This window comes from Variovorax boronicumulans (assembly GCF_019352895.1).
GTDB lineage: Bacteria > Pseudomonadota > Gammaproteobacteria > Burkholderiales > Burkholderiaceae_C > Variovorax > Variovorax boronicumulans_A.
Genome location: NZ_JAAAFX010000004.1, coordinates 2124552 through 2236078 on the forward strand (window position 1 = coordinate 2124552; position 111527 = coordinate 2236078).

The 111527-nt window shown below is 69.4% G+C and carries 107 protein-coding genes and 1 pseudogene (2 of these 108 cut by a window edge); 59 read left to right on the forward strand and 49 right to left on the reverse strand.

All coding sequences use genetic code 11. The annotated features are described in order from the left end of the window. The 4 genes in view from K0H49_RS11425 to K0H49_RS11440 are tightly spaced (at most 7 nt apart) and all read left to right on the forward strand, a layout consistent with a single transcriptional unit that may run on beyond the window. On the forward strand, window positions 1-160 hold the 3' end of the coding sequence (locus K0H49_RS11425; protein WP_219212132.1) for a DoxX family protein. 245 nt of this gene lie to the left of the window's left edge; 160 of the gene's 405 nt are visible here — the last part of the coding sequence; its start codon lies off the left edge, out of view; it ends in the stop codon at window positions 158-160. 7 nt (window positions 161-167) lie between these two features. Then, entirely contained in the window at window positions 168-1256 is a 1089-nt protein-coding gene (locus K0H49_RS11430) for an Atu2307/SP_0267 family LLM class monooxygenase (protein WP_219212134.1), read from the forward strand. Next, entirely contained in the window at window positions 1249-2247 is a 999-nt protein-coding gene (locus K0H49_RS11435) for a glutathione S-transferase family protein (protein ID WP_219212136.1), read from the forward strand. The genes K0H49_RS11430 and K0H49_RS11435 overlap by 8 nt, the downstream gene beginning before the upstream one ends. Continuing rightward, entirely contained in the window at window positions 2244-3083 is an 840-nt protein-coding gene (locus K0H49_RS11440) for an aldo/keto reductase (RefSeq protein ID WP_257624667.1), read from the forward strand. Before K0H49_RS11435 ends, K0H49_RS11440 begins: the two co-directional genes overlap by 4 nt. A 21-nt stretch (window positions 3084-3104) precedes the next feature. Here the strand turns inward: K0H49_RS11440 and K0H49_RS11445 are convergent, their stop codons facing one another. The 3 genes from K0H49_RS11445 to K0H49_RS11455 form a co-directional block, all read right to left on the reverse strand. After that, the gene (locus K0H49_RS11445) at window positions 3105-4124 is read right to left on the reverse strand and encodes an AraC family transcriptional regulator (protein WP_219212138.1); all 1020 of its coding nucleotides are present in this window, start codon (window positions 4122-4124) and stop codon (window positions 3105-3107) included. A 21-nt stretch (window positions 4125-4145) separates the two neighbouring features. After that, window positions 4146-4895 carry an SDR family NAD(P)-dependent oxidoreductase gene (locus K0H49_RS11450; protein WP_219212140.1) on the reverse strand — a complete coding sequence of 250 codons (750 nt, stop codon included), beginning with the start codon at window positions 4893-4895 and terminating at the stop codon, window positions 4146-4148. A 220-nt stretch (window positions 4896-5115) separates the two neighbouring features. Beyond that, the gene (locus tag K0H49_RS11455; RefSeq protein ID WP_219212141.1) at window positions 5116-5928 is read right to left on the reverse strand and encodes a nucleotidyltransferase domain-containing protein; all 813 of its coding nucleotides are present in this window, start codon (window positions 5926-5928) and stop codon (window positions 5116-5118) included. 128 nt (window positions 5929-6056) lie between these two features. On the opposite strand from K0H49_RS11455, the gene K0H49_RS11460 reads away from it, so the two are divergent. The 5 genes from K0H49_RS11460 to K0H49_RS11480 all read left to right on the forward strand — a co-directional run bounded on the left by K0H49_RS11460 (window position 6057) and on the right by K0H49_RS11480 (window position 9113). Further along, window positions 6057-6518 carry an Rrf2 family transcriptional regulator gene (locus K0H49_RS11460; RefSeq protein WP_219212143.1) on the forward strand — a complete coding sequence of 154 codons (462 nt, stop codon included), beginning with the start codon at window positions 6057-6059 and terminating at the stop codon, window positions 6516-6518. Continuing rightward, on the forward strand, window positions 6508-7413 hold the full coding sequence (locus tag K0H49_RS11465) for an NAD(P)/FAD-dependent oxidoreductase (RefSeq protein WP_219212144.1): 906 nt from the start codon (window positions 6508-6510) through the stop codon (window positions 7411-7413). Before K0H49_RS11460 ends, K0H49_RS11465 begins: the two co-directional genes overlap by 11 nt. A gap of 97 nt (window positions 7414-7510) precedes the next feature. Then, on the forward strand, window positions 7511-7966 hold the full coding sequence (locus tag K0H49_RS11470; protein WP_219212146.1) for a DUF4174 domain-containing protein: 456 nt from the start codon (window positions 7511-7513) through the stop codon (window positions 7964-7966). Between the two features lie 81 nt (window positions 7967-8047). Next, window positions 8048-8653 (forward strand): hypothetical protein, encoded by a 606-nt coding sequence (locus K0H49_RS11475; RefSeq protein WP_219212148.1) that lies wholly within the window; start codon window positions 8048-8050, stop codon window positions 8651-8653. A 4-nt stretch (window positions 8654-8657) separates the two neighbouring features. Next, window positions 8658-9113: a hypothetical protein gene (locus K0H49_RS11480; RefSeq protein WP_219212150.1), complete on the forward strand. Its 456-nt coding sequence runs from the start codon at window positions 8658-8660 to the stop codon at window positions 9111-9113. Here K0H49_RS11480 and K0H49_RS11485 read toward each other — a convergent pair. Further along, the gene (locus K0H49_RS11485) at window positions 9110-9991 is read right to left on the reverse strand and encodes an ABC transporter substrate-binding protein (RefSeq protein WP_219212152.1); all 882 of its coding nucleotides are present in this window, start codon (window positions 9989-9991) and stop codon (window positions 9110-9112) included. The two genes, K0H49_RS11480 and K0H49_RS11485, sit on opposite strands and share 4 nt — an antisense overlap. A gap of 75 nt (window positions 9992-10066) precedes the next feature. Here K0H49_RS11485 and K0H49_RS11490 point away from each other — a divergent pair, with 75 nt between their 5' ends. From K0H49_RS11490 to K0H49_RS11515, 6 genes are all read left to right on the forward strand, one after another. After that, window positions 10067-10894, forward strand: a complete 828-nt coding sequence (locus K0H49_RS11490) for an NAD-dependent protein deacetylase (protein WP_219212155.1) — start codon at window positions 10067-10069, stop codon at window positions 10892-10894. Continuing rightward, window positions 10891-11163, forward strand: a complete 273-nt coding sequence (locus K0H49_RS11495; protein WP_219212156.1) for a hypothetical protein — start codon at window positions 10891-10893, stop codon at window positions 11161-11163. Before K0H49_RS11490 ends, K0H49_RS11495 begins: the two co-directional genes overlap by 4 nt. 224 nt (window positions 11164-11387) lie before the next feature. After that, window positions 11388-13961, forward strand: coding sequence for a hybrid sensor histidine kinase/response regulator (locus K0H49_RS11500; protein ID WP_219212158.1), 2574 nt, complete (start codon window positions 11388-11390; stop codon window positions 13959-13961). After that, window positions 13946-14326 carry a response regulator gene (locus tag K0H49_RS11505; protein ID WP_219212160.1) on the forward strand — a complete coding sequence of 127 codons (381 nt, stop codon included), beginning with the start codon at window positions 13946-13948 and terminating at the stop codon, window positions 14324-14326. The genes K0H49_RS11500 and K0H49_RS11505 overlap by 16 nt, the downstream gene beginning before the upstream one ends. After that, window positions 14323-16452 carry an EAL domain-containing response regulator gene (locus K0H49_RS11510; RefSeq protein WP_219212162.1) on the forward strand — a complete coding sequence of 710 codons (2130 nt, stop codon included), beginning with the start codon at window positions 14323-14325 and terminating at the stop codon, window positions 16450-16452. The genes K0H49_RS11505 and K0H49_RS11510 overlap by 4 nt, the downstream gene beginning before the upstream one ends. 222 nt (window positions 16453-16674) lie before the next feature. After that, window positions 16675-17067 carry a response regulator gene (locus K0H49_RS11515; protein WP_257624670.1) on the forward strand — a complete coding sequence of 131 codons (393 nt, stop codon included), beginning with the start codon at window positions 16675-16677 and terminating at the stop codon, window positions 17065-17067. A 101-nt stretch (window positions 17068-17168) separates the two neighbouring features. Here K0H49_RS11515 and K0H49_RS11520 read toward each other — a convergent pair whose 3' ends face one another. From K0H49_RS11520 to K0H49_RS11540, 5 genes are all read right to left on the reverse strand, one after another. Continuing rightward, entirely contained in the window at window positions 17169-17786 is a 618-nt protein-coding gene (locus K0H49_RS11520; protein ID WP_219212167.1) for a LexA family protein, read from the reverse strand. Between the two features lie 83 nt (window positions 17787-17869). Then, window positions 17870-18241, reverse strand: a complete 372-nt coding sequence (locus K0H49_RS11525; RefSeq protein WP_219212169.1) for a response regulator — start codon at window positions 18239-18241, stop codon at window positions 17870-17872. 181 nt (window positions 18242-18422) lie between these two features. After that, window positions 18423-19049, reverse strand: a complete 627-nt coding sequence (locus K0H49_RS11530) for a hypothetical protein (protein WP_219212171.1) — start codon at window positions 19047-19049, stop codon at window positions 18423-18425. Between the two features lie 158 nt (window positions 19050-19207). After that, complete coding sequence (locus K0H49_RS11535; RefSeq protein ID WP_219212173.1) at window positions 19208-20485, reverse strand: amidohydrolase family protein; 1278 nt, start codon at window positions 20483-20485, stop codon at window positions 19208-19210. 54 nt (window positions 20486-20539) lie between these two features. Further along, on the reverse strand, window positions 20540-21454 hold the full coding sequence (locus tag K0H49_RS11540) for a LysR family transcriptional regulator (protein WP_219212175.1): 915 nt from the start codon (window positions 21452-21454) through the stop codon (window positions 20540-20542). Window positions 21455-21556: 102 nt separating this feature from the next. On the opposite strand from K0H49_RS11540, the gene K0H49_RS11545 reads away from it, so the two are divergent. From K0H49_RS11545 to K0H49_RS11555, 3 genes are read left to right on the forward strand one after another with little or no spacing between them, the layout of a single operon-like run. Beyond that, window positions 21557-22945 (forward strand): acyclic terpene utilization AtuA family protein, encoded by a 1389-nt coding sequence (locus K0H49_RS11545; protein ID WP_219212177.1) that lies wholly within the window; start codon window positions 21557-21559, stop codon window positions 22943-22945. Beyond that, window positions 22942-23304, forward strand: coding sequence for an AtuA-related protein (locus K0H49_RS11550; protein WP_219212179.1), 363 nt, complete (start codon window positions 22942-22944; stop codon window positions 23302-23304). The genes K0H49_RS11545 and K0H49_RS11550 overlap by 4 nt, the downstream gene beginning before the upstream one ends. Before the next feature lie 40 nt (window positions 23305-23344). Continuing rightward, window positions 23345-24319, forward strand: a complete 975-nt coding sequence (locus K0H49_RS11555) for a Bug family tripartite tricarboxylate transporter substrate binding protein (RefSeq protein ID WP_219212180.1) — start codon at window positions 23345-23347, stop codon at window positions 24317-24319. Between the two features lie 141 nt (window positions 24320-24460). On the opposite strand, the gene K0H49_RS11560 is transcribed toward K0H49_RS11555, so the two are convergent. Then, entirely contained in the window at window positions 24461-25795 is a 1335-nt protein-coding gene (locus K0H49_RS11560) for an MFS transporter (protein ID WP_374122355.1), read from the reverse strand. Between the two features lie 162 nt (window positions 25796-25957). On the opposite strand from K0H49_RS11560, the gene cyoA reads away from it, so the two are divergent. The 7 genes from cyoA to K0H49_RS11595 are packed head-to-tail and all read left to right on the forward strand — an operon-like array spanning window position 25958 to window position 32777. After that, on the forward strand, window positions 25958-27043 hold the full coding sequence (gene cyoA, locus K0H49_RS11565; protein ID WP_219212185.1) for a ubiquinol oxidase subunit II: 1086 nt from the start codon (window positions 25958-25960) through the stop codon (window positions 27041-27043). An 18-nt stretch (window positions 27044-27061) separates the two neighbouring features. Beyond that, window positions 27062-29065 carry a cytochrome o ubiquinol oxidase subunit I gene (cyoB, locus tag K0H49_RS11570; protein WP_219212187.1) on the forward strand — a complete coding sequence of 668 codons (2004 nt, stop codon included), beginning with the start codon at window positions 27062-27064 and terminating at the stop codon, window positions 29063-29065. Beyond that, the gene (gene cyoC / locus K0H49_RS11575) at window positions 29058-29693 is read left to right on the forward strand and encodes a cytochrome o ubiquinol oxidase subunit III (protein WP_219212188.1); all 636 of its coding nucleotides are present in this window, start codon (window positions 29058-29060) and stop codon (window positions 29691-29693) included. The genes cyoB and cyoC overlap by 8 nt, the downstream gene beginning before the upstream one ends. Next, on the forward strand, window positions 29690-30091 hold the full coding sequence (cyoD, locus tag K0H49_RS11580) for a cytochrome o ubiquinol oxidase subunit IV (RefSeq protein WP_219212190.1): 402 nt from the start codon (window positions 29690-29692) through the stop codon (window positions 30089-30091). The genes cyoC and cyoD overlap by 4 nt, the downstream gene beginning before the upstream one ends. Beyond that, a complete protein-coding gene (locus K0H49_RS11585; RefSeq protein ID WP_257624671.1) occupies window positions 30088-30927 on the forward strand; it encodes an SURF1 family protein in 840 nt (279 codons plus the stop codon). The genes cyoD and K0H49_RS11585 overlap by 4 nt, the downstream gene beginning before the upstream one ends. Before the next feature lie 10 nt (window positions 30928-30937). Further along, window positions 30938-32242: an ATP-binding protein gene (locus tag K0H49_RS11590; protein ID WP_257624672.1), complete on the forward strand. Its 1305-nt coding sequence runs from the start codon at window positions 30938-30940 to the stop codon at window positions 32240-32242. Continuing rightward, the gene (locus K0H49_RS11595) at window positions 32232-32777 is read left to right on the forward strand and encodes a response regulator transcription factor (protein ID WP_219212194.1); all 546 of its coding nucleotides are present in this window, start codon (window positions 32232-32234) and stop codon (window positions 32775-32777) included. Before K0H49_RS11590 ends, K0H49_RS11595 begins: the two co-directional genes overlap by 11 nt. On the opposite strand, the gene zigA is transcribed toward K0H49_RS11595, so the two are convergent. Beyond that, window positions 32770-33972, reverse strand: coding sequence for a zinc metallochaperone GTPase ZigA (gene zigA, locus K0H49_RS11600; protein WP_219212196.1), 1203 nt, complete (start codon window positions 33970-33972; stop codon window positions 32770-32772). The two genes, K0H49_RS11595 and zigA, sit on opposite strands and share 8 nt — an antisense overlap. Window positions 33973-34047: 75 nt before the next feature. After that, the gene (locus tag K0H49_RS11605; protein ID WP_219212197.1) at window positions 34048-34518 is read right to left on the reverse strand and encodes a Fur family transcriptional regulator; all 471 of its coding nucleotides are present in this window, start codon (window positions 34516-34518) and stop codon (window positions 34048-34050) included. A 152-nt stretch (window positions 34519-34670) separates the two neighbouring features. Between K0H49_RS11605 and K0H49_RS11610 the strand changes: the two genes are divergently transcribed. From K0H49_RS11610 to K0H49_RS11620, 3 genes are all read left to right on the forward strand, one after another. Further along, complete coding sequence (locus tag K0H49_RS11610; RefSeq protein WP_219212200.1) at window positions 34671-35186, forward strand: sigma-70 family RNA polymerase sigma factor; 516 nt, start codon at window positions 34671-34673, stop codon at window positions 35184-35186. Next, window positions 35183-36181 (forward strand): FecR family protein, encoded by a 999-nt coding sequence (locus tag K0H49_RS11615; protein ID WP_219212201.1) that lies wholly within the window; start codon window positions 35183-35185, stop codon window positions 36179-36181. Before K0H49_RS11610 ends, K0H49_RS11615 begins: the two co-directional genes overlap by 4 nt. Window positions 36182-36265: 84 nt before the next feature. After that, the gene (locus K0H49_RS11620) at window positions 36266-38800 is read left to right on the forward strand and encodes a TonB-dependent siderophore receptor (RefSeq protein ID WP_219212204.1); all 2535 of its coding nucleotides are present in this window, start codon (window positions 36266-36268) and stop codon (window positions 38798-38800) included. 28 nt (window positions 38801-38828) lie between these two features. Here K0H49_RS11620 and K0H49_RS11625 read toward each other — a convergent pair whose 3' ends face one another. Next, window positions 38829-39653, reverse strand: coding sequence for a LysR family transcriptional regulator (locus K0H49_RS11625; protein WP_219212206.1), 825 nt, complete (start codon window positions 39651-39653; stop codon window positions 38829-38831). Window positions 39654-39778: 125 nt separating this feature from the next. Here K0H49_RS11625 and K0H49_RS11630 point away from each other — a divergent pair, with 125 nt between their 5' ends. Next, window positions 39779-40513 (forward strand): SDR family oxidoreductase, encoded by a 735-nt coding sequence (locus K0H49_RS11630; RefSeq protein WP_219212208.1) that lies wholly within the window; start codon window positions 39779-39781, stop codon window positions 40511-40513. A gap of 48 nt (window positions 40514-40561) precedes the next feature. On the opposite strand, the gene K0H49_RS11635 is transcribed toward K0H49_RS11630, so the two are convergent. The 7 genes from K0H49_RS11635 to K0H49_RS11665 all read right to left on the reverse strand — a co-directional run bounded on the left by K0H49_RS11635 (window position 40562) and on the right by K0H49_RS11665 (window position 45956). Further along, window positions 40562-41065: a hypothetical protein gene (locus K0H49_RS11635; RefSeq protein WP_219212210.1), complete on the reverse strand. Its 504-nt coding sequence runs from the start codon at window positions 41063-41065 to the stop codon at window positions 40562-40564. Window positions 41066-41151: 86 nt separating this feature from the next. After that, the gene (locus K0H49_RS11640) at window positions 41152-41736 is read right to left on the reverse strand and encodes a TetR/AcrR family transcriptional regulator (protein ID WP_219212212.1); all 585 of its coding nucleotides are present in this window, start codon (window positions 41734-41736) and stop codon (window positions 41152-41154) included. A gap of 132 nt (window positions 41737-41868) precedes the next feature. After that, window positions 41869-42480, reverse strand: a complete 612-nt coding sequence (locus tag K0H49_RS11645; protein ID WP_219212214.1) for an HD domain-containing protein — start codon at window positions 42478-42480, stop codon at window positions 41869-41871. 38 nt (window positions 42481-42518) lie between these two features. Beyond that, entirely contained in the window at window positions 42519-43223 is a 705-nt protein-coding gene (locus K0H49_RS11650; RefSeq protein WP_219212215.1) for a DUF4198 domain-containing protein, read from the reverse strand. 19 nt (window positions 43224-43242) lie between these two features. After that, the gene (locus K0H49_RS11655) at window positions 43243-44679 is read right to left on the reverse strand and encodes a TonB-dependent receptor (protein ID WP_219213250.1); all 1437 of its coding nucleotides are present in this window, start codon (window positions 44677-44679) and stop codon (window positions 43243-43245) included. Window positions 44680-44703: 24 nt separating this feature from the next. Continuing rightward, window positions 44704-45126, reverse strand: coding sequence for a nickel-responsive transcriptional regulator NikR (nikR, locus tag K0H49_RS11660; RefSeq protein WP_219212217.1), 423 nt, complete (start codon window positions 45124-45126; stop codon window positions 44704-44706). 92 nt (window positions 45127-45218) lie between these two features. Beyond that, window positions 45219-45956 carry a hypothetical protein gene (locus K0H49_RS11665; RefSeq protein WP_219212220.1) on the reverse strand — a complete coding sequence of 246 codons (738 nt, stop codon included), beginning with the start codon at window positions 45954-45956 and terminating at the stop codon, window positions 45219-45221. A 49-nt stretch (window positions 45957-46005) separates the two neighbouring features. Here K0H49_RS11665 and K0H49_RS11670 point away from each other — a divergent pair, with 49 nt between their 5' ends. Next, entirely contained in the window at window positions 46006-46260 is a 255-nt protein-coding gene (locus K0H49_RS11670; protein ID WP_219212222.1) for a helix-turn-helix domain-containing protein, read from the forward strand. Between the two features lie 5 nt (window positions 46261-46265). On the opposite strand, the gene K0H49_RS11675 is transcribed toward K0H49_RS11670, so the two are convergent. Next, window positions 46266-46709: a universal stress protein gene (locus K0H49_RS11675; RefSeq protein WP_219212224.1), complete on the reverse strand. Its 444-nt coding sequence runs from the start codon at window positions 46707-46709 to the stop codon at window positions 46266-46268. A gap of 100 nt (window positions 46710-46809) precedes the next feature. Here K0H49_RS11675 and K0H49_RS11680 point away from each other — a divergent pair, with 100 nt between their 5' ends. The 9 genes from K0H49_RS11680 to K0H49_RS11720 all read left to right on the forward strand — a co-directional run bounded on the left by K0H49_RS11680 (window position 46810) and on the right by K0H49_RS11720 (window position 54536). Then, complete coding sequence (locus K0H49_RS11680) at window positions 46810-49155, forward strand: heavy metal translocating P-type ATPase (protein WP_219212226.1); 2346 nt, start codon at window positions 46810-46812, stop codon at window positions 49153-49155. Next, window positions 49155-49292 carry a cbb3-type cytochrome oxidase assembly protein CcoS gene (ccoS, locus tag K0H49_RS11685; protein WP_219212228.1) on the forward strand — a complete coding sequence of 46 codons (138 nt, stop codon included), beginning with the start codon at window positions 49155-49157 and terminating at the stop codon, window positions 49290-49292. The genes K0H49_RS11680 and ccoS overlap by 1 nt, the downstream gene beginning before the upstream one ends. Window positions 49293-49359: 67 nt before the next feature. Next, the gene (gene ccoN, locus K0H49_RS11690) at window positions 49360-50802 is read left to right on the forward strand and encodes a cytochrome-c oxidase, cbb3-type subunit I (protein WP_219212230.1); all 1443 of its coding nucleotides are present in this window, start codon (window positions 49360-49362) and stop codon (window positions 50800-50802) included. 13 nt (window positions 50803-50815) lie between these two features. Then, window positions 50816-51442 carry a cytochrome-c oxidase, cbb3-type subunit II gene (gene ccoO, locus K0H49_RS11695; RefSeq protein ID WP_219212232.1) on the forward strand — a complete coding sequence of 209 codons (627 nt, stop codon included), beginning with the start codon at window positions 50816-50818 and terminating at the stop codon, window positions 51440-51442. A 23-nt stretch (window positions 51443-51465) separates the two neighbouring features. Beyond that, window positions 51466-51603, forward strand: a complete 138-nt coding sequence (locus K0H49_RS11700) for a cbb3-type cytochrome oxidase subunit 3 (RefSeq protein ID WP_219212234.1) — start codon at window positions 51466-51468, stop codon at window positions 51601-51603. A 13-nt stretch (window positions 51604-51616) separates the two neighbouring features. Then, window positions 51617-52528 carry a cytochrome-c oxidase, cbb3-type subunit III gene (gene ccoP, locus K0H49_RS11705; RefSeq protein WP_219212237.1) on the forward strand — a complete coding sequence of 304 codons (912 nt, stop codon included), beginning with the start codon at window positions 51617-51619 and terminating at the stop codon, window positions 52526-52528. A gap of 13 nt (window positions 52529-52541) precedes the next feature. Further along, window positions 52542-53969, forward strand: coding sequence for a cytochrome c oxidase accessory protein CcoG (gene ccoG, locus K0H49_RS11710; protein WP_219212239.1), 1428 nt, complete (start codon window positions 52542-52544; stop codon window positions 53967-53969). 34 nt (window positions 53970-54003) lie between these two features. Next, on the forward strand, window positions 54004-54279 hold the full coding sequence (locus K0H49_RS11715; RefSeq protein WP_219212241.1) for a FixH family protein: 276 nt from the start codon (window positions 54004-54006) through the stop codon (window positions 54277-54279). 5 nt (window positions 54280-54284) lie between these two features. Further along, window positions 54285-54536 carry a hypothetical protein gene (locus K0H49_RS11720; RefSeq protein WP_219212243.1) on the forward strand — a complete coding sequence of 84 codons (252 nt, stop codon included), beginning with the start codon at window positions 54285-54287 and terminating at the stop codon, window positions 54534-54536. Window positions 54537-54573: 37 nt separating this feature from the next. Here K0H49_RS11720 and K0H49_RS11725 read toward each other — a convergent pair whose 3' ends face one another. Together K0H49_RS11725 and fnr are read right to left on the reverse strand one after the other, a co-directional pair. Next, window positions 54574-55722, reverse strand: a complete 1149-nt coding sequence (locus K0H49_RS11725) for a hypothetical protein (protein ID WP_219212245.1) — start codon at window positions 55720-55722, stop codon at window positions 54574-54576. Window positions 55723-56069: 347 nt separating this feature from the next. After that, entirely contained in the window at window positions 56070-56786 is a 717-nt protein-coding gene (fnr, locus tag K0H49_RS11730) for a fumarate/nitrate reduction transcriptional regulator Fnr (RefSeq protein WP_219212247.1), read from the reverse strand. 223 nt (window positions 56787-57009) lie between these two features. Here fnr and hemN point away from each other — a divergent pair, with 223 nt between their 5' ends. Beyond that, window positions 57010-58383 (forward strand): oxygen-independent coproporphyrinogen III oxidase, encoded by a 1374-nt coding sequence (gene hemN / locus K0H49_RS11735; protein ID WP_257624839.1) that lies wholly within the window; start codon window positions 57010-57012, stop codon window positions 58381-58383. Next, window positions 58383-59090 carry a sulfite exporter TauE/SafE family protein gene (locus K0H49_RS11740; protein ID WP_219212251.1) on the forward strand — a complete coding sequence of 236 codons (708 nt, stop codon included), beginning with the start codon at window positions 58383-58385 and terminating at the stop codon, window positions 59088-59090. The genes hemN and K0H49_RS11740 overlap by 1 nt, the downstream gene beginning before the upstream one ends. Window positions 59091-59114: 24 nt before the next feature. Here K0H49_RS11740 and azu read toward each other — a convergent pair whose 3' ends face one another. The 8 genes from azu to K0H49_RS11780 form a co-directional block, all read right to left on the reverse strand. After that, window positions 59115-59564 carry an azurin gene (gene azu / locus K0H49_RS11745; protein ID WP_219212253.1) on the reverse strand — a complete coding sequence of 150 codons (450 nt, stop codon included), beginning with the start codon at window positions 59562-59564 and terminating at the stop codon, window positions 59115-59117. A 125-nt stretch (window positions 59565-59689) separates the two neighbouring features. Beyond that, window positions 59690-60022, reverse strand: coding sequence for a chaperone modulator CbpM (locus K0H49_RS11750; RefSeq protein WP_219212255.1), 333 nt, complete (start codon window positions 60020-60022; stop codon window positions 59690-59692). Between the two features lie 5 nt (window positions 60023-60027). After that, entirely contained in the window at window positions 60028-60999 is a 972-nt protein-coding gene (locus K0H49_RS11755; protein ID WP_219212257.1) for a DnaJ C-terminal domain-containing protein, read from the reverse strand. Window positions 61000-61056: 57 nt separating this feature from the next. Next, window positions 61057-61707 (reverse strand): histidine phosphatase family protein, encoded by a 651-nt coding sequence (locus tag K0H49_RS11760; RefSeq protein WP_219212258.1) that lies wholly within the window; start codon window positions 61705-61707, stop codon window positions 61057-61059. Window positions 61708-61720: 13 nt separating this feature from the next. Next, a complete protein-coding gene (locus K0H49_RS11765) occupies window positions 61721-64132 on the reverse strand; it encodes a penicillin acylase family protein (RefSeq protein ID WP_219212260.1) in 2412 nt (803 codons plus the stop codon). Window positions 64133-64223: 91 nt separating this feature from the next. Then, window positions 64224-64805, reverse strand: a complete 582-nt coding sequence (locus tag K0H49_RS11770; protein ID WP_219212262.1) for a glutathione S-transferase family protein — start codon at window positions 64803-64805, stop codon at window positions 64224-64226. A 26-nt stretch (window positions 64806-64831) separates the two neighbouring features. Beyond that, a complete protein-coding gene (locus K0H49_RS11775) occupies window positions 64832-65476 on the reverse strand; it encodes a CDP-alcohol phosphatidyltransferase family protein (protein WP_219212264.1) in 645 nt (214 codons plus the stop codon). Between the two features lie 89 nt (window positions 65477-65565). Next, window positions 65566-66942, reverse strand: a complete 1377-nt coding sequence (locus K0H49_RS11780) for a sensor domain-containing protein (RefSeq protein ID WP_219212266.1) — start codon at window positions 66940-66942, stop codon at window positions 65566-65568. A gap of 230 nt (window positions 66943-67172) precedes the next feature. On the opposite strand from K0H49_RS11780, the gene K0H49_RS11785 reads away from it, so the two are divergent. Continuing rightward, on the forward strand, window positions 67173-68942 hold the full coding sequence (locus tag K0H49_RS11785; RefSeq protein ID WP_219212269.1) for an oleate hydratase: 1770 nt from the start codon (window positions 67173-67175) through the stop codon (window positions 68940-68942). Between the two features lie 15 nt (window positions 68943-68957). Here K0H49_RS11785 and K0H49_RS11790 read toward each other — a convergent pair whose 3' ends face one another. The 3 genes from K0H49_RS11790 to K0H49_RS11800 form a co-directional block, all read right to left on the reverse strand. Beyond that, window positions 68958-69572, reverse strand: coding sequence for a sugar O-acetyltransferase (locus K0H49_RS11790; protein ID WP_257624673.1), 615 nt, complete (start codon window positions 69570-69572; stop codon window positions 68958-68960). An 81-nt stretch (window positions 69573-69653) separates the two neighbouring features. Beyond that, on the reverse strand, window positions 69654-70451 hold the full coding sequence (locus K0H49_RS11795; protein WP_219212271.1) for a CPBP family intramembrane glutamic endopeptidase: 798 nt from the start codon (window positions 70449-70451) through the stop codon (window positions 69654-69656). Window positions 70452-70599: 148 nt separating this feature from the next. Beyond that, window positions 70600-71562 (reverse strand): LysR substrate-binding domain-containing protein, encoded by a 963-nt coding sequence (locus K0H49_RS11800; protein ID WP_219212273.1) that lies wholly within the window; start codon window positions 71560-71562, stop codon window positions 70600-70602. Between the two features lie 102 nt (window positions 71563-71664). On the opposite strand from K0H49_RS11800, the gene K0H49_RS11805 reads away from it, so the two are divergent. Both K0H49_RS11805 and K0H49_RS11810 read left to right on the forward strand, forming a co-directional pair. Further along, entirely contained in the window at window positions 71665-72414 is a 750-nt protein-coding gene (locus tag K0H49_RS11805; protein WP_219212275.1) for a sulfite exporter TauE/SafE family protein, read from the forward strand. A 182-nt stretch (window positions 72415-72596) separates the two neighbouring features. Continuing rightward, window positions 72597-73157 (forward strand): dihydrofolate reductase family protein, encoded by a 561-nt coding sequence (locus K0H49_RS11810; protein ID WP_219212278.1) that lies wholly within the window; start codon window positions 72597-72599, stop codon window positions 73155-73157. Window positions 73158-73561: 404 nt separating this feature from the next. Here K0H49_RS11810 and K0H49_RS11815 read toward each other — a convergent pair whose 3' ends face one another. The 4 genes from K0H49_RS11815 to K0H49_RS11830 all read right to left on the reverse strand — a co-directional run bounded on the left by K0H49_RS11815 (window position 73562) and on the right by K0H49_RS11830 (window position 76090). Continuing rightward, window positions 73562-73990, reverse strand: coding sequence for a GNAT family N-acetyltransferase (locus K0H49_RS11815; protein WP_219212280.1), 429 nt, complete (start codon window positions 73988-73990; stop codon window positions 73562-73564). Between the two features lie 77 nt (window positions 73991-74067). Then, window positions 74068-74358, reverse strand: coding sequence for a DUF1330 domain-containing protein (locus K0H49_RS11820; protein WP_219212281.1), 291 nt, complete (start codon window positions 74356-74358; stop codon window positions 74068-74070). A 154-nt stretch (window positions 74359-74512) separates the two neighbouring features. Further along, window positions 74513-75094, reverse strand: a complete 582-nt coding sequence (locus K0H49_RS11825) for a lipocalin family protein (RefSeq protein ID WP_219212284.1) — start codon at window positions 75092-75094, stop codon at window positions 74513-74515. 87 nt (window positions 75095-75181) lie between these two features. Next, on the reverse strand, window positions 75182-76090 hold the full coding sequence (locus tag K0H49_RS11830) for a LysR family transcriptional regulator (RefSeq protein ID WP_219212286.1): 909 nt from the start codon (window positions 76088-76090) through the stop codon (window positions 75182-75184). Between the two features lie 115 nt (window positions 76091-76205). On the opposite strand from K0H49_RS11830, the gene K0H49_RS11835 reads away from it, so the two are divergent. From K0H49_RS11835 to K0H49_RS11845, 3 genes are read left to right on the forward strand one after another with little or no spacing between them, the layout of a single operon-like run. Next, complete coding sequence (locus K0H49_RS11835) at window positions 76206-76844, forward strand: (2Fe-2S)-binding protein (protein ID WP_219212288.1); 639 nt, start codon at window positions 76206-76208, stop codon at window positions 76842-76844. After that, on the forward strand, window positions 76837-77832 hold the full coding sequence (locus K0H49_RS11840; RefSeq protein WP_219212290.1) for an FAD binding domain-containing protein: 996 nt from the start codon (window positions 76837-76839) through the stop codon (window positions 77830-77832). Before K0H49_RS11835 ends, K0H49_RS11840 begins: the two co-directional genes overlap by 8 nt. Before the next feature lie 2 nt (window positions 77833-77834). Further along, window positions 77835-80054, forward strand: a complete 2220-nt coding sequence (locus K0H49_RS11845; RefSeq protein WP_219212292.1) for a xanthine dehydrogenase family protein molybdopterin-binding subunit — start codon at window positions 77835-77837, stop codon at window positions 80052-80054. An 18-nt stretch (window positions 80055-80072) separates the two neighbouring features. Here the strand turns inward: K0H49_RS11845 and K0H49_RS11850 are convergent, their stop codons facing one another. Continuing rightward, window positions 80073-80726, reverse strand: coding sequence for a hypothetical protein (locus K0H49_RS11850; RefSeq protein WP_219212293.1), 654 nt, complete (start codon window positions 80724-80726; stop codon window positions 80073-80075). A 16-nt stretch (window positions 80727-80742) separates the two neighbouring features. Continuing rightward, the gene (locus K0H49_RS11855; protein ID WP_219212295.1) at window positions 80743-82086 is read right to left on the reverse strand and encodes a substrate-binding domain-containing protein; all 1344 of its coding nucleotides are present in this window, start codon (window positions 82084-82086) and stop codon (window positions 80743-80745) included. A gap of 189 nt (window positions 82087-82275) precedes the next feature. On the opposite strand from K0H49_RS11855, the gene K0H49_RS11860 reads away from it, so the two are divergent. The 6 genes from K0H49_RS11860 to K0H49_RS11885 all read left to right on the forward strand — a co-directional run bounded on the left by K0H49_RS11860 (window position 82276) and on the right by K0H49_RS11885 (window position 90121). Further along, window positions 82276-83661 carry an NAD-dependent succinate-semialdehyde dehydrogenase gene (locus tag K0H49_RS11860; protein ID WP_219212296.1) on the forward strand — a complete coding sequence of 462 codons (1386 nt, stop codon included), beginning with the start codon at window positions 82276-82278 and terminating at the stop codon, window positions 83659-83661. After that, the gene (locus K0H49_RS11865) at window positions 83658-85181 is read left to right on the forward strand and encodes a sugar ABC transporter ATP-binding protein (RefSeq protein ID WP_219212299.1); all 1524 of its coding nucleotides are present in this window, start codon (window positions 83658-83660) and stop codon (window positions 85179-85181) included. The genes K0H49_RS11860 and K0H49_RS11865 overlap by 4 nt, the downstream gene beginning before the upstream one ends. Further along, complete coding sequence (locus K0H49_RS11870) at window positions 85178-86143, forward strand: ABC transporter permease (RefSeq protein ID WP_219212301.1); 966 nt, start codon at window positions 85178-85180, stop codon at window positions 86141-86143. Before K0H49_RS11865 ends, K0H49_RS11870 begins: the two co-directional genes overlap by 4 nt. A gap of 61 nt (window positions 86144-86204) precedes the next feature. Further along, window positions 86205-87149 carry an ABC transporter permease gene (locus tag K0H49_RS11875; protein ID WP_219212304.1) on the forward strand — a complete coding sequence of 315 codons (945 nt, stop codon included), beginning with the start codon at window positions 86205-86207 and terminating at the stop codon, window positions 87147-87149. An 84-nt stretch (window positions 87150-87233) separates the two neighbouring features. After that, window positions 87234-88394 carry an ABC transporter substrate-binding protein gene (locus tag K0H49_RS11880; RefSeq protein WP_219212306.1) on the forward strand — a complete coding sequence of 387 codons (1161 nt, stop codon included), beginning with the start codon at window positions 87234-87236 and terminating at the stop codon, window positions 88392-88394. After that, window positions 88394-90121 carry a GMC family oxidoreductase gene (locus tag K0H49_RS11885; RefSeq protein ID WP_219212308.1) on the forward strand — a complete coding sequence of 576 codons (1728 nt, stop codon included), beginning with the start codon at window positions 88394-88396 and terminating at the stop codon, window positions 90119-90121. The genes K0H49_RS11880 and K0H49_RS11885 overlap by 1 nt, the downstream gene beginning before the upstream one ends. A 6-nt stretch (window positions 90122-90127) precedes the next feature. Here K0H49_RS11885 and K0H49_RS11890 read toward each other — a convergent pair whose 3' ends face one another. From K0H49_RS11890 to K0H49_RS11900, 3 genes are all read right to left on the reverse strand, one after another. Next, a complete protein-coding gene (locus K0H49_RS11890) occupies window positions 90128-91543 on the reverse strand; it encodes a GTPase/DUF3482 domain-containing protein (RefSeq protein ID WP_219212310.1) in 1416 nt (471 codons plus the stop codon). Between the two features lie 2 nt (window positions 91544-91545). Beyond that, window positions 91546-92943, reverse strand: a complete 1398-nt coding sequence (locus K0H49_RS11895; RefSeq protein ID WP_257624674.1) for a DUF2868 domain-containing protein — start codon at window positions 92941-92943, stop codon at window positions 91546-91548. Between the two features lie 142 nt (window positions 92944-93085). After that, entirely contained in the window at window positions 93086-93316 is a 231-nt protein-coding gene (locus K0H49_RS11900; protein ID WP_219212312.1) for a hypothetical protein, read from the reverse strand. 14 nt (window positions 93317-93330) lie between these two features. Between K0H49_RS11900 and K0H49_RS11905 the strand changes: the two genes are divergently transcribed. Together K0H49_RS11905 and K0H49_RS11910 are read left to right on the forward strand one after the other, a co-directional pair. Then, on the forward strand, window positions 93331-93948 hold the full coding sequence (locus tag K0H49_RS11905) for a hypothetical protein (RefSeq protein ID WP_219212315.1): 618 nt from the start codon (window positions 93331-93333) through the stop codon (window positions 93946-93948). Between the two features lie 135 nt (window positions 93949-94083). Further along, a complete protein-coding gene (locus K0H49_RS11910; RefSeq protein WP_219212317.1) occupies window positions 94084-96237 on the forward strand; it encodes a LamG-like jellyroll fold domain-containing protein in 2154 nt (717 codons plus the stop codon). Between the two features lie 29 nt (window positions 96238-96266). Here K0H49_RS11910 and K0H49_RS11915 read toward each other — a convergent pair whose 3' ends face one another. The 4 genes from K0H49_RS11915 to K0H49_RS11930 form a co-directional block, all read right to left on the reverse strand. Further along, window positions 96267-98096: an ABC transporter ATP-binding protein gene (locus K0H49_RS11915; protein WP_219212319.1), complete on the reverse strand. Its 1830-nt coding sequence runs from the start codon at window positions 98094-98096 to the stop codon at window positions 96267-96269. Window positions 98097-98183: 87 nt separating this feature from the next. After that, on the reverse strand, window positions 98184-100844 hold the full coding sequence (locus tag K0H49_RS11920; protein ID WP_219212320.1) for a hybrid sensor histidine kinase/response regulator: 2661 nt from the start codon (window positions 100842-100844) through the stop codon (window positions 98184-98186). A gap of 76 nt (window positions 100845-100920) precedes the next feature. Continuing rightward, entirely contained in the window at window positions 100921-102063 is a 1143-nt protein-coding gene (locus K0H49_RS11925; protein ID WP_219212322.1) for a zinc-binding dehydrogenase, read from the reverse strand. Between the two features lie 45 nt (window positions 102064-102108). Next, entirely contained in the window at window positions 102109-103008 is a 900-nt protein-coding gene (locus K0H49_RS11930; protein ID WP_219212324.1) for a LysR family transcriptional regulator, read from the reverse strand. Window positions 103009-103100: 92 nt separating this feature from the next. Here K0H49_RS11930 and K0H49_RS11935 point away from each other — a divergent pair, with 92 nt between their 5' ends. Then, complete coding sequence (locus K0H49_RS11935; RefSeq protein ID WP_219212326.1) at window positions 103101-103928, forward strand: DODA-type extradiol aromatic ring-opening family dioxygenase; 828 nt, start codon at window positions 103101-103103, stop codon at window positions 103926-103928. A gap of 40 nt (window positions 103929-103968) precedes the next feature. Here K0H49_RS11935 and K0H49_RS11940 read toward each other — a convergent pair whose 3' ends face one another. Beyond that, a complete protein-coding gene (locus K0H49_RS11940) occupies window positions 103969-104598 on the reverse strand; it encodes a LysE family translocator (RefSeq protein ID WP_219213258.1) in 630 nt (209 codons plus the stop codon). Window positions 104599-105293: 695 nt separating this feature from the next. Here K0H49_RS11940 and K0H49_RS11945 point away from each other — a divergent pair. Both K0H49_RS11945 and K0H49_RS11950 read left to right on the forward strand, forming a co-directional pair. Then, a pseudogene (locus tag K0H49_RS11945) lies at window positions 105294-106065 on the forward strand (transposase). A 442-nt stretch (window positions 106066-106507) separates the two neighbouring features. Then, a complete protein-coding gene (locus K0H49_RS11950) occupies window positions 106508-108349 on the forward strand; it encodes a YadA family autotransporter adhesin (RefSeq protein WP_257624675.1) in 1842 nt (613 codons plus the stop codon). A gap of 166 nt (window positions 108350-108515) precedes the next feature. Here the strand turns inward: K0H49_RS11950 and K0H49_RS11955 are convergent, their stop codons facing one another. Next, a complete protein-coding gene (locus K0H49_RS11955) occupies window positions 108516-110081 on the reverse strand; it encodes an FAD-dependent monooxygenase (protein ID WP_219212328.1) in 1566 nt (521 codons plus the stop codon). 406 nt (window positions 110082-110487) lie between these two features. Between K0H49_RS11955 and K0H49_RS11960 the strand changes: the two genes are divergently transcribed. Then, window positions 110488-111527, forward strand: partial view of an LLM class flavin-dependent oxidoreductase gene (locus K0H49_RS11960; protein ID WP_219212330.1) — the 5' portion only. It continues 328 nt past the right edge of the window; the window shows 1040 of its 1368 coding nt (coding positions 1-1040); its start codon is at window positions 110488-110490; the stop codon falls past the right edge of the window.

Below are 111527 nucleotides of genomic sequence, written 5' to 3' on the forward strand. Positions count from 1 at the left end.
GGCCGCCGCGCTCTTCTTCCATTCGCACCTGGCCGACCAGAACCAGTTCATCCATTTCGTGAAGAACATCATGATCACCGGCGGCCTGCTGCAGATCGTGGCCTTCGGCGCCACCGCGCTGAGCCTGGACGCACGCCGGCTTCGCCTGCAAACGGCATGAGCTGCGCATGACATCCGCCCACACCCTGGAGATCGGCATCGACAGCTTCGCGGCGATCCTGCCGGACCCGGCCACCGGCAGGGTGCCGTCGCCAACCGAGCGGCTCGCCAACCTGCTGGAGGAGGTGGGGGAGGCCGACCGGGTCGGGCTCGACGTGTTCGGGATCGGCGAGCATCACCGGCCGGAGTTCCTGGACTCGGCACCGGCCATCCTCCTCGCGGCCGCGGCGGCGCGCACGCAGACCATCCGCCTGACCAGCGCCGTCACCGTGCTGAGCGCGGCCGACCCGGTGCGGGTGTTCCAGGAATTCGCGACGCTCGACCTGATCGCCCAGGGACGGGCGGAGCTCGTGGTGGGACGCGGTTCGTTCAACGAGGCCTACCCGCTGTTCGGGCTGCAGCGCGAGGACTACGACGCGCTCTTCGCCGAGAAGCTCGAGCTGCTGCTGAAGCTGCGCGAGAGCACCCACGTGCACTGGTCCGGGCGCTACCGGCCGGCGCTCACCGGGCAGGGCATCTATCCGCGTCCGCACCAGCCGGTGCTGCCGGTCTGGCTGGGTGTGGGCGGCACGCCGCAGTCCTTCGCGCGCGCCGGCACGCTGGGCCTGCCGCTGATGGTGGCGATCATCGGCGGCGAGTTCCGCCGCTTCCGGCCCTTGGTCGATCTCTACCGTGAAGCCGGCCGGCGCGCCGGGCATGGTCCCGGGCAGCTCCGGGTCGGCGTGCATGCGATCGGCTTCGTCGGCGCCACCGACGAGGAGGCCAGGGACGCCTTCTTCCCGGGCTGGCAGCACATGTTCACCGAGATCGGCCGCGAGCGCGGCTGGCCGCCGGCGACGCGCGCGCAGTTCGACGCCATGTGCGGCCCCACGGGCGCCTTCCTGATCGGCGGTCCCCGCAGCGTCGCGGGCAAGATGCTCGCGGCCAGCGCGGTGCTCGGCGGCGTCTCGCGCATCACCTTCCAGATGAGCTCGGCCTCGCTGGCGCACGAGGCGATGAAGCGCTCGATCGAGCTGCTGGGCACCGAGGTCGCACCTCTGGTGCGGCGGGCGACGGCATCGCCCGGCGCCCAGGCCAGGGAGACCCCGCATGGGTGAGTTGATCGACGGCCAGTGGCAGCGCACGGACATCGGTGCGGTGCTGGCCCAGGGCGAACTGCGACGGCCGGCTTCGGTGTTCCGCGACTGGGTCACCGCCGACGGATCGGCCGCGCCAGGGGCGCGCGCTTTCAAGGCCGAGCGCGGTCGCTATCGCCTCTACGTGTCGCTGGCCTGCCCCTGGGCGCATCGCACGTTGATCATGCACAGCCTCAAAGGGCTGGGCGACATGGTCGGCGTCTCGGTCGTCCATTGGCTGATGGGCGAGGACGGCTGGACCTTCGCGCCCGGCCCCGGCGTCGTGCCCGACCCGATCGCCAACGTCCCGACGCTGCACAGCCTCTACACGCTGTCCGATCCGCGGTGCACCTCGCGGGTGACGGTGCCGGTGCTGTTCGACACCGCGCAGAGGACCATCGTCTCGAACGAGTCGGCCGACATCCTGCGGATGTTCAATTCCGCCTTCGATCAGCTGGGCGCCAGAGAGGGCGACTACTGCCCCGTCGTCCAATGCGCCGAGATCGATGCCGTCAACGCGCGGGTCTACGACAGGCTCAACAACGGTGTGTACAAGGCCGGCTTCGCCACCACGCAGGCGGCGTACGACGTGGCGGTCGAGGGGGTCTTCGACACGCTGGACTGGCTCGAGGCGCGCCTCGCGCATCGGCCCTTTCTGGTCGGCGACGCATTGACCGAGGCCGACATCCGCCTGTTCACGACGCTCGTGCGTTTCGACCTGGTCTATCACGGCCATTTCAAGTGCAACCGCCGCGCGCTTCGCGACTACCCGGCACTGTGGGACCACACCCGCGCGCTCTACCAGCATCGCTACATCGGGCCGACGGTGGACCTGGCCCACATCAAGGGGCACTACCACGGCAGCCATCCTTGGCTGAACCCGAGCGGCATCGTGCCCACAGGGCCGGCGCTTGATTTCAACGAGCCCGTGGGCGCCGAGCGCCGGCGTTGCCTGGAGTGGACATCCCGATGATGAAGACCGTCGATCGATGCGGCGCCCGCATTCCCGCGCTGGGCTATGGCACCTACGGCATGGGCAGAGCCGACATGATGCGCATGCTCCCCGCTGCGCTGAAGGTCGGCTTCCGGCATGTCGACACCGCGCAGGTCTACCGCAACGAAGCAGAGGTCGGCGAGTGCATCGAGGCTTCCGGCCTGGCGCGCGCCGAGGTCTTCATCACCACCAAGGTCTGGGTCGCGAACTATCCGGACCGGCAGTTCGCGGCCAGTGTGGATGAGAGCCTGAAGAAGCTTCGCACCGACTACATCGATCTCCTGCTGCTGCACTGGCCGAACGACACAGTGCCGCTCAGCGAACAGATCGGTGCGCTCAATGCCGTGGCCCGGGCCGGCAAGGTCCGCCATATCGGCGTGAGCAATTTCAACCGCGCGCTGATGGCGCAGGCGACGACGCTTTCCGATCTGCCGCTGGTCGTCAACCAGTTCGAGTACCACCCCTATCTCGACCAGACGCTGATGCTCGATGCAGCGCGCGACGCCGGCCTTGCCGTGATGGCCTACTGCGGCATGGCGGTGGGGCGCGTGCTGTCCGATCCGGTGTTGGCCGCGATCGCGGCCGCGCAGGGGCGCAGCATCGCGCAGGTGGTGCTGCGATGGCTCATCCAGCAGGACGGCGTGGTGGCCTTGTCCAGGACCACCCACAAGGCCCGGCTCGCAGAAAACCTCGCCGTGTTCGATTTCGAGTTGGGCGCGCCGGAAATGGCCGCGATCCATGCGCTGGCGCAGCCCGGCAGCCGCATCGTCAGCCCGCCGGGACTGGCACCTGTCTGGGACGACGCACCGGCATAGATTCAGCTCAGCAGGCGCGGCTCATTGCAGCGTCCGCTGGCCCTGGTGCGCGGCACGCCAATGCGAAGGCGTGGCGCCCTCCCACAGCCTGAAGGCGCGGAAGAAGGAGCTCTGGTCCTCGTAGCCCAGCAGGAAGGCCACCTCGTTCAGGTCGAGTGCGGCATCGGCCAGCAGCTCGTGCGCGCGCGCCCGGCGCGCGGCGGTCAGCAGCAGCTGGAAGCTGGTGCCTTCGCTGCCGAGGCGCCGCTGCAGGGTGCGCTCGCTCACGCCGAGTTCGCGCGCGACCGCCGGAATGTCGGGCCGCCCGCCGCCCAGTTGGCGCACCAGCAACCACCGGACCGTGTCGCTGAACGAGTGGGCGCGCTGCCGCTCGGCCAGCGCCTGGTCGAGGGCCGGCGTCAGCAGGTCCAGCAGTTCGGTGTTGTAGGCGGTGAAGCGACGCGCCAGATCGGCTCGGTGCAGATGCAGTCCGTTGCGTGGCGCATCGAAGTGCACGCGGCAGCCGAAGAAGGCTTCGTGTGCCGACGCATCCGTCTGCGGCCGCGCCAGGTCGACCCGTTGCGCCCTGATGGCTTTTCCGGTGCCGTGCCGGCCGAGTGCCAGCAGCGCCGCCATGCTCGCATCGACCAGCACCGCCGGCTCGGACTGCTCGGTGGTCAGCCATTCCATTTCGATGAGACAGCTGTCGCCTGCCTCGCTGAGTCGCAGCCGCTCGGGCGCGCACAGCTGCTTGTAGCGCGCCATGCGCTGCAGGGCATCCCGGTAGTCGCGCGCATGGTAGGCGGCCAGCAGGCTGGGCGGAAGTTGCCCGGCCGGCAAGGCCATCGCCAATTGGAGGCCGATGGCCGCATCGCCCGTGAGCTCCTGCATCGCCTGCCAGAGCGCGAAGTACTGGCGCGTGTTGAGCGCCAAGGGTTCGGTGAGCATCGCCAGCGGCAACCGGGCCAGGCGGACCAGGTCGGCGGCGTCGAGGCCCAGACGCTGGAGTCCGGACCAGAAGACGGCCGGGAGCTTGATGCGATCGGTCGATGGCGTGCTCAAGTTGAGAAGCTCCGTGGCGAACTATTGAGCGGCCAGGCCGCCGTCGATCGACAGCACATGGCCGGTCACGAAGGAGGCTTCGTCGGACAGCAACCAGGCGATGCCGTTGGCGATCTCCTGCGGCTCGCCGATGCGCTTGACCGGGTGCATCGCTGCGGCGGCAGCCTCGTCGAACTGACCCATCGCGAACAGCCCTTCGAGCAGTTCGGTGCGCACGCCGCCCGGTGCGACGGCGTTGATGCGGACCTTCTGCGCGGCGTACTCGAGCGCGGCGGTCTTGGTCATGCCGATCACGCCGAACTTGGTGGCCGCGTAGGGCGCGAACAGCGGCGAGCCCTTGAGGCCGGCGACCGAACTGATGTTGACGATCGCGCCGCCACCCTGGCGCAGCATCTGCCGGACCTGGTGCTTGAGGCTGTGATAGAGGCCCATCAGGTTGATGTCGATCATGTTCTGGAAGACCTCGGTTTCCGAGTCGGCCAGCAGTTTGGTTTCGGGCGAGATCGCCGCGCAGTTCGCGGCCCAGTCGAGGCGACCGTGTTCGGCCACGATGCCGTCGATCAGGGCCCGGACGCCGGCCTCTTCGCGCACATCGCAGCGCACGAACTGGCCCTTGCCGCCGGCGGCGCGGATTTCTTCCACCACCTGCGCGCCTTCGGCCGCGCGGCGACCACTGAGGATGACGGTGGCGCCTTTGGCGGCGAGGAGTTTGGCGGTGGCCTTGCCGATGCCGGAGGTGCCGCCGGTGACGAGCGCGATGGGAGAGGACATGTGAGTAACCCTGTGCATGGTGGAGAAAGATCCAGCGTTGTCGTGCTGGATGCGCAGGCTCCAGAGTACGTTCGCACCCCATGCGGACAACTAGCATAACGCGCCACATCACTTGCGCATGGCGCCAATCTGCTCGGCTGAGCGTGGCGTCCCGGAGCGCCCATGGCGGGACGAAGGTGCGTGGCTCACGCAGTCGGTTCGGCGCGCGTCGAGGGGGCCGTCAGCGGACTGGGGCCTGCCCGGTGTCGCTGCGTGCGGCCGTCTCGCGCGCCATCCACGCCGAGAACTCTTCGAGCCGCGCGACGAAGACTTCGGCGGGCGCCGTCGGTTCCAGTGCCTGTGCGAGGAAGAAGCGCATCGACGCCGCCATCGACGGATGGTGCCGCCGCAGCAGCGCCGCATGGGCGTCCAGCGTCTTCGGCCAGTCGAGGTCGGAGTCGGTGCGCAGCACACTGGTCGATCGAATCAGCTTGCGCGAGGCCTCGCGTTGCAGGCGCAGCGATGCCGCGCGGTCGTCGGCATCGGCGATGCGGCGCGCGTAGGCGGTCAGTGCCGGTTCGAAGTCGCCGTTCACGGCCAGCGCGATGGCACGCGAGGGCCGCAGGCGCTCGAAGCGCGCCGAGAGATCCTCGCCCCAGAGCCAGCGGCATTCGTGCCGGAGCCAGTAGCCCCAGGCCAGGCGGTTCCGCGGCGCGAGCACCTCGGCCCGTGTGCCGAGGTCGAAATCGATCTTCGAGACCTCGGGGTGTCGTGCCTGCAGCGCGCAACGCAGGTTTTCGAGCGCCGCGCTGTCGTCCGTGCTCGCGGACGCGCGAAGCACCAGGCTCAGGTCCAGATCCGACAGGCCGGGCCTGGCGCGGCCGTGCGCGACGCTGCCGTAGAGATAGAGGCCGTCGAGAAGGGGCGCGAAACGGCTGGTGAGCGTCGTGACGACGTCCTCGACCACGCCTTGGAATTCGGTTTGAAGCGGGCGGTCCGGCACGGTCACGATGAAGCCTTCGGCATCGATGCCGTCGGGGAGGAGGTTCGCCATCGGAGCATTGTGCTTCGGGCGAAAGATCGCCTTGGCCGTCCAGTCGGGCCACGGCAGTCTCCCCATCCGGCGCAGGGGCAAGAAGTGGCCACGTTGCAGCTTTCAACTCATGAAACAAATAATGTTGCATGAAACGAGACAGCAAATTATCCGGCGTGCTGCACGTGCTGCTGCACATGGCCGAGAGCGAAACGCCCACCACTTCCGAGGCACTGGCCGTGGCGATGAATACCAATCCCGTGGTGGTGCGCCGCGTGATGGCGGGCCTGCGCCAGGCCGGCTTCGTGAGTTCGGCCAAGGGACATGGCGGCGGCTGGGTCATTTCCTGCCCGCTGTCGGAGGTGACGCTGGCCGACATCCATGCGGCGCTGGGCGCGCCCTCGCTACTGGCGCTGGGCAACCGCACCGAGAGCCCGGGCTGCATCGTCGAGCAGGCGGTGAATGCCGCGCTCGACGACGCCTGCCAGGCGGCCGAGGCGGTGCTGCTCGCGCGCCTGGGCCAGGTCACGCTGGCCGCGCTGTCGAAGGATTTCCATCGCCGGATGCTGGCCGGCCATTTTTCTGCAAAGGACATTTCTCATGCGTCATGACGCCCTGGTCATCGGTGGCAGTTTTGCCGGTCTGTCGGCCGCGATGCAGCTGGCGCGTGCGCGCCGCTCGGTCTGCGTGGTCGATGCGGGCGAGCCGCGCAACCGCTTTGCCGCGGCCGCGCACGGCTTCTTCGGGCTCGACGGCGTGCCGCCGCTCGCGCTGATGGCGCAGGCCCGCGCCAAGCTGCTGGCGTATCCCAATGTGCATTTCGTGCAGGCCCGCGCCACCGGTGCCGCCGCCGACGGTGCGGGAGGCTTCACGGTCGCGCTCGATGCCGGCACCCCGCTGTCGGCGCAGAAACTGCTGCTGGCCTTCGGCATCGCCGACACCCTGCCGGCGCTCGACGGCCTGCACGAGCGCTGGGGCCGCAGCGTGCTGCACTGTCCCTACTGCCACGGCTACGAGGTCGGCGGCGGGCCGCTGGGCGTGCTGTACGCCTCGCCGCTGTCGGTGCACCAGGCGATGCTGATCCCCGACTGGGGGCCGACCACCTTCTTCCTCGACGGCCACGACGACGCGCTGGACGAGGCCACGCGCGCCAAGCTGCTGGCGCGCGGCATCACGCTCGAGCCGGCGCGCGTGGCCGGCGTGGAGGGCGAGGCGCCGCGACTGACGGGCGTGCGGCTGGCCGACGGGCGCGTGGTGCCGGTCGATGCGCTGTTCATTGCCACCCGCACCCGCATGGCGAGTCCGCTGGCCGAGCAGCTGGGCTGCGCCTTCGACGAGGGGATGCTGGGGCCGGTGATCCGCACCGACGCCTCGAAACTCACGACCGTGCCGGGCGTCTACGCGGCCGGCGATGCGGGCCAGATCCCGCAGAACGCCACGCTGGCCTCGGCCGACGGCCTGATCGCGGGCGTCTCGCTGCACCAGGCGCTGGTCCACGGGCTCTGAGGCGCGGCGTCCCACGCCGATGGGGGCGTTGTCCGGCAGGTGCGGGCCGGCGCGTCCGCTAGCCTGGGCACATTCGCCCCGACTGGAGATCGCCGCCATGCCCATCCGCTTCGTCCCACGCCGGCTCGCCATCCTGCTGCCGGCCTTGACGGCGCTGACCTTCGCCCTGCCGCAGGCGCAGGCCGCACCGGACCACAACCCGCTGGTGGCCGAGCGCTGGAAGACGCGGCCGGTGGTCGTCGTCGTGCCGCACCGCGACGATGCGATGCTCGAGCGCGTTCGCTCCACGCTGCGGCAGGCGCCCGCGCGCGAGGCCTTCATCGAACGCGAGATGGTGCTCTACACGGTGGTCGCCGGAGAAGGGCAGCGCAACGAAAAGCCGATGCAGGCGCGGCAGACCCGGGCGCTGCTCGCTGCGCTCAAGCTCGATGCCGCGGGCCCGCCGACCTTCGTGCTGGTCGGCAAGGACGGCGGCATCAAGATGACCGAGGGCGCGGACGTGGACCTGAATGCGGTCTTCGCCGAGATCGACCGCATGCCGATGCGGCGATAAGTGGCCGGCCGGCCCGACCGAAGCCGCCGCGGCTCACTACACTCGAAGCTCGCCACAACGAACGTTTCTTCACCGTATTTCATGGAATTCTTCACCCTGGTGGTCCTGGTCGCCATCGGCACGTATGTGCTCAAGACCCAGGACCAGACCCGCCGCATCCGCCTGCTCGGCAGCCACCTCGGCCAGTACCAGATCGAGAAGCTCATGGAGACGCTGACCGACGGCTACCTGCGCTGCCTCGGCGAGAAGGACGAGGCGCGGCGCGAGCAGATCTGGGCGCTGCTCGCGCAGAGCGAGCTGGCGCTGAGCTCGCAGTTCGACAAGTTCGCCGCCGGCTTTGCCAAGGTCGATGCCGCGCAGACCCGCGTGAGCAAGCTGCCGATCGCTTTGCCCTTCGCCGACCGGCTGCTGCCGGGCGCGACCTTCGACGTGCGGCAGGTGTTCCTGGTGCACGCGCGCGGCATCGCGGCCGCGGCCGCCAACACGGCGCAGCAGTCGCCCCGGGACAAGGCCTTCATGCTGTCGGCCGAGCTGTTCCTGATGCAGCACACCTGCCACTGGTTCTGCCGTTCGCGTGCGGTGGCTTCGGCCCGTCTGCAGGTGCGGCACCAGACTTCGCATGCCATGGCGCTGGCCTCGGTCTCGCCGGCCACGCGCGAGGCCTACCGCGCGCTCACCGGAGTCTGACCCCATGGCCCTTTCCGACAAGCTCCACGTTCCGACCGCGAATGCCGACGGCAGCTTCGCCGCACCGGTGGACGATGGCGCGGCCGCGGCCGCGGCGCTGCGCGAGGCCACGGCGCGCCACGAGGCGATGCGCGAGCAGCTCGACGCGGTCAACGAGCTGCTGGCCAAGCCGCTCAACGAGATCCTGGCCGACCGCGAGCATTTCAAGGAGGCGGCCGCCGCCTGGGACGCCTTCGGCGCCATGTGGATGCTGTCGCAGCGCGCGATGAAGCGCGTGGCGCTCGACCTGGCCGCGCAGCAGGGTGTGAGCGAGGAAGAAGTGGTGGCGCGCGCCATGACCCATGCCAACGCGGTGCTCAACGGCGACGGCGAGGACCTGGGCGGTACCGTGGCCGAGGCGCAGCTGGCGCACATCGGTCGGCACAAGGCGATGCTGCGCAAGCAGTTCCGCCAGGGTTAGGGCTGGGCGCTGCCCAGCGTCTGCAGGCATTCCACCACCGCATCGGCGGCTTCATCGAGCCGCGGCCCGGCGCGCATCATCACGTCGAAGCGCGCCGGCGGAAAACTGCAGCTGCGCCCGCGCCGTATCGCGCCCATGCCGGCCCAGCCGGGCCGTGCGGCCATGGCATTCAGGTCGGCGCTGGCCGGCGCCATCAGCAGGTCGGGATTGGCCCGCACCACGAACTCGGGGCTGAGGCGCGGAAAAGGCCCCATCGAGGCCGGCACGATGTTCGCCAGCCCGAGCCGGGTCAGCGTCTCGCCGATGAACGAGGCCTCGCCGGCCGCGGAGACGCCATGCACTTCGAAGTAGACGCGCCGGCCCTGCCAGCCCGCGGGCACGCGGGCACGCGCGGCGTCGAGCCGGACCTCGATGCGGCGCCAGGCCGCTTCGCCCGCGCCCGGATGGCCGGTGAGTTTCGCCACGTTCTCCATCACGCGGCGCATGTCGGCGTGCGAGCGGGCGTCGAAGGCCACCACCTTCACCCCCAGCGCCTCGAGCTGGTTGAGCACGCGGCTGCGCGGGCGCAGCAGCACCACGTCGGGCCGCAGCGCGACGATGCGTTCGAGGTTGGCGTCGTCCATGCCGCCGACCTGGGGCAGCTGCTTGACCGACGCCGGCCAGTTCGCATGCCGGTCGACGCCCACCAGCCGGTCGCAGGCCCCCAGCGCGCAGACGGTTTCGGTGAGCGAGGGCACCAGCGAGACGATGCGCTGCGGCGGGCGCGGCAGCGTGAGCGTGTAGCCGCGGTCGTCGACCACGGTCAACGCGGCCGCCTGCGCCAGGCCGGCAAACGCGAAGAGGAGCAGGAGGAGGGCGGTGACGGCGAAACGGCGCATGGGCCCGTACTGTGTCAGATCCGCGCGAGCAACCCCGCGCCAGCGCGCCGCAGGGACGCACCTTATGCTCGACGCATGGACGCCGCCACCTCCGAGCTTGCCGATTTCGCCACCCGCCACCGCCGGCTGTTCGTGCTCACGGGCGCGGGCTGCAGCACCGAGTCCGGCATTCCCGACTACCGCGACGTCAACGGCGACTGGAAGCGGCCGTCGCCGGTCACCTTCCAGGCCTTCACCGGCGAAGACGCCACGCGCCGCCGCTACTGGGCGCGCAGCCTGGTCGGCTGGCCGACCATGGCGCGGGCCCGGCCCGGTGCGGCGCATCGGGCGCTGGCGAAGCTGGAGGCCGCCGACCGCATCGGGCTGCTGCTCACGCAGAACGTCGACGGCCTGCACGAGGCGGCGGGCAGCCGCCGCACCATCGACCTGCATGGCCGCATCGACACCGTGCGCTGCATGGCTTGCGACACGCGCAGCACGCGCGCCGAACTGCAGCAGGCCCTGCGCGAGCGCAACCCGCCCTGGGCCGTGCTCGAGGCGCGTGCCGCACCCGACGGCGATGCCGATCTCGACGGGCTGGACTTCTCTTCGTTCGACGTGCCCGCCTGCACCCATTGCGGCGGCATGCTCAAGCCCGACGTGGTGTTCTTCGGCGAAAGCGTGCCGCGCGAGCGCGTGAGCGCGGCCTTCGCGGCGCTGGCCGAAGCCGACGCGGTGCTGGTCGCGGGCTCGTCGCTGATGGTCTATTCGGGCTTTCGCTTCGTGCAGGCCGCGGTGGCCGCGGGCAAGCCGGTGGCGGCGGTCAACCTCGGGCGCACGCGTGCCGACGAACTGCTGACGCTCAAGGTCGAGCGGCCGGTGGGCGAGACGCTCGAAACGCTGGCGCGGGCCTTGTCATCATGAGCGTGAAAGCGCTGCGCGCGACCTTCGGGCCCCAATGCCACTGGTGCGGGCTGGTGATGGATTTCGAGCCGCCGGCCGGGCGGCCCGAGTCGGCCACCATCGAGCATCTCAACGACGCCACGCTGGGCAGCGTGCGCAAGCAGGCGCACCGGCGGCTGTCGCACGCGGACTGCAACCGCGCGCGCAACGAGTTCCGGCTGCAGGCCGAGCGGCAGTTCGCGCAGTGGATTGCGCAGCGCGTGGCGGCGGCCCGGGTCCCCGAGTCCTGACGCGCCGGGGCGCCGGGTGCGCCCTTTTTTTGTGTCAACGTGTTAACGTGCGTGCATCCGGCGCGCTTAGCTTGCGTCGGAGTGCGCCTGTGCACAGCCCCCCGCGTTCGCCGCAGTTCCTCGCTGGAGGACGACCCCCATGACTCACCCTTGCGCCCTTGAACTGCACCGTCCGCGTGCAACGTCGACGCGCCTTCGCGTCGGCGTCCGAACCGCGGCGCCCCGTGTCCGTCGCTGATTCCGTCGGCGATGCGCCGAACCGTCCCGAGGATGTGGTCGATATCCGCCGGCAGACGCCGCCGCGCAACCATGCCGAGGCTTCGCTGCTCAAGGCCGGCGCGCTGCAGGATGCGATCTTCAACAGCGCCAACTTCTCCAGCATCGCGACCGACGCCAGGGGCGTGATCCAGATCTTCAACGTCGGGGCCGAGCGCATGCTGGGCTACACGGCGGCCGAGGTGGTGGACACCATCACGCCGGCCGACATCTCCGACCCGCAGGAGGTGATCGTGCGGGCCCAGGCGCTGAGCATCGAGCTGGGCACCACCATCACGCCGGGCTTCGAGGCGCTGGTGTTCAAGGCCTCGCGCGGCATCGAGGACATCTACGAGCTGACCTACATCCGCAAGGACGGCAGCCGCTTCCCGGCGATCGTCTCGGTGACGGCGCTGCGCGACCCGCAGGACGCGATCATCGGCTACCTGCTGATCGGCACCGACAACACGGTGGGCAAGCAGGTCGAGGCCGCCAAGTCGCTGCTCGACCAGCGCCTGCGCGACCAGCAGTTCTACACGCGCTCGCTGATCGAATCGAACATCGACGCGCTGATGATGACCGACCCGCAGGGCATCATCTCCGACGTCAACCAGCAGATGATCGCGCTGACCGGCCGCACCCGCGACGAGCTGATCGGCGCGCCGTGCCGCAACTTCTTCACCGACCCCGACCGCGCCGACGCCGCGATCGGCCGCGTGCTGACCGAGAACCGGGTCAGCGACTACGAGCTCACGGTGCGCGCGGTCAACGGCGTCGAGACGGTGGTGTCGTACAACGCCGCCACCTTCCACAACCGCGACCGCCAGCTGCAGGGCGTGATCGCCGCGGCGCGCGACGTGACCGACCGCCGCCGCATCGAGCGCGCGCTCGAAGAGAAGAACGTCGAGCTCGAGCATGCCAACCGCATGAAGTCGGAATTCCTGGCGACCATGTCGCACGAGCTGCGCACGCCGCTCAACGCGATCATCGGTTTCTCCGAAGCGCTCAAGGACGGCCTGATGGGCCCGATGAGCGACACCCAGACCGGCTACATCGGTGACATCTTCACCAGCGGGCTGCACCTGCTGTCCCTGATCAACGACATCCTCGACCTGACCAAGGTCGAAGCCGGCATGATGACGCTGGAGCTCGAGGTGGTCGACCTCGGCGGGTTGCTCAAGGACAGCCTGTCGATCGTCAAGGACAAGGCGGCCGCGCAGCGCATCGCACTCTCGCTCGACGTCGAGGAGGCGCTCGGCACCTCGCAGCTCGATGCGCGCAAGACCAAGCAGATCGTCTACAACCTGCTGTCGAACGCGGTCAAGTTCACCGGCGACGGCGGCCGGGTCACGCTGCAGGCCCGGCGCGTGCCGCGCGCGCAGGTCGGGACGCTGCCCGGCGCGTGGCCGACCCATGGTTTTCCCTTCACGGACAACGCGCACGACGCGTTTCTGGAGATCCGCGTCACCGACACCGGCATCGGTCTCTCGGCCTTCGACATGACGCGGCTGTTCCAGGCCTTTAGCCAGATCGACAGCAGCCTGGCGCGACGCTTCGCCGGCACCGGGTTGGGGCTGGCCATGGTCAAGCAGCTGGCGGAGTTGCAGGGCGGCACGGTGGCCGTGACCAGTGCCGAGGGCGTGGGTGCCTGTTTCGCGGTCTGGCTGCCGCTGTTCGACACCCTGCCGCTTGCTGCGGTGCCAGCCGATGCGGCAGCCATCGCGTCCGATGCGATGGTGCCGGGGCAGTCCGCCGCTTTCGAGCGGCTGGCGCTGGTGGTGGAAGACGACGACAAGGCCGCCGATCTGGTGCGCCTGCTGCTCGAGGCCGAGGGCTTCAGCGTGCTGCGCGTGACCAGCGGCGAGGCGGCGTTGCGGGTGGCACCGCAGCATGTGCTGAGCCTGATCACGCTCGACCTCGAACTGCCCGGCATGCATGGCTGGGAGCTGCTGCGCCGGCTGCGCGAAGATCCCGGTGCGGTGCATCCGCCGGTGGTGATCATCGCGGGCGTGGCCGATGCCAACGAGGCGCTGCACCGCGGCGCCGCGGCCGGGCTGCAGAAGCCCATCGGCCGGGCGCAGCTCAAGTCGACCTTGCAACAACTCGGCCTGCAGCCCGTGCCGGGCCGGGCCCACACGGTGCTGGTGGTCGACGACGACCACCATGCCGTCGAAATGATCGCCAGCTTCCTGCCCGCGCCGGACTACGCGGTGGTGCGCGCCTACAACGGCACCGAGGCGCTGGTGATGGCGCAGCGCAGCCATCCCGACCTGATCCTGCTCGACCTGTCGATGCCGGTGATGGACGGTTTCGAGGTGGTCGCGGCGCTGCACCGCAATCCCGACACCGCCCGCATCCCGATCGTGGTGGTGACGGCACGCCAGATCAGCGCGAGCGACCGCGCCGCACTGCAGCGCATTCCGGGCAAGACCGTCGAGATCGTCGAGAAGGCGGGTTTCGACCGCACCCGATTCATCGAGCAGGTGCGGCGCGCGCTGCAACCCGCCGAGCACCACGGAGCATCCGCTTGGCCCTCGTCCTGATCATCGAAGACAACCCGGCCAACATGAAGCTGGTCTGTCTGCTGCTGCACAACGCCGGCCACACCACCCTGAGTGCCTCGGACGCCGAGAGCGGCCTGACGCTGGCGCGCTCCGCGCAGCCCGACCTGATCCTGATGGACGTGCAGTTGCCCGGCATGGACGGCCTGGCGGCGACCGCGCTGCTCAAGCAGGCGCCGGCCACGGCCGCCATTCCGGTGATCGCCCTGACCGCGATGGCGATGAAGAACGACCAGGAGAAGACCGAGGCCGCGGGCTGCGACGCCTACATCGCCAAGCCGCTGCGCTACCTCGAGCTGTACGCGGCCATCGACACCCTGCTGGCCAAGCGCGTCCCCCGGCCATGAGGCATCGCGCGGCGACGATCCTCATCGTCGACGACCAACCGGTCAATCGTCGGCTGCTCGAAGCGCTGCTGGCACCGGAGGGTTACATCACCTGGAGCGTGGCCAGCGGCCGCGAGGGCCTGGCACGCATCGCGCTCGAGCCGCCCGACCTGGTCCTGCTCGACGTGATGATGCCGGACATGGACGGCCACACCGTGGCCCGGCTGCTCAAATCCAATCCTGTCACCTCCAGCATCCCGATCATCATGGTGACCGCCATGGTCGACCGGCAGGCGCGCCTGGCCAGCCTCGAGGCCGGCGCCGAGGACGTGCTCACCCTGCCGGTGGACCGCACCGAGCTGTGGCTGCGGGTGCGCAACCTGCTGCGGCTCAAGGCCCTGAGCGATTTCCAGCGCAACCACGGCGCCATCCTCGAGAAGGAGGTGCGCACGCGCACCGCCGACCTGCAGCGCTTTCGCACCGCGATGGATGCGACCGCCGACGGCATTTTCCTGATCGACCGTGCCACGCTGCGCTTCGTGGAGCTCAACGCCACCGCCTGCAGCCTGTCCGGGTACACGCGCGAAGAGCTGTTGCGGCTCGGACCGGGCGATCTGGGCAGCGGCGAGCCCGATGCGGTGCGGGTCATCGTGGAGGACATCGTCGGCGGCCATGGCGCGCACCGCCTGGCCGACATCCTGCTGCGCCGCAAGGACGGCGTGATGGTGCCGGTCGAGGTCACGCGCAGCGCGCACCGCTTCGGCGACACCTGGGTGGTCGTGGCGGTGGTGCGCGACATCACCGAGCGCAAGAAGGCCGAGCGCCGGCTGCACCAGATGGCGCACTACGACGCGCTGACCGGGCTGCCCAACCGCGCCTTGTTCTACGAGGTGCTGCGCAAGACCATCGTGCAGGCCTCCGACGGGCGCGGGCAGGTGGCGGTGCTGTTCATCGACCTGGACCATTTCAAGAAGGTCAACGACACCCTGGGCCATGCGGTCGGCGATCAGTTGCTGGTGCAGTTCAGCGACCGGCTCTGGGGTTGCCTGCAATTGCGCGACGCGGTCGGCCGGCTGGGTGGCGACGAGTTCGCGGTGATCCTGGTGCGCGACGATCCGCAGGCCGGCGCGGTGGCCGTGGCCCATGCGCTGCTCGAGGCCCTGCGCCAGCCTTTCGTGCTGGGCGGGCGCAGCGTGGTGTCGACGGCCAGCATCGGCATCAGCGTCTACCCGAACGATGCGGCCACGGCCGAGCAGCTGATGCAGTACGCCGACACCGCGATGTACCAGGCCAAGCAGGGCGGGCGCAACGCCAGCCGCTTCTTCACGCCGCAAATGAACGCCGATGCGCTGACGCGGCTGGAGCTCGAGATGGCGTTGCGCCAGGCGCTCGAGCACGAGGAGTTCGAGCTGCACTACCAGCCCAAGGTGGAGATCGCCAGCGGGCGCGTGGTCGGCGTCGAGGCGCTGCTGCGCTGGAACCGGCCCGGACATGGCGTGGTCTCGCCCGCCGAGTTCATCCCGGTGCTCGAGGACTGCGGCCTGATCGTGCGCGCCGGCGACTGGGTCATCGCCGCCGTGTGCCGCCAGATCCGGCTGTGGCGGACGTCGCCGGTCGGCGACCTGCCGGTGGCGGTGAACATCGCGCAGCGCCAGTTCGTCGACGGCGATCTCGAGGCCACGATCGCCGGCTTGCTGGACCACAACGGCGTGCCGGCCCATCTGCTCGAGCTCGAACTCACCGAGAGCTCGCTGATGGCCAACACCGCGCACACCGTGTCGGTGCTGCAGGGGCTGCGGCGCCGCGGGCTGCAGATCTCGGTCGACGACTTCGGCACCGGGTACTCCAGCCTGGCCTACCTGCGGCGTTTCCCGGTCGACAAGCTCAAGATCGACATCGACTTCATCCGCGACATCACGACCCGGCCCGACGACGCCGCCATCACGCTGGCCATCATCGGCCTGGCCCACAGCCTGAAGCTCGAGGTGATCGCCGAAGGCGTGGAAACGGCGGCGCAGCTGGCCTTCCTGCGCCAGCAGGGCTGCGATCAGGTCCAGGGCTACTACTTCAGTCGGCCGCTGCCGCTCGCGGCGCTGGAGGCCCTGCTGCACGACGGCCGGGGCATCGCGCGGCTGGCGCTGGCCTGAGCCGAGGCCGCCGTTGTCACCGATCGCAATGTGTCCGCGTGTTAACGTTCGGGTATCGGACGTCAGGCCCCTGGGCTGGCGTGCGCCTTTCCATTCGATTCCTTGCGCGCCTCACGGTCGAGGCGACGGCGTCGATGGAGAAGGTGGCGGACTTCGACCGCACCGATTCATCGTGTCGGTGCGATGCGCATGGCCGCCCGCCGACCTCCACGGAATATCCACTTGGCTCTCGTTCTGATCATCGAAGACAACCCGGCGACCATGAAGCTGGCGTCGCTGCTGTTGCACAACGCAGGACATGCGACCCTGCGGGCCTCCGACGCCGGTCGCGGGCTCACGCTGGCGTGCTCCGAGCAGCCCGACCTGATCCTGATGGACGTGCAGTTGCCCGGCGTGGATGGCCTGGCGGCGACCGCGCTGCTCAAGACGATGCCGGCCAGCGCGGGCATTCCGGTCATCGCGTTGACGCCGACCACGATGGACAACGAGCAGCAGCGCAGCGAGGCGGCAGGCTGCGATGCCTGCATCGTCAAGCCGATGCGCTACCCCGATCTCTACGCGACGATCGACGCCTTGCTGGCCAAGAAGCGGCTGGCTGTGCCGAGCGAAGCCTGACGCCTGCTTTGCGGTGACAGCTGGCCGGGCCGGTACCGGCGGGGATGGAAAAACCATCTTTGAGCAAGAAATCTATCCAATATTTCCCGCTTTCTCCGCGTTCAGCGGAAGCGCTTGGTGACTTCGCGCACCACCCCGATGATCCGGGCGGTCCCGAGCGGCCGGATGGGGTAGCGCAGGTTGAGCGGCTTGAGGAACAGCTCGCCGCCGTCCTTGATCAACTGCTTGAAGGTGGTTTCGTTGGCTTCATTGAGCGCGATCACGTAGTCGCCTGGCAAGGGCGCCATCTCCGGCTCCACGATGATGATCGCGCCCTCCGGGAAGGAGTCGCGGCTCTCGCTGACCATGCTGTCGCCATGCACGCGCAGGGCGTAGGTGTGGCGCTGCACCGGTACACCCACCAGCACCATCTCGAAGCTGCTTTTGGGTTTGAAGTTGTCGATGACGGTGTAGTTGCCGGCCTCGACCTCCGACACCAGCGGGACTTCGATGCGCACGTCCAAGCCCTGCCGTATGTTGGAACCCCCGGACATCAGCTCGGCCACGGAGATACCCAGCAACGCGGCCACCCGCGGCTGGTTGCTGCGCTTGGGCGCAGTGCCGCCCGGCTTTTCCCATTGCTGAACGGCACCGCGGCTGACGCCCACGGCTTCGGCGAATTGCTTCTCGCTCAGGCCGAGGCGTCGACGTCCTTCGCGGATCAGTCGATGTATTGTCATGGGTGGAGGCTAGAGCCTCGGAGAGATAGAAATTAACTCCAGGAGAGCCGTTCTATCAAGGGGGACATGCCGCCCCGCTGCGTTCAGGAATCGAGCGTCATGCAGTAGTTGAGCAGGGCCTCGATCTCGGTCGATTTGTCGAACACCTCGTCGGCGCCCGCGACGCGGCAGCGCTTGCGCATCTCCGGCGTGGCGTAGTTGCTCACCACGATCAGCCGCTGGGCGGGCTTGCGCTGCCGCAGCGCCCCCAACACCGTGAGCCCGCTGCCTTCGCGCAGGAAGAGATCGATCACGCCCAGGTCCCAGTCGTCGGGGTGTGCGAGCAGCCAGCCGGTGGCGTGCTGCGCGGTGTCCGCATGGCCGATCACCTCGACCCCAGCCAACTCCTGCAGCGTCTCCGTGAGGTTGGCCCGGATGACATCGCTGTCTTCGACCAGATAGGTTTTCACTGACACACGCGGATTCCCTGAACGGATGGCTGTAATGCTCGGGCGTCGTCTTTTGCAACGCGTCGAAGCCAGTATTCCCCGCCGCCGGAAAATGACCGTCGGACAAGGGCCCGAACGGTGTCCGATAGGCAACTCTATCGTGTGATAGTTGCGCTCGCGCGTCGCGTCCTCGCGCGACGGCCGCTGCCTACTGCAGGCCCAGGACGTTGCGCTTGTGGTAGTAGTCGGCAAGCGCGGAGCGCAGTTCGACGGCCTTCTGAATCGTCTCCGGCGCGGCCTCCCTGCCCAGGCCGAAGAAGTACAGATCGTGGCTTCTGTGGTCGCAGTAGAAGGACCAGACCGAGAACCAGGCATCGCACGGGACGATCGCCTCGAAATCGTCCGCGACCAGATTCCGGTAGTAGTTCTGATGGTGCTGAAGGGTCAGCGGCGAGTCGGTCGGCGAGTATTCGAGCGTGCCGTGTTGCAGCCGCCCCGATGCGGCGCAGGTCATCACGACCAGGCCGGACGCCTTGACCAGCCGGATCATGTTGAGCCAGGTCTTGCGCCAGCCGGCGTTGTGCTCCATGGCCTCGCACGAGATCACCACATCGAACGCGTCGGCCTTGCCGCCGTAGTCCTCGCCGTAGCCGACGAGGTCCACGCCCTTGCCCTCGCCGACGTCCAGGCCGAGGTAGTCGCATTCCTCGAAGAAGGTGCGCACCGAGCCGTTGATGTCCAGGCTGCCGATCTCCAGCACCTTTTTCTGCTGGAAGAACTCGCCAAGGAACTGCTTGATGCCGCCGACGAAAAACAACTGCTGGGGATGTGACACGGGGTGGGCCTCCTGAGTGGAAAACTCGGTGGTGCCGCGGGCCGACCGTGGTGGGCTTGCTGCCGACCGGGGCCGGCCATCGGGCACTTTTTTTGGAGGGATCTTACGATCTTTTACAAAACTGTCCAGGCTTCCCGCTGCGGCGCGCGGCCTCGGCCTCAGCGCGTGGGGAAGAAGGCCGTCTGCTCGCCGCGGCCCACGAGATGCAGCGTGGCCACCGCCGGTGCGGTCTCGGCCAGCAGCACGCCCTTGCGGTAAACCTTGAGCCGCGTGGCGCGCAGCCGGATCGCCTCGACCGGGTCGCGCGCCTGCAGCAGCACGAAGCTCGCGTCGCAGCCGGCTTCGAGGCCGTAGTTCGTCAGATGGAGAACCTTGGCGGCGTTGCGCGTCACCGCCTCGAAGCAGCGCCGGATGCCGGCCTGGCTGGTCATCTGCGCCACGTGCAGGCCCATGTGCGCCACCTCGAGCATGTCGCCCGAGCCCATGCCGTACCAGGGGTCCATCACGCAGTCGTGGCCGAAGGCGACATTCACGCCCGCGGCCATGAGCTCGGGCACGCGTGTCATGCCGCGGCGCTTGGGGTAGGTGTCGTGGCGGCCCTGCAGCGTGATGTTGATCAGCGGGTTGGCGATCACGCTCACGCCGCTCTCGGCGATCAGCGGGATCAGCTTGCTCACGTAGTAGTTGTCCATGCTGTGCATCGAGGTGCAGTGCGAGCCGTTGACGCGGCCCTGCAGGCCCAGGCGCTGGGCCTCGAAGGCCAGCGTCTCGATGTGGCGCGACAGCGGGTCGTCGGACTCGTCGCAGTGCATGTCGACCAGCTTGCCGCGCTCGGCCGCGATCTCGCACAGCAGCTTCACGCTGGTCGCGCCGTCGGCCATGGTGCGCTCGAAATGCGGAATGCCGCCGACCACGTCCACGCCCTTGTCGAGCGCGCGCTTGAGGTTGTCGAGTCCGCCCGGGCTGCGCAGCACGCCGTCCTGCGGGAAGGCCACCAGCTGCAGGTCGATGTAGGGCGCGACGCGGCGCTTGACCTCGAGCAGCGCGTCGACCGCCAGCAGGCTCGGATCGCTGGTGTCGACGTGCGTGCGGATCGCGAGCAGGCCCTTGGCCACGGCCCAGTCGCAGTAGGCCAGCGCGCGCTCGATCAGCGCCTCCTGCGTGAGCAGCGGCTTGAGCTCGCCCCACAGCGCGATGCCTTCGAGCAGCGTGCCGCTCTCGTTGACGCGCGGCAGGCCGTAGCTCAGCGTGGCGTCCATGTGGAAGTGCGGGTCGATGAAGTGCGGCGTGAGCAATTGGCCCTGGGCGTCGAGCGTCTCGTGCGCCGGGGCATCGAGCCCTGCCGTGACCTCGGCGATGCGGCCGTCCTGCACGGCGATCGACATGCCGGTGCGGCCGTCGGGAAGGGTGGCGTTGCGTACGAGCAGGTCGAGCATGGGCTTGCGTTTCTTGTGTATTCGGGGGGACTGCCGATTATCGGCGGGGCCTGTTCAGCGCAGCGCCAGCGCGCCGAGCCGCGCCACGATCAGGTCGTGCAGGGTCTGCGCCGCCACTGACAGGCTGCCCTCGCGTCGCTGCACGATGTAGACCGTGCGCTTCAAACCCGGCAGGGGCAGCGGCCGCGTGACCAGCGTGTCGCGCTGGAAGTGGAACAGCGTGAGCGCGGGCACCACGCTAATGCCCAGGCCGGCCTCGACCAGCCCCATGACCGTGGCCAGGTGCTCGACCTCGAAGGCGGTGTGCAGGCGCAGCGGATGCAGGGCCGCATCGAGCGACTGCCGCACGCTGCTGTGGCGCGCCATCTGGATGAAGGGCCAGGGTGCGAGCTTGCGGGCGCCGAGCTTGGGCTCGGTGGCCAGCGGGTGGTCGGCCCGGCACACCAGGTGGAAGCCGTCGCTGCAGAGCTTGCGGCTGCGCAGGTCGCTGGCCGCGGCGCTGCCGGCGCCCGAGGCGGCCAGCGCGAAGTCGGCCTCGCCGCTGCGCACGCGCGCGATGCAGGCGTCGGACAGCGCGTCGTCCAGGCCGACCGTGATGCCGGGCCAGGCCGCCATGAACTCGGCGAACACCGCGGGCAGCCAGCCGGCCGCGAGCGAGGGCAGGGCCGCCACACGCACCCGGCCCGTGCGGCGCTCCACATGGTCGGCCAGGTCGGTGACGGCGTCGCGCATGTCGTCGAGCAGGCGCTGCGCCGCGGGCTCGAACAGCCGGCCCTCGGGCGTGAGCTGCACGCTGCGCGTGTCGCGGTCGAACAGGCGCGCACCCAGTGCCTCCTCCAGCGTGCGGATCAGCGCGCTGAAGGCCGGCTGCGACAGATGGCACAGCTGGGCCGCACGTGTGAAGTTGCGCTGCGCCGCCAGCGCGGCGAAGGCGCGCAGCTGCCGCGCGGAGAGGTCGGGTGTCTTCATATGGCTGATCCGTTATCCAGATGAATCGATCTGAATTTTCTATTTTACGGATCGATGGACTGGCCCTACATTGAACCCTACAACGAGACGAGAGAACGCACCATGACGGTCCAGGCCACCTTACCCCCACCCTTGCTGATCGGTTGTGCCGCCGGCTTTTCCGGCGACCGCACCGACGCGGCCGGCCCAGTGGTCGACACGCTGATCGCACGGCTCGCGGGCGGCCCTGCGGGCCAGCGCGCCTTCCTGATCTTCGAGACCCTGGCCGAGCGCACGCTGGCGCTGGCCCAGCTGCGGCGCCGCGCCGATCCCGAGGCCGGCTACGAACCGCTGCTCGACGCCATGCTGCGCCCGGTGCTGGCGCGCTGCCTCGCGCACGGCATTCGCATCGTGAGCAACTTCGGTGCCGCCAACCCCCGTGCCGCGGCGCGCCACATCGCACGCATGGCGCGCGAGCTGGGCCAGGCGGCGCCGCGCATCGCGGTGGTGGAGGGCGACGACCTCTCGGCACCCGCGCAGCAGGCCCTGCTGCGCGCGGAACTGGGTTCGGCCCTCGACGGTCTGCGCATCGTCAGCGCCAATGCCTACATCGGCGCCGAGCCCATTGCCGCCGCGCTCGATGCTGGCGCGCAGATCGTGGTCTGCGGCCGCGTGGCCGACCCCTCGCTCACCGTGGGCCCCGCGATGTCGTACTTCGGCTGGGCCGCCGACGACTGGGACGTGCTGGGCCGCGCCACCATGGCCGGCCATCTGCTCGAATGCGGTGCGCAGGTCTGCGGCGGTTATTTCGCCGACCCGGGCTTCAAGGACGTGCCGGGCCTGGCCGAGGTGGGCTTCCCGATCGCCGAGATCGCGGCCGACGGTCATTGCGTCATCGGCAAGTCGGCCGGCACCGGCGGCTGCGTGAGCGAGGCGACGGTCAAGGAGCAACTGCTCTACGAGGTGCACGACCCGGCCGCCTACCTCACGCCCGACGTGGTGGCCGACATCACGCAGGCAGAAGTCGAGACCGCGGGCCCCGACCGCGTGCAGCTGAGCGGCGTGCGCGGCCATGCACGGCCGAGTCACTACAAGGTCAACGTCTGCCACGAGGGGGGCTGGCTGGCCGAGGGCGAGATCTCCTATGCGGGCCCACGGGCCGAGGCGCGGGCCCGGCTGGCCGCGGACGTGCTGCGCCAGCGCCTGATCGGGCTCGACCTGCGCGTCGACCTGATCGGCGCGATCAGCATCCTGGGCGACGACGCCGGCCGCGCGCTCGCGGCCACGCCCGACGGTGGCGCGCGCGACGTGCGCCTGCGCGTGGCGGCCACGCATGCCGAGCGCGCTGAGGCCGAGCGACTGGGCCGCGAGGTGATGGCGCTCTACACCTGCGGGCCGGCCGGCGGCGGCGGCGTGCGCAGCACGCTCACGCCACGTCTCAACACCCTTTCCTGCCTGCTGCCGCGCGAGGTGGTGCCGGTGCGTTTCGAACTGCTGGAGTCCGCTGCATGAGCACCGTCACCGTTCCCCTCTACCGCGCCGCCCACGGCCGCACCGGCGACAAGGGCGACCGCTCGAACATCAGCGTGATCGCCTGGCACGCTGAACTGTGGCCGCTACTGGTCGAACAGGTCACGCCCGAGGCCGTGGCCGCGCAGTTCCGCCACCGCGCGCCCAGCCGCGTGCAGCGCTTCGTGCTGCCCCGGCTGCAGGCCATGAATTTCGTGCTCGATGCGGTGCTCGACGGCGGCGTGAACGACGCGCTGAACCTCGACACGCACGGCAAATCGCTTTCCTTCCTGCTGCTCGACCTGCCTCTGGTGGTGCCGGCCGAACTGCAGCATCGACTCATCGGCCTGTCCGAAGGCTGATTCCCTTTCTTCCCATTCAAAATTCCAGGAGACAACACGCATGAACCGCAACATCCATTCGATCGCCTTCGCCATCGCCGCACTGGCCCTGGCGCCCGTCGCGAGCCAGGCCCAGGGCAGCTTCCCCGACAAGCCGATCACCTTCGTCGTGCCCTTCGCGGCCGGCACCGCCACCGATCAGATCGCGCGTGCGCTGGGCAACGGCATCACGGCCGAATCGAAGCAGGCCGTGGTGATCGACAACAAGGCCGGCGCCAGCGGTTTCATTGCCTCGCAGTTCGTGGCCAAGGCCGCCCCAGACGGCTACACCGTGCTGATCACCACCAACACCACGCACGCGGCCAACGAGCACCTGTACAAGAAGCTGCCCTACGACCCGGTGAAGGATTTTTCGCCAGTCGCCGCGCTGGGCAAGGGCGGCCAGATCATGGTCGTGAACCCCTCGTTCCCCGCCAAGACCGTGGCCGAGTTCGTCGCACTGGCGAAGAAGGAGCCGGGCAAGTACAGCTTCGGCAGCGGCAGCTCGTCGAGCCGCATGGCCGGCGAACTGCTGCAGCAGATGGCCGACATCCAGCTGCTGCATGTGCCCTACAAGAGCAACACGCTGGCCGTGACCGACCTGCTGGGCGGCCAGATCCACATGATGATCACCGACACCGCCACCGGCCTGCCGCAGATCAAGGCCGGCAAGCTGCGCGCGCTGGGCGCATCGGGCGCCGCGCGCTCGCCGCTGGCACCGGACGTCCCCACCATTGCCGAGGCCGGCGTGAAGGGCTACGAGATGGGCTACTGGTTCGCGGCCTATGCGCCGGCCAAGACGCCGCCGGCCGTGGTCAAGCGTTTGAACGAACTGCTGGTGAAGGCCGCGAAGAGCGAGGCTGCGAAAGCGGCGTTCTATGACCCGACGGGCACCGAGGTGTTCACGAGCTCGCCGGAGGAACTGGCGAAGTTCCAGGCCGGGGAATCGCAGAAGTGGGGCCGGATCGTGAAGGCTGCCGGGATCACTGCCGAGTAGTTGATCCACCCCCCCCGAAGCGCCTGACGGCGCCTCCCCCTTAAGGGGGCGGTATCAGCGGCCCGGCAAAGCCGGTTCCGCGGTATCTCTGGAAGGGGGAAGGGGCAGGGCGGTGGGCGCGCGGCTCGCGCGCCCTTACGCTCAATCGCGCTGCTGCTCGATGGCGCGGTTCAGGCCCAGCGCGCCCAGGGTGCAGGCGGCGCCCGACAGCAGGTAGACGCTGACGTAGCCCAGGCCGAAATGGGCCGAGAGGCCGAGGGCGACCAGGGGCGCGAAGGCGGCGCCGACCAGCCAGGCCACATCGGCCGTGAGGGCGGCGCCGGTGTAGCGGTACTTGGCCGGGAAGTTGGAGGTCACGGTGCCCTGGGCCTGGCCGTAGGACAGGCCCAGCAGCACGAAGCCGACCAGGATGAAGGTGTCCTGGCCGAAGGCACCGCCGTCGAGCAGCGTGGGCGCGAAGCCGCTGAACACCGCGATCATCACGGCCAGCGAGCCCAGCGTCATGCGGCGGCCGATGCGGTCGGCGATCTTGCCGGAGGCGACCATCGCCAACGCAGCCAGGCATGCGCCGATGATCTGCACCACCAGAAACTGGCTGACCGACTGGTCGGAATACAGCGTGATCCACGACAGCGGGAAAATCGTGACGATGTGAAACAGCGCGTAGCTGGCCAGTGCCGCGAAGGCGCCGATCACGATGTTCACGCCCTGCGAGCGGCCCAGCTCGATCACGCCGGTGGGCGCCAGTTCGCGCTCATCGAGCAGCCGCGAGTACTCGGTGGTCGCCACCAGCCGCAGCCGTGCGAACAGGGCCACCACGTTGATCGCGAAGGCCACGTAGAAGGGATAGCGCCAGCCCCAGGTGAGGAAGTCGTCCGAGGTCAGGCTCGAGACCAGGTAGGCGAACAGCGAGCCGGCCACGATGAAGCCCACGGGTGCGCCCAACTGGCCCAGCATTGCGTACCAGCCGCGGCGGTTGGCCGGCGCGTTGAGGGCCAGCAGCGAGGGCAGGCCGTCCCAGGTGCCGCCCAGTGCGACGCCCTGGGCGATGCGGAACAGCGACAGCAGCACGATGGCGGCCGGGCCGATGCTGGCGTAGCTGGGCAGGAAGGCGATGCCGGCGGTGGAGGTGCCCAGCAGGAACAGGGCCGAGGTCAGCTTGGCTTCGCGGCCATAGCGGCGCTGGATGGCCATCGACAGGGCGGTGCCGAAGGGGCGTGCGATGAAGGCCAGTGCGAACACCGCAAAGGCGTAAAGTGTGCCCGTCAGGCGGTCCGCGAAGGGGAAGAAGATGGCCGGAAACACCAGCGCCGACGCGATGCCGTAGACGAAGAAGTCGAAATACTCGGAAGCGCGCCCGATCACCACGCCCACAGCGATCTCGCCGGGGTGGACATGCGTATCGGCGCCAACCGCGCGGGCGATCTCGCTGTCGGGCGGGGATTCGCTGTTGTGTGTACCGATGGAGGTCGTCATCATGGGCTGTTCGCGGTTCTGTTCCGGGTGTCGTTGCGGCAACGCAGAGCGTCTCACTCTCCGGCGTTTGATGCCATAGGACAAAACGTCCAATGCCCATTTGCCGCCGATACCCGTAGATTCGCAGGCTCCACGCGCAAGCACAAGCTCCAATTTCACGGCATGCCCTTTCTCAAGAACCCCCGAGCCTGGCTTTTGCTGCCCGCCTTCCTGTTGGCAGGCTGCAACACGGTGCTGCTCAGCCCCTCCGGCGACATCGCCGCCCAGCAAGGGCAGCTGATCGTCATTTCCACGGTCCTGATGCTGCTGATCATCGTGCCGGTGATCGGTCTGACCTTCTTCTTCGCCTGGAAGTACCGCCAGTCGAACAAGGCGGCCCACGCCGAGTACGCACCCGACTGGGACCATTCGACCCAGCTCGAGCTCGCCATCTGGGCCGCGCCGCTGCTGATCATCATCGCGCTGGGCGCGCTGACCTGGATCAGCACCCACACGCTGGACCCCTACCGTGCGCTGACCCGCATCGACGCCAACCGCCCGGTGCCGGCCGGCACCCAGCCGCTGGTGGTGGAGGTGGTGGCGCTCGACTGGAAGTGGCTGTTCCTCTATCCCGAGCAGGGCATCGCGACCGTGAATGAACTGGCGGCGCCGGTCGACCGGCCGATCCAGTTCAAGATCACCTCGTCCACGGTGATGAACTCCTTCTTCATCCCGGCGCTGGCCGGCCAGATCTACGCGATGGCCGGCATGGAAACCAAGCTGCACGCGGTGATCAACAAGCCCGGCGAGTACGAGGGCTTCTCGGCCAACTTCAGCGGCGCGGGCTTCTCGGGCATGCGCTTCAAGTTCCACGGCCTGAGCGACGACGACTTCGACCGCTGGGTGCAGAAGACCAAGGACGACGGCAAGGAACTCAGCCGCGCCGCCTACCTGCAGCTCGAGCACCCGAGCGAACGCGAGCCGGTGCGCCACTACGCGAGCGTGGCGCCGGGCCTCTACGACGCCATCCTCAACCGCTGCGTCGAGGCCAACCGCATGTGCATGAAGGACATGATGGCCATCGACGCCAGCGGCGGCCTCGGCATGCCGGGCGCCTTCAATGTGGCCTCGCTCGACAAGTCGACGCGTGCGCGCCTCGGCCTGGACGCCGGCGCCACGCTGGGCCCCGCGCGCAATTACGTCGGCGCGATGTGCTCGGTCAACGAAGCGCCCGACCTGTTCACCCCTGCGCCCACACCGTCGCTGTAACCCGTTTTCCGGATCTCCATGTTCGACTCACTCGACCTCACGAAGCTCGTCTTCGGCCGCCTGACCTGGGAGGCGATCCCGCTGCACGATCCCATCCTGCTCGCCACCTTCCTGGCCGTGGTGCTCGGTGGCGTCGGCCTGCTGGCCCTCATCACCTACCAGAAGGCCTGGGGCTACCTCTGGCGCGAATGGTTCACCAGCATCGACCACAAGAAGATCGGGATCATGTACGTGATCCTGGGCCTGGTGATGCTGCTGCGCGGCTTTGCCGACGCGATCATGATGCGCCTGCACCAGGCCATGTCCTTCGGCGCCAACGAGGGCTTCCTGCCGCCGCACCACTACGACCAGATCTTCACCGCCCACGGCGTGATCATGATCTTCTTCGTGGCCATGCCGCTGGTCACGGGCCTGATGAACTACGTGGTGCCGCTGCAGATCGGCGCGCGCGACGTGGCCTTCCCCTTCCTCAACAACTTCAGCTTCTGGATGACCGCCAGCGGCGCCGTGCTGGTCATGGCCTCGCTGTTCGTGGGCGAGTTCGCGCGCACCGGCTGGCTGGCCTATCCGCCGCTGTCGGGCATCCTGCACAGCCCTGACGTGGGGGTCGACTACTACATCTGGTCGCTTCAGATCGCGGGGGTGGGCACGCTGCTCTCGGGCATCAACCTGCTGGCGACCATCGTGAAGATGCGCGCGCCGGGCATGGCCATGATGAAGATGCCGATCTTCACCTGGACCTCGCTGTGCACCAACGTGCTGATCGTGGCCGCGTTCCCGGTGCTGACCGCGGTGCTCGCGCTGCTGTCGTTGGACCGCTACGTCGGCACCAACTTCTTCACCAACGACTTCGGCGGCAACGCCATGATGTACGTGAACCTGATCTGGATCTGGGGCCACCCCGAGGTCTACATCCTGATCCTGCCGGCCTTCGGCATCTTCTCCGAAGTGGTGTCCACCTTCTCGGGCAAGCGCCTGTTCGGCTACGCCTCGATGGTCTACGCCACGGTGGTGATCACCATCCTGTCGTACCTGGTGTGGCTGCACCACTTCTTCACCATGGGCTCGGGTGCCAGCGTGAACTCGTTCTTCGGGATCACGACGATGATCATCTCGATCCCGACGGGCGCGAAGATCTTCAACTGGCTCTTCACCATGTACCGCGGCCGCATCCGCTTCGACGTGCCGATGCTCTGGACCATGGGCTTCATGGTCACCTTCGTGATCGGCGGCATGACGGGCGTGCTGCTGGCGGTGCCGCCGGCCGACTTCGTGCTGCACAACAGCCTGTTCCTGGTGGCCCACTTCCACAACGTGATCATCGGCGGCGTGCTGTTCGGCCTCATGGCCGGCATCACCTACTGGTTCCCCAAGGCCTTCGGCTACAAGCTCGACCCGTTCTGGGGAAAGATGTCCTTCTGGTTCTGGCTGGTCGGCTTCTGGCTCGCCTTCATGCCGCTGTACGTGCTGGGCCTGATGGGCGTGACGCGCCGCATGAGCCACTTCCAGGACATGTCGCTGCAGATCTGGTTCCAGGTCGCCGCCTTCGGCGCCTGCCTGATCGCGCTGGGCATCCTGTCCTTCATCATCCAGCTGGTGGTGAGCTTCCGCCGCCGCGAGTCACTGCGCGACGTGACGGGCGATCCGTGGGATGGCCGCACGCTGGAATGGTCGACCTCGTCGCCGCCGCCGGCCTACAACTTCGCGTTCACGCCGATCATCCATGACAACGATGCCTGGTCGGACATGAAGCGCCGCGGCTACCAGCGCCCGACCGAAGGCTTCCGCCCGATCCACATGCCCAAGAACACCTGGGCCGGCATCGTGATCGCGGGCCTCAGCACGCTGGTGGGCTTCTCGCTGATCTGGCACATGTGGCCGCTGGCCGTGCTGGCGATGCTGACGCTGGTCGGCACCACGATCTTCCATACCTTCAACTACAAGCGCGACTATCACATCGACGCGGACGAAGTCGTCCGCACCGAGGGATTGCGCACCCGTCTCTTGGCCAGCCATGTCTGATACCGCCACCTTGAACGCCGGCGCCAACGCGCCGGACAACCTGCGCTTCTACGTCCCCGGGGACCACCACCCGCAGAACGCCACCGGCCTGGGCTTCTGGCTCTACCTGATGAGCGACTGCCTGATCTTCGCCTGCCTGTTCGCGGTGCATGCGGTGGTGGGGCGCAGCTACGCGGCCGGCCCCTCGGGCGCCGACCTGTTCGACCTGCCGCTGGTGGCGCTCAACACCTCGATGCTGCTGCTGTCCTCGATCACCTATGGCTTCGCCATGATCGAGATGCAGAAGAAGCGCGTGAAGCCGGTGCTGGCCTGGCTGGCGATCACCGGCCTGCTGGGCGCGGCCTTCATCGGCCTCGAGCTCTACGAGTTCGCGCACCTGATCCACGAGGGCGCGGTGCCGCAGCGCAGCGCCTTCCTGTCCTCCTTCTTCACGCTGGTCGGTACGCACGGCCTGCACGTCACCTTCGGCCTGATCTGGCTGGTCACGCTGATGGTGCAGGTTTCGCGCCACGGCCTGCTGCCGGAGAACCGCCGCCGCCTCATGTGCCTGTCGATGTTCTGGCATTTCCTGGACGTGATCTGGATCGGCGTCTTCACCTTCGTCTATCTGATGGGAGTCCTTCCATGAGCGCACATGACCTGGACCACCACGGTCACGATTCCCACGGCCACGACGACCATCACGACGAAGGCGGCGCGGCCCACAGCACCGTCGGCGGCTACGTCACCGGCTTCATCCTGTCGGTCATCCTCACGGTCATCCCGTTCTGGCTGGTCATGGGCAAGGTGTTCGACAGCTCCAGCGTCACGGCCTTCGTGATCCTGGGCTTCGCGGCCGTGCAGATGGTGGTGCACATGGTGTACTTCCTGCACATGAACACCAAGGCCGAGGGCGGCTGGTCGATGCTGGCGCTGATCTTCACGCTGGTGCTGGTGGTCATCACGCTGGCCGGCTCGCTGTGGGTGATGTACCACCTCAACCACAACATGATGCCGTCGATGCACGACATGCAGAACATGCCTTGAACCCGGGGCAGCGCGAGCATGGCGAGGCGGCGCCCGAGCGGGGCCCGCGCTCCGCGGCCGTGCGGGCCGTGCTGGCGCTGTGCGCGCTGGGCCTGTTCATCGGCTTCATGGCGCTGGGCATCTGGCAGGTCGAACGCCGTGCCTGGAAGCTCGCGCTGATCCAGAGCGTCGACGAGCGCGTGCACGCGCCGCCCGTCGACGCGCCCGGCCCGGCCGACTGGTCCGGCTTCGATGCCGCGGCGCAGGCCTACCGCCACGTGCGGCTCGCCGGCACCTTCGACCACGCCCACGAGACCCTGGTGCAGGCCAGCACCGCGCGTGGCACCGGCTTCTGGGTGATCACGCCGTTGCGCCTGGCCGGCGGCGGCACGGTGCTGGTCAACCGCGGCTTCGTGCCGCCCGAACGGCGCGAACCCGCGCAACGCGATGCAGGGCCGCAGGGCGAGGTGCGCGTGGCCGGCCTGCTGCGTGCCAGCGAACCGGGCGGCATGTTCCCGCGCCGCAACGACCCCGCCATCGGGCGCTGGTTCTCGCGCGACGTGCCCGCCATCGCCGCCGCGCGCGGCCTGGGCGAGGTGGCGCCGTACTTCGTCGATGCCGACGCCACGCCGGGTGGCGAGGGCGCGCCGGTCGGGGGCCTGACGGTGATCGCCTTTCCCAACAGCCACCTGGTCTATGCGCTGACCTGGTTCGGCCTGGCGCTGATGGTGGCGCTGGGCGCGGGCTACGTGGCGCGCGAGGAGCTTCGCCTGGGCCGCCGGGCGAGGGCGCGCCGGCATGGCGACAATGGGTCTTCCCGCCCAGGAGACGACCCGGATGCCGACCCCCACCCCTGACACCCCGCCCATGCGCGCGCCCGAGGCGCCGCGCATCCAGGATGCGAGCGGGCTGCAGAACCTCGAGCAGCTGATCCAGCTGCGCTGGATCGCGGTGGTCGGCCAGATCGTGACCATCGAGGTCGCGCACTACGGGCTGCAGATCCGGCTGCCGCTGGGCACCATGCTGGCGATCCTGGGTTGCCTGATCGTCTTCAACATCGCGAGCCTGCTGCGCTGGCGCACCGGCCGCGCCGTGACCAACGGCGAGCTGTTCGTCGCGCTGCTGGTCGACGTGGCGATGCTGAGCGCGCAGCTCTACCTGAGCGGCGGCACCACCAACCCCTTCGTCTTTCTCTTCCTGCTGCAGGTGATCCTGGGCGCGGTGCTGCTGGAGGCCTGGTCAAGCCTGACCATGGTGGTCATCACCACCCTCTGCTTCGCCGGCCTCGCACTGTTCTCGCGCCCGCTCGAACTGCCGCTGGACCACGACCGAGGCCTGGCGAGCCCCTACGTGCAGGGCATGCTGGTGTCCTTCGCGCTCAATGCCGCGCTGCTGCTGATCTTCGTCACCCGCATCAACCGCAACCTGCGCGAGCGCGATGCGCGGCTGGCCGCCTTGCGCCAGCGCGCGGCCGAGGAGGAGCACATCGTGCGCATGGGCCTGCTGGCCTCGGGTGCGGCCCACGAGCTGGGCACGCCGCTGGCGACGCTGGCCGTGATCCTGGGCGACTGGCGGCGTATGCCCGAGTTTGCGGCCAATCCCGAGCTGCAGCAGGAGATCGGCGAGATGCAGACCCAGCTGCAGCGTTGCAAGTCGATCGTGAGCGGCGTGCTGATGTCGGCCGGCGAGGCGCGCGGCGAGTCCTCGGTCGAGACCACCGTCAGCACCTTCCTCGACGAGCTGGTGCAGGCCTGGCGCGAGACGCGGCCCGTGACCTCCTTCGTCTACGACAACCGTTTCGGGCAGGACCTGCCCATGGTCTCGGATTCCGCGCTGCAGCAGATGATCTGCAACGTGCTCGACAATGCCCTCGAGGCCTCGCCCTACTGGGTGCGGCTCGAAGTCGACCGCGAGGGCGACAGGCTGCTGCTGACCGTGACCGACAACGGCCCGGGCTTCGCGCCCGCGATGCTGGCCGAGCTGGGCAAGCCCTACCGCTCGAGCAAGGGGCGCCCCGGCGGTGGCCTGGGATTGTTCCTGGTGGTCAACGTGGCGCGCACGCTGGGCGGCAGCGTGAGCGCGCAGAACCGCGAAGAGGGCGGCGCGGTGGTGGAACTGACGCTGCCGCTTTCGGCGATCGTCCTGGAAGAGGAGCCCGACGGTGGAAACTGAACAAGAAGATCGCCTGCTGCTGGTGGTCGAGGACGACGCCGCCTTCGCGCGCACGCTGGGCCGTTCCTTCGAGCGCCGCGGCTACCGCGTGATCCTGGCCACCAACCTCGACGACGTGAGCCTCTTGCTGCAGCAGCATTCACCTGGCTACGCGGTGGTCGACCTCAAGCTCAGCGGGGAGGCTTCGGGCCTGGCCTGCGTCCAGACCCTGCATGCGCACGACCGCGGCATGCTGATCGTGGTGCTGACCGGTTTCGCCAGCATCGCGACCGCGGTCGAGGCGATCAAGCTGGGCGCCTGCCACTACCTGGCCAAGCCCTCGAACACCGACGACATCGAGGCCGCCTTCGGCCGCGCCGAGGGCACCACCGAGGTCGAGCTCACCAACCGCTCGACCTCGATCAAGACCCTCGAATGGGAGCGCATCCACGAGGTGCTGGCCGAGACCGGCTTCAACATCTCCGAGACCGCGCGCCGCCTGGGCATGCACCGCCGCACGCTGGCGCGCAAGCTGGGCAAGCAGCAGGTCAAGTAAGGCTGTCGTCGGTCCAGGCGGGGAAGGGGTCGGGCCAGGCCTGCCACTGCACGGGGCCGGCCGCCATCTCGGCATCGCTCAGCAGGCAGGCATCGAGCCGCGCGCGCAGCGCGGCTTCGTCCATGCCGATGCCGATCAGCACCAGCTCCTGGCGCGCATCGCCCACCGTGTCGCTCCATTTCGCCTCGATCGTGGCCAGCGCTTCGGCGTCGGTCGGCCAGTGCTCGCGCGGCACCGCGGCCCACCAGTAGCCGGCCGCGCCGTAGCGGCAGGCGCCGCCGGCCTGCGACCAGTTGCCCGCGAACCCGGGCCGGCTCGCAAGCCAGAAGAAGCCCTTGGAGCGGACCACGCCTGGCCATTCGCTTTGCACCCATGCCCAGAAGCGCGCGGGATGGAAGGGCCGACGCGCGCGGTAGACGAAGCTGTCGATGCCGTATTCCAGCGTCTCGGGCTTGTGCTCGCCGCGCATCTCGCGCAGCCAGCCGGGCGCGTCGGCGGCCTGCTCGAAGTCGAACAGCCCGGTGTCGAGCACGCGCTCGAGCGGCACCCGGCCGAACTGCGCGTACTCGATGCGCGCGCGCGGGTTCAGGTGGGCCAGGATGCCCGCGAGGCGCAGCCGGTCGGCCTCGCTCACCAGGTCGGCCTTGTTCACCACCAGCACGTCGCAGAACTCGACCTGTTCGATCAGCAGGTCGACCACGGTGCGGGTGTCGGCGTCGCCCAGCGACTGCCCGCGCGCGCCCAGGCTGTCGGCCGAGCCGTAGTCGCGCAGGAAGTTGAAGGCATCGACCACCGTCACCATGGTGTCGAGCCGCGCCACGCGCGACAGGCTCTTGCCGTCCTCGCCCTCGAAGGTGAAGGTCTCGGCCACGGGCAGCGGCTCGGAGATGCCGGTGGATTCGATCACCAGCTGGTCGAAGCGCCCGGCCTTGGCCAGGCGCTCGACCTCGATCAGCAGGTCTTCCCGCAAGGTGCAGCAGATGCAGCCGTTGCTCATCTCCACCAGCTTCTCCTCGGTGCGCGACAGGTCGGCGCCGCCGTCGCGCACCAGCGCGGCGTCGATGTTGACCTCGCTCATGTCGTTGACGATGACCGCCACGCGCCGGCCCTCGCGGTTGTTCAGGATGTGGTTGAGCAGCGTGGTCTTGCCGGCGCCCAGGAAGCCGGAGAGCACGGTCACGGGAAGTCGATGCATCGCAGTCCTAATTGATATCGAATTATCAATTAGAACCGATTCGCCGCGCGCATGCACGCCGGCGCAAGAGAGGGGTCAGCGCTGGGCGGCGGTCTTGCGGGGCGCGGGCGTGCTGCAGTCGGCGCAGGTGCCGTAGAGCGTGAGCTCGTGCGCATCGACGCGGAAGCCCTTGGGCGCGAGCGAGGCGAAGTCGCCCGGGCACTGGTGCACGTCGAACACGCGCGCGCACTGGCGGCACTGGAAATGGTGGTGGTGCGCATGGCGCGCGCTCTCGTAGCGCGGGGCCTCGCCCGGCAGCTCGACGATGCGGATCTCCTGCGCGTCGGCCAGCAGCTTGAGGTTGCGGTAGACGGTCGCGATGCCCATGGCCTCGACCTCGCGCTGCGCGTCCTCGAGGATCTCGGCGGGCAACAGCGGGCGCGCCGAGCGGTCGATCACCGCGCGGATCGCGGAGCGCTGGCGCGTGGCGCGCTGGCCGGCGACCGCAACCTCGGCTGCGGGGGCATCGGCGTGCGCATGGCCGGCATGGGGTGAGGCTTTGTTCAACGGAGGATCTGGCAGTGGGGCAGGGTGGGGTCGCGGCAGTTTAGCGGCCTCGCTCCATCACTGCGTCAAAGCCCCGGCCGGGGGAAAGGCAGGAGGACCGTGGCCGCGCATGGATAAAATGAGAGTAATTCTCATTCATCGAATTCACGCCCATGTCCTCTTCCGCCGCGGCCGATCCCGTCCACGCGCTGTACCGCGAGCACCGTGCCTGGCTGCAGACCTGGCTGCGCCGCCGGCTGGGCGACGGCCACACGGCCGCGGACCTGACACAGGACACCTTCGTGCGCGTGATCAGCGGCGGCCAGGCGCAGGCGATCGAGGAGCCGCGCGCCTACCTGACCACGCTGGCGCAGCGCGTGCTCTACAACTTCTGGCGCCGGCGCGAACTGGAGCGGGCCTGGCTCGATGCGCTCGCGGTACAGCCCGAGGAACTGGTGCCGTCGCCCGAAACCTATGCGCTGGTGCGCGAAGCCGTCGAGACCATGGACCGCTGGCTCGACGGCCTGCCGCCCAAGGTGCGCGAGGCCTTCCTGCTGCGCCGGCTCGAGGGCCTGGCCCATGCCGAGATCGCGCAACGCATGGGCGTCTCGGTGCGCACGGTCGAGCGCCACATCAAGCAGGCCATCGTGCACCTCTACACCTGCCCCGCGCAGCCGGAGGCCGGATGACGGCGCGTGCCACCGCCTTGCCGCTCGACCCCGTGACCGAGCAGGCCATCGACTGGCTGGTGCGGCTGGACTCCGGCCACAGCGACGACGGCGAGCGCCGCGCCTTTGCGCGCTGGCTCGAGGCCGCGCCAACCCACGCGGCGGCCTGGGCTTCGCTGCAGCAGCGGCTGGACCAGCGCATCGCGCCTGCGCTCACGCAGCTGCAGGCTGGCGGCCATGCGCCCTCGGGCGTGCGTGCGCTGAGTGCACCACCGGATCACCGCGCGCGTCGGCGTGCGCTGCTGGGCGGTGCCGCGGTCGCGCTGCTCACGGCCGCGGGCGGCGGGCTCTGGGCCGAGCGGCAGGCGCCGCTCATGGCCTGGTCTTCCGACCTGCGCACGGGCACCGGCGAACGCCGCCGCTTCGTGCTCGCCGACGGCAGCGACCTGCTGCTCAACGCACGCTCGGCCGCCGACCTGGACTTCAGCGCCGGCCAGCGCCTCGTGCACCTGCGCGCGGGCGCGCTGATCGTCAACGTCGCGGCCGATGCGCGGCGGCCTTTCGTCGTGCAGAGCGCCCAGGGTGCCGTGCGCGCGCTGGGCACGCGCTTCATGGTGCAGCAGGAGGAGGGCCGCACGCTGGTGTCGGTGCTCGAACACAGCGTGCGCCTGCGCCCGCTGAACGACGGGGCGGCGGTCGAATTGCCGCAGGGCGCGAGCGCCTGGCTGCACGCCGATGGCATCGAGCCCGTGGCCGCGGCGCGCGTCGATCCCAGCGCCTGGTCCAGTGGCGTGCTCGAAGTACACGACCAGCCTCTGGCCGACGTGCTCGAGGCGCTGCGCCCGTACACGCCGGCCATCCTGCGCGCCAGCCCCGAGGCCGCGCGCGTGCGCGTCTACGGTGTCTATCCGCTGGACCGGCCGATGCAGGTCCTGCAGGCGCTGGTCGACACGCTGCCGCTGCGGGTGCGCCACTGGGGCGAGTGGGTGGTCTACGTGGACACGCGCACGGCCTGAGATTTTTTGCGCATCGGCTGTCGGGTTTGCCCGCCTCGCGGGACATACAGGGTTGAACGCTCCGATCCACCCGAACCGACCAGGATGTCCGACGTGACGCTGTCTCCCCTGTCTTCCCTGTCCCGCTCCCGCGCCCCGATGCGCAAGGCCTCGCTGGCGCTGGCCGCCGTGCTCGCCTGTGCCGCCGCCCCGTCGTTTGCACAGACGACACCCGCCGTGCCACCCGGCGCCGTCGCCGATGGCGCGATGGACTGGAACCTGCCGGCCGATGAACTCGGTGTGGTGCTCGCGCGCATCGCACGCCAGGGCGGCCGCAGCATCAGCGCCGCGCCTGCATTGGTGGCCGGGCGCCGCGCCCATGCGGTGCAGGGGCGCCTCACCGTCGCACAGGCCGCGCAGCAGGCGCTGGCGGGCAGCGGGCTCGCACTGGCGCAGACGCCCGGCGGCACACTGACCGTCGTGGCCTCGGAACGCAACGCGCCCGCGGCCGAGGCTGCATCGGGCACCACGCTGGCCGAAGTGCGCGTGACGGCGCAGGCCGAGCGCTCGGGCACCACCGAAGGCACCGGCGTCTACACCGCGCGCGGCCCGACGGGCCTGGCCAGCGGCCTGAACCTGAGCCTCAAGGACACGCCGCAATCGGTCAGCGTGATGACCCAGCAGCGCATGGAGGACCAGAACCTCACGACCATCGGCGAGGTGCTCGCCCGCACGCCGGGCATCTCGACGGCCGTGCTCGGCACCGAGCGCATCAACGCCAACGCGCGCGGCTATCCGATCAGCAACTACCAGCTCGACGGGGTCAACACCCACTCCGAGTTCCTGGGCCTGGATGCGCTGCCTTCGCAGAGCATCGCCGACATGGCGCTGTACGACCGCATCGAGGTGCTGCGCGGCGCCTCGGGGCTGAGCACCGGCGCGGGCGATCCGTCGGGCATCGTGAACATGGTGCGCAAGAAGCCCACCTCCACCTTCCAGGGCGTGGCCGAGGCGAGCATCGGTTCCTGGGGCAACAAGCGCGGCATGCTCGACCTCTCGAGCCCGCTCAACGCGTCGGGCAGCGTGCGCGGCCGACTGGTCGCGGTGCACGAGGAAGGCGACAGCTACATCGACTACTACAGCAAGAAGAAGGACGTGTTCTACGGCGTGATCGAGGCCGACCTCACGAATTCGCTCAAGCTCACGGCCGGCATCGACCACCAGGAGAACCGTTCGCGCGGTTCGCTGTCGTACCTGGGCTTCCCGCTGTTCAACAGCGACGGCGAGCAGACCGACTTCAAGACCTCCTTCAACGCCGCGAGCCGCCACAACCGCTTCAACACCGATTCCACCAGTGCCTTCGTGACGCTGGAACAGCGCTTCGACAACGACTGGAAGCTCAAGCTCTCGGCCAACGACCTGCATTCGAAGCAGCGCGAGGATTCGGTCTACATGGCGGTCAACAGCAGCGTGTTCGACAAGCGCACCGGCGACGGCCTGCTGCTCAACGCCGAACGCCGCGACTACCGGCTGAAGAACCAGACGGTGGACCTGAAGCTGGGCGGACCCTTCAGCCTGTTCGGCCGCCAGCACGAGGCGCTGGTCGGCGTCGAGTACAACGACTTCCGCAGCTTGACCCACGGCAGCTTCGACATCTCCGGCCTCGACGGCCTGCCGGTCAACGTCTACCGCTGGGACAACAGCGGTGCGCCGGTCTACGGCGACCGCTTCGTCACCTTCGACAGCACGCGCCGCCAGACCAGCGTCTATGGCGCGGGCCGCTTCCAGCTGGCCGATGCGCTCAAGCTCATCGTCGGCGCCAAGGTGCTGAACTACGACAGCGACTACGTCACGAACACGACTGGCGGCTACTACAGCACCTCGCCGTCGTCCGAGCGCCGCGTGTTCACGCCCTACGGTGGCCTGGTGTACGACCTGAGCGCACAGCACACGCTGTATGCGAGCTTCGCCACCATCTACAACCCGCAGAGCTCGCTCGACCGCAACGGCCAGCTGCTCGACCCGCAGGAAGGCAACACCTACGAGGCCGGCCTCAAGAGCAGCTTCCTCGACGGCCGCGTGACGACCAGCGCCGCGATCTACCAGATCCGCCAGGACAACGTGGCCGAGGCCGACCCGGGCCAGTTCATTCCCGGCACCTCCAACACCGCCTCGCGCGCGGTCAAGGGCGTGAAGACGCAGGGCATCGACCTCGAGTTCAACGGCGCGCTGGCCCCGGGCTGGAACCTGAGCGCCTCGTACAACTTCAGCAGCTCGGAAGACGCGACCGGCCGCCGCGTCAACACCACCTTCCCGCGCCAGATGGCCCGGGTCTGGACCACCTACCGCCTGCCGGGCGACTGGCGCCGGCTCACCGTGGGCGGTGGCGTGGACTGGAACAGCGGCATCAGCTACAGCGGCGAGATCTGGCAGATCGAACGCGCGGTCGTCGCACGCCAGGGCGCCTATGCGGTGGCCGGCCTGATGGCGCGTTACGACGTGAACGAGCAGCTCTCGGTCTCGCTCAACGTGCAGAACCTGTTCGACCGCAAGTACATCGCCTCGATGTCGGGCTGGTGGTACTCGGGCACGTACGGCGCACCGCGCAGCGCGCAATTGACGGCGCGGTACAAGTTCTAGGCTGGCTTCCGCGCACGGCGGCGGTGCTTCAGCCGGCGTGTAGCGCGTTGCGCAGCAATGTCAAAGGGCTGTGGTCGAGTGACTGGATGGGGTAGCAGACGCCGATACGGCGTTTCAGGTCCACCGCCTTCAGTGGACGGATCAGGACTCGCGGCGTTTCTTCGGCCAGCGACTCCGGCACGACGGCCGTCCCGACGCCTGCTGCAACGAGGTCCAGCGCCAACGAAAAATTGTCCGCGTGGGCTGCCGGGGCGTGCGCGGCGGCGCCGTACAGGGGCATCAGTCGTTGATGGCTGGCGTGCGTCGGGCACGTGATCCACGAGGCCCGGCCTTCGGGGTCGAGGCCCGGCGCCCCGTCGTTTTCCGGCGCCGGGTACGCGGCAGGCGACGCCAGCACGTAGCCTTCGCTCAGGATCGGCAGAAACAGTTCGTCCTCGCAGCGCAGGTCTTCGCTGGCCAGCCGCGCGTCGCCCTCGCATCCCGCCAGCAGGCGCAGTTGCAGCCCGGGCACGCAGGCATGGGCGGTCGTGGCGAGATGCTGCACCGTCGCGCGAGCCACGTCCTGTTCGACGCCGATGGTCAGGCACTCGCGCTCGCCACGCTGGCGAAAGCGCTGCGCTAGGTCGTCTGCCTCCGCGACCATTCGACGTGCCTGCGGATACAGGGAGCGGGCGTCATCGGTGAGGTCCACACCCCGAGCCTTGCGCAAGAACAGGGTCGTCCCCAGGGACGCTTCCAGCAGGCGGATGCTGCCCGACAACGCCGGCTGGCTCAGGTGAATACGCTGCGCGGCGGCGGTGATGTTGCGTTCTTCAAAGACCGCGATAAAGGCCCGGAGCTGGCGATAGTCCATTCAGAAGCCATAAGTCATTCATATGGATGAAAGAAGAATAAACCATTTTTCAACACCCACATTCTAAAAATAGACTTACCGGAACAGTGATTCATCTGTAGAACTTATTCCTAGGAAGGCCTGACATGCGCAATAGCTCCCAACCGCTGATCGTCATCACCGGCGCCAGTTCCGGCATCGGCCTGGCCACGGCTCGCCTCTTCTCGTCGCACGGCCATCCCCTGTTGCTGTTGGCTCGGCGGCTCGAAAAGATGCAGGCCCTGGACTTGCCGCAGACCTTGGCGCTGTCCGTGGACGTGACCGATCGCGCGACCCTGGCCGCTGCCGTGCAGGAAGGCGAGAAGCGCTTCGGGCCGGCCGATGCGATCGTCAACAACGCGGGCGTCATGCTGCTGGGCGAGATCACCCGCCAGGACCCGGACCAATGGGATCGCATGCTGGACGTGAACGTCAAGGGCGTGCTGAACGGCGTACATGCCGTCGCGGCGGGAATGGTCGGGCGCAAGCGCGGCAGCATCATCAACATCAGTTCGGTGGCGGGGCGCAAGACCTTCGCCAACCACGTGGCCTATGTGGGCAGCAAGTTCGCGGTCCACGGACTGTCCGAGAACCTGCGCGAGGAACTGTCTGCGCACAACGTGCGCGTGACCACGATCGCGCCGGGCGCGGTGGAGACCGAACTGCTCGGCCACACCACCGATGCGGACATCAAGACCGGCTACGAAGCCTGGAAGGCCGGGATGGGCGGCAAGGTGCTGTCCGCCGAAGACGTGGCCCGCGCGGTCCACTACGCCTATTCGCAGCCCGATGGCGTGTGCGTGCGTGAAATCGTCCTGGCAGCCACGCGCCAGCAGGCCTGAGGCCCGCGGCATCGTGCGCGCGGCCGCGGGATGGCGCGCATCGCCGCCTTAGCGCCGGGCTGCGTTGCCGCGACGCGAACGGGTCGTCCAGACCTGCAGCGCGAAGCCCGCGACGAAGATCACGACCCATGCCAGCAGCGTGGCGCGGACCACCGGAGACGCCGGGCTGTCGGCCAACGGATGCGTTGCCGGCAACCGGGTCAGGGTTTCGACGATGCCGGGAACCAGCAGCAGAAAGAAGCTGAAGGTCCGCCCGAGCGTCGCCAGGTACGGCCGCGAGCGCCCCAGCACGGCAAGGCGCGGCACGAGCAGGCTGCCGAAGGCCGCGAGCAGGGCCAGGATGCCCAGCGCGTGTCCGGGATTGAGGCCACCCGTGCTGGACAGGCCGAAGGCCGTGAGCACTGACAGCGCCAGGCCGACCAGGTAGACCCTGCCGGAACGGGTCGCCGGATCGATCGCGCGGTAGCGCGCGAAGCTGTAGAGGCCGGCAGCGACCGGGACCAGGCTGAGGGCGGTGTGGACCACGCCGATGAGGGAAAGAGGGGTCGTCATGTGAGGTGTCTATCTATTAGTTGGTAGAGGGTCGGGACAAATGAAGGCGCCAAGGTGCCGCGGTGAAGGGGCGGTCCGCCGATCGGTTAGGGCGAAGTGAGCCGGCGCATGAGCGGCTGGATGGTGGCGGCGAAGACCTCCGGGTCGCCGTAGGCGCGCGCGGACAGCATCGCGCCGTGCACTGTTGCCATGAAGGCCATGGCCTCGCCTTCGGGACTCGTCTGCAGGAAAAACACCCCCTGTGCCGCACCCTTGGCCAGCACGGATGCGAGCCACGCGGCCAGGTCCAGGAAATGGCCGCGGACCTCGTCCGCGACCTCGCGCGGGAGGGTGGGCAGTTCGGCCGCCAGCATGGCGCAGATGCAGAAGGACGAGGTGGCGTCGCGCATGCACGTCGCCCAGTAGCCCGTGTAGGCTTCGAGCTGCGCGAGCGGCTCCGGAACGTGCTGCACCAGGGCTGCCAGGCCGGTGCGGGCCTCTTCGCGGTACCGCAGCAGCACCGTGCGCACCAGTTCGGCCTTGCTCGGGAAGTGGTGGTGGATGCTGGCCTTGCTGATCTGCACCGACGCCGAGATGTCGGCGTAGCTGAAGCTGTTGTAGCCACCACTGACAAGAAGCGCACGCGCGCACTCGGCGATCTCGGTGGCTCTCGGCGTGAGTTCAGTGTCCATGTGTGCAGTCTATCAACTAGTAGATCGATGTCAAGCCTGCGATCCGGTTCGGGATCTGTGCCCCCTGGCGTCCGGTGCGCTGCAGGGCGGCGCGAGGATCGGTTGGTGGGCGCCACGGCGCGCGCCAAAGCCTCAGCCGGGCTGCAACCCCTGCCGCTTCGCGTCTTGCTTTGAGAAATGCGCGCGCACCCACTGCTCGCTCAGCGCCCACAGCCGGGGCGCACCGCGCTGGATGACGGGACCGTAGCGGGAAAGGACCTGTTCCATCGAAACGCCTTGCTCCGCCCAGGTTCCTCCGTCGGTGAAGATGTTCACGAGCAGCGGCTGGAAACGATCGAGCGCTTTCGCGAACATCGCGTCTTCCGTCAGGGCCTGCTCGAATTCTGTCCACAGCGCGAGCAGCTCGTCGCGCTGCGACGGCGGCAACAGGCCGAACAGGCGCGCCGCGGCACGCGACTCCTGTTCCGCCTGCCACGCGCTCGATGTCCCGCCGTGGATGGGATGGTCGCCGACATCGACCTCCACGATGTCGTGCAGCAAGAGCATCTTCATGACCCGGGCCGTGTCGACGGCGCCGTCGGCATAGTCGCTCAGTACCAGGGCGTAGGTCGCCAGGTGCCAGGAGTGCTCGGCGGAGTTCTCCTTCCGGCTCCTGTCAAGCAACGGCGATTGCCTGACGACGGTCTTCAGTCGATCGATCTCTCTCAGGAAGCTCAGCTGCTTTTCCAGCTCGGTCGGGTGCATGAACGGCCACGGCGTAAAACTGCATCATAGGGTCCGCGCTAATGCGCCGGAAAGGCCAGCAGGTACTCGTAGCTGAGGCTGGTGGTGCGCGGGTCGCCCTGCACCGGCATGCGGCGGATGGCCAGCAGCTGGTTCGGGCCGGCCACGGGAATCACGGTGGCCGTGCCGTCGGCGGCCGTGGTCACGGGCGCACCGCTTTCGCCCAGCGACAGGCGGATGCCGCCGATCGGCCGGCCGTCGAACAGCACCTGCACCTTCATCGGCGCGCCCGCAGGCGGCGTGTCGGCCCCGAGCGCGACGATCTCGAAGGGCTGGCCCAGCGCCTTCTTCGCGATCGCGCCCCACTGGATGATGGTCTTGTGGTACTTCATCGCATGCACGCCGCTGGTGGCGCCGGGGTTCTCGGTCATGGGTTTCTCGACCATCGGACCGCTGTCAGTCTTGCTGAAGAAGCCGTTGTCGAAATGCGCGGCCAGCAGTGCGGCCTGCCGCTCGGGCCGCACGCGTATGCCGTCGGCCTGGGGCTTGAGCGTGACCTCGATGCGGCGGCCGCGGCGGTCGAAGGCCTCGACGCGCTTGAGCTTGTCCGCGGGATAGCGCTCGAGCCGGCCTTCGTGGCCGCCGAACTGCACCAGGTAGCCGCCGTCCGCATCGGGTTCGAGCCAGACGTTGTGGGCCTGGGCCGTGCCCAGCGCCAGGAGGGTGAAGACGGCCAGGGCCGCGCTGCGAAGAAGGTTTGGCATGGGTGTCGTTTCCTGTGAATCAGAACTGCATCTGCGCGCCGACCTTGAAGCTGCGCGGCGCGCCGGGCGCGAAGACCTGCGTGCCGCCGATCACCGCGGCCGAGGTGGCGTAGGCCTTGTCGCCGACGTTCACCACCGTGGCGTAGAGGCGGTAGCGGCTGGCCGCGGGCGGCACATAGCTCACGCCGAGGTCCACGGTGGCATAGCCGGCGTAGTTCACGCTGTTGTCGGCCGTCACGGCGTAGGCGCCCACGCGGCGCCAGGTCAGCGTGCCGGTCCAGGCCGCGACCGGTGTCCAGTTGATCGCGGCCGTGGCGGTGTAGCGCGGCACGCCGGCCACCGACTTGCCGAGCAGCGCGGCGCTCGCGTTCTCGGTGATGCGCGAGCGCGCGCTGCCGTAGACCAGCGAGACATCGAGGTCGGGGCGGAGGGACCACAGCACGCTGGCCTCGACGCCGCGGCGCAGTGTCGCGCCATCGTTCTCGTAGACGCCCGGCGCCACGGTGCGGATCTCGTCGGACGAGCGCAGCCGGTAGGCCGCGATGTCGAGCAGCAGCCCCTGGGCCGGCTTGAACTGCGCGCCGACCTCGGTCTGGCGGAACACGTTGGGGTCGAGCTGCGAGGCGCCGAGCGCGTACTTGGCAAAGGTGTTGGGCAGCGCGAAGCCCTCGGCCCAGCTGGCGCGCAGGCGCACGCCCGGCGCGACGTCGGAGCGCACACCGAGCTTGGGGCTGGCATGGCTCAGGCGGGCCAGCGGGCCGCAGGGGTCGCTGCCCGTCTCCGCGCCGTCGAGACTGCAGCCGCCGCTGAAGCGGTCCCAGCGCAGGCCCAGCGAGGGCTGGAACAAGGCATGGATCGGCGCATCGACTTCGGCGAAGGCCGAGAGGCTGTCGAGCGTGGAGGTGCGGTCGTCGATGGCGGGTGAAAGCCGCATGCGCCGGTCCAGCCCGTCGAAGTACTGGTAGGCCGTCGATTCCCGGAAGGTCTCGACGCCCGCCACCCAGTTCAGGGTGGTCCAGCGCGTCTGCGTGCGGCCGTTGAGGCTGGTGCCGGCGCCCAAGACGGTGCGGTCGTAGGTTTCCTCGCGCTGGCGCCAGGCCGCGGGACTCACTGGCCGGCTGAACCAGCGCGTGAAGTCCTGCCGCGTGCCGTAGGCGAAGCTCAGCAGCCGGATGTCGGGCGTGAGCGCGTAGTTGAGGTCGGCGCGCAGCGTGGCGAAGTGCTTGGTGGCGCCGTCGTTCATCGCGCGCGGGTCCTTGCCGTAGGGGTCGGTCGCGAACTGCGCGGCCGTGAGGTAGGAGGGCGAGTCGCCCTCGGCCTCGTGGAGCCGGCCGCGGCGCCGGTGTTCAGCAGCAGGCAGCCGAGGGCCAGGCTCAGAGGGCGGCGGGGCCGCGGGATCGGGAGGTGCATCGGGGTCGGGAAGAAGAAAGAAGGGCGCACGCGTGCCCGGACGCAGCGCGTCGGAAAAGGCCGCGCGGCGTCAGTGCGTGTGCGCTGCGGCGGCGGAGGCCATCACCAGGTTGAGCTGGCCGTGGTGCACGCCGCGCTCGGCCATGAGCTTGTCGGCGAAGCGGCGCACCGCCTCGGCCGGGCCCCTGAGCAGCACGGTCTCGATGCAGTGCTCGGCATCGAGGTGCGCATGCGTGGAGGCGATGGTCAGGTCGTGCTGCGCATGCTGGTGGTGGGCCAGCCGCTCCGACAGCTCGCGCTCATGGTGGTTGTAGACATAGGACAGGTTGGCCACGCAGGGGCCGTCGACGTCATGCGCCTCGCGCTGCCGGGTCAGGTGGCTGCGCAGGATGTCGCGCACGGCCTCGGAGCGGTTGCCGTAGCCGCGCTCGGCGATCAGGTGGTCGAAGGCGTGGGCCAGTTCGTCGTCGAGGGAGATCGTGAAGCGTTCCAAGGCGGTGGTCCGGCAAATGAAGGAAGTGCCGCCAGTATGAAAAAACGAAAAATCTTCTTAAATACGCCGTGTGGCGTACACGCGGCGCCGGATCAGCCCACCGGGCGCCAGCGGCCGGAAGCCGCGCAGACCTCGGCCGGCGCGCCGCGGCTGTGCACCTGCTCCTCGTCGAGCCGCGCCGCGGTGGCCGGATCGGTGTCGAAGACGATGCCGAGTGCGCGCGCGACATCGGGATGCGCGATGGGCAGTTCCCAGGTCAGGAAGACCTGGCTCAGGTCCCGTGCCGGCGCGAAGTCGGCTACATCGAAGCCGGCAGCGTCGCGCCGGATTACCGCATGGGGCTGGGCCGTGTCGAACAGCAGCACCGTGCCCCGGGCCAGCGGGATGCGCTGGCCGGTGCCGGGGAAATGCACGTCGAGGTCACGGTCTTCGCTGAGGAAGAGGTTGCAGAAGGCGGCGCTGCCGTACTGGAGGGCATCGTGGTGGTAGCGCGCGCCGCGGCAGGCCATCAGTGCCACGTCGCTGCTGCCCGTCAGGTCCGGCAGTCCGCGTTCGCGCATCCAGTCGGCCACCGCCTGCACGCAGCGCCGGTAGTCGGGCCAGCGCATGCGGGCGCGCGCCAGGGGCAGGGTGTCGACATCGCCAGCCGCGAGCGAGGACGCGGTCTCGCGCGCCCAGTCGGCGGCGAGCCGGGCCGGCGGCGCGGGCACCGCGACCACGCCCGACAGCAGTCGCGTGCCCACGCTGCGGCTGCGCATCGCCTCGCCGCTGAAGAAGTAGGACGTGAGGGCATCGTCCTGCGTGCGCGGCGGTGACTGGGAGAGAGGCATCCGGGGCAGTGTAGTCAGGCCTGCCGTGCGCTCCGGCGACAATCCGCCCATGGCCCAAGGCAAACGAATCTCTGCAGACATCGGCGGCGACGCCCTTCAATCCATCAAGGACCTCGGCGCGGCCGCCAAGCGCGCCCGCCTCGAGGCCGGCGAGGGCCAGGCGGTCGCAGCCGCGCGGCTGGGTGTGCATGTGCAGACCATCGCGCGCATCGAATCCGGCGAGCCGGGCGTGGCCATCGGCCACATGGCCGGGCTGCTCGCGCTCTACGGGATCGGCCTGGCGCTCGGGCCCAAGGCCGGCTGAGACCCCTAGCGCAGCACCAGCACCGGCAGGCTGGAGTGCGTCAGCACATGCTGGGTCTCGCTGCCCAGCAGCAGGCGCTTGACGCCCTTGCGGCCGTGCGAGGCCATCACGATCAGGTCGCATTGCTGCTTCTGGGCGGCTGCGATGATGGCTTCGGCGACGCGGTCCGAACGCACCGTCACGGTCTTGACCTTCACGCCGCTGCGCTGGGCGCGCGCATCGACGGCGGCCAGCATCTCCTGGGCGGCGTCCGTCCATTGCTTCTCGATGCGCGCGATGTCATCGGGCGTGAAGACCATCGCGCCCTCGAAGTAGTTCATCGGATAGCGCGGCACCACCGTCAGCGCGACCAGTTCCGCGCCGTGCGTGGCGGCCAGCGAGATGCCGCTGGCCACGGCCTTGCGCGAGAGGGCGGAGCCGTCGGTGGCGATCAGGATGCGTTTGAACATGGGTTTCCTTCGGAATGAAGCCTGAAGACTAGAGCCGCGCGGCGGCCCCGGCTTGATCCAGATCAAGGGCCTGTCTTGCATCGGCCCCTAGGCTCGGGGCATGGACGCTGCGCTCTCTCTTCCACCCTCGGCGGCCCTGCCCGACGAAGGCGTGGCGCTGGACGACCCGGCCGAATGGCCGACCTTCGGCCATGCGGTGGATGCTGCGTCTCCGACCGGCCGCTGGGAGTCGCAGGTGGTGGTCGAGGGCATGCACTGCGCGGCCTGCGCCTTCACCGTCGAGGCCGCGCTGTGCGCCGTGCCCGGCGTGCTGCGGGCCGAGGTCAACGCCGCGACCCGGCGCGCGCGGGTCGTGTGGTCGGCCGACGCGGTACGGCCCTCGCGCTGGTTCGCGGCCTCGGCTGCCGCCGGCTACCGGCTGGTGCCCGCGGGTGACCTGCAGGCGCGTGCGCGCCGCATGCGCGAAGGCCGCGCCGCGCTGTGGCGCTGGCTGGTGGCGGGCTTCTGCATGATGCAGGTGATGATGTACGCCTACCCCGCGTACATCGCGCAGCCCGGCGAGATGACGGCCGACGCGGTGCAGCTCATGCGCTGGGCCTCCTGGGTGCTCACGCTGCCGGTGGTGCTGTTCTCCTGCGGTCCCTTCTTCCGCAGCGCCTGGCGCGACCTGCGGCAGCGGCGCATCGGCATGGACCTGCCGGTGGCACTCGGCATGCTGATCGTCTTCGTGGTGAGCACGGCCGGCACCTTCGACCCCGCAGGCCCGCTGGGTCACGAGGTCTACTTCGACTCGCTCACCATGTTCGTGTTCTTCCTGCTCACCGGCCGCTGGCTCGAGACCCGGCTGCGCGACCGCACCGCCGGCGCGCTGGGAGCGCTGATGAACCGCGTGCCCGACAGCGTGGAGCGCCTCGGGGCCGGCGGGCAGTTCGTGCGCGTCGCGGTACGCCGCCTGGCCGTGGGCGACGTGATCCGCGTGCGGCCAGGCGAGGCCTTTCCCGCCGATGGCTGCGTGACCGACGGCGACACCAGCGTCGACGAGGCCCTGCTCACCGGCGAGTCGCGGCCCGTGCCGCGCGGCCGCGGCGAGCGCGTGCTGGCCGGCAGCCACAACCTCTCGGCCGTGGTGCAGCTCCGCATCGAATCGGTGGGGCAGGGCACGCGCTTCGCGCAGATCGTCGCGCTGATGGAAAGCGCCTCGCTGGGCAAGCCGCGCCTGGCCCGGCTGGCCGACCGGGTGGCACGGCCTTTCCTGATCGGCGTGCTGGCCGCGGCCGCGCTGGCGGCTGCGCTCTGGTGGCCCGCCGGCCCGGGCCAGGCACTGATGGTGGCGGTCGCGGTGCTGATCGTGACCTGCCCCTGCGCACTGTCGCTGGCCACACCGGCCGCGATGCTTGCGAGCGCGGGCGCATTGGCGCGCGGCGGCGTGCTGGTGCATGACCTGCAGGCGCTCGAGGCGCTGGCCTCGGTCGACACCGTGGTCTTCGACAAGACCGGCACGCTCACGCGCGACACGCCGCGGCTCGACCGCGTGTACTGCCGCGAGGGCCTGCGGCCGGCCGATGCGGTCGAGCTGGCGGCGGCGCTCGGTGCGCAATCGCTCCATCCCGTGGCCAGGGCGCTGGTCCGCGCCTGGGACGAAGAACATCGCACGCCGCCGGACTGGCAGGCGCTGGAGGTGCGCGAGCAGGCAGGGCAGGGGCTCGAAGGGCATCTGCAGCGCCCCGGATCGAAGGCCCTGCCGATGCGCGTGCGCCTGGGTTCGGCCGTGCATTGCGAGGTCGAGGCGCTGCCCATCGACTCGCCGCAACTGCACCTGTCGGATGCCCATGGCTGGGTCGCGAGCTTCGTGCTGGCCGAGGAACTGCGCGCGGACGCCGCCTCGGCCGTCGTCGCGTTGAAGGCCCAGGGCATCGCGGTGCAACTGCTGTCGGGCGACCGCAGCGCCGCTGCGCAGGAAGTGGCGGCGCGCGTGGGCATCGCGCAGGTGCAGGGCGATTGCACGCCCGAAGACAAGCTGCGCGCGCTGCAACAGCTGCAGGCCGAAGGCCGGCGCGTCGCAATGGTCGGCGACGGCCTCAACGACGGGCCGGTGCTGGCCGCGGCCCATGCCTCCTTCGCGCTCGGCAACGCCGTGCCGCTGGCGCAGGCGCGCGCCGACTTCATCGTGATGGGCGGTGCCTTGTCGGCGGTGCCCGAGGCGATCGCGCAGGCGCGCCGCACGCTGAAGATCGTGCGGCAGAACCTGGCCTGGGCCGCGGGCTACAACGCGCTGTGCGTGCCCCTGGCACTGGCCGGCTGGCTGCCCGCATGGCTGGCCGGACTGGGCATGGCGTTGAGTTCGTTGCTGGTGGTGCTCAACGCGGCGCGCCTCGCGCGGCCACCGTTGGTCGCGCAGCCCGAGCCCCTTGCGCGCATGCCCTCGCTTGCGGAGGCGCAGGCCTGATGGACATCCTGTTCCTGCTCGTGCCCTTCTCGGTGGTGCTGGTGCTGGTCATCCTCGGCGGCCTGTGGTGGGCCGTCGATCGTGGGCAGTTCGAGGATGTCGAGCGCGAAGGCGAGCGCATTCTGAACAACGATTGATCTAGCGCAAGCCGCCGCGCGCGTCGAGTCGGGACACTGACCGGGTCCAAGAGAAAAAGGCCCGACGATGCAAGCTTCCCACCCTCCCGCGGCGGTCTACGCCGACACCGCCGTCCGGCAATTCGCCCTCATGTCCGTGGTCTGGGGCGTGGTCGGCATGCTGGTCGGCGTGATCATCGCGTCGCAGCTGGCCTGGCCCGAACTCAACCTCGGCATTTCCTGGCTCAGCTACGGCCGGCTGCGCCCGCTGCACACCAACGCCGTGATCTTCGCCTTCGGCGGCTGCGCCTTGATGGCCACCAGCTTCCACGTGGTGCAGCGCACCTGCCAGGTCCGTCTGTTTGCACCGGCACTGGCCTCCTTCGTGTTCTGGGGCTGGCAGCTGGTCATCGTGGCCGCGGCCATCAGCCTGCCCATGGGCTACACCAGCGGCAAGGAATACGCCGAGCTCGAGTGGCCGATCGACATCCTGATCGCGGCCGTGTGGGTGGCCTATGCCATCGTCTTCTTCGGCACCATCGCGATGCGCAAGGTGCGCCACATCTACGTGGCCAACTGGTTCTACGGCGCCTTCATCATCGCGGTGGCGCTGCTGCACATCGTCAACAGCGCCGCCATTCCCGCGGGCTGGATGAAGAGCTACTCGGCCTATGCCGGCGTGCAGGATGCGATGGTGCAGTGGTGGTACGGCCACAACGCGGTCGGCTTCTTCCTCACCGCGGGCTTCCTCGGGATGATGTACTACTACATCCCCAAGCAGGCGGGCCGCCCGGTCTATTCGTACCGGCTGTCGATCGTCCATTTCTGGGCGTTGATCTTCACCTACATGTGGGCGGGCCCGCACCACCTGCACTACACCGCGCTGCCCGACTGGACGCAGTCCATCGGCATGGTGTTCTCGCTGATCCTGCTGGCGCCCAGCTGGGGCGGGATGATCAACGGCGTGATGACGCTGTCGGGCGCCTGGCACAAACTGCGCACCGACCCGATCCTGCGCTTCCTGATCGTCGCGCTGTCCTTCTACGGCATGGCGACCTTCGAGGGTCCGATGATGTCGATCAAGACCGTCAACGCGCTTTCGCACTACACCGACTGGACCGTGGGCCACGTGCACGCCGGCGCGCTCGGCTGGGTCGGCCTGATCACCATGGGCTCGCTGTACTACCTCATCCCGCGCCTGTGGGGCCGCACCGAGATGCACAGCACGAAGGCCATCGAGCTGCACTTCTGGATGTCGACCGTGGGCATCGTGCTCTACATCGCCGCCATGTGGATCGCCGGCGTGATGCAGGGCCTGATGTGGCGCGCGGTCAATGCCGACGGCACGCTGACCTACACCTTCGTCGAAAGCGTGAAGGCCACCTACCCCTACTACGTGGTGCGCCTGCTCGGCGGCCTGCTGTACCTGGGCGGCATGCTGGTCATGGCCTGGAACGTCTGCATGACCGTGATCGCGGGCCGCTCGGTGCGCGCCGCCATCCCGCCCGTGGCCGCCGTTGCCCATGCCTGAAGAGAAGCACACCATGAGTTCCAACGCCCCCAAGACCGGCTTCTCGCACGAGAAGATCGAGACCAACAACTTCCTGATGATCGTGCTGATCCTGCTGGTGATCGCCGTCGGCGGCCTGGTGGAGATCGTGCCGCTGTTCTTCCAGAAGTCGACCACCGAGGCGGTGACCGGCGTGCAGCCGCTCGAGCCGCTGCAGCTGGTGGGCCGCGACATCTATGTGCGAGAGGGTTGCTACAACTGCCACTCGCAGATGATCCGCCCCTTCCGCGCCGAGACGCTGCGCTACGGCCACTACTCGGTGGCGGGCGAGTTCGTCTACGACCACCCCTTCCAGTGGGGCAGCAAGCGCACCGGCCCCGACCTGCACCGCGTGGGCGGCAAGTACAGCGACGAGTGGCATCGCATCCACCTGAACAACCCGCGCGACCTGGTGCCCGAGTCGAACATGCCGGCCTACACCTGGCTCGAGAAGACACCGGCCGACGCCGCCAGCATCGGCACCCACATGACGGCGCTGCGCCGCGTCGGCGTGCCCTACACCGACGAACAGATCGCCGCGGGCAAGGACGCCGTGACAGGCAAGACCGAGATGGACGCCATCGTGGCCTACCTGCAGTCGCTGGGCCTCGCGCTCAAGTGAGCCAAGACAAGAGGAGAGAAGAGATGGACATCACGACCCTGCGCATCGCGGCCACGCTGGCCTCCTTCGCGACCTTCATTGGCATCCTGGCCTGGGCTTTCTCGCGCCGTCGCCGCCAGGGCTTCGACGAGGCCGCGAACCTGCCTTTCGAGCAGGACTGAAGAAACGAACACCATGAGCGATTTCATCAGCGGCTTCTGGTCGCACTACGTCACCTACCTTTCGCTGGCCAGCATCGCGGCCTGCGCCTTGCTGCTGTGGATCACCAACCGGGCCCGCGTGCCCGGCGCCGGCGACAACACCACCGGCCACGTCTGGGACGAGGACCTGCGCGAGATGAACAACCCGCTGCCGCGCTGGTGGGTGGGCCTGTTCATCCTGACCATCGTGTTCGCGCTGGGCTACCTGGTGGCCTATCCGGGCCTGGGCAGCCTGCAGGGCCAGCTGGGCTGGAGCACGCAAGGCGAGTACGCGAAGGAGATCGCCAAGGCCAACGCCGAACTGGCGCCGGTGTATGCGAAATACACGGCCATGCCGCACGAGGCGGTGGCGGGCGACCCGCAGGCCATGGCCATCGGCGAGCGGCTGTTCCTCAACAACTGCGCGCAGTGCCACGGCTCCGACGCGCGCGGCAGCAAAGGCTTCCCCAACCTCACGGACAAGGACTGGCTCTACGGCGGCGCGCCCGAGCGGATCCAGGAGACCATCACCCAGGGCCGCACCGGCGTGATGCCGCCGATGGCCGCGGCCGTCGGCACGCCCGAGGACGTGAAGAACGTGGCGAACTACGTGCTGAGCCTGTCGGGCAGCCCGCACGACTCGGTGCGCGCCGGGCTCGGCAAGAGCAAGTTCAGCGCCTGCGCCGCCTGCCACGGCGTGGGCGGCACGGGCAACCCGGCGCTGGGCGCGCCCAACCTGGCGGACCGTGTGTGGCTGCACGGCTACGGGCAGGATGCGATCGTCTCGATCATCAACACCGGCAAGACCAACGTCATGCCGGCGCAGCAGGGCCGGCTGACCGAGGCGCAGATCCACGTGCTGGCCTCCTATGTCTGGGGCCTGTCGAACCGCGGCGCCGCGCCCTGAGTCCCGTTCGCCGATGTCCGCTTCTCCCCGTCCCGCGCCGCGCAAGGTGATCCCCATCGCCCCGGCCGAGGCCGCGTCCGTGGGCCTCTACGAGGCGCACAGGAAGATCTATGCGCGCAGCATCCAGGGCGTGTTCGCGCGCTGGCGCTGGGCCATGGTCTTCCTCACGCAGATCGTGTTCTACGGCCTGCCGTGGTTCGAGTGGGGCCAGCGCCAGATGGTGCTGTTCGACCTGGCGGCGCGGCGCTTCTACCTGTTCGGCCTGGTGCTCTACCCACAGGACCTGATCTACCTCACGGGCCTGCTGGTGGTCTCGGCCCTGCTGCTGTTCCTGTTCACTGCCGTGGCGGGGCGGCTGTGGTGCGGCTATGCCTGCCCGCAGACGGTCTACACCCAAATGTTCATGTGGGTGGAGGAGAAGATCGAAGGCCCGCGCAGCGCGCGCATGCGCCTGGACAAGGGCGGTCTGTCGATGGAGAAGGGCGTCAAGAAGAGCTTCAAGCACCTGGTGTGGCTGGGCATCGCGCTGTGGACCGGCTTCACCTTCGTGGGCTACTTCACGCCGATCCGCGAACTCGGCATGGACCTGCTGCAGGGGCGGATGGGCTCGTGGGAAGTGTTCTGGGCCTTCTTCTACGGCTTCGCGACCTACGGCAACGCGGGCTTCATGCGCGAGCAGGTCTGCAAGTACATGTGCCCCTACGCGCGCTTCCAGGGCGCGATGTTCGACCGCGACACGCTGATCGTGAGCTACGACGCGGCGCGCGGCGAGGCCCGTGGTGCGCGCGGCAAGCAGCAAGACCGCACCGGCCTGGGCGACTGCATCGACTGCACGCTGTGTGTGCAGGTGTGCCCGACCGGCATCGACATCCGCGAGGGCCTGCAGTACGAATGCATCGGCTGCGGCCTGTGCGTGGACGCCTGCAACACGGTGATGGCCAAGATGGCCTACCCGCCGGGCCTGATCCGCTATGCCACGCAGAACGGCATGGCCGGCCGCTGGTCGGCGCGCCAGGTGCTGCGGCGCGTGCTGCGACCGCGCGTGCTGGTCTACAGCGCCCTGCTGGCCGCGCTGTGCCTGGGCCTGCTTGCGAGCCTGGTGGTGCGCACGCCGCTCAAGGTCGACGTGGTGCGCGACCGCGCCTCGCTCGCGCGCATCGCCGAGGGCGGCATGCTGGAGAACGTGTATCGGCTGCAGCTGATGAACGCCACCGAGCGGCCGCAGCGCTACGCCATCTCCGTCAGCGGCCTCGACGGGCTGAGCGTGGCCGCCGGCGCCTCGCTCGAGGTGCTGCCGGCCGAGTCGCGCTGGGTCGCGGTGCGCTTGCAGCTGCCCTATGGCACGGCGCCGGCGGGTTCGCACACCGTGCATTTCGATGTGCGCTCGGAAGACGGCGCGTCGCATGTCTCCGAGAAAGCCATCTTCCTGGTCCCGCGCTAGCGCGGACCGCCACGCTCCACAGAAAGAGATCCTCATGAATGCGCCCGGCCTCCTGCCCACCGTTGCCGAACCTTGGTGGAAGTTTCCCTATGTCTGGATGGTGATCGCCGGCCCGGCCATCGTCGTGGTGGCGGGTTTCACCACGCTGTGGATCGCGATCCGCACCCCCGACCCGGTGGTGGCCGAGGACTACTACCGCCAGGGCGTGGAGATCAACAAGACCCTGGCCGACAAGAAGCTGATGCCGGCGCAGTCGGGTCGCAACCATGCGGCCACGCCCAGCGACGACGTGCCGCTGCCGAAGCACTGACGGCCATGAAGCAACGCATCCGCCGCCTGGCCTGGATCCTCTGGCCCTCGTTCCTGCTGGCATGCGTGGTGGAGATCGGGGTGTTCGCGCTGGTCGATCCGGGCGACCTGCACTGGCGCGGCGAGCCGCTGCCGCTCTCGCGGCAGGGCATCTACACGCTGGGTTTCTTCGCGTTCTGGGCGCTGGGCATGGGCTCGAGCGCGCTGACGGCGCTGCTCGGCATGTCCAGGCGCGAGATCAACAGGCCGGAGGATTGAGCGGCACGTCGGTGTTTCCACCGTCGCGCCCTTTCTTTCAGGGGACGGTCCGGTAGACCGTGCGCTCCGAAGTTCCATCGCCAGAGGTGATGAGCAATCGCCCGTCGATGGCGGCCATGCCGGGTGCGTTGTCGACTCCGCCCACAGGGCGTTCGATTTTCCAGTTCTGCAGATCGACGGATGAAACGGCGTCGAAATCGTAGGCGGTGGGATTGATGAACAGGCGGTCATTGAGCACGGCGCATTGCGTGCTGCGTTGCGGGAATCGCGGCGGGTAGCCTGCGTGCACGGTCCAGTTCACGCCATCGGCAGAGGTCGCGACCTGGTTGCCCACGAGCAGAAGTGAGCCGCGCCAGTTCAGTGCGCACGAGGGTGAGCCGACGCCGGCAGGGAGGGGCGCGCTGATTTTTCGCCAAGTGACGCCATCGTCCGAAGAAGCCCACAAGTCCTGGAGAAATGCGCTGCCATCGCGTCCGCCACTCAGGTACAGCGTGTCGCCGACCTTGGCCATCACATGGTTGCGTCGACCGGCGAAGGGCGCTGCGGGCGTCTGCTCGCGCCAGCTCGTCCCGTCGAACTTCCAGACGTGGTTCAGGTAGTTGCCCGTGAGCTTTCCGTAAGCGCCGACCGCTTGACCACCCGACAGGTAGATGGCCTTGCCGTCGCTGGCCAGTGCAAAGGCGCCGCTCATCGGCATCGTGCTCGCGGGCAACTCGGGTTGGCGCCAACCGCTGCCCAGGTCGGCAGAGGTCCAGGTCTCCATCACGCCGGAGTAGAACCCGGCGGAAACCACCACCGGGGTGTTGCCGATCTGGCTGAGCGCGAAGTTGGCGAGGAAACCCGGCGTGGTTTGCGCTGTTTCCCAGCGCTGATAGCTCAGCGAGGCAGGATCGCTCACGGTGATCGTGTACGGCAGTTGCCAGGGCGAACCCTCGACCGGCCGCGCGCAGGTGAGCGGGCTGTCGTAGCACAGGCGCACCTCGAAGCTCCCGTTGTGTACGCCCGCCGCGAGGGTCGGTTGGGTGAACATCACGATCGAGTATCTCAATGTGGACATGGCCGAGATGCCGACCGACTTCGCGATGATCACGCCCTTGGCGTCGATGATCGCCACATTGATCGGTTCCGCGAGCGTCCTGCTCGAAATGGCGTCGATGAGGATGGGCGTCGACGTGCCCGGGAGCATTGTGAGCTCGGCCTTCGAAGGGACGAAACTGAGCCACGCGCCTGCGCTGGAGGGCGCGCCAGGGCCGTTGCCTGATCCGCCTGCGTCACTGCTGCCTCCGCCGCCTCCGCCTCCGCCGCATCCCGCCAGACAGGCGGCAACCCAGGCCGCGATCGCGAATTTCCATAACCGCATTGCTTCTCTTCCGTTTCGTTGTGTGTGAGGCCACATCGGGCGGCCCTTGTTGAATGAGCGCGCGGAAGTTACCTGATGTTTCGAAGCGGTGCAATGCGATTCGCGAGAAGCGTTCGCCGAAGGCTGTGTGCGGCTTCCTTGAAAAGCAGTGGAGATTGAAGAAGAGGGCCGGCTCAACAGGCCGGAGGATTGACGATGCGCTTGAGCTTGTCGGCGTCGACGATGCGCACATGGCGCTGCTGCACGGCCACGATGCCGTCCTCGACGAACTTCGACAGCGTGCGGCTCACGGTCTCGAGCTTGAGCCCGAGGTAGCTGCCGATCTCCTCGCGGGTCATGCGCAGCACCAGTTCCGACTGCGAGAAGCCGCGCGCATGCAGCCGCTGCACCAGGTTCAGCAGGAACACGGCCAGGCGCTCCTCGGCGCGCATGCTGCCCAGCAGCAGCATCACGCCGTGCTCGCGCACGATCTCGCGGCTCATGATCTTGTGCACGTGGCGCTGCAGGGCCGTGACCTCGCGCGACAGCTCCTCGATGCGGTCGAAGGGCATCACGCAGACCTCGGAGTCCTCGAGCGCCACCGCATCGCAGGTGTGGTGCTCGCTCACGATGCCGTCCAGCCCGATGATCTCTCCCGCCATCTGGAAGCCCGTGACCTGGTCGCGGCCGTCCTCGGCCGTGATGCAGGTCTTGAAGACGCCCGTGCGGATCGCATAGAGCGAGGTGAAGCGCTCCCCGTTGTGGAACAGCGCCTCGCGCCGCTTGACCTTGCGCCGCGTCGCGACGATCTCGTCGATGCGTTCCAGCTCCGCGGGCTGCAGGCCCACGGGCATGCAGAGCTCGCGCAGGTTGCAGTTGGAGCAGGCGACTTTGATGGTTTCGGGTGTCATGGGCGGTTCGGTGCCGGCCGGGAAGGGCGCGGCATCGCTACAAGTTGTTGCCTTCATTGTCGTCGCCGATCCGTGCATGGGACTTGATGCAGGTCAAGGAAGTCCAGCCCGGTCACCGGCACAGTCACAGAGCCCCGTGTGCCACATCACCATGCCAACCACCCTTTCTCCCGTCCCCGCTGCCCCCGCTTCGCCCGCCGTGCCTCCGTCCGCCGCGCCCGCCATGACGGCCACGATGCTGCAGCGCTTCGACGTGCAGGGCCCGCGCTACACCTCCTACCCGACCGCCGACCGCTTCGTCGAGGCCTTCGGCAGCGAGGACTACGCGCAGGCGCTGCGCCAGCGCGCGCTGAGCACCGGCGCCCGGGCGCTGCCGCTGTCGCTCTACGTGCACCTGCCCTTCTGTGCCTCGCTGTGCTATTTCTGCGCCTGCAACAAGATCGTGACCGGGCACCCGGAGCGCGCCGAGGCGTACCTGGACTATCTTGGGCGCGAGATCGACCTGCAGGTGGCGCAGCTCGGGCGCGGCACGGCCGTGAGCCAGCTGCACCTGGGCGGCGGCACCCCGACCTTCCTCGACGATGCGGCGCTGGCGCGGCTGATGGCGATGCTGCGCGGCGCCTTCACGCTGGCGCCCGACGGCGAGTACGCGATCGAGATCGACCCGCGCACGATCGACGAGGCCCGGCTCGAACGGATCGCGGCGCTGGGCTTCAACCGGCTGAGCTTCGGCGTGCAGGACTTCGATGCGGCCGTGCAGAAGGCGGTGCACCGCATCCAGCCCGCCGCGCAGGTCTTCGACCTGGTGGCGTCGGCGCGCCGGCTGGGCTTTGGCTCGATCAACGTCGATTTGATCTACGGCCTGCCGAAGCAGACTGCGGCCTCCTTCGATCGCACGCTGGAACAGATCTGCGAACTGCGGCCCGAACGCATCGCGCTCTACGCCTATGCCCACCTGCCCGAGCGCTTCAAGCCGCAGCGCCGCATCGACCCGGCCGAACTGCCCGATGCCGCCGCCAAGCTCGACATGCTCTCGCGCTCGATCGCGGCGCTGACCGCGGCCGGCTACGTCTACATCGGCATGGACCATTTCGCGCTGCCCACCGACCCGCTGGCCATTGCCCGTCGCCAGGGCCGGCTGCACCGAAATTTCCAGGGCTACAGCACCCAGCCCGAATGCGACCTGGTGGCGCTGGGCGTGTCGGCCATCGGCCGGGTCGGCGCCACCTACAGCCAGAACGCCAAGACGCTGGACGAGTACTACGACCTGCTCGACCAGGGCCGGCTGCCAGTGGTGCGCGGGCTGGCGCTGTCGCGCGACGACGTGCTGCGGCGCGCGGTGATCATGGCGCTGATGTGCCAGGGACAGCTGAGCTTCGAGTCCATCGGCCTGGCGCACCTGGTCGACTTCCGCCAGCACTTCGCGGCCGAGCTCGAGGCGCTGCAGCCGCTGGTGGCGCAGGGCCTGGTCACGGTCGACGCGCACGAGATCGAGGTCACGCCCATCGGCTGGTTCTTCGTGCGCGCCATCGCGATGGTGTTCGACCGCTACCTGCAGGCCGACCGCAACCGCTCGCGCTTCTCGCGGATCATCTGATGCAGACGGCGCTCATCGGCAGCGCGTTGTTGATGGGCCTGGCCGGCGGCCCGCACTGCGTGGCCATGTGCGGCGCGGCCTGCGCGGGCGTGATCCGCTTCGCACGCGCGCCCGCGGGCGGCGGCGTGGCGGTGCTGCCTGCGCCGGCGGTGCCGGCCGCGGTCCTGTTCCATGCGGCGCGCCTGGCCAGCTACGCGGCCGGGGGCGCTCTCGCGGCGACCGCCGTGCAGGGCCTGGCCTTCGCGAGCGAACAGGTCGCGTTGCTGCGGCCGCTCTGGCTGCTGCTGCATGTGGCGGTGTTCGCCTGGGGCCTGCTGCTGGCCGTGGCCGGGCGCCAGCCCCTGTGGGCCCACAGCCTGGGGCGGCTGCTGGCGCGCCGGCTGCGGCCCCGGGGTGGCTCCCGCTGGAGCGTCATCGCGACGGCTGCACTGTGGGTCTCGATGCCCTGCGGGCTGCTGTACTCGGCGCTGATGCTCGCGGCGCTGGGCAACGACGCCTGGCAGGGCGCGGCCGTGATGGCCGCCTTCGCCCTCGGCAGCGGCATCGCCCTGCTGGTCGCGCCCTGGCTCTGGCGACGCCTGCACGGCGTCTTCGGTGAGTCCCGGCGCGAATGGGGCACGCGCCTCGCGGGCGCGGTGCTGGCCGCGGTGGCGCTGCAGGCCGTGTGGCACGACCTGGGCCGGCAGATCGCGATCTGGTGCCAGTAGGGCGCTCCGGGCCGCCTGCCGTCCCTACTTCACCAGCTTCAACGTGCCCTTCATGATCGAGGAGTGGCCGGGGAAGGAGCAGAAGAAGGTGTAGCTGCCGGCCGCGTCCAGCCTGGCGACCGCGAAGCTCACGCTGTCGCTCTCGCCGCCGCCGACGATCCGGGTGTGGGCCAGCACGCGGGCATCGCCGGCCTTCACGTAGTTCTGCGCCGCGCCAGCCGCGATGCCGTCGCTCGCGACCGCCTGCACGTCGGCCGTCTTGCTCAGCACCCAGTTGTGGCCCATGGCCTGCTTCGGCAGCTTGCCGCTGTGCTTGAGCTTGACGGTGAACTCCTTGCAGCCCTTGCTGACTTCGATCACCGGCCTGTTGAACTGCATGGCGTCGTTGCCCTCGATCTCGATCGTGCAGTCGGCGGCGAAGGCGGGCGCGGCGGCGAAGGCGAGCAGGGCAAGGGCGAAGCGGGAGGCAAGCATGGGACGGGTTTCCTGAAGAAGGCGGCAGGTCGAGGCGCCCGCCGCATCACAGGCATTGTGCGAACGCGCGGCGCGGCGTCGTCTGAGCTGCATCAAGGGCCGCGCATTCCGCCTGCCCCTTGCGTTCAGCTGCCCGGCTCGATCCCGTGCGAGCGCAGCAGCGCCCTGGCGCGCCGCAACGCGTGCTCCAGGTCGAGGATCAGCGCCGCGGCATCGAGGTCGACGCCGAAGTCGCGCTCGAGCCGGCGCGCCGCCAGGGCCTGCTGCAGGTCGGCGCTCTGGAAGCGCCAGGCGTTGGGCGGCTCGCTGCGCGAGGGCACCGAGACGATGCCGACTTCGACCAGCTGCACCACCCATTCGATGCCGGCGCCGCAGGCGTGGGCCAACTCCTGCGCGGCCAGCGGATGGGCCGCGCTGAGCGTGGTGGTGGTTGTCGTGGTGACGGAAACACGGGCCATGGTGCTCAGACTCCCAGGTGGCGGCGCGGGTGGAAGCCGCTGCTGGCCTCGGCCAGCCGTTCGTAGGCCTGCCGCACGGCATCGGTGTCGGCCGGCGGCAGCGCGATCTCCAGCAGCAGGTACAGGTCGCCGGGCGGCGTGCCGGCAAAGCCGCGGCCCTTGAGCCGCAGCTTGAGGCCGTTGCGGGCCTTGGCCGGCACGGTGAGTTCGACCGTGCCGCCGGTGGGGACGGGCACCTCGACCTGGGCGCCGAGCGCGGCCTCGCTGGGCGTCACCGGCAGCGTCATGTAGAGGTCGCGGCCCTCGATGCGGTAGCGCGCATGCGGCGCGATGCGCACTTCGAGGTAGAGGTCGCCGGCCGGCTCGCCGCCGTGGCCCGGCATGCCTTGCTTGGCGAGCCGGATGTACTGGCCCGGATGGACGCCGGCCGGGATCTTCACGCTCAGCGTGCGGGTCTGGAGCGCGGGCTGGCCGTCGGCGCCGGTCTCGATGCCGCGCAGCGAGATCTCGCGCTCGGCGCCCCCCAGCGCCTCTTCCAGCGTGATCTCGATCGCGGCGTGGTGGTCCTCGCCGCGTGCGCGGTAGTTCTGTCGTGCCGCGCTGCGGCGCTCCGAGGCGCCGAACAGCGAAGAGAAGAACTCGCTGAACTCGGCCTGGTCGGCCGGGCCGTGGGCGCCGGTCGGCGGGCCGCGGTGGAACTCGAAGCCTTCGTCCCAGCCGGGCGGCGGCTGGAAGTGGCCGTCGGGGCTGCCGCCGCGCGCGACGCGCTCGGCCAGCGCGTCGTAGGCGGCGCGCTTCTCCTTGTCGCCCAGCACGTCCTTGGCCTCGTTGACGTCGCGCATACGCTGCTCGGCGTCGGGTTCCTTGCTGACGTCGGGGTGGTACTTGCGGGCGAGCTTGCGGTAGGCCTTGCGCACCTCGTCGTCGGACGCGGTGCGGTCGATGCCCAGAGCGCTGTAGTAGTCCTTGAATTCCATGGTGCGTGGCGGTTCCTTGGGTGGGCGACGCGAGCGGTCGGGGCGTTCTGCGGGGTGCTAGGCCAGGGCCGCTTCGCCGTCCGTGTCTGCGTGCCGCAGCAGCGGCGTCACGGCCCATGTGGTGCCGCTGCGTTCGAAACGCAATGGCTGCGCATTGCCCAGGAGCTTGAAATCGACCGGCACGCCCAGCAGTGCGGCCAGTGCGTACAGCGTGCCGCCGTGCGCCACCACGAGCACCGGGCCGGGCTGGCGCAGGGCGGCGTCGAGCGCGGCGCGCTTGCGAGCGACGAACTGCGCGAGCGTCTCGCCGCCCTCGGGCTCGCAGGCCCAGTCGATCTGGGCCGACGAGGTGCCGATGAGCGCGCCGAAGTTGCGCTCGCGCAGCACCTCGTGCGCGGTGGGTGTGAGCTGCAGCGCGGCGGCCACGGTGTTCGCGGTGTCGAGGGCGCGCCGCGCGTCGCTGCAGACGATGGTGCGGATCGGCTCGCCCGCCAGCAGCCCGGCGGCCTGTGCCGCCTGCTGCAGGCCGAGTTCGCTCAGCGGCTCGTCGGGCGCCTGGAAGATGCGCTGGGCGTTGCGGCCGGTCTGGCCGTGGCGCAGGAAGTAGAAGTGGTCGCAGGCCGGCGCGAGCGGCTGCGCCGCCGCGAGCCGGATCAGCTGGTCGAGGCCGTTGCCGGCACTGTGGGTGGGGGATATCTGTGGGGACATGGACGAGATGATGTCAGTAGGCGAGCTGCACCGGCGTGCCCTCGCGCTGTGCCCGCACGTCGGCGGGGTGGAAGGGCAGCGGGTGCCACTGCTTGGCCGCGAACAGCGGCAGCTGGTCGTAGGCGCGCGGCGAGGCCAGGTCGCTGCTCTGGCCGTAGGTCAGCAGGCCTTGGGCGACCGGGCCGTTGGCGTCGAAGCTCACGACCTGCATGTAGCTGCTGCCGTAGTTGACGTTGTAGCCCTTGGGGTCGATCAGCGACTGGCCCTGGGATTCGAGCTTGTTGAGCACGCCTTCGAACTCGTCGCCGCCATGCAGCGCGATCTTCTGGCCGCGCACCGTGCGCGACTGCGGCACGCCCAGCGGCACGTCGGCCGCGAAGCCGGCGGTGCGCAGGATGCCGACCGCGTCGCCGAGCGCCTTGAGCACCGCGTCGCGCGTGGCGGGCGTGGCCATGTCGAGGCCGGCCGGCGTCGCCACGGGCTGGGCCGGATCGAAGGGCACGCGCCAGACCTTCGGCACGTCCTTGGTCTTGCGCCAGAACTCGCGGAACAGCGCCGCGCCCTTCGCGTCGGCGTTGCTGGTCCGGTCCCAGGCCGACAGCACGCGGCAGCCCAGGGCCTGGTCGGTGTTCAGCGCGCTGGCGCTGGCCTGGCAGGCGGCCTGCAGGTCGTCCATCACCAGCATGCCGGCGAGGTTCTTGTCGCGGAAGATCACGCTGCGCAGTTCGGCCGCGCCCATGCGGTTGCCGGGCAGGCCGTCGTTGCCAGCCAGGCGCCCACGGATTTCCATGATCGCGCTGCGCGTGCGCAGCCGCTGCGGCACACCAATGGGGCCGACCAGCGGCGAGACGCCGGCCATCGGCGCGGTCTCGGGGTTGCTGAGCCAGAAGCCGTCGTTGCTGTTCTGCACGTAGTCGGGCGTGATGACGACCGGCATGCGGGCCGGCGCGATGATGCCGGGCGCGGCGGCCGTGGCGTCGCGGTTCCAGGCGCAGGCGCTGCGCGAACCGTCGAGCACCGGCAGCCCGGCCGCGTTGAGCAGCGCCGCCGCGGCGGGCGAGGGCGCGCAGGCCTTGAGCATGTCGGCCGACACATCGGGCACCACCGACAGGTCGGCGTACATCGCGTTGCCGTCGCGGTCGGCCGCGATGGTGTTGATCCACGGCATGCCCTGGTTGCCCATGGCTGCGCGCAGCTCGCCCACGTTGCGCGCCTGGGCCATCTTCATCCAGCTCTCGGCCGAGCGCACGTTGAGCGTGTTGGCGTCGCGGATGGCGTAGGCCTTCTGCGCGGTCCAGCCGAGGCCGGCGCGCGGCAGCGAGATCACGGGGCCCCAGTCGGTCGAATAGAAGGTGTGTTGCACCGGGGTGGCACCACCCGTGGCGGCAGCCGGCAGCACCACGGTGCGCGCGACCATCTTCCTGGGCTGGCCGTCGACCCAGTACACGGTCGGGTCGGTGGCGTCGAGCTTGAGCTCGTACAGCGTGAAGCGCTTGCCGGTCGAGACGGTGTGCGTCCAGGCCACGTCCTTGTTGAACCCGATCGACACCACCGGGCTCAGGCCGCCGGTGGCGCCCATCACGTCGACCTTGCCGGGAATGGTCAGGTGCATTTCCCAGAAGCGGTTGGTGCCGGTCCATGGGAAGTGCGGGTTGCCCAGCAGCAGGCCACGGCCGTCGGGCGTGGCGTTGCGGCCGAAGGCCCAGCCGTTGGAGCCGAGCTCGCCGCCTTCGGGGTTGGCGTTGAAGCTGTGGCGGCCGATCTCGGCCACGGCTTGCTGCAGGTCGACCGGCGCCGCGCCCGTCTTCGTGCCCGGCGTGGGCGGCACGGCCGCCAGCACGGCGCCCGCCAGCGCACCCAGGCCGCCCTGGATCATCGATTGCTCGGTGGCGCGTGACAGGTCGGTCAGCGTCATCGGCCGCACCCAGGGCTTGCCGCGGCATTCGGCGGGCAAGCCCTGGCCTCCGTTCTGCCCGGCGTCCTGCAGGTAGCGGTTGTAGCCGGCCACGTAGCCGCGCAACGCGGCCTGCACGTCGGGACCGGTGGTGGCCGCGGCGCGCGCCAGCGCGGCGTCGTCCATGTGATAACGGATGAACAGGTCGATCTGCGCGTTAGGCACGCGGCCCAGGCCCAGGTCGCCCATGTTCTGGGCACCGAGGAACTGCGAACGCTCGCCGCGCAGCGTCAGCAGGTGCTCGGCGGTCTGGCAGACGTTGTCCTGCGCATGCGCATAGGCGCTGCCGTAGGCCAGGCCTTCGTAGTCGGGCGCCGTGATGTGCGCGATGCCGAAGGTGGTGCGCTCGATGGTCACGCTGCGCCCGCCGGGCGGGGGTGTGCTGGCGCAGGCGGCGAGCAGGGCGGCCAGGCCCACGGGCAGGGCCGTGAGCGCAAACCGGGAGGGCGTGGCGTGCTTCTTCGATGTCATGCGGATGTCTCTCTTGAAATGGGAACAGGCCAGCCGATTAAAGGACGAGCCTTTGCCGCGCGTTGTCGCCAGTGCGGCAGGCCGCGCGCTTTCAGCCGAAACGCATGCCCTTGGGGCGGGCCTGCAGCCGGTGGATGTAGGCGTCGATCTTCGGGCGGTTCGAGCGGCCGCCGAACGCGCGGTGCCAGATGAACATGGCGCCGATCATCACGTCGGCCGCGGTGAACTGTGACCCGAACAGGTAGGGCCCGTCGCCGAGTTCGCGTTCGACTGCGTCCTTGGCGGTCTCGAAGTCGGTCCAGCCGCGTGCGCTGTTGTTGCTGCGGATCTTCAGCAGGCTGTCGCCCATCGCGGGCTCGAGCTGCGCGGTCGAATAGACCATCAGCGACAGGTAGCGCCCGCGATCGGGCGAGCCGATGGCCGGAGCCAGCCGCTTTCCGGGAAACTTCTCGGCCAGGTACATGCAGATGGCGGCGTTCTCGAACACGCGCGTGCGGCCGTCGACCAGCGCCGGCAGCTTGCCCGCCGGATTGATTTTCAGGTAGTCGGGTTTCTTGTGCGCCTTCTCGCGGATGAGCGTGGTCACGATCTCATAGGGGGCGCCGGTCTCGTCGAGCATCCACTTGGCCACCTGCGAGCGGCTGTGCGGATCGAAGTAGAGCTTCATGGCCATCGTCGGCCTCCTTTGTCCAGCGGGACTCAGAACTTGGGAATGCGCAGCGTCTTGCTGACCATCAGCGTGCCCGACAGCGCGAACAGCAGGACCAGCGGGTGCAGCTGCCACGGGCCGAGCACCCAGGCACCGCCCCAGACCGCATCGCCCACGCGGCCCTGCCATGCCGCCCAGGCCAGCACGGCCACCAGCACCACGCTGGTCGGGATCGGCGTGCCTTCGAAATACTTGACCTTGTCGGCACCCTCGGACAGGGCCTCGGCCGTGACGTTGTAGCGCGCCAGCCGGCTCACGCCGCAGCAGACGAAGTAGACCAGCACCAGGCAGTCCCAGCCGCCGGACAGGCCGGCCGCGAAGGCCAGCGCGGCGGGTGCGACGCCGAAGGAGATCACGTCGGCCAGCGAGTCGAGCTCGCGCCCCAGCGCCGAATGGGTCTGGCGCCAGCGCGCGATGCGGCCGTCGAACACGTCGAACACGAAGGCCGCCGGTGCCAGCGCCGCGGCCCAGAGGAAATGCGAGAGCGAGGGCTTCGCCATGTAGGCCATCGCCAGGAAGACGGCGCCGACGCCGCAGGCCGCATTGCCCAGCGTGAACACGTCGGCCAGGTGGAAGCCGCGGATCATGGAGAAATGCTGGCGCTTGGGTGCGTTGGTGGGCAGGGGCGTGGACATGGCGCGGATCCTCGGAAGCGGAGAGCGGGCCGCCGGTCGGCAGCCGCATCGCCGCACCTTAGCGCAATCGGCGCGCGCGCCTTGTAGGCTCAGTCCGGCGTCTCGGCGCCGATGCGCGTGAGCAGCGCGCGGTTGCCGCCCGACTTCTTGGCCGCATACATCGCCTCGTCGGCGTAGCGGATCAGCTGTTTGTAGTCGTCGCCGTGCTCGGGGTACAGCGCGATGCCGATGCTCGGCGACACCTGCAGCTGCCGCTCGGCCAGCACGAAGGGCAGGCGCAGCACGCTGAGGATGCGCCCGGCGACCGCCATCGCCTGGCCGGCCGAAGGGTCGTTGTCCAGCAACACCAGGAACTCGTCGCCGCCGATGCGCCCGACGGTATCGGCCGGCCCCATGCAGTGGCGCAGCCGCAGCGCGGTCTCCTGCAGCAGCAGGTCGCCCACCGCATGGCCGAAGCTGTCGTTGACCTGCTTGAACATGTCCAGGTCGAGGTAGACCACCGCGAAGCGCGACGAGGTCGTGCGGGCCCGCTGCAGGGCGGCCTCCATGCGGTCGTGCAGCAGCGCGCGGTTGGGCAGGTCGGTCAGCGGGTCGTGGCGCGCGATGTGCCGCAGCCAGGTGTCGCGGCGCTTGCGTTCGATCGCGGTCGCGACCTGGTCCGCAACGAACTGCAGCAGCTCGACATCGGCGTCGCTGTAGCGCTCGTCGCCCGAATAGCTCTGCACCACCAGCACGCCGAGGATGCCCTGTTGTGTGTGCAGCGGCACGCCCAGCCAGTCGAGCGAGCCCTTGCCGACGTCGAGCTTCACGCGCGCCGGCAGCGGGGTCGGGGTGTCGGAGCGCAGCAACAGCGGCTGGCCGCTGCGGATCACCTCGGCGCTCAGCGTGCCGGCGCTCAGGGTCAGCGGCGCGGGCGGCGTGTGATGGGTGTCGACGTAGTAGGGGAAGGTCAGCGCATCGGTGGCCTCGTCGTAGAGGGCGACGAAGAAGTTCAGCGCCGGCAGCAGGTCGCCCACGATCCGGTGCACGCGTTCAAACAGCGCGACCAGGTCTTCGGCCGTGTGCGCGGCCTCGGACACCGCGTACAGCGCGGCGCGCATCGATTCGGCGCGCCGCCGCTCGGTCACGTCGCGCGCCACGGCCACCCGCACCTGGTCGGCCTCGGACCAGCGCGCCGACCACATGATGTACACCGGGCGCCCGTCCTTGCGCCGGTAGCGGTTCTCGAAGTGCGGGTCCTGGACGCCGGCGATGACCTTGTCCACGCCTTCGAGCGTCCTGGCGCGGTCTTCGGGCCAGACGAAGTCGATCATCGGCTGGCCGACCATTTCCTCGGCGGTGTAGCCGAAGATCCGCTCGCAGGCCGCGCTCAGGAAGACGAAGCGGCCCGAAGCGTCGACCACGCAGATGGCGTCGACCAGCAGGTCCATGACGGTGTGGAGGAAGGCGGCGCCGTGGCGGTTCATGGAAAGGGCAGGGGAGCGGATGCAGCCGCCGAACGCACATGTCGTGCCAATGCAGGGGCGAATCATGCCGTACTCGGCGTCCGCCGGTCGCCGGTGGGCTTTCGCCGGACCCTTGCGCCAGATCAAGAGCGCGCCAGATGCGGGCCGCCCGCGCCGTTGCTGCGCCCGAAGGCGCCTAACATTCCCGCGGACCGCAACGGCCGCGGCAGCGCGGCAAAGGACACACAAGCATGTACTACAGCAGTGGCAACTACGAGGCCTTCGCCCGGCCGCGCAAGCCCCAGGGCGTGGAGAACAAGACGGCATGGTTCGTCGGTTCGGGCCTGGCAGCCCTGGCGGGCGCGGCCTTCCTGATCCGCGACGGACACATGCCGGGGAACCGGATCACCATCCTCGAGCGGCTCGCGCTGCCCGGTGGCGCGCTCGACGGGCTCAAGGTGCCGGAGAAGGGCTTCGTGATCCGCGGCGGGCGCGAGATGGAGAACCACTTCGAATGCCTGTGGGACCTGTTCCGCTCGATTCCCTCGCTCGAGGTCGACGGCGCGAGCGTGCTCGACGAGTTCTACTGGCTCGACAAGGACGACCCGAATTATTCCTTGCAGCGCGCCACGATGAACCGCGGCGAGGACGCCCACACCGATGGCCTGTTCACGCTCAGCGACCAGGCGCAGAAGGAGGTCGTCAAGATGTTCCTCTCGACCCGGGCCGAGATGGAGAACAAGCGCATCGACGAGGTGCTGGGGCGCGACTTCCTCGACAGCAACTTCTGGCTCTACTGGCGCACCATGTTCGCCTTCGAGGAGTGGCATTCGGCCCTCGAGATGAAGCTGTACCTGCACCGCTTCATCCACCACATCGGCGGGCTGCCGGACTTCTCCGCGCTCAAGTTCACCAAGTTCAACCAGTACGAGTCGCTGGTGCTGCCGCTGGTCGCGTGGCTGCAGGAGAAGGGCGTGGTGTTCCAGTACGGCACCGAGGTCACCGATGTCGACTTCGACATCGCGGCCGGGCGCAAGCAGGCCACATGCATCCACTGGACGAAGGACGGTGCGGCCGGCGGGGTCGACCTGGCACCCGACGACCTGGTGTTCATGACCATCGGCTCGCTCACCGAGAATTCCGATAACGGCGACCACCAGACGCCCGCCAGGCTCGACGAGGGTCCCGCGCCGGCGTGGGACCTGTGGCGACGCATCGCCGCCAAGGACCGGGCCTTCGGCCGGCCCGACGTGTTCGGCGCGCACATCCCCGAGACCAAGTGGGAGTCGGCCACCGTCACCACGCTCGATGCGCGGATTCCGCAATACATCCAGAAGATCGCCAAGCGCGACCCGTTCAGCGGCAAGGTGGTGACCGGTGGCATCGTCACCGCCCGGGACTCAGCCTGGCTGATGAGCTGGACGGTGAACCGGCAGCCGCATTTCAAGCAGCAGCCCAAGGACCAGATCGTGGTCTGGGTCTATGCGCTGTTCGTGGACACGCCCGGCGATTACGTGAAGAAGCCGATGCAGGACTGCACGGGCGAGGAGATCACACAGGAATGGCTCTACCACCTGGGCGTGCCGGTCGAGGACATCGCCGAACTGGCCGCGACCGGCGCGAAGACCGTGCCGGTGATGATGCCGTACATCACGGCCTTCTTCATGCCGCGCCAGGCCGGCGACCGGCCGGACGTTGTGCCCGAGGGGGCGGTCAACTTCGCCTTCATCGGCCAGTTCGCCGAGTCGAAGCAGCGCGATTGCATCTTCACCACCGAGTACTCGGTGCGCACGCCGATGGAGGCCGTCTACACGCTGCTGGGCGTCGAGCGCGGCGTGCCGGAGGTGTTCAACTCCACCTACGACATCCGCACGCTGCTGGCCGCGACCGGCCGGCTGCGCGACGGCAAGGAACTCGACATTCCGGGCCCGGCCTTCCTGCGCAACCTGCTGATGAAGAAGCTCGACAGCACCCAGATCGGCGCGCTGCTGCGGGAGTTCAAGCTGGTGGCCGACGATTGAGCGCGGCCGGCGGCCTCAGGGCCTGTAGCCCGTGCGGTCCTGGTCCGTGATCGCGCGCAGCACCCGGCAAGGCGCGCCGGCGGCGATCACGCCCGCGGGGATGTCGCTCGTGACCACGCTGCCCGAGCCGACGATCGAGCCCTCGCCGATCGTCACGCCAGGGTTCAGGTGCACGCCGGCGCCGATCCACACGCGATGGCCGATCCGCACCGGCTTGGCGCGGCAGCCGCCCGCCGCGCGCTCCGCGGGGTCAAGTGCGTGGTTGCTGGTGTAGATGCCCACACGCGGTGCCAGCAGCACGTCGTCGCCGATGAAGATCCCGCCGCCGTCGAGCATCACGCAATCGAAGTTGGCGTAGAAGTTGTTGCCGATGTGGATGTTGCGTCCGAACTCGCAGCGGAAGGTGGGCTCGAAATGCACGCCGCGGCCGACCGATCCCAGAAGCTCAGCCAGCAGCGCTTCCCGCTCGGCGGCCGGGCGCGAGAAGGACTGGTTGTAGGCGTTGGTCAACAGCACGGCCTGCTGGCGCGCGGCCACCAGTTCCGCCGTCAGGTCGTTGTACATCTGTCCGCTCTGCATGTGGGCGAACTGCCGCTGCAGGTCGAGGGACGGCAGGGTGGGGCTGTGCATCCGCGGAATGCTCTCATGGCCGCGCCGGAGGCGGGACGGCCTTGGCCCCCCGCGAGGCAGGGAAAAGGGTGAGGCATCGCGTCAACCGGCCTTTCTCAGCCAGCGGGTGATGGCGACCCGATGGGCGGCGTTCTCGCGCCGCTCGCGGGCCAGCACCTTGAGGGTGACGATCACGGCGGCGATCCCGAGCAGCGGTGCCAGCAGGCCGCTGTAGGGCACGTGCGCGGAGAACACCGACAGGTCCCACAGTCCGTGCAGAAGCATGGCCGGGATGAGCGACCCGGTGGTGCGGCGCGCGAGGTAGAACACCGAGCCCATGCCGAAGGCGATGAACACCTGCACGATCGCCAGCGCGCCGATGCCGAAGAAGATGTTTGGCAAGTGGAACAGCGCGAACATCGCGGTCGACAGCAGCCACACGCCCGTCTCGCCGAAGCGGCTGCGCAGCGCGACGATCAGCGTGCCGCGGTGGACCATTTCCTCGTTGAAGCCGACCACGAGGCAGCCGCCGACGAGGTAGCGCCACATCTCGGGCGTGACGCTTCGGTAGTCGCCGAACAGCATGTTCCCTACTGCCACCAGCGCCGCGAGGGCGGGCACGACCATGGCCCAGCGCGCCAGCCGGCGCCGCTCGGTCAGCGCGGGGCGCCACCAGCCATAAGCCCAGACCGAGCCCAAGGCCACCACGAAGCCGGCGACGGTCGGGGGCAGCAACCAGGTGCGAAGGGTCTGGGCGCTCTCGCCGATGCGCGCGTAGTCGATGCCGACCAGGACGAAGGCGGCGTAGAACACTGCCGCGTAGGCGAGGCAGATCCCCACGCCGCGCCACACGGAGGGCGGCACGCGCAGGACGGGGCGGATATCGGTCTTGTCGGTCATTGGCAGTTCTTCGCGCGCGCGGATCGCATGCAGGGGCCCGGTGCCCCTAGCGTCAGCGCGCCCGTAATGTAAACCAATATAGATGAAACCAGACCATATTGGTAGATTTCAGCGAATCAGTTCGCAGGCACAGGGGACGCGAAGTGCATCAGTGCGCGCCGCACACCGCGCGCAGCGCCTGCACGAAGAGCGCATCGGCCTCTCGCAGCGAGGCTTCTGCGCGCCGGAACAGCGTCACGGGCGGCAGCGTCCAGCCGAAGCGATGGCCGACCACGCCCACACCCGCCAGGCGGGCCAGCTCCTCGGCGATGTCCGCCGGCACGATGGACACCGCGCGCTCGTTGGCCGCGATCAGTTCCCCGATCACCTTGGCCGACAGGCTCTCGACCATCGGCGCGGGCGGAGCCACGCCCGCGCGCAGGAAGAAGTCGGTGATCTGCTCGCGCATCGGCGTGTTGCGCTGGCCCAGCACCCAGTCCAACTGCGCCAGTTCGGGCCACGACAGCGGCCTGCGGCCCAGCCGCGTCGCCAGGCGCCGGTGCGCCACCAGCCGGGGCTCCTGTTCGTAGAGCACCTCGTGCACCAGGCCGTCCATGGCCAGCACGGCCGAGGTCCGGCCGATCACGCAGTCGAGTTCATGGCCGCGCAGCCGGGCCAGCAGATGGTCGCTGGTGCCTTCGTGGATCGTCACCGTGATGCCCCGGTCCTGCGGCCGGGTGCGGCCGATGGCCTGGGCCAGCAGGCGACCCGGGATGAACGGGATCACGCCCACCTGCAGGTGCGCGGCGCGGCCGGCACGCGCGGCCTCCATGTCGCGCACCCAGTGACCCAGGTCCTGCAGCATGGCCTGGGCACGGCTCAGCGCCACCTCGCCCAGCGCCGTCGGCGCCATGCCGCGCGCCGAGCGCGTGAACAGCGGCGCGCCGAACATCGCCTCGAGTTCGGCCAGCGCATGCGTCACGGCCGGCTGGCTGGTCGCCATGTGCTCGGCCACCCGCGTCAGCGAGCCGTGCTGCGCGATCAGGCGCAGCAGCTGCAGGTGGCGCATCTTGAGCCGCGAGGCGAGCCGCGCCTGGATGTCGTCGGAGGAGGAGGTCGTTGTCGAGGTCATGAGGAAATCATGATGCCTCGATACGCAATTCGAATGATCGGCTTATGCCCCCTGGCCACAATGCGGCATCGCCATCGCAAGACACACAGGAGCGGACAGGGCATGGAGTCGATCTATTTCATCGTGGCACTGGGGGCGGTGGTCGCCGGTTTCGTGCAGGGCCTGTCGGGCTTTGCCTTCGGTCTGGTGGCCATGTCCTTCTGGGCCTGGGCACTGGAGCCGCGCCTGGCGGCCGTGCTGGCGGTGTTCGGCGCCCTGACCGGCCAGGTCATCGCGGCGGTCTCGGTGCGGCGCGGCTTCGATGTCCAGCGGCTGCTGCCCTTCGTGCTGGGCGGCCTGGCGGGCGTGCCCGCGGGCGTGTGGCTGCTGCCGCGGCTGGACGTGGACGCGTTCAAGGCGGTGCTGGGTGGCCTGCTCATCGTCTGGTGCCCGGCCATGCTGATGGCGAAGCGGCTGCCGCGCATCCGTTTCGGCGGCCGGCTGGCCGACGGCGCAGTGGGCCTGGCAGGGGGTGTGATGGGCGGCATCGGCGGCTTCACCGGCACCTTGCCCACGCTGTGGTGCACGCTGCGCGGCTTCGACAAGGACACCCAGCGCGCGGTGATCCAGAACTTCAACCTGTCGATGCTGGCCGTGACGATGGCCACCTACCTTGCGACCGGCATCGTCACGCGCGAGATGCTGCCGCTGTTCGCCATCGTGGCGCCGGCCATGCTGGTGCCCACGCTGCTGGGCGCCCGGCTCTATGTGGGCATCAGCGAAGCCCGCTTCCGGCAGGTGGTGCTGGGGCTGCTGACGGTGTCGGGTGTCGTGCTGCTGGCCGCGGCGTTGCCGAGGCTGCTGATGCGGTAGCGATGGGTGAGGCGGAGAGCGTGCGAAGACTTCGCACGGCGCGCGAAGGCGCTTGCATCGAGAGCGGCTACAGTCGGCCACGAATGCTCATTCACGGTGCGGCCCTGCGCTCCGAAGGCGGCCGGTCCTGCCGACCGAGCAGCCACTCGTCTGTGGGCCGCCCCAACTTGCAGGAGACTCGCATGGGACTGCTCACCTTCAGCCTCAACCTCACCCTGGACGGCTGCGTCGACCACCAGGAAGGCATCGCCGACGACGAGACGCACGCCTTCTTCATCCGCCTCATGGAGCAGAGTGGCGCGATGCTGTGGGGCCGCACCACCTACGAGATGATGGAGAGCCACTGGCCGGCGGTCGCCCGCGGTGATGTGGCGGCGCCGCCGACGGTGCGCGAATGGGCGCTCCAGCTGGAGACCAAGCCGAAGTACGTCGTGTCGTCGACGCGAACGGACTTCCCCTGGACTCACAGCCACGCCATCGCCGGCGATTTGCGCACGGGCGTGCAACAGCTCAAGGACGCGACCCCGGCCGGCGTGCTGCTTGGCAGCGCCAGGCTCGCGAGCGGGCTGGACCGGCTGGACCTGATCGACGAATACAGGTTTCTCGTCCACCCCAGGATCGCCGGCCACGGTCCGACCCTGTACCAGGGCGGGCTGCCCAGCACGCGACGGCTGGAGTTGGTCTCGGCGAAGCCGCTCCGCAACGGCGCGGTCGCAATGCATTACCGGCGCGCTTGTGGCTGACCCTCGGTTGCAGCAGACGGTTCGCTGGTCGACACGCGCGTTGAACGACTGCTTCCGGAGAGCGCACAGTGCCCGCGATGGGTCCGACGTGCCCACTGCTTATACCGCGAGGAGGCGGTTGCGATGATGAAGCACAGGGACCGCTTTTAGGCGGGGCAGGTCGGATCGAATCTCGAGGTTGCAAAGACACCGCCGTGAAAGAGCCAGTAGAGCGAGCCCGCGCAGCCAACGAGAATCACAACGGAACCCAGCGCGAGACACTGGATCGCGCGAAAAAATGGTTCCGGGGAAGGCGTTGAGTCATGCACTCAGCATGCAAGAGCTTCATGCCAATCGTCGATTGAACTGTGCGGGCGAATGAGCGGTCCTGGCTGCAGCGGCTGGATCAAGACTGTGACGCGCGCTCAGCGCGCCAGCGATTTCTTCATGGAGGCAAGGTAGAAACCCGACGCATAGTCGTCGACGCGCGCGTACTCCTCGTAGCCGTGCCGCCGGTAGAACGCGGGCGCTTGCCACTCGAAGGTTTCGAGCTTCGCGTTCCTGGCGCCCCATGCGATGGCTTGCCGCTCCGCTTCGGCGAGCAGGCGGCTGCCCAGGCCCGCGCCACGCGCATCGGCCTCGACAAACAGCACGTCGATGCTGAGCCAGTAGAGAAACACGAAGCCTCGCAATCCGCCCACCGATCGGCCGTTGGCGTCTCTGGCGTTGAGCCGGATGTACTGCTGCTCGGGATACTCGCCGACAAAGCCATGGTTGTGGTGGCGCAGTCGGCGGCCGAGCTCGCCGGAGCGGACTTCTTCGGCGGTGGCGGCGGTGATGCGTATGTTTTCCATTCCATAGCCAGCGCAGGGGAGCAAGGCGCGGAGGTTGGTCCCTGGCCGCATCTCGCGCAACCTTTACCCGGCGCGCCTCACACCCCTTCGACGATCCGCAGGTCCCGCTCGGCACCGTCGCCCAGCGCATCGAGCGCGGCCTGGTAGGCAGGACTGTCATGAACCGATTTCGCCTGTTCGACGCTGTCGAATTCGATCAGCACGGTCCGTTGGGCCAGGCCGAATTCGTAGACCTCGGCCGGCAGTCCCCGGGCCAGGAAGCGTCCGCCGCCGGCGGTGATGGCCGGGCCGGCCAGTGCTGCATAGGCTGCGAGTTTGTCGGCGTCCTTGACCGCACGGTACGCACTGACCCAGTAGGCTTTTGCCATGGTGATCTCTCCTCAGGTGTTGGAAAAACAGAAGGCCGCATCGGCGCGAGCGCAGTCAGCGACGCGCTCGCGGGGCGGCTTCCGGCCGGATCTTGCCAGACCTGGAAAAAGAGGGATCCCGGCCCGCGGCGCAGCTGTCGGCGACGATGGATTTCTAGGGCGTGCCCGTGGGCTCAGGCCATTGCTGCGGCACCCGGCGCAGCTTGTCGGTCGTGTAGCCCAGCGCGACAAGGCGTGCCACCGCCGCCTGGTAGCGTGGCTCGGGAATGGTCGGCGTGCGCGCCATGATCCAGGCGTAGTCGCGGTCGCTGCGCCCGACGATGGTGAGCTGGTAGTCGGGGTCGATGTCGACGATCACGTACTCGGCCTTGATCGGCCAGATGAACTGCATGCCCCACACCGCATTGCCGGTGCCCGGCACCACCGTGCCTTCGGGATGCATGGTCTTCACTTCTGCGTCGAAGCTGCCCTCGCGGTAGCGAAAGCGCGTCGCGATCCGGCCGTCGGGCTGCAGCGTGTACGACTCCACCGCGTTGAAGGCATCGCGCTCGGGACGGGTCGGGATGTTGCCGATCACGTACCAGTCGCCCATGAAGCGCTGCAGGTCCACCTGCGCGACCGGCGGAATCTTGGGTTTGGAGGCCGTGGCGCAGCCGGCGACGACCAGTGCGGCGGCCAGCGCCACGGCGATCAGGACGGGCGGGCGGGTGAGGGTCTGGCGCAGGCTTCGGGTCATGGCGGGCTCCTGGGGTTGCTGTGCAAGCTACCGGAGCCGCGACGCCCCCGACGTCGGACGATGCCGTCAGAGCGAGGGCCGCCGCCGCTACTTCAGCGCGCCGAAGCGCTCGACATAGATCGCCGTCACCCAGTCGATGAACACCCGCACCCGCGGCGAGAGCTGCCGGTGGTGCGGGTACAGCACCGAATGGACCATGGGCGGGCAGGGCGTGTGGGCCAGGATCTCGACCAGCGTGCCTTCGCGCAGCTGCCGCTCGATGCCGTAGCGCGGCACCTGGATGATTCCGCAGCCCTGCTCGGCGCAAAGCTTGTAGCTGTCGGCGCCGTTGACGCTGATCCAGCCCTGCAGCGTGTGCTCCTCGACCTTGCCGTCGACCTCGAACAGGTAGGGGAAGACGTCGGGCCGCGCGGCGGAGAAGAAGTTCACGCCCAGGTGCCGCGCCAGGTCGGCCGGCTGCAGCGGCGTGCCATGGGCCGCGAGGTAGGCCGGGCTCGCGCAGGTCACCTGCGGCACCAGCGCGAGCCGGCGCGTGACCAGCGACGAATCGCGCGGCTCGCCGCCGCGCACCACGCAGTCCACGCCCTCGCGCACCAGGTCCACCAGACGGTCGCCGCTGCCCATCACCATCTCGATGTTCGGATAGCGCGCATGGAACTCGCCGATGCGCGGCAGCAGCAGGTCGTTCGCGGCGGCGCCGTGGATGTCGATGCGCAGCCGCCCGCGCGGGTTGACCGCCAGCTGCGCGAGCGAGGACTCGGCGTCCTCCAGGTCGCGCAGCAGGTGGCGGCAGCGCTCGTAGAAGGCCTGGCCGTCGACCGTGGTGCGCACCTGGCGCGTGGTGCGTTCGAGCAGCCGCACCTGCAGCCTGGCTTCCAGCGCCTTGAGCGCATGGGTGGCGGTGGCGCGCGGGATGTCGAGTGCATTGGCGGCCTGCGTGAAGCTGCCGAGCTCGACGATGCGGGTGAAAAGTTGCATGGCATCGAAGCGGTCCATGGCGTCCTTTTCAAGCTGATTGTTGAGGTGGGTTGGATTGTATTGGCGAGTTTTAGGCCTTTATCCGACCGGTGTGAATAGAGAGACTCGTGCCGCATCCACCCCCGAGGCCCCGATGAACCATCCCTCCACACCGCCGCCGGCAGCGCCCGTGCTGAACCGGCGCACCTTCATGATGACGACCGCGGCCGGTGCCGGCGTGGCCGCGACAAGCCATGCGGCCTCAGGCCCGGATGCCCCTGCGCGGACCCCCTGCGCCGGCACGCAGCCCACGCAGGTCAGCGTCAACGGCCAGCCGCACGCACTGATGCTGGAGCCGCGCGCCTCGCTGCTCGATGTGCTGCGCGAGCAGCTGGGCCTGACCGGCGCCAAGAAGGGCTGCGACCACGGTCAGTGCGGTGCCTGTACGGTGCACTTCGACGGCCGGCGCGTGGCCTCCTGCCTCACGCTCGCCGTGAAGGCCGATGGCTGCGCCGTCACCACCATCGAGGGCATCGCGGCGGCCGACGGCACGCTGCACCCGATGCAGCAGTCCTTCGTCGACCACGACGCGCTGCAATGCGGCTACTGCACGCCGGGCCAGGTGATGGCGGCCATCGCCTGCGTGCGCGAAGGCCACGCCACCAGCGACGCGCAGATCCGCGAGTACATGAGCGGCAACCTCTGCCGCTGCGGCGCCTACGCCGGCATCCTCGAGGCGATCCGCGAAGCCGCGCCGCAGATGCTGCGCCGGGAGGGCCCGCGCCATGCGTGACTTCGCCTACCTCCGCCCGCGCAGCCCCGGGGAAGCGGTGCAGCTGTTCGCCCGGCAGCCGACCGGTGCGCGCTACTTCGCGGGCGGCACCACGCTGTTCGACCTGATGAAGCTGGGCGTGGAAGCGCCTGCCACGGTGATCGACGTCACGCGCATCGAGGGGCTGGCGAACATCGATGCGAGCGAGCGCGGCGAGCTGCGCATCGGCGCGCTCGCGGCCATGAGCGAGGTGGCCGAGCACGCCGTGGTGCTGCGCGAATTCCCGGCCCTGTCGGAGTCGCTCTGGAAAGCCGCCTCGCAGCAGCTGCGCAACATGGCGACCGTGGGTGGCAATCTGCTGCAGCGCACGCGCTGCGCCTACTTCCGCGGCAGCCCCGAGTTCGCCTGCAACAAGCGCCAGCCCGGCAGCGGCTGCGCGGCCCTCGGCGGCCAGAACCGCGGCCATGCGGTGCTCGGCGGCAGCGAGGCCTGCGTGGCGGTCTATCCCGGCGACATGGCGGTCGCGCTCACGGCCTTCGATGCAGTGGTCGACACGCTGAGCCCGCGCGGCGAGCGCACGGTGCCGGTGCGCGAATTGCACCGCGCGCCGGGCGCCACGCCGCATCTCGAGACCGTGCTGGCGGCCGACGAACTGATCCTGCGCATCCGCATCCCGCGCGGCCCCGTGGGCCGGGCCTCGACGTACCACAAGGTCCGCGACCGCGAGTCCTATGCCTTCGCGCTGGCCTCGGCCGCGGTGGCCGTGCACCTGCAGGGCCACCGCGTGGCCGATGCGCGCATCGCGCTGGGCGGCGTGGCCACGCGGCCCTGGCGCGCCACCGAGGCCGAGCGCAGCCTGCTCGGGCTGCCGCTCACACGCGCGGCCGCACGGCGCGCGGCCGAGCTGGCCTTCGCGGGCGCGGCGCCGCTCGAACACAACGCGTTCAAGGTGGCGCTCGGCATCGAGACCGTGACCGACGCGCTCATGCTGGCCAAGGACAGGAGCTGACGATGGCAACGACGATCAAGAACACCCCGCGCGCCGGCACCGAACGCGTCGATGCGCACGACAAGGTGCGCGGTGCCACGCGCTACGCGGCCGACGATGTGCGCCCCGGGCTGCTGCATGCGGCGCTGGTGCCCTCGCGCATCGCGCGCGGCCGCATCACCGACATCGACAGCGCGGCCGCGCAGCGCGTGCGCGGCGTGCGCGCGGTGCTCACGCACGAAAACATTGGCGCCTTCGACAGCGGCGGCTTCCTGATGGGCGGCGGCTTCGGCTTCCAGAGCGTCTACCCGCTGCGCTCGGCGCAGATCGCCTACCGCGGCCAGAGCGTCGCGATGGTGGTGGCCGACACGCTCGAGGCCGCGCGCGAGGCGGCCGCGCTGGTGGCGGTGGCGTACGAGGCCGCGCCCTTCGTCGCCACGCTCGACGCCCCCGACGCCGAGCCGCTGGCGCAGACCGCGGTGTTGCCGCAGCCGATGTTCGCCGACCGCCGCGTGGGCGATCCCGAGGGCGCGCTGGCCGGCGCGGCCGTGACGGTGGACCTGCGCTACACGCTGCCGGCCCAGCACCAGAACCCGATGGAGATCATCGCCACCGTGGCCGAGTGGGACAGCGAGGGCGTGCTCACGATCCACGAGCCCACGCAGAACGCCGAGGGGGTGCGGCACGGCGTCGCGAAGCAGCTGGGCCTCGATGCCGCCCGGGTGCGGGTGCGCTCGCCCTCGCTGGGCGGCGGCTTCGGCCAGAAGAACTCGCTGCAGTCGCACACCGCGCTGGTGGCGATCGCGGCGCGCACGCTGGGGCGGCCGGTCAAGCTGGTGATGACGCGTGCGCAGCTGTTCCACAACGCCAGCTTCCGTCCGGCCAGCCGGCACCGCGTGCGGCTGGGCGCCGACCGCCATGGCCGCTTGCTTGCGGCCATCCACGAGATCGACCAGCAGACCTCGCGCCACGACCTGTTCCCCTCGATGGGCACCGAGATCACGTCGCGGCTCTACGGCATCGACCACTTCCTCGGCCAGGAGCGGCTGGTGCGCACCGACGTGCAGACGCCGGGCTACATGCGCGCACCCTTCGAACATCCCGCGGCCTTCGCCTTCGAGAGCGCGATCGACGAGATGGCCTACGCGCTCGACCGCGACCCGGTGGCGCTGCGGCTGGCCAACGACGCCGCGGCCGACCCGCTGACCGGCAAGCCCTTCTCCTCGCGCCACGTGAACGAGTGCCTGGTGAGGGGCAGCGAGATGTTCGGCTGGGCCCGCCGCACGATGGCGCCGGGCTCGATGCGCGCGCCGGATGGCAGCCAGGTCGGCTGGGGCGTGGCCATCGGCACCTACAAGGCCGCCATGGCGCCGGCCATCGCGACCGTGCGCCTGCGCAGCAACGGCACGGTGCGGGTGGCGGTGGGCGGCCACGAGATGGGGCAGGGCATGCGCACCGCCATCGCGGTGACGGTGGCGCGCGCCCTGGGCGCGCCGGTGGCCGCGGTCGAGATCCTGCTGGGCGACACCACCGCCGCGCCGCAGCACCTGACGGCCGGCTCCTGGGGCACGGCCACCGCGTTGCCGCCGGTGCAGGAGGCCGCGCAGCGGCTGATGGACGACTTGCGGCAGCACGCGGGCGCCGCGGCCGGCGAAGCGGGCGTCACGGCGCTGGCCTTGCTGCGTGCGTCGGGTCGCCCTCATGCCGAGGCCGAGAGCCGCCGGCGCGCGCCGGGCCAGCCCGAGCAGGTCTTCGGCCGGCTGACCGGCGGCCTGCCCGCGGCCGCCGGGCCGGTGTACCCGGACTTCGTGGGCTTCAGCTTCATCGCGCATTTCGTCGAGGTGCGCATCGAGCCCACCACGCGCCGCATCCGCGTGCCGCGCGTGGTCAGCGTGGCCGACTGCGGCATCGTCGCCAGCCCGCGCACCGCGCGCAGCCAGGTCGAGGGCGGCGTGGTCTGGGGCATCGGCGCCGCGCTGCGCGAGGTCAGCGAGGTCGATCCGCGCTACGGCGGTTTCCTCAACGCCGACCTGGCCGAGTACGTGCTGCCGGTGGCGGCCGACATCGGCCGCATCGAGGTCGACTTCGTGGGCAAGCCCGACACGCGGCTCAATGCGCTGGGCGTCAAGGGCCTGGGCGAGGTGGCGATGGTGGGCGTGGCGCCGGCCATCGTGAACGCGGTGTTCCATGCGACCGGCAAGCGCCTGCGGCGGCTGCCCTTGATGCTCGAAGACCTGCTGTAGCCCTGCGCCGTCGCCTCACTACCCCGGCGAATCGAAGAAGGCCTTGAGTTCGAGCAGCTTGCGCGCGATGTGCGCCGCATCGCGGAAGTCGCCCTCGGGCCGCGCCACGCCCACCGCCAGCGTCGCCGGGTGCGCGCTGGAACTCGAGCGCGCGAGCTGCAGCGCCATCAGGTTCACCAGCCCGCCATGGTCGCCGTACTGCGCGTTGGTGGCCAGCGTGAGCTCGAACACGCCGGGCCGGCCCAGGTCGGCGGGCGGTGGCGCCGTGGCGTAGCGGTAGGTCTGGAAGGGCTGCACCACCAGATGCCCGGGGTTGAAGCCCATGGCCACGGTGCCGACCGTCAGGATCTCGGCCATGCTGGCCATGAACACCGTCTCGCCCGACTGGTCGCGCAGGTGGCGCACCAGCGGCGCCAGGCGCTGCGCCGCCACCTGGAAGCCCAGTGCATCGAGCGCCATCTGCTGCGGCCGGATGCCCACCAGCAGGTAGCCGCTCTCGTCGCGCGCCAGGCAGGACAGGCGTTCGAGCTCCGTCACCGTGAGGTAGGTCGAGCTCACCGGCAGCTTGAGCCGCACCGCGATCTCGTAGGCCGTGCGCACCTGCTCGCGCGACACAAGCGCGAGGATGTCGCGAAAGCGCGTGACGGCTTCGGTGGCCCAGGCCGCGGACATCAGGTCGGCCCCGCGTTCACACGAAGAAGGGCTTGCGCCCGTTCGGCGTGGTGCTGCTGGGAATCCAGCCCGAGGCGTGCACGTATTCGTCCTCGCGGTCCCAGCGCACCTTCTCCTCGGCGAACAGGTCGGCCTTGACCGAGGCGGTCTCGTGGCCGCGCGAGATCACGATCTCGAGGTTGGCCTCGACGCGGCGCGGCACCTGGCGGCCGAACAGCGTGTCGAGCGCGGTCTGGAAGCTCAGCGCGCCCATGGCCGCGGGGTAGTCGACGCCGCACAGCGGGATCTTGTGGTGGAAGGCCAGCTTGTACATCAGGTTGACCTCGCCGCCGGTGTGCGGCGGGATGGTGCCGCGCTTGTAGCCGGCCTCGGTGAAGGCGCGCAGCGAGCCCACGCCCTGCAGGCCCGAGTCGCACCACACGCCGTCGAACTTCGTGCCCTCGGCCAGGTGGCGCTGCACGATCGCATGGCCCAGGCTGGCCTCCCAGTTGGTGAACTCGATGGCCACCACCTCGATGTCCGGATGCAGGCCCAGGATCTCCATCGCGGCCTGCAGCCGCAGCCGGCAGGGGCTTGCGTCCTCGCGGCCGCAGAGCATCAGGATGCGGCCGCGGCCGCCCAGGTGCTCGACCAGCCACAGCGCGCTCATGCGGCCGACCAGCACGTCCGACGCCGTCACGAAGGACACCATGTCCTCGGGCTCGCCGCAGAGGCGGTCGACGCCGATCACCGGGATGCCCTCGGCGCCGAGCCCGCGCACCGCGGCCAGCAATTCGGGGTGGTCGCTGGCGGCCGCGCTGAGGATGCACAGGTCCATGCGCTCGGCGCGCATCTCGGCCAGCTGCTCGATCTGGCGGCGCGGGTCGTCCTTCGCGTCGCGCACCATCACGCGCGAGACCACGTCGCGCTGGCGCTGTGCCGCGGCCATCAGGCTGCGCGCCATGGCCACGCGCCAGGGGCTGGAGCTGGAGGCGTTGGCGAAACCGATCACGAAGGGCGGCTCGCGCCGGAAGCGGGTGGTCGACACCAGGTCGAGCAGGTTCGGGTTCCACTGCGCCATGCGCGGCATGCCGCGGCCGCTGGCGTCGGGGTAGTGGCGCACGCCGCCCGAGATGCTCGGGTCGCCGGCGGGCGCCAGGGCCCGCAGCGGCGCGAAGAAGAAGGCCGCGGCCGCCGGGCCCAGCGCGAGCATGCCGCGCGCCGGCCGCTGCAGGAAGCCCTCGTCCACCAGCGCGTTGACCAGCTTGTAGCCCGAGGACTGCGGGATGCCGCTGCGCGCCAGCAGCGTGGCCAGCGGCAGTTCCGCCTGGCCCTCGCCGAAGCTGGACAGGAGGTTGGCGATGCGCTCGAAGCTTTGCATGGTGGGCCTGACTTTAGCCAAGCGAATCTTCCATGGGCCTGAGTTTTCTCCCTATGTGGAATAGAAAGCTCGGGGCTAACCCTATTTTTCTCTTCGGTTGGAACAAGCGCTGCGGATAGGCGTTGAGAGCGCAGGGGCCACTGGGAACACTACGCATCCCCTGAACACCGCCCCGAGCGACCCGATCCCATGGCCATTCCCACCGACATCCAGCCCGCCGTCTTCCAATCGCACAACCCTGCCACCGGCGCACTGATCGAGTCCGCCACCGGCCATGGTTCGGCCGAGATCGAAGCCCGCGTGGCGCAGTCCCACGCCACCTGGAAGACCTGGTCGCGCACGCCCATGGCCGAGCGCAGCGCCATGCTGCACCGCCTGGGCGATCTGCTCGAGCAGCGCGCCGAACAATACGGCCGGCTCATCACCACCGAGATGGGCAAGCCGCTGGCCGAGGCCATCGCCGAGGTGAAGAAGGCCGCCCTGGGCGCGCGCCACTTCGCCGACCAGGGCCCGGGCTACCTGGCGCCCGTGCCCATCGAAGGCATGAACGCCCGGGTGGTCTACGAATCGCTGGGCCCGGTGTTCGCGGTCATGCCCTGGAACCTGCCCTTCTGGCAGGTGCTGCGTTTCTTCATCCCCACCGCGCTGGCGGGCAACACCGTGCTGGTCAAGCATGCCGAGACGGTGCAGGGCTGTGCGCGTGCACTCGAACAGCTGGTGCTCGACGCCGGCGCGCCCCCCGGCCTGTACCTGAACCTCGCGATCCGCCGCGGCGCGGTGGCGGCCGTGGTGGCCGACCCGCGCGTGCGCAGCGTGACCGTCACCGGCAGCACGCAGGCCGGCCGTGCGGTGGCGGCCGAAGCCGGCGCCCATGGCAAGAAGGCCGTGCTCGAGCTGGGCGGCTCCGACCCCTTCATCGTCTGCGAGGACGCGGACTTCGAGCGCGCGGTGCAGCTGGCCGTGACCTCGCGTTTCTCGAACAACGCGCAGAGCTGCATCGCGGCCAAGCGCTTCTTCATCCAGGAGGCCATCGCCGAGAAGTTCCAGGCGGCCTTCGTCGCACGCGCCTCGGCCCTGCGCATGGGCGACCCGCTGCAGCCCGACACGCAACTGGGCCCGCTCGCGCGCGCCGACCTGCGCGAGAGCGTGCATGCGCAGGTGCAGGCCGCGCTGGCGCAAGGCGGCACGCTGCTGTGCGGCGGACAGCCGAACGAAGGGCCAGGCAATTTCTACCCGCCGACCGTGATCGCGGGCCTGTCGCACGACGCGCCCATCGTGCAGGAAGAGATCTTCGGCCCGGTGGCCTTGCTGTTCACGTTCAAGACCGACGAAGAAGCGATCGCGCTGGCCAACGCCACCGAGTTCGGCCTGGGCGCGACCATCTGGAGCCGCGACCTCGAGCGTGCGCACAAACTCGCATCGGCGGTGGAGGCCGGCGCGGTGTTCATCAACGACTTCGTGCGCTCCGACCCGCGTGCATCGTTCGGCGGCGTCAAGGGCTCGGGCTTCGGCCGCGAACTCGGCGCGCTGGGCGCGCGCGAGCTGACCAACGCCAAGCTGGTCTTCGTGGGGTGAGCGCTTCACACGACAACGCGCCGCGGCTGGAGATGCGCGCGATCCGCAAGGTCTTCGGCGCCGTCACCGTGCTGCGCGAGGTGAGCCTGCAGTGCCGCGCCGGCCAGGTGCATGCGATCTGCGGCGAGAACGGGGCGGGCAAGTCCACGCTGATGAAGGTGCTGGGCGGCATCCATGCGCCCGATGGCGGAGAGATCCGGATCGACGGCCAGGCCGTGCGCTTCGGCCACCCGTCGGAGGCGCGCCGTGCCGGCATCGCGATCATCCACCAGGAGCTCGCGCTGCTGCCGCACCGCACGGTGGCGCAGAACATCTTCCTGGGCCACGAGCCCGCGCGCTGGGGCGTGATCGACACGCAGGCGATGAACGCCGGCGCCGAGGCGGCCCTGCGCCGTGTCGGCTGCCACATCGACCCGCGCACCGAATGCGGCCGGCTCTCGGTGGCCGAGCAGCAGATGGTCGAGATCGCCAAGGCGGTGTCGCTGGACGCGCGCATCCTGGTGCTCGACGAACCCACGGCCGCGCTCGACGACGTCGAGTCGCAGAAGCTCTTCGACCTGATCGCCGAGCTGCGCCGCGCGGGCGTGGCCATGCTCTACATCTCGCACCGCATGGCCGAGGTGATGGCACTGGCCGACGACATCTCGGTCATCAAGGACGGCCAGCTGATGGCCACGCTGCCGGCCGCCGAGGCCACGGTCGACCGCATCGTGCGGTTGATGGTGGGGCGCGAGCTCAGCGACTTCTATCCGCCCGCGGCCGCCCAGCCGCCGGGCGCCGAGGTGCTGGCGGTCGAGCAGGGCGGCAACGACCGGCTGCACGGCATCGACCTGCGCCTGCATGCGGGCGAGATCGTGGGCGTCGCGGGGCTGGAAGCCTCGGGCAAGGTCGAGCTGGCGCGCGCGCTCTACGGCGAGCGCCGTTTCACGCGCGGCACGGTGCGCGCCTGGGACGGCAAGGGCGCGGCCCGCAGCCCGCGCGAGGCGGCGCAACGCGGCATCGGCTACCTGCCCGACGACCGCAAGCGCGAGGGCCTGGGCCTGCAGCAGTCGCTGCGCGACAACGCGGCGCTCACGCTGCGAGCGCTGGCCGGGCCTTTCGCGGGCGCGGGCAGTGCACGGCGTTCGCGTAGCCGCATCGATGCGCTCCTCAATAAGGTGGAGGTGCGCGCCGCCGATTTCGAAATGCCGGTGGGCGCGCTCTCGGGCGGCAACCAGCAGAAGGTGATGGTCGCCCGCTGGATGGCGCGCGAGCCGCGGCTGTGGATCGTCTGCGAGCCCACGCGCGGCATCGACGTGGGCGCCAAGGCCACCATCTACCGGCTGTTGCGCGACTACGCCGACGCGGGCGGCGCGGTGCTGGTGGTGTCCTCGGACGTGGCCGAGATCATCGGCCTGTGCGACCGCATCTGCGTGATGGCGCTGGGGCGCATCGTGGCGCAGCTGCCGCGCGGTGCGTCCGAAGAAGCCGTCATTGCGCAAGCCGTGCGGCACGACGTAGCCGAAGGGGTGCCGGCATGAGCGCGCAACCGCATTTCGCGCGCCGCCACCTGATCCCGATCACGCTGGTCGCGATCTCGGCCTGCGTCTACATCGGCACCGCGATCGCGACCGGCCAGCATGCGCAGCTCACGCTGGCCGGCGTGATGGGCCTGGTGCAGCGCATGGTCGCGCTGGGCCTGGTGGCGCTGGGCCAGAACTTCGTGATCCTGGCCGGCTCGATCGACCTGTCGGTGGCCAACCTGATCAGCGTGAGCGCGGTGCTCGCGTCGTACTTCATGCAGGGCGACACCGGTGCCATCGGCTATGCGGTGGTGGGCGTGCTCGGCGTGGCCGCCGCGGTCGGCGTGGTCAACGGCCTGCTGGTCGCGCGGCTGGGCGTGAGCCCGCTGATCGCGACGCTGGGCGTGGGCCTGGTGCTGCAGGGCGTGCTCACCGTGGCCTTCACTTCGCTGCAGGGCCAGGTGCCCAAGGCCTACCAGGCGCTGGCCTATGGCAGCGTGGCCGGCGTGCCGATCGCGGTGCTGGTGCTGGGGGCGGTTGCGGTGGCGGCGGCCCTGGCGCTCACGCGCACGGTGGCGGGCGCGCACCTGTTCGCGGTGGGCGGCAACGCCGACAGCGCGCGGCTCGCGGGCATCCGCACCTCGCGCGTGACCATCGGCGCGCATGCGGTGGCGGGCCTGATGTCCGGCCTGGCTGGGCTCTACCTCGCGAGTTGGCTGGGGGCAGGCACGCCCTGGGTCGGCCGCGACGGCGGCTACGACCTCGACTCGATCGCGGCCGTGGTCATCGGCGGCACCCTGCTGGCCGGCGGGCGCGGCAGCATCGCCGGCACCATGGCGGGCGTGTTCGTGTTCGCGACCCTCGACGCGGTGTTCAACATGCTGCAGATCGACGCCTTCCTGAGCCAGGTGCTGCGCGGGCTGATCGTGGTCATGGCGGTCGGGGTCTACACCTTCCGCAACAAGGGGCATGTGGCATGAGCGCCGCGCCGGGCCGCCCCAAGCAAGCTCGCACCGCAGTGCGAAGCACGGAGGTTTTCGAATGAAGCAGCTCCGCAAAGTAAATCCGGCGCTGGTGCTGCTGCTGGTCCTGTTGGCCACGATGGTGTGCATGAGCCCGCTCTACCAGACGGCACCGGGCTTCATGAGCTTCCTGCAGCGCGCGGCACCGCTGGTGATCCTGACCTGCGGCGCGTCCTTCGTGCTGATCGCCGGCGGCTTCGACCTGTCCTCGGGCGCGCTGATCACGCTGGTGGTGATCGGCTGCGCGCTGATCACCAACGGCGACCCTTCGATGACCTGGACGGCCGTGGCCGCGGTCTACGGCATGGGCCTGGCGGTGGGATTGCTCAACGGCCTGATCGTCACGCAGCTCAAGGTGCCTTCGATCATCGCGACGCTGGGCGGGCTGCTGTCGATCAAGGGCCTCGCCATGGTCTGGTCGGGCGGGGCGCCCTCGGGCTACCTGCCGCCCAACCTGCGCTACCTGGGCCGCGGCGTGCTGCGCGACATGCCCGTCACCGGCACGCTGCCCATCGCGGTGATCGTGCTGGTGGGCTTCGTCGCGCTGTACTACTGGCTGATGCACCGCACCAACTTCGGCCGGCTGGTGCTGATGATCGGCGACAACCCGGTGGCCGCCGAACTCGCGGGCGCGCCGGTGCGCCGGGTGCGGGTGGCGGCCTTCGTGCTGTCTTCGCTGTCGGCGGTCACGGCGGGCATCCTGCTGGGCGGCTTCTCGGGCGTGTCGGTCGATGTGGGCACCGGCTACGACCTGCAGGCCATCGCCGCGGCCGTGATCGGCGGCGTGGTGCTACTGGGCGGGCGTGGCTCGATCCCGGGCGCCTGCATCGGCGCGCTCACGCTCTACACGCTGTTCACCGTGCTCAACTTGCTGGGCTTCTCCGAGCCGCTGCGGGTCGCAGTGCAGGGCCTGATCCTGATCGGCGCCGCGGCCCTCACGGCCTGGCGCCACCAGCGCCGCTAGCGCGGAGGTCCTGCATGCAATGAACACCTTTTTTCCTCGTCATCGCGTTCCCGTTCCCACAACAGATCCACAGGAGACACCCTCATGAAACTCACCCCTTCCATCCGGCCGCAGGCCTTGCGCTGCGGCGCCCTGGTGCTCGCGCTCGCCGCCCCTGCGGGCGCCTTCGCGCAGGTCGCCAACGTCAACGTCGACCAGGAAATGCAGGCCCAGGCGCAGCTCATGGCCGCCAAGCCCGAAGGCCCGGCCGACCAGCCCTGGCTGCAGCACATCGGCGGCAAGAACATCGACACCGCCAAGTACAAGAAGAAGGGCCCGTACACGCTGTGCTTCTCGAACGCCAGCGTGAGCAACCCCTGGCGCGTGGTGGGCTGGAACACCATGCAGGCCGAGGTCGAGCTCAACAAGGCCGACATCAAGGGCTTCGAGTACGCCGACGCGCAGGGGAAGGACGAGAAGCAGATCTCCGACATCCGCTCGCTCGTGAACAGCGGCAAGTGCGATGCGCTGATCGTCTCGCCCAACACCTCGGCGGCGCTCACGCCGGCCGTGGAAGAGGCCTGCAAGAAGCTGCCGGTCGTGACCTTCGACCGCTCGGTCAACAGCCTGTGCCCGGTGACGGCCGTGCGCTCCATTGGCGGCTACGCCTGGGGCAAGGTCGGTGCCGACTTCATCGCGGCCAATGCGCCCAAGGGCGGCAAGGTGCTGGTGCTGCGCACCGCGCCGGGCGTGGACCTGTTCGAGACGCGCTGGGCTGCGGCCAGGAAGGTGTTCGACGACGCCGGCCTCAAGGTGGTGGGCAACGAGTTCGTGGGCGGCGACCGCGCCAAGACCAAGGCCACGGTGGCCGACTATCTGAGCCGCAGCGGCAAGATCGACGCAGTGTGGGTCGACCTCGGTGCCGTGTCGGTCGCCGTGGCCGAGGCCTTCGAGGACGCGGGCCAGCCGTACCCGATCATCACCGGCGAAGACCAGCAGGATTACCTGCAGGCCTGGAAGAAGAACGGCTTCAAGGGCATCGCGCCGACCTACCCGGCCTACCAGTGGCGCACCGCGGTGATCGCCGCGCTCAAGACCCTCAAGGGCGAACCGCTGCCGGGCCCGACCTGGGTGCTGCCGCAGCCGAGCATCACCGCCAAGGAGCTGCCGCTGTACGTCAACGAGAAGCTGCCACCGCTGCACTACTCGATGTGCGGCTGCGAAAAGATGCCGGGCTACCCGCAGCGCTGGGGCGGCAAGCAGTGATGGCCCAGAAGATCGACTACCTGATCCTGGGCGGCGGCACCGCGGGCTGCGCGCTCGCGGCGCGGCTGTCGGAGAGCGCGGACAAGCAGGTGCTGCTGGTGGAAGCCGGCCGCGACCTGCGGCCCGATGCCATGAGCGACAGCATCCGCAGCCGCTACCCCGGCCTGGCCTACCTCGACAAGCAGAACCTCTGGACCGCGCTGGTCGCCACCGTGAGCGGCGCGCCCACGCGCCAGCCCCACCGCACGCCGCGCGGCTACGAGCAGGCGCGCGTGCTGGGCGGCGGCTCGGCCATCAACGCGATGGTGGCCAACCGCGGCGCGCCCGACGACTACGACGAATGGGCACGGCTCGGCGCCGAAGGATGGAGCGGCGACGTCGCGCTGCAGTACTTCCGCAAGCTGGAGCGCGACTGCGACTTCGACGACAAGTACCACGGCCAGACCGGCCCGATCCCGGTGCGCCGGCTCGCGCCGGGCAGCGTGTCGCCCTTCGTACAGGCAGTGTGCCGCTCGCTGAAGCTGCGCGGCCATCCGCAGTACCCCGACCAGAACGGCGAATGGAAGGACGGCGTGTTCCCGGCCGCGATCGCCACCAGCGACGAGGGCCAGCGCGTGCCCGCCTCGATCGTCTACCTGACGCCCGAGGTGCGTGCGCGCCAGAACCTGCGCATCCTCACCGACACCCAGGTGCAGCGCCTGCTGTTCGACGGCGGCCGCGTGATCGGCGCCGAGGCCGGCGGCCAGCCGCTGCATGCGGCGCAGACCATCGTCTGCATGGGTGGCATCCACTCGGCCGCGCTGCTGCTGCGCAGCGGCATCGGCCCCGCCGCCGACCTCGAGGCCCTGGGCATCGCGGTCAAGGCCGACCGGCCCGGCGTGGGCGCCAACCTCATGGAGCACCCGCTGACGGCCGTCTCGACCTACCTGCCGCCCGCCTCGCGCATGAAGGACCTGGCCGAGCACCACGACCAGGCGCTGCTGCGCTACACCTCCACGAGCATCCCCGACGCGCCCGCGGGCGACATGCACGTGGCCATCCTCGGTCGGACCGCCTGGCATGCGATCGGGCAGCGCATGGGCACGATGCTGGTGTGGGTCAACAAGTCCTACTCGCGTGGCACGGTCAAGCTGCGCTCGGCCGATCCGAACGAGGAGCCGGCGGTGGACTTCAGGCTGCTGTCCGATCCGCGCGACCTGGCGCGGCTCAAGGAAGGCTTCGGCGTGGCGGCCAAGGCGCTGGCCGATGCCAGCCTCGACGGCGTGCGCGGTACGGTGTTTCCCACCAGCTATTCGGAGCGCGTGCGCAGGGTCTCGGCGCCGGGCGCATGGAACGCCTTCCAGATGGGCGCGCTGTCCTTCGTGCTCGACTGGGCCGGGCCGCTGCGCGGCGCGATCGTGCACGGGCTGATCACGCTGGGCGTGCGCATCGACGACCTGCTGGCCGACGACGCCAAGCTCACCGAGTTCGTCGGCAACGGCGTGGCCGGCGTGTGGCATGCCTCGGGCACCTGCAAGATGGGCGCGGCCGACGACCCGATGGCCGTGACCGACGGCGCGGGCCGGGTGCACGGTGTCGAGGGGCTGCGGGTGTGCGATTCGTCGATCATGCCGTCGATCCCGCGCGCCAACACCAACATGCCGACCCTGATGCTGACCGAGCGCATCGCGGACCTGATCAAGGCCGAGGCGGCGCGCTTCGCGCTGGGCGATCGGCACGCGGCCTGAGCGGCTTCAGCGGGCCGCGAAGGCGCGCTGCAGCGTGTGCGACAGCTCGCCCACCAGCGCCTCGCGCTGCGGCGAGGCACGCCGGAAGTGGCGCGCCACGCCGCCGCCGGCCTCCCATTCGGGATGGTTGCGCGCCGGCTGCGCGGCGCGCACCGCATCGGCCGCGGCGCGCGTCGGCGCATCGCCATCCTTCGAGGCTTCTTCCGTGCTGATGCGCTGCGTGGCCGCATGGCCGCGTCGCTCCAATGCCTGCGTGAGCTGCATCTGCCATGTGGCCAGCGCGAACAGCACGCGGTCTTCGACCGTGAGCTCGTGCAGGGCGCGCAGCTTGTTGGCCAGCTTGCGGCCCAGCGGACCCCAGCCCTGGGAGATCGCGCCGCCGATGGCGCCGCCCAGGGCCGCACCCGCGCCGAGCGACAAGCCGGCCAGCGCGAGGTCGGCCACCACGCCCACGGCCACGCCCACCGCGGCCCCCTTGCCCAGCCGCAGGCTCGCGTCCTTGAGCGCCTCGGGGCTGAAGAAATCCATCGACCAGCGGCCCTCGAGCAGCGGCAAGGCGGCTTCGGCCGCATCGCCTTCGCGGAAGCCGTAGAGCGCGAGCAGGTCGGAGGTGCAGCGCTGCGCCTTGGCCGACACGGCCTGCTGCAGCGCCGCGATCTGTGGTGCGCGGCGCGCCGCGTCGTCGAACTCGGCCGCGGGCAGCGTGCGGCGCGTGGCGGCCACGTCGACCAGCAGCTCGGCGATGCGCGCGGCGGCGTCGCTGCGGCGCTGCGCAAATTCGGCGTCGAGCGAGGCGATCACGTCCTGCAGTTGCGCGCGGCGTTCGCGCAACAGCGTAACCAGGTCTTGGTAGAGGTCGTGCTCGGCACCGACGAAGGGGGCGGCCGCATCGAAGCGCACCACCGCATGCATGCCGTAGGCCGCCAGCAGCGTGCGCCATTCGGCCTCGCGCGCGGCGGTGTCACGCACGAAGTTGAGCACCGGCAGCACCGGCCGCGCGCAGGAGCGCAGCAACTCGATCTCGTCGCGGTACTTGGGCAGCACCGGCTCGCGCGCGTCGATCACGAGGAAGGCGGCATCGACCTCGAGCAGCGTGCGCAGCACCTTGGCCTCCTGCTCGAAGCTGCCACGTGCTTCGGGCCCTTCGAGGAAGCGGCGGATGCGCTCGGGCGGCGTGGGGGCGTCGCCGAGCTGCGCGATGTGCGCGCGCAGGCTCACGGCGTCTTCGAGCCCCGGCGTGTCGAAGAACTGCACGGCCGCGCGTTCGCGCACCTTGAGTTCGATGCGCTCCACATGGCGCGTGGTGCCGGGTCGCGCCGAGACCTCGCCGAAGTCGACGCGCCGTGTCAGCGTGCGCAGCAGCGAGGTCTTGCCGGCGTTGGTGTGGCCGACCACGGCGATGCGGATGGCGGGGTCTTGCATGCTCACCATCCTGCCAGCGCGTCGCTCAGCCGCTCATGCGCGGCGATGCGTTCGAGCCCGGTGTCGCGCAGCCAGTCGCGCCAGCGCTGGGCGCCCCCCTCGGAGGACGCGACGGTGCCGTCGTCGGCCAGCAGCCAGAGCCGGCATTCGCCGCAGTGCGCGAGCAGCTCGCGCAGCAGGCGCTCGGTGCCGCGGTCCGGACTGGCCGCGGCGCGGCAGGCCAGCAGCAGGGTGCGCGGCCGCAGCTGCGCGGCCGTGTCGAGCAAGGTGCGCCGCGCCTCGGCGCTGCCGTCGGTGCGCAGCACCCGCGCCTCGGCGGGCAGGTCGGCCGGCGGCCAGGCGAGGTCCGGCGGCAATTCGAAGCCGGCGACGATCAGTGCGTCGAGGGTGTCCATGGGGCGCAGCGGGACGCTGGCCCGCGCCGCGCCGGGGTCGGCATCGACGATGGCCGCTGGCGCCAATGACTCGAAGCGTGCCGCCAGCCGGCGGTGGTAGGGCGCGTCGAGTGCGGGTTGCAGGCCGCGCTTGCGCCATTGCCACATCGCCGCGCTCAGCAGCAGGAGCAGCGCGCGCGGCAGCAGCCCGTAGACCACGATGCAGCCGGTGAGCCACAAGGCCCAACTGCGCTGGCGCGCCGCATCGGCCATGCCGCCCGGTGCCAGCACCACGCTGGCGTCGGGCGTGGCGAAGCCGAACACCGCGGGCAGACGGCCCAGCCACTGCACCGCCTGCAGGAAGAACTGAGGGTCGAGGATGGTCGTCTCCCAGTTCAGCGTGTAGCGGTGGAAGGCCAGCGCGAAGAGCAGGGCGCCCAGCACGACGACGAAGGACAGCGTCCAGATGCCATGGCTGACCAGCCCCAGCGCCCAGGGCAGCAGGCGCGCGCGCGCCAGCAGCCGGGTGGCCGCACGCACCAGCACCGGCGCCTGGCCCTGGCGACCGCCCGCGACGCGCGCCGTGAGCGTCATCCACAGCCAGCCGAAGGACATGCGGGGCGCCCGCAGGGGCAGCAACAGGCCGAGCAGCCAGGCCAGCAGCGTCAGCAGGTGCAGGCCCAGCAGGCTGATCAGCGCCGCCATGATGTTGATGCGGCGCTCGGCGCCGCCGACCACGCTGCCCGCCAGGCCCAGGCCCGCGAGCACGATGGCCAGCACCAGGCCGAGGCCGATCCAGGGTGCCCATTGGCGGGCGCGTGCGAGTTCGGGGGGCAGGCCCAGGCGCTGGCCCAGCAACTGTGCGCGCAACGCGATGCGGCCGGGCAGGTCGGTCCGCTGGACCATGGCTTCGCGCATCGCCGCCGCGTCGTCGAGCGGGCCGGCCTCCTCGATCAGCTCGACGGCTTCGGTGATCAGCGCATTCGGCGGCGGCGTGGCGGCGGTCGGACGCGATGCGATGTTCAACGGCTTTTCTCGGTTCTTCTTCGGCACCGGCGCATGAGGCCGGCGGGGTGCGGGAAATTATGCCGTGCGCACCAACGCGAAGGGGCCGCGAACGGCCCCTTCGAATGGCCGGCCTTGCAGCCGGCGCTCTGGCTTGTCGAATTCAGCGCAGGCCGAAGAACGACAGCACAGCAACCACGACCACGACCAGACCGACGATATAGATGATGGAATTCACGCGAGGGCTCCTCTTTGTTGACAACGTCGACAGCCTCTCACGCAGCCCATTTTTCCCTGTCGGCGGCCAGCGGCGTGTGCTGTAGGACGCACCGATCTTTGCGCGGCGGGCCGCGCGCCCGCCCGCAGAATCGCCGCTGATTTCACTCTTCGTCACCGACCGACATGCCCATGCTTCGCTTTCGCTCCTCTCTCCTGCTGTGCAGCCTGGCCTTCACCGGCCTCTGCTCGGCGGCCGACCCCGCAAGCGACGACGCCCGCCAGGCCCGCCTGTTCATCGATCCTGCGGGTCAGGCTCAGTTCAGGCCGCCCGCGGGCTGGAAGGCGCTGTCGACCTCCGAAGGGCAGGGCAAGCGTTTCTTCTTCTACAGCCACGCGCTGCCCGGCGTGAAGGACGCGCTTGCGGTGGCCCGCGTCTCGCTGAGCCCGGTGGCGCGCTCGGTGCGGCTGGACGACCTCACGCCCGATGAGCAGCGGGCGGCCGAGCGCGCCAGCAGTGCCGCCATCGAGGACATGCAGCGCGAGGTCGACGCCATGCCCGGCCTCGATTTCCTCGCGGGCGGCACGCAGTACATCTACACCGCGCTCGAGGACGGCAAGCGCTTCCACTATTCGCAGTTCATCAACGTGAAGGGCGTGACCCAGAAGGACCAGGCGCTGCGGCCCGCGGTCGCGATCGGGTTGCGCTGCCGCAACGCGGTGGCCGAGGGCGCGCCGGGCGCGGCCAAGGCGGCGGAGGCGCTGGAGGCGAGCTGCTACCAGACGTTGCTGGGGCTGCAGACGCGCTGAGGGCAGGCAAGGGGAGGACGCATACGGCGCCCGCGTGTGCGGTGCGGGGGCCGCAACAGAAGCGTCACGCACGCGTAACCGACGTGACACCGCGCGTGCCTACGCTCGGCAGCCCCTCTGCTCTTGTTTGCTCCCATGTCCCAGTCCAACGATCCGCACGACCTTCCCTCGACCGTGCCCGCTGCGCCTTCCGAGCCCGCACCGTCCTTCGGTGAAGGTCCGGCGCGTCGACAGATCCTCAAGTTCGGTGCCGGCCTGCTGGCCGTGACCGGCAGCTCCCTGCTGGCCGCCTGCGGTGGCGGCAACAACGATGCCGCGGCCACGCCCGCGCCCCCCGCGCCGGCGCCCGCACCTGCGCCGGCCCCCGGCCCGGCACCGGCGCCCGCGCCGATCTCCAGCTTCGCGCTCGCCGTGATGCCCGACACGCAGTTCTACGCCCGCTATGCGACCTCGGCCGAAGGCAGCGAGTACATGACCCGCTTCGGCAACGAGCCCTTCTCGGCCCAGACGGGCTGGATCGCGGCCAACGCCAAGGCGCTGAACATTCCCTTCACGATCCACCTGGGCGACGTGGTCGACCAGGTCGGCAAGCCCGACCAGTGGAAGGTGGCGGACGCCGCGATGAAGCTGCTCGAGGCCGCCAAGCAGCCCTACAGCGTGCTGGCCGGCAACCACGACGTGCTGCGGGACATCGATTTCGGCGTCGATCCCGTCGACGGGACCGAGGCCAACCGCAACCTGGCCAACGAGCCCTACCTGCAATGGTTCGGCAAGACGCGCGCCGCGGCCCAGTCGACCTTCCGCGGACGCGACCCGAGCGGCTTCCACGAGTACCACGTGTTCGAGGCGCAGGGCCAGAAGTTCATGGTGCTCTCGCTCTCGTGGCGCATCTCCGATGCGGGCATCGTCTGGGCGCGCCAGGTCATTGCGGCCAACCCGACGCTGCCGGTGATCCTGGCCAACCACCAGCTGCTCAACATCGCCGCCGACGGCGTGAGCCCGCTGGAGACGGGTTACGGCCAGATGTTGTGGCAGAAGCTGATCCGCGACAACGACCAGATCTTCATGACGCTCAACGGCCACCACCACGGCGCGGCCCATCTCACGAAGACCAACGACTACGGCCATGCGGTCGAGGAGATGGTGGTCGACTACCAGATGGCCTACCAGGGCGGCAACGGCCTGATGCGGCTCTACGAGTTCGACCTGACGAACAAGAAGATCAAGGTGCTGTCCTTCTCGCCCTGGGTGCCGCAGAAGCCGGCTGCGACCCTGACCGCCTTCGACCAGGCCGTGCTGACCACGCCCAACGAGGAGTTCAGCATCGACATGGACTTCAGCCAGCGCTTCGGCGGCTTCAACAAGTCCTTCGGCGTCGGCGAAGCGACCGTCGCCAGCTCGCTGGTAGCGCAGGCCAAGGCCATGCTGCTCAAGAACTACGTCGAGCCCGAGGTCGCGACGCCGCGGCCCGCGGCAAACGCCGACGACTATCCGAAGGTCGCGAACACGCTGGCCCACTGGCGCTTCTTCGGCGGCACGGCGAACCAGGCGGTGCCGGTGGGCGCGGTGATCGCCGACGTGACCGGCGCCAATCCGCTGCACCGCGATGCGCTGAACCAGGGCGGCATCCAGAGCGCGCAGGCCGGCGACATCGTGTGGAGCGACGACCGCCATTTCCTGTCGGCCGCGCCGGGTTCGGTGCGCTTCCTCAACACCGACAAGAACGTGCCGCGCCTGAGCTACTTCCTCACGGACGCCGCCGCGCCGATCAATGCGCAGACGCTCGAGAACGGCTACACGGTCGAGGCCTTCATCAAGATCGACCCGGGCTGGACCAGCGGCAAGCAGGCCTGGATGAACATCATGACGCGCGACGGCATCCGCGGCCAGCTGCCGGGGTGGAACGGCGGCGATGGCGAATCGCCGCCGATGCTGTTCGCCATTTCCAGCCTGCGCGAAGTGCAGTGGGAAGTCGTGCCCACGCAGGGTTCACGTACCGGCCGCACCAACTGGTCGGGCGAGATCATCGCGGGCGGCTGGGTGCACATCGCGATCGTCAACGACCCCGTGACGCACAACACCACGATGTATGTCGAGGGCGCGCCGGTGCTGCGCAACACCAGCAATGCGCAGGGCCTGTCGACCCTGTCGGCCAGCTCGCCCTGGGTGGTCGGCGGCGGCTCGTGGGATGGCGGCCGCGCCGACGGCTTCTTCGGCAACATCGGCGAGGTGCGGGTGGTGGCGGCGGCGCTGAAGTCCTCGCAGTGGCTCACCGCACGCGCCAGCTGAGGCGCGCCGGCGAGCGCTTCAAGACCTGATCACTGCTCGCCCAGGAAACCGCCGCTCTGGTGCGCCCAGAGGCGGGCATAGAGCCCGCCCTGGCCCAGCAGGGTGGCGTGGTCGCCTTCTTCCACCACCTTGCCTTCGTCGAGCACGATCAGCCGGTCCATAGCGGCGATGGTCGAGAGCCGGTGGGCGATCGCGATCACGGTCTTGCCTTCCATCAGCCGGTACAGGCTGGCCTGGATCGCGGCCTCGACCTCGGAGTCGAGTGCGCTGGTGGCCTCGTCGAGCAGCAGGATCGGCGCGTCCTTGAGCATCACGCGCGCGATGGCGATTCGCTGGCGCTGGCCGCCCGAGAGCTTCACGCCGCGTTCGCCCACATGCGCCTCGTAGCCGCTGCGGCCCTTGGCGTCGCCCAGCGAGTCGATGAAGGCCTGCGCCTCGGCGCGTTCGGCGGCTTCGCGGATCTCGTCGTGCGGTGCGTCGGGGCGGCCGTAGGCGATGTTGTCGGCCACCGAGCGGTGCAGCAGCGAGGTGTCCTGCGTGACCATGCCGATGTGCTTGCGCAGCGAATCCTGCGTGACCTGCGCGATGTCCTGCCCGTCGATCAGGATGCGGCCGCCATCCAGGTCATGGAAGCGCAGCAGCAGGTTCACCAGCGTCGACTTGCCCGCGCCCGAGCGGCCCACCAGGCCGATCTTCTCGCCGGGGCGCACCGTCAGCGTCATGTCGTCGATCACGTTCGGGCGGCCTTCGCCGTAGCGGAAGCTCGCATGCTCGAAGCGCACCTCGCCGTGCGGCACGGCCAGCACCGGTGCGGCCGGCGCGTCGACCACGGTGCGCGGGCGCGACAGCGTCTTCATGCCGTCCTGCACCGTGCCGATGTTCTCGAACAGGCTGGTCATCTCCCACATGATCCAGTGCGACATGCCCTGCAGCCGCAGCGCCATCGCGGTGGCCGCGGCCACCGTGCCCACACCGACCACGCCGCGCGACCACAGCCACAGCGCCATGCCCGCCATGCCGGCGGTGAGCGCCATGCTCAGGATGTGGTTGGTGATCTCGAAGGCGCTCACCAGCCGCATCTGGGCCTGTCCGGTGGCCTGGAACTCCTGCATGGCCGAGCGTGCGAAGCCGGCTTCGCGCTGGGTGTGCGAGAACAGCTTGACGGTGGCGATGTTGGTGTAGGCGTCGGTGATGCGCCCGGTCATGAGCGCGCGCGCATCGGCCTGCGCCTTGCCGATCTTGCCCAGCCGCGGCACGAACCATGCAAGCTGTGCGACGTAGAGCAGCAGCCACACGATGAAGGGCACCATCAGCGTGGTGTCGAGCACGGCCGCCAGCACGATCAGCGTGGCGACGTAGACCCCCATGGCCACCAGCACGTCGGCCAGCACGAAGATGGTGTCGCGCACCGCGAGCGCGGTCTGCATCACCTTGGCCGTGATGCGGCCGGCGAACTCGTCCTGGTAGAAGGCCATGCTCTGGCCGAGCATCAGGCGGTGGAAGTTCCAGCGCAGCCGCATCGGCAGGTTGATGGCCAGCGTCTGGTGCTTGACGATGGTCTGCATCGCCACCACCGCGACGCTCGCCACCAGCGCGGCGGCCAGCCACATCAGCGTGGTGCCGCGGTCCTCCCAGAGAAGCGCCGGGACCTGGCCGCCGAGCCAGTCGACGATGCGGCCCAGCATGGCGAACAGCAGGGCTTCGAAGGCCGACATGACCGCGGTGAGCCCCGCCATCGCGGCGATCTTGCCGCGCGTGCCCTGGGTACAGGCCCAGAGAAAGGCGAAGAAGCCGTCAGGCGGCGGCACGGGTTCGGCGGCGGGGTAGGGCTGGAGAAGTCTTTCGAAGAAACGGAACAAGGCAGACGGTCTTTCAAGTGAAAAAAGGCGCCAGGCGCCTTTTCGAGAGGGCTCCACTGTACCGGGCGCGCGGCGCCCATGCCCGCGTCAGGACTTTGCCGCGACCATCTGCCGCACGCGGCGCGCCAGCGCGTCCAGCGTGAAGGGCTTGGTCATGATCTCCATGCCGGGATCGAGGTGGCCGTTGCCCACCACCGCGTTCTCCGCATAGCCGGTGATGAACAGCACCTTGAGCTCCGGGCGCGAGGCACGGGCGGCATCGGCCAGCTGGCGGCCGTTCATGCCGCCGGGCAGGCCGACGTCGGTGATCAGCAGGTCGATGGCCGCGCTCGACTGCAGCACCGCCAGGCCGGCCGCACCTTCCTCGGCCTCGAGCGTGCGGTAGCCGAGCTCGCCCAGCACCTCGGTCACCAGCGAGCGCACCGAGGGTTCGTCGTCGACCACCAGCACCAGGCCCGCGCCGGGGACCTCGGTCGCGTCGAGCGGCGCGGGCGGCTCGTAGGGGGCTTCGGCTTCGTGGTGGCGCGGCAGGTACACGCACAGGGTCGTGCCCATGCCGACCTCCGAATAGACCCGCACCTGGCCGCCCGACTGGCGCGCGAAGCCGTAGACCATCGACAGACCCAGGCCGGTGCCCATGCCGATGGGCTTGGTCGTGAAGAAAGGCTCGAACACCCGCTGCGCCACCTCGGGCGACATGCCGGTGCCGGTGTCGGTCACGCACAGCGAGACGTACTGGCCGGCGGGCAGGTCGCGGTCGCGCGCGGCCCGCTCGTCCATCCACTGGTTGGCCGTCTCGATGGTCAGGCGGCCGCCGCCTGGCATCGCGTCGCGCGCGTTGAGGCACAGGTTGAGCAGCGCGTTCTCGAGCTGGGGCGGATCGACGCGCGTGATCCACAGCCCGACCGCGCCCACCACTTCGAGCCGGTTCTCCGGGCCGATGGTACGGCGGATCAGTTCCTCCATGCCGCGGATCAGCCGGTTGATGTCGGTGGCCTTGGGGTCGAGCGTCTGGCGCCGCGAGAAGGCCAGCAGCCGGTGCGTGAGCGCGGCCGCGCGCTTGGCCGCACCCTGGCCGGTGTGGATGTAGCGCTCGAAGTCCTCGTAGCGGCCCTGGCGCAGCCGGCGCTGCATCAGCTCCAGGCTGCCGGTGATGCCCGAGAGCAGGTTGTTGAAGTCGTGCGCCAGCCCCCCGGTGAGCTGGCCCACCGCTTCCATCTTCTGGGCCTGGCGCAGCGCATCTTCTGCGGCCTCGCGCTCCTGCGATTCCTTGCGCAGCCGGGCCAGTGCGCTCTCGACCTCGTGCGTGCGTTCGGCGATGCGCGCCTCCAGGCTGTCGTTGAGCGCGCGCAGCGCGTTGCCGGACTCCACCTTGTCGGTCACGTCGACGCCCTCGGCAAAGATGCCGGTGGCGGCGCCGTTGGCGTCGAGGATGGGCTGGTAGACGAAGTCGAGGTAGCGCTCGGTCAGCCCGGCGCCCGGCTCGCGCTGCAGCGCGATGCGCAGGCCCTGGCCGACGAAGGGCACGCCGCTGCGGTAGACCTGGTCGAGCCGTTCGTAGAAGCCCTGTCCCGTGAGTTCGGGCAGGGCCTCGCGCACCGGCTTGCCCTCGACCGCACGGTGGCCGATGAGCTGCTGGTACGAGGCGTTGACCAGCTCGAAGACATGGTCCGGTCCGCGCAGCACGCACATGAAGCCGGGCGCCTGCTGGAACAGGTCGCGCAGGCGGTCGCGCTCGGCGGTGCGCGCGGCCAGCGCCTCGGCGTTGGCCAGGCTGGGCGCAACCTGGCCGCTGAGCAGCTGGACGAAGCTCATGGCGTCGTGCGTGGCCGGCGCATAGGGGCTGGCCCCGCACACCAGGAAGCCGGCGGCGCGGGCCGAGCCCTGGGGCGGCAGCTGGACGATGAAGGCCGATGGCGCGGGGCGGTCCCAGGGGCCGTGCGGGAGGTCGTCGGCAGCGTCGAGCGGCTGGATGAAGGCGGTCTCGCCGGCCGCGAGCCGGTCGAGCGCCCAAGGCTGTGTCGCGTCGGCGGCCAGTGCCTCCGGCGCCAGCCGATGGCCGCGCGCGATGCCGGTGGCGCAGGCCAGGTGCGCGGTGCCGGTGGCGTCGAACAGGTACATCAGCGCGAAGGGCAGGTCGCGTTCGCTCTGGGCCAGCGCGTCGCGCGTGGCCCGGACCACGGCCTCGCGCGTGTCGCAGGTGGCCAGGCCGGCACCGAGCTCGCGCAGCGCGCGCAGGCGGCGTTCGCTGATCACGCGGCCGGTGTCTTCGGACACCGCGCAGAACAAACCCTCGACCTGGCCGCCCGCGCCCAGCAGCGGACTGTAGGAAAAGGCGTGGTAGGTCTCCTCGGGATAGCCGGAGCGCTCCAGCAGCAGCATCAGCGCATCGTCCCAGGTCGACTCGCCCTTGTCGTAGACGGTGCGGATGCGGCCTTCGACGTCCTTCCAGATCTCCGACCACAGCACCCGCGTCGGCATGCCCAGCGCACGCGGGTGCTTGAGGCCCAGCGTGGGCCGGTAGGCGTCGTTGTAGAAGAAGGCGACGTCGGGGCCCCAGCCCAGCCACATCTGGAAGCGCGAGGTCAGCAGGATGCGCAAGGCGACTTTGAGCGCCTCGGGCCACTGGGCCGGCGGCCCGAGCGGCGTGGCGGCCCAGTCGTGCGCGCGCATGCGCTGGGCCATCTCGCTGTCGCCGACAAAGATGTCGGCGTTCAGCGCCGATCCGGAAGTTGTCGGGTGCTTCATTTCGCGAAAAATGTAGCAGGCCGTTTCAGGCCGCCGCGTCGGACAACATCCCAGCCGGAAGCAGCGGCCGATCTGATCAGCGCGCGTTCGGCCGGATCAGGAATTTCTCCCCGGTCGCGCGCTGGTTGTAGCGCGCGATGGCGGCCGGCGACAGCACCTCGGTCAGCGACAGCTCGCCCGCGTAGCGGCTGGCGAAGGTGGTCTTGAGTTCGGCGGCCACGCGCTGCTTGAGCAGCTGCGCAGCCGCGGGGCCGATCTTCTGCAGGAAGGGAAACAGCAGCCAGCCGCCCATGCCCCAGGCCATGCCGAAGCTGCGGTTGAAGGTGGTGGGCCGGACGTCGAGGCCGCCGTAGAGGTAGACCTGCTTGTCCGTGCTCGAGCCGTAGCGGTTGTAGACCTTGGCGGTGCGGGCGATCGCCGCTTCCATGCAGGCAAGGATCTGGCCGGCCAGCGGGCCGCCGCCGGTGGCGTCGAAGGCCAGCGTGGCGCCGGTCGCGGCCAGCGCATCGGTCAGGTCGGCGAGGAAGCTCGGGGCGCTGGCATCGCAGACGTGCGTCGCACCCATGGCCCTGAGCAGCGCGACCTGTTCGGGCTTGCGCACGATGTTGACCAGGCCGATGCCATCGGCCAGGCAGATGCGCTGCAGCATCTGGCCCAGGTTCGAGGCGGCGGCCGTATGGACCAGCGCGGTGTGGCCTTCGCGCTTCATGGTCTCGACCATGCCGAGCGCGGTCAGCGGATTGACGAAGGACGAGGCGCCGTCGGCCGGCGTGGCGTCGTCGGGCAGCAGCAGGCACTGGTCGACCGGCACCGCGCGGAACTGCGCATACATCGCGCCGCCCAGCACCGCCACGGTCTTGCCGAGCAGGGCCTGGGCCGCGGGCGACTTGCCGGCGTCGACCACCACGCCCGCACCCTCGTTGCCCACGGGCATCGGTTCGTCGAGCCGCGCGGCCATGGCCCGCATCCCGGCGTCGGGGATGCGCGCGGTGAGCAGCGGACGCTCGGCCGTGCCGCCGGCGACCGCGGTCTCCAGGTCGGCGGTGCCGAACAGCAGGCCCAGGTCCGAGGGGTTGAGCGGCGCGGCCTCGATGCGCACCAGCACCTCGTTGTCGGCCACCGCGGGGATGGGCAGTTCGGCGAGCGACAGCTCGAGTTCGCCACTGCGCTTCACGAGCGAGTGGAGTTGAAGGGCGGTGCGGGGAATGTCGAGGGCCATGGAGCCTCCAGAATGAGCAGATCGCAGTTTAGGACGCCATGACGTTCAGGCTGTGTCGCCGTCGCGGCACAGCGCCTGGCCCAGGTGGTCGATGAAGCTGCGCAGCTTGGGCGCCATGTACTGCCGGCTGGTGTAGACCGCGAACAGCGTGACGGCCTGGGCGCTGTACTCGGGCGCCACGCGCACCAGCGTGCCGGCCGCCAGGTCGTCGTCGACCAGCCACTCGGGCAGGAAGGACATGCCCAGGCCCGCGCGCACCGCATGCAGCGTGAGCGTGGTGTCGTCCGAGCGCAGGACCGGATTCAGCCGCAGCGGCGCCTGCCGGCCGCCGGGCCCCTTGAGCGACAGGCCCTCGATGTTCACATAGCTGGGCACGATGGCGCCGAGCCGGGCCAGCTCCGACGGCAGCGAAGGCGTGCCGGCGCGTGCCAGCAATGCGGGCGTGGCGACCAGGTGGAACTGCACGCGGCACAGGCGGCGCGCGATCAGCGCGGGCGAGGGCTCCTGCGTCGCGCGCAGCGCCAGGTCGTAGCCGTCGGCTGCGAGGTCGACCTTGCGGTTCTCCAGGTGCATGTCGACCAGCACCTCGGGAAAGGCGTCGTGGTAGCTGGCCAGCACGCGGGCGAAATGCGGCGTGGCGCACCACACGGGCGCACTGACCTTCAACTGGCCGCGCGGCGCGTCGTTCTTGCGGCCGATGGCGGCCTCGGCCGCGTCCAGCAGGTCGAGCGCCTGCGCGCTCTGCGCGTACCAGGACTCGCCCGCCTCGGTCAGGCTCAGGTGCCGGCTCGAGCGGTTGAGCAGCCGCGCGCCCAGCGACTTCTCCAGCTGCGCGACATGCTTGCTGGCCATCGGCGCCGAGAGGCCAAGGCGGTCGGCCGCGGCGGTGAAGCTGCCCGCGTCCACCACGTCGCGGAACACCCGCAGGCTGGTCATGCGGTCCATGGATGGTTTCCTGTGGAGAAATGAATCGTTGAATCCTAGCCCATCGATTTCCTGATGGGAAATCTCTAGACTGGCGCAAAAGGAGCCTCTCCATGACCACCACGATTGCCACCGACCGCCTGCTGCCCACCTATTTCATCTCCCACGGCGGCGGCCCGTGGCCGTGGATGAAGAAGGAGATGGGCAATGCCTACGCGCAGCTCGAGGCCTCGCTGGCCGACATGCCGCGCCAGATCGGCCGCGCGCCGCGCGCCATCCTCATGGTGTCCGCGCACTGGGAGATGCCCGCCTTCACGGTGCAGGGCAACCCCAAGCCGCCCATGATCTACGACTACGGCGGCTTCCCGGCCCACACCTACCAGGTGCACTACGACGCGCCGGGCTCGCCCGAGGTGGCGCGGCGCGTGGTGGCGCTGCTCGAGGCCGCCGGCTTGCCGAGCGCGATCGATGCCGAGCGCGGCTTCGACCACGGTGCCTTCTCACCGATGGCGGCGATCTACCCGAAGGCCGATGTGCCCATGGTCCAGCTCTCGCTGAAGCGTGGCCTCGACCCGGCCGAGCACATCGCGCTGGGCCGCGCGCTGGCGCCGCTGCGCCGCGAAGACGTGCTGATCGTCGGCAGCGGCCTGAGCTATCACAACCTGCGCAACTTCGGCCCGCAGGCCCGCGATGTGTCGAAGGCCTTCGACGACTGGCTCGACATCGCGGTGGTGGGCGCGACGTCGGAGGCGCGGGTCGCGCACCTGCTCGACTGGGCCTCGGCCCCCGCGGCACGCATCGCGCATCCGCGCGAGGAGCACCTGATCCCGTTGATGGTCGCGGTCGGCGCGGCCGAAGCGGAAGCGGGCGAGCGCGTGTACCACGAGCAGGATTTCATGGGCGGGATCGCGGTGTCTAGCTTTCGCTTCGGGGCCGTCTGAGGCCGATTCGGCCTCGGGGCCTCTGTCTGTCTGGCGGGCTTCAGCGCTGCTGAACCGCCACCTTCAGGCCGAGGCCGATGAAGATCGTGCCGACGATCTTGCCCTTCCAGCGATGGAGCCACGCGATGCGACCCAGGATGCGCCCCAGAGGGCGCGCGGACAGCGCGAACGCGGCGGAATAGAGCGCGCTCAGCACGACGAAGATCAGGCCCAGCACCGTGAACTGCAGGAAGCTGGAACCGCGCTCCGGATGCACGAACTGCGGCAGGAAGGCGAGGAAGAACAACGCGGTCTTCGGGTTCAGCACCTCGGCCGGAATGGCCTGCAGGAAGGCTTGTCTGGCCGTGACGCGTGGCCGCGGCGCCTCGACCGCCGAATCGCCCGTCTTCTCGAGCATGGCCTGCACACCCAGCCAGATCAGGTAGCCCGCGCCGACCAGCTTGATGACGTTGAAGGCCAGCGCCGAGGTCATCAGGATCGCCGACAGGCCGATGGCCGCCGCCATGGCATGGACGAAGTCGCCGCAGGCGATGCCCAGGCCCGTGGCGACACCGACAGCGCGCCCGCCTTGCGCGGTCCGTATGAAGACCAGCACCACCGCCGGGCCTGGGATCAGGAACAGGCCGATGACGACGGCGGTATAGGACAGCAGGGTGGACAGTTCGAACATCGCGATTCCATCGGGCGCGCAAGGCAGGACGGTCATGGTAACCATCCGCGGGCTTTGCCGGGTGTCCCGGCCGCATCGCTCGCCGCTGCGGTGCAGGTCTCGGGGCGCCGCGCCGCCTGCCCAGTTGCTCATGCACGCCTGACTGCCGTCGGCCAACGCTGCAAGCGCAACCTACGATGACGGCTCACGGCCTTCAGCGGTCTTGCAAACATATAAGGACGAGGACTGCGACGTCCGGCTCTAGATGAAACATGCCTGCCCCCGTTGCCAGGAACTGAGCATCTCCGGCCTTGCCAAGCGCTGGTCGGACCGCGGCTTTCCTGCGAAGTGTGAAAAATGCGGCTGCCTATCGCACGTACTGGCAAGTACATCCAGCGGTATCGTCGTCGGAACGTTTCTAGTCATCATCGGATCGATGGTCGCGGCTGCCGGCGCCATGTCCTATCCCCTCGCCGTGAGCGGCGTCTGCTTGGGCGTCGCTTTCAACATGTGGGCATGGAGGCAGGCAGAGCTGGTTCCCATTCCCAAGGAGAACGTGGACAACGCGAGGGCCGCGGGCTGGGTTCTCACGGGCGTATACGCGCTCATTGCGATGTTTGGGAGTTAGCAGCTGTTGAACTTCTCCTGCGTGTGAACGGGTCCCGAAGGACCATCGTCGTAGATGCCGTGTTCTTGCTCATGACGCAGTGAAGACGATGCCTGGATCAGAGGGGATGCAGGAGGCGTCGTTCACGGTGGTCAGGCTCGAGGACTTCGTGCGGTCGGACCCTCCACTGAGGGCCATCCGCGGTGTGGTCAACGAGGCACTGAGCCGCTTGAACGGCCTGTTCAACCTCATCTACGCAGAGACAGGTCGCGCATCGATCGCCAACTGGTCGAGCAGATCCGCCACAACTGCTGTGCCGCTGCTTCATCGGACTGGCCATCGACGAGGCGGTCTGGGACCACTCGAGCTTCTCCAAGAACCGTGACCGCTTGCTTGAAACACGCGGTGGTGGAGAGCTTCTTCGCCGAAGTGATGGCGCTGGCCGAGCTGCGCAAGCTGCTCAGTCGCGATCGTTTCTCGGTGGACGGCACGCTGATCCAGGCCTGGGCAGAACGACCGCGGCGGACAAGGCCTACGACACACGAGACTTCGTGCAGCGTGCAGCGTGCAGCGTGCAGCGTGCAGCGTGCAACGTGCAACGTGCGGCGGGTCACGCCGCACGTGGCCAGCCATCAGACGCGCTGGGGCGGCACGTGATCGACGCGAGAACGACCAGGCACCCAGCCAGGCGGTGAGCCAGACGAAGCGCAGGTGCCTCGAGGAGCACTTCGGCTGGGGCAAGACGGTTGGGGCGGATCCGCCAGACGGTCTGCCGAGGGATCCGGCGTGTGGACCAGCAGTTCAAGTTGACGATGACCGCGAGCAACATCGTGCGAATGGCGCGAATCTTCAGTTCGATGCCGCAAGCGATGGCGCGGTGAGGTAAAGCGGGGGGCGCTGAAGGCGCATCTGCCTCGCCTTGAGCCGAACACGTCGCCACGCCAGCGCCCCGCCGCTCCAAAGAACTCACGACAAAGTCCCTCAGCGACTTCAAGCAGCGAAATTCAACAGCCTGCCAAGTCGATCGACGACGATCGACGACGCGCTACCCGGCACGCCTGCAGCAGAAGGTCGCCCACCCCAGTGATCAGATTTCATCTTCGCAAACTTTAGTTTGCGCACTAGAGGCGCGATGGCAGCGCGGGCTCCCCCACGAGCCCGACGTTGATTACCGAATGTGAACGAAATGTGAACTTGCTCACAAGCCGTTTGTCGTGAGCATGCGTTTCAAATGTATCTTTATGTATATTCGTAAAAGGCTTTTTTCGAGGCCTGGACGGTGCGGCGATGCTCGTGCCGTCTTCAAAGAATCTGGAGACAATCTTGCACACCCACGTCAGCCCCTCTCGCCTGCGCCGCCCGAATCTCGTTCGCACCCTCATCGGCACGGTCGTTGCCACCCTCGTTACAGGCGCCTTCGCTGAGCCGGTCATGAACGTCGGCGACGGTCAAATCGCCGCGGGAAGCACCGAAGCCATCAACGGCGGCCAAGCCTTCGGCATCCAAACCACGGCAAACTCGGCACAGAGCACTGCAGACCACGCAGGAGCCATCGCCGCGCAAGCGATCAAAGATGCGAACAAGGCGCAGAACAGCGCCGACGCCGCCCAGAACATCGCCAGCACCGCCCTGAGCGTGGGCAACACGGCGAAGAACGCTGCAGACAATGCGCAAAACACCGCCGACAATGCAGCGAGCGCCGCTGCCAGCGCACAGGGTACGGCCGACCTGGCGGTGACCAATGCAAGCGCCGCGCAGAACATTGCCTACGCCGCACGCGACGCGGCCGACAGCGCCATGAACGTGGCCACGACGGCTGACAAAGCCGCCTTCAAGGCCCAGAACACCGCCACCAGCGCCACCATAATCGCTGGCGTGGCGCTTGACGTCGGCAACAAGGCACAGAATGCCGCGAACAACGCGCAGAGCAGCGCGAATTCGGCTTCGGCCGCCGCCGGCGCTGCACAGACGACCGCCAACACCGGCGTGAGCGCGGCCGCAACAGCGCAAACCACAGCCAATGCGGGTGTAAGCGCCGCAGCTGCCGCCCAAACCTCCGCCAACGCAGCTCAGACCACCGCCAATGCCGGCGTGAGCGCGGCTGCAACAGCGCAGACCACAGCCAATGCGGGTGTAAGCGCCGCAGCTGCCGCCCAAACCTCCGCCAACGCGGCTCAGACCACCGCGAATGCCGGCGTGAGCGCTGCTGCTGCGGCCCAGACCACGGCCGACGATGCACAGCGCCTGGGCCTGAACTCCGCCCAGTACGCGGCCGGCGGCGCCGAACTGCAGCTGCGTGCCAATGGCGGCGCGGGCACGACCATCAGCAACGTGCGCGCAGGCGTCGCAGGAAGTGATGCGGCGAACGTCGCTCAAGTCCAGCAGGCGCAACAGACCGCGATCGTGACGGCCAACGGCTTCACGACCCAGCAGGTGGTGGCGCTGCAGGAGGTCATGAACAAGGCTTTCGAGAATGGCTTGTGCAGCTTCAGCAGCGGCAATGTCACCTGTGGCACTGGCAGCAAGGCCACGGGCACGGGAGCGACCGTCATCGGTCGCAATGCCGTGGCCGACGGCGACGACACGACGGCCATCGGCAACGGCGCGCAGGCGAGCTTTGCCGGCTCGGTGGCCATCGGCGCGGGCGCGAAGGCGCTGGCGGATCCGACCACGGCGGTGGGCAACAACGCGATCGCCGCGGGCAACAACTCGGTCGCCCTGGGCGCCAACACGCTGGCCGTGGGAAGCAACTCCGTCGCGCTGGGTCAGGGCTCGGTGGCTACGCGTGACAACACCGTGTCGGTGGGTGACGCATCGGCCGGCCTGACGCGCCAGATCACGAACGTCGCGCCAGGCACTGCGGCAACCGATGCGGCCAATGTGGGTCAAGTGCAGCAGGCCGTGAGTGCAGCGACGCAAGATGCCAGGACGTATGCAGCGAAGGGTGTGGCTGCGGCGCTGGCGATGCCCCAGATGCCGGCACTCGCACCCGGCAAGCATTGGACCGGTGTCGCCGTGGGCGCCTACTCTGGCGAAAGTGCAGTGGGTGCGGCCTGGGGCTACCAGGTCAATGAAGCCTTGAACATCGGCGTGGGCATCTCAGGCGCGATGAGCAGCGGCACCAGCCGGGTCGCGACGCGGGTTCAGTTGGGCTACGCCTGGTAAGACGGGCGTCCATGTGAACAAGGGGCCGGCTTCCACACACCCGCTGAGATGTTCAGCGAATGTGTTGTGTCGGCCAGTTGAATCCGCCGCCGACTTTGGCCGCTCGCGCTGACGTCACAAAAAGGCCCAAGCGAATCAACTGCATCTCGAAGCCGCCCCTTCAAGGTCACCTGCTCACGCCACACGCCGCCAACCGCGAAACCTCACCAAACCATCTCGCTGCCGCCTGCGCCGCCTCTACAGCGTCAGGCCTTGCCTCGCTGACCCAGGCAACGATGCCGTCCGGTCGCAGCAGCAACGCGGTCAAGCCCAGCGCGTTCTTTGCGCTGCAGGCGAGGTAGTCAACTCGGGTTGGCCAGCCGCTGGCACACGCCTCCAGCGTGGCATCGGCGGCGAAATCCAGCAGGAGGCCTTTGCCGCCTTTCAGGTACGCACCCAGCCTGGTTCCATCGCTGAATTCGAAGTCAGGGGCACTGCGACCGACCAGCGGGTGCGCACCGCCGAGCTCGTAGCGAAGCGACAGGCCCCAGACGCGCTCGGCAAAGTAGGTCGCGCCATCGGGCGTGTCCATGAGGTCCCGGACGATGGCTTCGAGTGCGCGGGTGCTGCGGCTCGGCCGCATGAGCGCGACCTGGGCGCGCGACGCATCGAGCACCTGCGATGCCACGGGATGTCGTTCTGCGAAGTAGGTGTCGAGCAAGCACTCGGGCGCATGGCCACGGATCACGCTGGCGAGCTTCCATCCGAGATTCATCGCATCCCCTAGACCCAGGTTCAGGCCTTGGCCGCCCAAGGGGGAATGGATGTGGGCCGCGTCGCCGGCCAGCAGGACCCGACCGCTGCGATAGCACGTCGCCTGACAGCTTCGATCGGTCCAGGTGGTCGCGAGCCGCAGGTCGGCCACCGTGACGTCCGTGCCTGAAACACGCCGCAGCACGGACTGGACATGTGCCAGCGTGATCGACCCTGTCCGGTGGAAGGCACCGCCGTCGAAATCGACCATGGCGATGGTGCCGGGCGCCTGGTAGGTGTACATGCCCGTGGGGGTGTACCGACGACCGGCGGCGAGCTTTTCGGGATCGGCCAGCGCGACCTCCACGGAGTAGCCGGTGAACTCGGCGTCGGTTCCGATGAACTCGAAGCCGGCGAGCTTGCGCACCCTGCTTCGGCCGCCGTCGCAGCCTACAAGCCAGCGCCCGCCGAGCGTCTGGCCGCCGGCGCGAACACTCACCCCGTCGCTCGGCTGCACGACGCCCTCGACCGCAAGGCCTCGCCTGATCTCGGCGCCCATCGCAAGGGCACGGGCGGACAACACGGTCTCGATGCGCTCCATGGTGGTGGCCGTGTGGGTGCCGGCGGGACCCGGCAGGCGATACCGCCACCGGGACGGCTCGACCTTGTCCAGGGAGAACGGAATGCCCGCGAAGTGGCCGCCAGGTCGACCACCTTGGTGCATCCCATGAGCAGTCGGAACGCTGGAAGCGCCCGCCCGATCCGGCGCAGCTGGGCGCTGCGCGATGTCGTCCAGCAAGCCGCGGCGGTATAAGGCTTCGATGGTGGGGGCGGACAGGCCGCGCATGCCGAAGGGCAGCCGCTTCAACGGCGTGTCGGGGCTGTCGGCTCGCTCCAGCACCACCACTGTGGCGCCCACCAGGCGAAGCTCGCAGGCCAGGAACAAACCGACAGGCCCTGCGCCCGCAATCACGACATCGCAGGTCTTCGAATCTCGCATCGACGGCTCCTTGTGCGTCGTTCGACCGGAGCGGTTGTCGATTCGAAACCGCACGGACGAACAGAAGGGATGCGTGGGCATCCCGGGTTCGTCGTGGGGCCTCGTGCAGGACGCAGAGGCAGAGCTTTCGTCTCCGAAAGGACCTGGGCTTACCGAACCAAGTCCGCCTTTTTCGACAGGCCCGCACTTTAGCATCGGCCGCGCCACGCGGTTCATCCGTCGTCGCAGGCGTGTTCCAGCCACAGGAGCGGCATCCACGCTTATTCGTTTTCCTTCCAAGCTTGCTACCAATGGGCGCAAAGGGCGGCGTGAATCGGGCCTCTGCGCGGCCAGAATCAGGGTTTTCCATGACGAGCGCAGCGCGTGCCCGCAGGCGCCCGTCGGCACCTTGCCGGCAAGCTTCCCGATGACCCAAGAAATTCGCCTCAATGCGTTCATGATGAATTGCATTGGGCACCTGGCCCCCGGCCAGTGGCGCGGCGCCCAAGACCGGTCGACCCGCTACCTCGATCCCAATTACTGGATCGACCTGGCCACCCTGCTCGAGAAGGGCCTGTTCGATACCCTGTTCCTCGGCGACGTGATCGGTGTCTACGACACCGACGGCGACTCCCCGGACGCGGCCCTGCGCCACGCCGCGCAGGTGCCGATGAACGATCCGTTCCCGCTCATTCCGCTGATGTCGCACGCCACCCGCCACCTGGGTTTCGGCGTCACGGCCTCGGTCACCTATGAGCCGCCGTACCTGCTGGCGCGACGCCTGACGACGCTGGACCACCTGACGCAGGGGCGCGTCGCATGGAACATCGTGACCTCCTACCTGCGCAGCGGTGCGGCGAGCCTGGGCCACACGGCGCTGGTCCCGCACGACGAGCGCTACGACCGCGCCGACGACTTCCTCGCGCTTTGCTACAAGCTGTGGGAAGGCAGTTGGGAAGAGGGCGCGGTGGTGCGCGACGCGCGGCGCGGCCTCTACGCCGACCCGGGCCGCATCCACGCGGTGTCCCATGACGGGCCTTACTTCCAGTCGCACGGCGTCTACCAGTGCGAGCCCTCGCCGCAGCGCACGCCGCTGCTGTTCCAGGCGGGCGGCTCGGCACGCGGCACGCTGTTCGCGGCGCGCCATGCGGAGTGCATCTTCGTGGGCGCGCCGACGCGCGAAGGCGTGCGCCGCACGGTCGCGGACATCCGGCGGCAACTGGAACTGCAGTGCCGCGCCGCCGACAGCGTGCGCATCTTCGCCATGTTCACGGTCATCGTCGATGCGACGTCGCAACGGGCGCAGTCGCGTTTCGAGGCCTACCGCGCGCATGCCGAGCACGAGGGCGCGCGGGCCCTGCTCTCGGGCTGGACGGGCGTCGACCTGTCGCGCTACCAGTCGCAGGACACGCTGAGCTACGTCGACACCGAAGCCGGGCAGTCGGCGCTGGCGTCGTTCAGCAAGCT

Bases quoted from the DNA above. Each gene is read 5' to 3' on its own strand.
- K0H49_RS11785 (WP_219212269.1), top strand. From the start codon at position 67,173: ATGTACTACAGCAGTGGCAACTACGAGGCCTTCGCCCGGCCGCGCAAG.
- K0H49_RS11625 (WP_219212206.1), bottom strand. From the start codon at position 39,653: ATGGACTATCGCCAGCTCCGGGCCTTTATCGCGGTCTTTGAAGAACGC.
- K0H49_RS11790 (WP_257624673.1), bottom strand. From the start codon at position 69,572: ATGCACAGCCCCACCCTGCCGTCCCTCGACCTGCAGCGGCAGTTCGCC.
- K0H49_RS11475 (WP_219212148.1), top strand. From the start codon at position 8,048: ATGGAATTCTTCACCCTGGTGGTCCTGGTCGCCATCGGCACGTATGTG.
- K0H49_RS11770 (WP_219212262.1), bottom strand. From the start codon at position 64,805: ATGGCCATGAAGCTCTACTTCGATCCGCACAGCCGCTCGCAGGTGGCC.
- K0H49_RS11670 (WP_219212222.1), top strand. From the start codon at position 46,006: ATGGCCCAAGGCAAACGAATCTCTGCAGACATCGGCGGCGACGCCCTT.
- K0H49_RS11645 (WP_219212214.1), bottom strand. From the start codon at position 42,480: ATGCACCCGACCGAGCTGGAAAAGCAGCTGAGCTTCCTGAGAGAGATC.
- K0H49_RS11465 (WP_219212144.1), top strand. From the start codon at position 6,508: ATGCGTCATGACGCCCTGGTCATCGGTGGCAGTTTTGCCGGTCTGTCG.
- K0H49_RS11780 (WP_219212266.1), bottom strand. From the start codon at position 66,942: ATGAACCGCCACGGCGCCGCCTTCCTCCACACCGTCATGGACCTGCTG.
- K0H49_RS11490 (WP_219212155.1), top strand. From the start codon at position 10,067: ATGGACGCCGCCACCTCCGAGCTTGCCGATTTCGCCACCCGCCACCGC.
- K0H49_RS11775 (WP_219212264.1), bottom strand. From the start codon at position 65,476: ATGTCCACGCCCCTGCCCACCAACGCACCCAAGCGCCAGCATTTCTCC.
- K0H49_RS11840 (WP_219212290.1), top strand. From the start codon at position 76,837: ATGCGTGACTTCGCCTACCTCCGCCCGCGCAGCCCCGGGGAAGCGGTG.
- K0H49_RS11810 (WP_219212278.1), top strand. From the start codon at position 72,597: ATGGGACTGCTCACCTTCAGCCTCAACCTCACCCTGGACGGCTGCGTC.
- cyoD (WP_219212190.1), top strand. From the start codon at position 29,690: ATGAGCGCACATGACCTGGACCACCACGGTCACGATTCCCACGGCCAC.
- ccoO (WP_219212232.1), top strand. From the start codon at position 50,816: ATGAGTTCCAACGCCCCCAAGACCGGCTTCTCGCACGAGAAGATCGAG.
- K0H49_RS11805 (WP_219212275.1), top strand. From the start codon at position 71,665: ATGGAGTCGATCTATTTCATCGTGGCACTGGGGGCGGTGGTCGCCGGT.
- K0H49_RS11835 (WP_219212288.1), top strand. From the start codon at position 76,206: ATGAACCATCCCTCCACACCGCCGCCGGCAGCGCCCGTGCTGAACCGG.
- K0H49_RS11955 (WP_219212328.1), bottom strand. From the start codon at position 110,081: ATGCGAGATTCGAAGACCTGCGATGTCGTGATTGCGGGCGCAGGGCCT.
- K0H49_RS11460 (WP_219212143.1), top strand. From the start codon at position 6,057: ATGAAACGAGACAGCAAATTATCCGGCGTGCTGCACGTGCTGCTGCAC.
- cyoB (WP_219212187.1), top strand. From the start codon at position 27,062: ATGTTCGACTCACTCGACCTCACGAAGCTCGTCTTCGGCCGCCTGACC.
- fnr (WP_219212247.1), bottom strand. From the start codon at position 56,786: ATGACACCCGAAACCATCAAAGTCGCCTGCTCCAACTGCAACCTGCGC.
- K0H49_RS11440 (WP_257624667.1), top strand. From the start codon at position 2,244: ATGATGAAGACCGTCGATCGATGCGGCGCCCGCATTCCCGCGCTGGGC.
- K0H49_RS11795 (WP_219212271.1), bottom strand. From the start codon at position 70,451: ATGACCGACAAGACCGATATCCGCCCCGTCCTGCGCGTGCCGCCCTCC.
- K0H49_RS11870 (WP_219212301.1), top strand. From the start codon at position 85,178: ATGAGCGCGCAACCGCATTTCGCGCGCCGCCACCTGATCCCGATCACG.
- K0H49_RS11855 (WP_219212295.1), bottom strand. From the start codon at position 82,086: ATGCAAAGCTTCGAGCGCATCGCCAACCTCCTGTCCAGCTTCGGCGAG.
- K0H49_RS11590 (WP_257624672.1), top strand. From the start codon at position 30,938: ATGCGCGCGCCCGAGGCGCCGCGCATCCAGGATGCGAGCGGGCTGCAG.
- K0H49_RS11820 (WP_219212281.1), bottom strand. From the start codon at position 74,358: ATGGCAAAAGCCTACTGGGTCAGTGCGTACCGTGCGGTCAAGGACGCC.
- K0H49_RS11755 (WP_219212257.1), bottom strand. From the start codon at position 60,999: ATGGAATTCAAGGACTACTACAGCGCTCTGGGCATCGACCGCACCGCG.
- K0H49_RS11875 (WP_219212304.1), top strand. From the start codon at position 86,205: ATGAAGCAGCTCCGCAAAGTAAATCCGGCGCTGGTGCTGCTGCTGGTC.
- K0H49_RS11880 (WP_219212306.1), top strand. From the start codon at position 87,234: ATGAAACTCACCCCTTCCATCCGGCCGCAGGCCTTGCGCTGCGGCGCC.
- K0H49_RS11675 (WP_219212224.1), bottom strand. From the start codon at position 46,709: ATGTTCAAACGCATCCTGATCGCCACCGACGGCTCCGCCCTCTCGCGC.
- K0H49_RS11430 (WP_219212134.1), top strand. From the start codon at position 168: ATGACATCCGCCCACACCCTGGAGATCGGCATCGACAGCTTCGCGGCG.
- K0H49_RS11930 (WP_219212324.1), bottom strand. From the start codon at position 103,008: ATGGACCGCATGACCAGCCTGCGGGTGTTCCGCGACGTGGTGGACGCG.
- K0H49_RS11620 (WP_219212204.1), top strand. From the start codon at position 36,266: ATGTCCGACGTGACGCTGTCTCCCCTGTCTTCCCTGTCCCGCTCCCGC.
- K0H49_RS11850 (WP_219212293.1), bottom strand. From the start codon at position 80,726: ATGTCCGCGGCCTGGGCCACCGAAGCCGTCACGCGCTTTCGCGACATC.
- K0H49_RS11455 (WP_219212141.1), bottom strand. From the start codon at position 5,928: ATGGCGAACCTCCTCCCCGACGGCATCGATGCCGAAGGCTTCATCGTG.
- K0H49_RS11615 (WP_219212201.1), top strand. From the start codon at position 35,183: ATGACGGCGCGTGCCACCGCCTTGCCGCTCGACCCCGTGACCGAGCAG.
- ccoG (WP_219212239.1), top strand. From the start codon at position 52,542: ATGTCCGCTTCTCCCCGTCCCGCGCCGCGCAAGGTGATCCCCATCGCC.
- K0H49_RS11925 (WP_219212322.1), bottom strand. From the start codon at position 102,063: ATGGCCCTCGACATTCCCCGCACCGCCCTTCAACTCCACTCGCTCGTG.
- ccoN (WP_219212230.1), top strand. From the start codon at position 49,360: ATGCAAGCTTCCCACCCTCCCGCGGCGGTCTACGCCGACACCGCCGTC.
- K0H49_RS11535 (WP_219212173.1), bottom strand. From the start codon at position 20,485: ATGCTCGACCTGCTCGTACGCAACGCCACCCTTCCCGACGGCCGCACC.
- K0H49_RS11860 (WP_219212296.1), top strand. From the start codon at position 82,276: ATGGCCATTCCCACCGACATCCAGCCCGCCGTCTTCCAATCGCACAAC.
- K0H49_RS11750 (WP_219212255.1), bottom strand. From the start codon at position 60,022: ATGGCCCGTGTTTCCGTCACCACGACAACCACCACCACGCTCAGCGCG.
- K0H49_RS11845 (WP_219212292.1), top strand. From the start codon at position 77,835: ATGGCAACGACGATCAAGAACACCCCGCGCGCCGGCACCGAACGCGTC.
- K0H49_RS11830 (WP_219212286.1), bottom strand. From the start codon at position 76,090: ATGGACCGCTTCGATGCCATGCAACTTTTCACCCGCATCGTCGAGCTC.
- K0H49_RS11910 (WP_219212317.1), top strand. From the start codon at position 94,084: ATGTCCCAGTCCAACGATCCGCACGACCTTCCCTCGACCGTGCCCGCT.
- K0H49_RS11540 (WP_219212175.1), bottom strand. From the start codon at position 21,454: ATGAAGACACCCGACCTCTCCGCGCGGCAGCTGCGCGCCTTCGCCGCG.
- K0H49_RS11610 (WP_219212200.1), top strand. From the start codon at position 34,671: ATGTCCTCTTCCGCCGCGGCCGATCCCGTCCACGCGCTGTACCGCGAG.
- cyoA (WP_219212185.1), top strand. From the start codon at position 25,958: ATGCCCTTTCTCAAGAACCCCCGAGCCTGGCTTTTGCTGCCCGCCTTC.
- K0H49_RS11825 (WP_219212284.1), bottom strand. From the start codon at position 75,094: ATGACCCGAAGCCTGCGCCAGACCCTCACCCGCCCGCCCGTCCTGATC.
- K0H49_RS11520 (WP_219212167.1), bottom strand. From the start codon at position 17,786: ATGACAATACATCGACTGATCCGCGAAGGACGTCGACGCCTCGGCCTG.
- ccoS (WP_219212228.1), top strand. From the start codon at position 49,155: ATGGACATCCTGTTCCTGCTCGTGCCCTTCTCGGTGGTGCTGGTGCTG.
- K0H49_RS11560 (WP_374122355.1), bottom strand. From the start codon at position 25,795: ATGACGACCTCCATCGGTACACACAACAGCGAATCCCCGCCCGACAGC.
- K0H49_RS11740 (WP_219212251.1), top strand. From the start codon at position 58,383: ATGCAGACGGCGCTCATCGGCAGCGCGTTGTTGATGGGCCTGGCCGGC.
- K0H49_RS11920 (WP_219212320.1), bottom strand. From the start codon at position 100,844: ATGAAGCACCCGACAACTTCCGGATCGGCGCTGAACGCCGACATCTTT.
- K0H49_RS11485 (WP_219212152.1), bottom strand. From the start codon at position 9,991: ATGCGCCGTTTCGCCGTCACCGCCCTCCTCCTGCTCCTCTTCGCGTTT.
- cyoC (WP_219212188.1), top strand. From the start codon at position 29,058: ATGTCTGATACCGCCACCTTGAACGCCGGCGCCAACGCGCCGGACAAC.
- K0H49_RS11450 (WP_219212140.1), bottom strand. From the start codon at position 4,895: ATGTCCTCTCCCATCGCGCTCGTCACCGGCGGCACCTCCGGCATCGGC.
- zigA (WP_219212196.1), bottom strand. From the start codon at position 33,972: ATGCATCGACTTCCCGTGACCGTGCTCTCCGGCTTCCTGGGCGCCGGC.
- K0H49_RS11435 (WP_219212136.1), top strand. From the start codon at position 1,249: ATGGGTGAGTTGATCGACGGCCAGTGGCAGCGCACGGACATCGGTGCG.
- K0H49_RS11815 (WP_219212280.1), bottom strand. From the start codon at position 73,990: ATGGAAAACATACGCATCACCGCCGCCACCGCCGAAGAAGTCCGCTCC.
- K0H49_RS11700 (WP_219212234.1), top strand. From the start codon at position 51,466: ATGGACATCACGACCCTGCGCATCGCGGCCACGCTGGCCTCCTTCGCG.
- K0H49_RS11495 (WP_219212156.1), top strand. From the start codon at position 10,891: ATGAGCGTGAAAGCGCTGCGCGCGACCTTCGGGCCCCAATGCCACTGG.
- K0H49_RS11800 (WP_219212273.1), bottom strand. From the start codon at position 71,562: ATGACCTCGACAACGACCTCCTCCTCCGACGACATCCAGGCGCGGCTC.
- K0H49_RS11885 (WP_219212308.1), top strand. From the start codon at position 88,394: ATGGCCCAGAAGATCGACTACCTGATCCTGGGCGGCGGCACCGCGGGC.
- K0H49_RS11760 (WP_219212258.1), bottom strand. From the start codon at position 61,707: ATGTCCCCACAGATATCCCCCACCCACAGTGCCGGCAACGGCCTCGAC.
- K0H49_RS11935 (WP_219212326.1), top strand. From the start codon at position 103,101: ATGACCACCACGATTGCCACCGACCGCCTGCTGCCCACCTATTTCATC.
- K0H49_RS11480 (WP_219212150.1), top strand. From the start codon at position 8,658: ATGGCCCTTTCCGACAAGCTCCACGTTCCGACCGCGAATGCCGACGGC.
- K0H49_RS11890 (WP_219212310.1), bottom strand. From the start codon at position 91,543: ATGCAAGACCCCGCCATCCGCATCGCCGTGGTCGGCCACACCAACGCC.
- K0H49_RS11715 (WP_219212241.1), top strand. From the start codon at position 54,004: ATGAATGCGCCCGGCCTCCTGCCCACCGTTGCCGAACCTTGGTGGAAG.
- K0H49_RS11470 (WP_219212146.1), top strand. From the start codon at position 7,511: ATGCCCATCCGCTTCGTCCCACGCCGGCTCGCCATCCTGCTGCCGGCC.
- K0H49_RS11680 (WP_219212226.1), top strand. From the start codon at position 46,810: ATGGACGCTGCGCTCTCTCTTCCACCCTCGGCGGCCCTGCCCGACGAA.
- K0H49_RS11725 (WP_219212245.1), bottom strand. From the start codon at position 55,722: ATGCTCCCGGGCACGTCGACGCCCATCCTCATCGACGCCATTTCGAGC.
- K0H49_RS11635 (WP_219212210.1), bottom strand. From the start codon at position 41,065: ATGACGACCCCTCTTTCCCTCATCGGCGTGGTCCACACCGCCCTCAGC.
- K0H49_RS11640 (WP_219212212.1), bottom strand. From the start codon at position 41,736: ATGGACACTGAACTCACGCCGAGAGCCACCGAGATCGCCGAGTGCGCG.
- K0H49_RS11905 (WP_219212315.1), top strand. From the start codon at position 93,331: ATGCTTCGCTTTCGCTCCTCTCTCCTGCTGTGCAGCCTGGCCTTCACC.
- K0H49_RS11650 (WP_219212215.1), bottom strand. From the start codon at position 43,223: ATGCCAAACCTTCTTCGCAGCGCGGCCCTGGCCGTCTTCACCCTCCTG.
- K0H49_RS11555 (WP_219212180.1), top strand. From the start codon at position 23,345: ATGAACCGCAACATCCATTCGATCGCCTTCGCCATCGCCGCACTGGCC.
- hemN (WP_257624839.1), top strand. From the start codon at position 57,010: ATGACGGCCACGATGCTGCAGCGCTTCGACGTGCAGGGCCCGCGCTAC.
- K0H49_RS11545 (WP_219212177.1), top strand. From the start codon at position 21,557: ATGACGGTCCAGGCCACCTTACCCCCACCCTTGCTGATCGGTTGTGCC.
- K0H49_RS11720 (WP_219212243.1), top strand. From the start codon at position 54,285: ATGAAGCAACGCATCCGCCGCCTGGCCTGGATCCTCTGGCCCTCGTTC.
- K0H49_RS11940 (WP_219213258.1), bottom strand. From the start codon at position 104,598: ATGTTCGAACTGTCCACCCTGCTGTCCTATACCGCCGTCGTCATCGGC.
- K0H49_RS11765 (WP_219212260.1), bottom strand. From the start codon at position 64,132: ATGACATCGAAGAAGCACGCCACGCCCTCCCGGTTTGCGCTCACGGCC.
- K0H49_RS11665 (WP_219212220.1), bottom strand. From the start codon at position 45,956: ATGCCTCTCTCCCAGTCACCGCCGCGCACGCAGGACGATGCCCTCACG.
- azu (WP_219212253.1), bottom strand. From the start codon at position 59,564: ATGCTTGCCTCCCGCTTCGCCCTTGCCCTGCTCGCCTTCGCCGCCGCG.
- K0H49_RS11550 (WP_219212179.1), top strand. From the start codon at position 22,942: ATGAGCACCGTCACCGTTCCCCTCTACCGCGCCGCCCACGGCCGCACC.
- K0H49_RS11510 (WP_219212162.1), top strand. From the start codon at position 14,323: ATGAGGCATCGCGCGGCGACGATCCTCATCGTCGACGACCAACCGGTC.
- ccoP (WP_219212237.1), top strand. From the start codon at position 51,617: ATGAGCGATTTCATCAGCGGCTTCTGGTCGCACTACGTCACCTACCTT.
- K0H49_RS11630 (WP_219212208.1), top strand. From the start codon at position 39,779: ATGCGCAATAGCTCCCAACCGCTGATCGTCATCACCGGCGCCAGTTCC.